Below are 115343 nucleotides of genomic sequence, written 5' to 3'. Positions count from 1 at the left end.
TAATGAGCTTGAAGGCCAAGTACTCACTATTCGCGATATTCAAACCAATAAAGATATTTATCCATTACAAACTGATAATCAGAAATTTGTCATTTTATCGTTAACGTGGGCAAATAATGATGTCATCTTAATCGAGTCTAAATATCCCGCCATCCGTCGAGGTGTTCCCACAACCGAAACACGGTTAATAAAATACTCACTGAGCGACAATAAAACCTCAAGTGTGTTTTCTAATCGTTCTCTATCGCGTTTTGTCGATTTACCGCAATTACAAGCATCGGTTATTGATTATCTTGACAACGATCCAGATCATATCCTCATGCAAATTCAAGGTTTAGGTTCTAAACCACAATATGAAAGCGTCGTTAAAGTCAGTTTAAAAACAGGCGGTATCAAGACTTTACAACCAGCACGTATGCACATTGGAAACTGGTTAACCGATAGGCAGCACAAAGTGCGTATTGGCATTTATCGCGATGACACTACCTACCGTATTTACGAGCAAAAAGGAGCGGGTGAAGATCTCCGTAAGTTATGGGAGTTCGAGGCTTTAGCAGAAGACGTAATTTGGCCTATCGGTTTTGACCATGACCCTAATATCTTATATATCAGCGCCTATCATCAAGGTTTTAAAGCCATCTTTAAAGTCAATTTAACTGACCCGACATTGACTAAAGAACTCGTTTCTCACAATGAAAATTACGATGTTGAAGGCTGGCTAGTGTATTCCGCGCTAAAACAAAAGGTCATTGGTTTAAGCACCGACATTGAAGGTGAATATCTGTTCTGGGACCAAGATTATATCAAGTTGAACAATGGTCTTACAACTGCATTACCAGAGTCACATAATGTGATCACTCAGTTCAGTGATGATGAACGTCGTTACATCGTTTATGCTACTGGCCCTATTGAATCTGGTGCGTATTACTTTGGAAATAGAGATCAAAAAGCACTTTACCCTATCGCTTACCGTTACAGCCAATTACCACCAGAAGTGTTATCTCAGCCACAAACAGTCCATTATAATGCTCGTGATGGTTTAGCCATTGAAGCCTTTCTCACTACTCCAAAAGACACTGACGCCAAAAACTTACCGACCATAATTTTCCCCCATGGTGGACCTATTAGCTACGACTCAACCACGTTTGATTATTGGGCGCAGTTTTTAGCTAATCGTGGCTATGCTGTGCTACAAATGAATTTTCGAGGATCGTCAGGCTATGGCTTCAATTTCATGAGTTCGGGTCTTAAAAACTGGGGCCTAGAAATGCAAACCGACATTGAGGATGGTACTCACTGGCTTATCGAACAAGGTATTAGCGATCCTAAACGCGTGTGTATTGTCGGTGCCAGTTACGGTGGTTATGCCGCATTAATGGGCGTAGCTATCACCCCCTATCTGTATCAATGTGCCATTAGTGTCGCGGGCGTAACTGACCTTGAATATTTAGTTAAATCATCGCGTCGGTACGACAATAGCAAAATTGTTAAAAAACAAATTGGTGATGATTACGACGATTTGTATCAGCGCTCACCTATTAGCAAAGTAGCCAATATTAACGTGCCGGTATTATTAATCCACGGCACTAAAGATCGCGTGGTGCGAGTGCAACACAGTGAAGAAATGTATGATGCGCTTAAGGATTTACATAAACCCGTAAAGTATATCGAACTGGAAAATGGCGATCATTACTTAAGTAATAATGAACATCGTCTTACAACATTCATTGCAATAGAACACTTCTTAGCGACCAATCTTGGGGTAAAATAACCTCAAATAGCCCAAGTCGTCACATACGAGAATACTATGACTCAAGAATTGATTATTACCGACATTGAAGTTGGCAACGGTAAAACCGCAGTTAAAGGCGCGCTAATTACCACTCGTTATAGCGGTCGATTAGCCGACGGAAGTCAGTTTGACGCTTCAGATGCGTTTCAGTGTGTCATTGGCACCGGCAGAGTCATTAAAGGCTGGGATCAGGGTATTATTGGTATGAATGTCGGCGGCAAGCGACAACTATCAGTTCCGGCTCATTTAGCTTATGGAGAACGCCAGATTGGTGAGCGTATTCCAGCACACTCAGATTTATTTTTTGATATTGAATTACTTGAAGTACTCACTCGAGACGACTAAAACCACTAGATGGCGAAAACCTAATCGATACCAACAAAAAACGCGGCCTCATAATGAGGTCGCGTTTTTGTTTATTAGCTTTGTTAGTAGCAGTAATTCATCACGCGATTAAGCGTAAGAATGCTCGCCATGCTCATGCTCTGTCACGTCACGAACACCAGTCAATTCCGTTGGGAACATATCTAACAATTGCTTCTCAATACCATCTTTTAAGGTGATATCAACTTGCGAGCAACCGTTACACCCACCGCCAAACTGCAATACAGCAACACCAGCTTCGGTAATTTCTACCAGCATGATGTTACCGCCGTGGCTAGCAAGTTGTGGATTAATCTCTGACTGAATAATATATTCAATACGTTCAACTAATGGCGCATCTCCAGACACTTTGCGCATTTTTGCGTTAGGTGCTTTTAATGTTAGTTGCGAACCAAGCTGGTCGGTTACAAAGTCAATGCTGGCATCATCTAAAAATGGTGCGCTCTTTTCATCGACCATAGCACTAAAGCCATTAAATGGAAGTTCTACATCATCAGCTTCAGCGGCATCAGGTGGACAATAAGACACACCACACTCTGCTTGTGCAGTACCTGGGCTGATAACAAACACACGAATGTGCGTACCTTCCGGCTGGTCGGCCAATAGTTTGACGAAATGGGCCTGAGCTGTATCGGTAATGGTGATCATAAAAACCTGCTCCGTCAGGGAATACCTGAGTAAATTAGTAAGAATTAGACCTATGATACTCTGTGTTGCATTGGCTTTGTAGTGTCAGTGGGATTTGATCTCGAAAAAATGATCCAGTTCAACTTTTTTTTACCCTAAAAAAACTGCAATGCTCCATATACCAAGCGTTACAAGACATATTAATTAATTGTTTTTATTTACAAAAAATCTTGTTATTACTCAAATCGAATTAATCTAACCTCAACCTAGATTAGTCTACGCTTAAAAAGATTTAATCTAACAATCCAGGCGCTTCAGCACGCGCAAGGCACCAGGTTTGCACATGGACAAACTGCAGACTAAATAAACCTGCAATTTCATCTACGGTTGTTCCAGTAGTAACAACATCATCAATCAACGCAACACGCTGATACATCATGCTTGGTTGTAGTGCAAATGCACCATGGCAGTTTTTACGCCTCTGCTTACCCGCAAGTCCCGTTTGTGGCAACGTATCAACAATCCGAATTAAACAACGGTCATCTAGAGGAATATTCGTTAATAGGCTTAACTCTTTAGCAATGAGCCAAGCTTGATTAAAACCTCGCTGACGTAAACGATTGGGATGTAACGGAACGGGGATTAACACTTGTGGTCGCCTAATAATGCCATGCTTAATTAACAATGCGATTCGACAGGCTAGTTGCTGAGTTATCGCGTTAAGCGGTGCACATTGCTGTTGATATTTAATGGCGGCAATAACAGGTCCCAGCCCTTGATGATAACTACAAGGGGCTACCACCCAATTAGGAGTGTGTTTATTGCATTTACCACAATAAGCCTGCAGCAACGCTATTTCGCGACCACAACCTAAGCACACTTCGTGCTGATACAAACTTGCCGCTAAACACACTTGGCAAACACCTGTGAGCACTTGATTAGGGAACAATTGCTGATAACCCGTTTGATCTATCCTTTGCTGGCACAGTAAGCAACGGTTGGGTAAACTGCCTAGTAAAATGACCCTGGCACGCTGAAGGCGCTTGACGCATAAACGTAAGATATGGGTGATATCGATTGAATTATTGATTGGCGGCATTGGCTATTCATTCCATTAAATAGACTCAAAAGAGGTGTTAACCGTGAGTTTTCCTGCATTGCATATTGATACCGTAGGCTCACAAGGCCAAGACATCGTGCTATTACACGGTTGGGGTGTGAATAACCAAGTCTTTAGTCCATTAAAAAACGCATTGCACCAGTATAGAGTGCATTATGTTGATTTGCCGGGTTTTGGGTTAAGTCCCAATATCGACGGAGACATAACGCAATGGTCACAAGCACTTGCAGAGCAACTTCCACAACAGGCAATTTGGATTGGTTGGTCGTTGGGAGGGTTAATCGCTAGCCAAATTGCCATCGATTACCCAGAGTCAGTGGCTGCATTAGTCACTATTGCCTCATCACCATGCTTTATGGCCCGCGAAAGTGTTATGGCTCACGAAAAAGACGACTCAACCCTATCTTGGGCAGGTATTCAACCTGATGTATTGGCACAATTTTCAAGTCAATTAAGTCGCGATTTGTCTCGCACTGTTGAACGGTTCCTGGCAATTCAAGCCATGGGAAGTGATAATCCAAAATCTGATATCCAACAAATAAAAAGCTTAGTGTTAAGCAAACCATTGCCGACACAACAAGGCTTATCACAAGGATTGGATATGTTAGCGCAAGTAGATTTACGTGCCACGATCACTCAAATACAGCAGCCATGGTTACGAATTTGGGGAAAGTTAGATAGTTTGGTGCCGAGAAAGATTATCTCGTCATTACCAAGCAGTGACAACATTGAAGATGTGCTGGTCCACAAAGCATCCCATGCACCGTTTATTTCGCATCCCGATGCATTTTTAAACCATTTATTACCGTGGATCACAAAATACCGCTAAAAATATCTTAATAGCACTTTAGCCTTAGCCAAATGTTGTCTATAATTTAGTCAAGGCGTCGTATTGACAAGGTCAACATGATAATTACCACTCATTATCCACAAGTACCGTTAGCAACTTCGAATGTTGCGACGGATCTTGCACGAGTGGACAATCAACAAAAACCGCCGATTATCCCGCCACAAGAACCGACAAAAGAACATGCTGAACGGTCATTAAACCAACAAAATGAACGCGCTACGCCTTACATTGTCGCGGAGAAAAAACAGCAGCAAGAGCAAGCTAAACGACAACAGCAAAGTGTCACACAACAAGCGGTAGAGTCTAAAGCAATTGCCTCGCCAGTCATTCGGCCTCAAGTCATTAGAATCATGGCTAGCCAAACCCCAGCGCTGCAACGTAAAGATATTCAACTAAAAACACAATCGGCAAATGCTAAAACAACACCAGAGCCCCGTCAACGCCAAGCGCTAGACACTGGCATATCCAAAGCGACCTACCAACAATTCGGTCAACGGATTGGTCAATTTTATCAACAGCAATCCGCCCCAAATAATGAGTCTCAACTACAAATATTAGCGTGATACTTCTTTGGTAGCCATATCAGACAGTGTCGGTTTTGCCTCTGAATTAGCCGAACGATACAACATTTTGTTGTACGCTAAACTTCCCCACAATGCCCAACCTAACGCGGCTTCTGCTTGCGGTTCATTCAATGTGGTCGGAGTCAATTTTTCAGTAACAAAATTATAGGTAACACTTTCCGGTGGTAATTCAGGTTGTAAAATAGTCATTTTATTCCCCTCCAATAAACCAAAGTTTTTATCATATTGCATCATTGCTCGACCCGGCCAAGAGTCTGGCATTGTGGTTAAATCACGGCCTAGCATTGGATAGCTATCCGAAATACCCAGCAACGAAATTAACGTCGGCGACATATCAATTTGGCTAACAACACGTGGATCGCGCTTCGCATCAATCCCATCACCTAATATAAGCCCAGGAATACGAAAACGTGACACAGGTATTAGTGCTGCGCCACCCACTCGACTGTCATGATCGGCCACAACGAGGAATAAGGTATCTTTCCAGTAATCTGATTTTTTAGCTTTTTTGAAAAACTCACCCACGGCATAATCGGCATATTTCACCGCGTTATGCATGGTATATTGCGGCTGTTCGTACAACTCAATACGGTCATCTGGGAACTCATACGGATCATGATTACTTGAACTAAACACTAAACTAAAGAACGGTTTGCCCTCTTTGTGCATCCGCGAAAACTCTTCATCCGCTCTAAACAATAAATCCTCATCAGACACCCCCCAAGACGCCACAAACGCGGGGTCTTTATAGTCACCTTGATCAACTATATCGGTAAAACCATTGCCTAAAAAGAAGCTGCGCATATTATCAAAATGGCTTTCACCACCATAAATAAACTGCGTGGTATAGCCATGTTGCTTCAATAAATCAGCAATGGTAAAAAAGCCTGTTTGACTCTTCCCTAGTTTCACCACGGCGCGTGCTGGCGTTGGCGTAAAACCGGTTGTTACCGCTTCAATACCTCTTACCGAACGCGTACCAGTTGCGTATAAATTTTCAAAAAACCACCCTTGTTTAGAGAGTTCGTCAATATTAGGCGTTAACGGTAAACCACCTAAACTTCCCACAAAGCGCGCACCTAAGCTTTCTTGTAAAATGATCACAAGGTTCTTTGGTTTACCGGTATAGCTGGCTTGATTAAATGACAACGTCGGTATGGTTGATGAGGTAAATGCACTCAGTGGCCGACCGCTTTCACGACGCACAATATCGATCACTTTTGCGTCCGCTAACTTGCCATACACTTTCGATGCATCTTCTTCGTTATTCATTTGCGAAATAGCAAAAAGGAGTGAAAAAGATGAATTTAACACCAAAGAATTAACTAAAGGATCATCAGAAAATGCCACCAATGAAGGATTAAGAGGTCGATGCCCTAACGATGAACGCGCACCTAGCACCGTAATAGCAATGACGATAACGGCAAGCACTGGACGCCAATACCATTTAGGAAAACGAATATATTGCGTTAATTTTCCACTTAACCACCAGCCACCCCATAAGGTACCCACGGTGATTAGCGCCGATAAAATAAGCTCGCCTTTACGCCCTGCCCATAACATCGATAACACTTCTTTTGGATAAACCAGATATTCAACATATAAACGGTTAGGTCTAAAACCATATTCAGCAATAAATGACGGCGATGACGCCTCAAGAAAAACCACCACCCATAAACCTAGTGTGAGCCATACGCGTAATATCGTCAGCCAAACACGGCCGACTAAATGCTCACCGGCAAACACTACGGTTCCGAGCGCTGCAATACCCCACAACCAACATAAAGAGGCAAAATCTACCCGTAAACCTTGCAATAAAATGTAGCCCCAACCTTGGGCATCGGATACCCGCTCAGCTTGCCATAAAGACATGCCAATACGGCTCAAACTCATAATAAGCAGAGAGATAACACTAAATATAACAATTGCTTGAAATAAATTATGCGAGGTCTTTTGTGTACTGAGTTCACTTGAACTACTACCAAGACCAAAGAAATTGACAGCCATTTATTGCTCCAAAATTATTATTATTTTTAGGCTTCATATGCAATTAAGTCCGCAACAAGCTAGCCCAAATGTAATAACATAATTACTGGGTAATAGACTAGTATGTGTATCTTAAGGGCAACTTAAGCTTATCGTGTTACTGAAAACCTTGTTTACTCAACGATTTTAAACAAGATTTTTTGTTATATTTTCAATATCATCATCGTAAACGGGCTACGAGAAGACACAGTAACAAAAACCATCTGAGCCTAAGACCTTAGCGAAGATATTAAGTTCAGGGCGTAATAACATATATTAACATCTTATTTACAGTCGGTTAAATTCTGTTTTTTAAAAAGGTTTTTTGCATCGACTTACACCATCGCCGCATGGTCACTCGGAATCAACACAGTAAACATAATTTTGTCTTCCGAAACCAATTCAAAACTAAACTTAAATCCATTCACTTTGGCAATATTTTCAACGATGGCCAATCCTAATCCATGCCTTTCGCTATTTGATCGCGATTGTTCAGCCTGGAATAACGGTAGCGTAAGTCGCTCTAAATCATTCGCATTAATACTGGTCACTAATTGATTTTCAACACTAAAACTTAATCCTTTATTATCAGAAACTAACCTTATTTTAATCGATGACTTTGGCGGACTGTAGTACAGTGCATTATCAAATAAATTGGTCAAGATAAGGTGCAAAGAAAACTCATCGACAAGGCAGCTTTGATCCAAAACACTATTTTCAATATTCAAACGAGAATGAATAGTCGAGTACTTAAATGCCAACTCATCAATAACCTGGCCCATCAAGGTTTTGATATTGATATGCTGGCGATGTAGATTAATATTTTCAGATGTGGCTTGTTGCAATAGTAGTAAATTATTGACTATGGTTTTCATCCGTAAACTAATGCTGAGTACATCTTGTTTATAGCTCACGCCAATACGCTGATCATCCGGATAACGAATATAAATTTCACTCAAACTAATCAACTCACTGATGGGTGTTTTCAGTTCATGAGCGATATCGGCAGTAATGCGCTTTTCTGTTTGTAAGTATTGTTGGCTAATTTTGACAAATTTATTCAGTTCATTACGAATTGGTTCAATTTCGAGATAACGTTCAGACTCATTAGACAGTGGGATGTATTTTTTAGTGACATCGACGCTTTTTAGCGACACGTTTAATTCGTTCAACGGGGTCAAACCACGATGAATAACCTTCACTACGGCCCAACGGATCAACACAATCACCAGTAGTAAGCCAATGGCTAAACTAGAGTCGATGATCACCAAAATTTGCGACAAATCTTCAGTGGTAATGGCTATGGTTAACCACATGGGTTCGACTGTATCCATCATTGACCGATTAGTTTTAGGCACTTGCGGCTCAAAATACGACACCATCGCCCTGCCGTTTCGACCATCTGGTAACACTACATCTGCAAAAAAAGCACTGTTGAGTGGAATGTCTTTTTTAAGTAAATCTACACCCTCGAAATTACGCAACGACTCAGAACGTTCAAACACGCTTGAGCCTTGCCACAATTGAAAAAAGCTTGCTTTAGTCGAGATGCCAAATTCAGGCATAAACTCGCCAGCAAAATCAAATTCGGTGCCTTCTGGAGTCACTTTAACTAAGGTCTTTAGGTAGTTAGACTTGTCTGTTAACGCGCTATCAAACTCAACATCGACCCAATTATCGATACTGATATCAATCGCCAAAAACACCAAAATCAACATGGTTGATACCACATAGGTCATGGTATTGACTAAATTGGTGGTTAACGATCTCATTAATGTTCACCCACAAAATAGCCAAAACCACGTTTGTTTTTTATCGGTAGCGTCACCCCTACGGCTTTAGCTTTTTTACGCACGGACGATAAATGAGCCTCGATGGTGTTTTTTGATAAATGATTAAATGAACCCACGACTGCTTCACTGATTTGTTCAGGATTAAGTACTTGCTTAGGGTTACTAAATAAATATTCAACAATTTTAAATTCGTTTTTAGTCAGATCGATATAATGGCCATCTGCATGAAGTGATTTGTTACTTGTGTCTAAAACAAAATTAGCAATACAAATAGTTTTAACTTGTTGATTGAGTTCACCACGGCGACCAAGAGTCACGAGTCGGGCTTGTAATTCGTCAAACGAAAATGGTTTACACAGATAATCATCGGCACCCGCCAATAAGCCAGTAACACGATCTTCAGCTTGTGATTTAGCCGATAAAATAATGACCTTAGATTGATTACCTAATTTACGAATACTCTTAAGTAAACTCAGACCATCTACATTAGGCAGCATGAGATCCAAAATAATGAAATCATAAGAATTAGTGAGCGCCATACTTAAGCCCTCAGAACCATCACCGGTTTCATCAACGGTATAACCTAAATGATCCAAACCAACTCTAATGCCGCGACGCAGCGCTTCAGAGTCTTCAATTAACAACACTTTCATTGAGTGTCCTTTATCATAATTGCGCCTATATCCATATTACGAGTGATGCAGTCCAAACGAAGTAACCTAAACTCGGGATAACAAACTACCATTCGCAAACTTATTTCTATGCTATCCATAGCGATAAGTTAACAGCCGACACGTTGCGGGCAGATTAACTGTTTACGAGTCAATTATGCCCATAAAACAACCCACCAAACAATCGTTGCCATCAGCATGCTGAGAAACACAAATGCAGAGGCTATATCTTTGGCTAGCCCAGATAACTCATGAAACTCCAGGCCAATACGGTCAACCACCACTTCTACTGCAGTGTTAACCAGTTCTGCAAACAATACAAATAGCAACGCCAGCACTAACATGGCAGATTGCGCTGCACTAATATTTGCCATACAAGCAAATACAGTTAATGGAATAAACAGCATTAACTCTTGCTGAAATGCCGCTTCATTACGGCACATCCACTTTAAACCATTAAAGGTATGTTTACAGGTATATAACAAGCGCATAATGCCATGGCGTTTCACCACAATTTTGGGTTGCTTGGCTGTCGCGTTCTTTGCCGTATTCTTTGTAACATTATCATCTGATGTAGACGATGAAACTGAAATTGTCATCGGTATATCCCTAGTTCATTTTACATTCGGTGGTGATATCTAACTTAGGATCACGTACCGAGCTGCTGACGCCGTAAAGCCCTAACAATGTATGAAACAAGTTGTCATGTGAGTACGAGCCATTTAATGCATGTTCGGCAACACATTCACGGTCAATTTCTTTAGCTTGTGTGTAGTCTTGTGGTAACCACATAAACCAAGGCACATGAGTTTGTTGGCTCGGCGCAATGCTGTAAGGCGTGCCGTGTAAATACATTCCACTTTCACCCAACGATTCACCATGGTCAGATAAATACACCAGCGCGACGTTATATTTGTCTTGATACTGCTTAAGTACATTAATCGTTTCTGCCAACACAAAATCGGTATAGGCAATAGTATTGTCGTAAACATTAACAATCTCTTGGTCGCTACAGTTTTCAATGTCGCTGCGGCTACAAGCTGGCGTAAATAACGCCTTATCGGCTGGGTAACGCTGCCAATATGTTGGTCCGTGGCTACCAATAGTATGCAAAGCAATAAATTGATTCTCTAAACCTTTACCCGACAGCGCACTGGCTTGGCTGTCTTGTTGTAGTTTTTGGCTAAGTTTTTCAACTAAAATCTCGTCATAACAACTTAAACCATCACATAATGGATTTGGCTCGCTCGGCGAAATATCAATCTTATTAATGCGGGCTCCTACGTCTTTATCGCCGCCATCGTTTTCAAACCATGTCACGTTAACACCTGCAGCCTTAACTACATCAAGCACATTATTTCGTGCATCGGCAACTTCACGATTGTAATTATCATGAGTGAGGTTTGAGAACATACACGGTAATGAATGCGCTGTAGCCGTGCCACACGACGACACATTTTGTAAGGCAATCATGCCTAGGTTTTCTGTGTACGGGTTGGTATGACGTTGATAACCGTTATACGCCATATTTTCTGCACGGGCAGTTTCACCGACAACAAGCACCATAAGGGTCGGTTTGCCATTCGTGCTAGGGATTAACTGTGCATCTTGACCAATAGGGTCAAAGGTTAATTTTTCAGTAAAGTAACGGTTGTTTAGGTATTTAACCGTATTATAAATATGTGCAGGAATAATCATCTTATTCAGATAATTATTATTGCGCCCCACTGACGCATAGTCTTTGTAAAAAAACAGCACCATCAACCCGACTAACGCCATACTGATTATTGTAAAGCCAGCGCGACGAAGCACTATTTTGGCCAGTGACGGACCACTCGATAATTTGGTGCGGTATAACAAAATAGAAGGCAATACCCCGAGCACCAACACATAACCAATTGAATGTGAATTGATGTAAGAAAACGCTTCGCCAGAATTGGTTTCAAAAATATTTTCAATCATGCCGTAATCAAACATCACGTTGTACTGCAACATGGCATACATGGCCGCTGATGATGTCAGTAACAACACAATCATCACGGGTTTAAAAACAAATTTAAAAGCAAATAAGCTAAAAATAAGCATAAAAAAACTGCTTAATAACAATGCAGGTGACAAAGAAAACAGCACATGACCGTCTGCTGATAATTGATATATTTTACGGATTATCGGAAAATTTAATACCAAGCCAAAATAGACAGCGATAATGCAGGTCATCGCCTCGTAACTGATGCTCTTTGGGGTGATACTGGATAATGTTTTCGTTAGTAATTTCAATTTTGCCACTCGCAATAAACTCGACTGGCGCTGATATTCAACCAAAACACTTAAGATCTACTGAATAAAAACTGAATTATTGCTGCGGGGCTTTATTCAGTTTCAAAATATAAAAATTAGCTAAAAAAAAGCCCTCACACATCAGTGCAAAGGCTTTAGAATCAATATATTAGCTAAATGTGTTTTACCACGCGGTATAATGGGTTATTTCTTTATCTTGGCAAAGGCATCAGCAAACGCATTACCCATAGCCGCATTTTGTGGTGCTTTAACCGGTTTACTGGCTGGTTTATTATGACCAGAACTCTTGGTATTGGTTGACGATTTACCCGCAGCAGGCTTTTTCTGGTAACTATTTTGTGGCTTACCTTGCGACTGTCTGGTTGCTTTTTCGGTATCAATTTTTTCATCAAGACGCATGCTTAACGCAATACGACGACGCTCAATATCCACTTCCATCACTTTCACTTTAACCACATCACCGGCTTTAACCACTGTATGAGGGTCACTAACAAACTTGTCGGTTAATGATGAAATATGCACTAAACCATCTTGATGCACACCCACATCAACAAAGGCACCAAAGTTGGTCACGTTGGTGACCACACCTTCTAAAATCATCTCGACTTTAAGGTGCTTCAATTCTTCTATACCGTCTTTAAAAGTAGCCGTTTTAAACTCACCACGAGGGTCGCGTCCGGGCTTGTCTAGTTCGGCTAAAATATCATTAATGGTCGGTACGCCAAATGCGTCGGTAACAAAATCGGCAGCATTAATCTGTTTTAACAAATCGCTATTACCAATCAGTTCAGTTAATGGCAATTGCTTAGCACCAGCAATCGACTCAACTAGGCTGTACGCTTCTGGGTGAACAGATGACGAATCCAATGGATTATCACCATTACGGATGCGTAAAAACCCCGCAGCTTGCTCATAAGCTTTAGGCCCTAAACGAGCCACACTCAATAGCTGCTTACGATTGGTAAATTGACCATTCGCGTCACGAAAATCAACCACATTTTTAGCTAAGGTTTTGGTTAAACCAGCAACTTGAGCTAATAACGGCGCCGATGCCATATTTAAGTCAACACCTACGGCATTAACACAGTCTTCGACGACGGCATCGAGCGACTGCGATAACTGGCTCTGGCTTACATCATGCTGATACTGTCCTACGCCAATCGCTTTGGGTTCAATTTTTACTAGCTCTGCCAACGGATCTTGTAAGCGACGCGCAATTGATACCGCGCCACGAATTGACACATCAAGATTAGGAAACTCATTAGCGGCAAACTCAGAGGCCGAATATACCGATGCGCCCGCTTCACTCACAATCACTTTGGTCAGCGTCGGATGCGTTTCTTTTACGGCAGCGATTAACTCGCCAGTTAGCTTGTCGGTCTCACGCGAGCCAGTACCGTTACCAATCGCAATAATTTCAACTTTATGCATGGTCACTAAATTACTTAGGGTACGAATCGATTTGTCCCATAAGTTTTGTGGCGCATGCGGGAAAATAGTGGTGTGGGCCACCAGCTTACCGGTGTTATCAACAATCGCGACTTTCACGCCAGTACGGATACCAGGATCGAGTCCCATTGTCGCTTTAGCACCAGCAGGAGCCGCCATTAATAAATCGCCCAGGTTACGGGCAAACACTCTAATGGCTTCTTCTTCCGCGCTTTCACGCATCTTAGCGATAAACTCGGTTTCCATTTGCAAAGCAACTTTAATGCGCCAAGTCGAGGTCACTACCGTTTTCAACCATTCATCAACGCTAGAGTTAGTCAGTTCTAACTTAAAGTGATCGCTAATAATCACTTCACAATAACTGCCTTCTGTCGCTTGAGTATCGGGATCGGCGTTCATCGACAGGCTTAACATGCCTTCGTTACGGCCGCGCAACATGGCTAAAGCACGGTGAGATGGGATTTTACTCATCAGCTCATTATGCTCGAAATAGTCGCGGAATTTAGCGCCTTCTTTCTCTTTGCCTTTTACCATGCGGCTTTCAAGCACAGCTTGCTGTAATAAATGCTGGCGCACTTTACGCAGTAACTCTGCATCTTCAGCAAAGCGCTCCATTAAAATGTAACGCGCACCATCAAGCACTGCTTTAGTGTCGGTAAAACCTGCATCAGGATTAATAAACTCTGTTGCTTTGCTTTCTATATCTAATTGACGATTGGCTAATACTGCATCTACAAGCGGCTCAATACCCGCTTCGATGGCTATTTGGCCCTTGGTACGACGCTTTGGTTTGAATGGCAGATATAAATCTTCAAGACGGGTTTTACTGTCGGCGTCATTAATCGCTTGAGTTAACGCTGGGGTTAACTTGCCTTGCGCATCAATGCTCGACAATACCACTTGGCGGCGGTCGTGTAACTCACGTAAATAACCTAAACGAGAAAACAAGTTACGCAACTGAGTGTCATCTAAACCACCGGTAGCTTCTTTACGATAGCGCGCAATAAACGGCACGGTGGCGCCATCATCTAATAGCGCAATGGTCGCTGTGACCTGTTGTTCACGGACATTAAGTTCTTGAGCGATAATCTGGGCAATATTATGCATAATCAATCGAATTCGACATGGTTTAAAATAAAATTATGCCAAAGATACCATAAAGACCACCAGTTCGCTGCTAGTACGAAAGGCTTTATGATGTCTTTATAGATAATCGATAAAAAGAATGCATCATCGGGCATGAAGTGCTAAAACACAGATGATAATATTACGGCTTATATAAAACCTCACCGTTCTTCGACCACATTAAGAGTAAACCGCGTGAAAACTAAGTTAATCACTTTAGAAGGCTACAATAAGCTCAGAATTGAGCACGACTACTTGTGGAAAGAACAACGTCCTGAAGTCACTAAGATTGTCACTTGGGCGGCAGGTTTGGGTGATCGCTCCGAGAATGCTGATTACACTTTTAATAAGCGTTTATTAAGGCAAATTGACCGCCGAGTACGCTATTTACGCAAGCTGCTGCCCGAACTCAAAATTGTCTATTACGCACCAGAGCAAGAAGGCAAAGTGTTTTTTGGTGCCACGGTTGAAATTGAAAACGAAGCTGGTGACATTAAAACCTTTAAAATTGTCGGCCCAGAAGAAATTTACGACGAACGTAAAGACTACATATCCATCGACTCGCCCATGGCCCGCGCGTTACTCAAAAAACAAGTCGACGATGAAGCGGTAGTGAGCACACCTCAAGGCGATAAAACCTGGTACATCAATAAGATTAGTTACAAACTAGAGCAGAAATAACTTATCCAAGGAAAACGGAATCAAGGGCGTTAATTGCTATGGTTTTATTCCGTCAAAAAGAAGCATTGAACAGTTAAGCTTTACTGCTAGCACTGGGCATGGTGACTCCAACACCACAAAGATATTGTTTCCTTATAGGTTGAGCTTTGAAAGACCATGTTGACTCAAGAACCATCAATATTAGGAGCCATTTTGACTATAGCAAAATTGATTATGTGCGAGGTTGATGACGGTAAACAGGAGGCTTTTTCACAAAGTCAGAGTGCCTGGAGTCAGGTGTCGACGTGTAACGGTTTTGTAGGGCAAGCAGGTGGATGGGAAGCATCGTCAAGCACAGCCATTATTTTAGGTTTTTGGGAATCACAGTTTCACGTGAGTGAATTCATGAGCACAACCCACGATGAGATTTATTTAAATAATAAACAACAATCCACTTACCGTCATTGTTCAGTGAATTACTTCGAACTGATTTCAACTATACTTGGCTCAGAGATCGATTTTTCAGGTGCTGGAGTATTAAGAATCGCTTACTGCTCAAGAGTACTGGACATTGATAGGTTTAATCGAGATCAACAGCTGCTCTGGAACCCTCAACTGTCAACGCAACCTGGATTGCTAGGCGGTCACGTTTGGCGCCATATTGAACACCATGACTGTTACTTGGTGGTAACGCATTGGGAATCACCAGCAGCTCATGAAATATACGCAAACAATGTATTGCCAAAATTACGGAAGATAGCCCACACTTCGGAGTACATTGAACAACTATTAGGTAAGGTTGTTGTTCTCGATACAAAGTGGAACGTCACACCCTATAACGGTTGATCACCACAGATGATATTCCATCTAACCAGTTTAAACCGGCATAATCATATTGTAGTTTCCCCCAATAAAACATTATCAATTCCTGAAGGTTTGCTCACCCGTTTATGGGCGAAAGTGTATTTAAGATATGGCCTTCGGCCACTAATGTCGTGGCGCTTCGCCCACACCAGACCAAGAGAAAATCAACGGCTATTCCTTCTTGAAACTCCCAGTCGCTACATCAAATTTATTTGAATCACCTACAAACTGATGGCCAGTTTCACTCATTCACTACATTCTGGGATTAAGCAGTGTAAGTGAATAGCGAGGTTAAAATTTGCCCCAAGTATGCAGAACCGCCGTGCACCCAAGCTGACTTTGTAAGTGTTTTCGGGTGATCCAAAATTAACTTAACATTTGCCATACTGCTTCAAACTGTGCGCGGTACAATTACTTCGCTTGTTCATCAAAGCCGATAATTTAGGGGGCCATATTTACTTGGCAGGTGTTAATCTCTAGCAAGTGCATCAACCGGATTCAATTTAGCCGCATTCCGGGCTGGCAGATAACCAAACACAATACCGATTAAGGTCGAGCAGGCAAAAGCTGCCACTATTGACGTACTCGAATAGATCATCTGAAAACTGCTGCCTGTGTAGGTAAATATCATACCGATAAGATAAGCAAGTCCAATCCCCAATGCGCCACCACAAAAACACACCAATACAGCTTCAATCAAAAACTGACGCATAATATCGGTTTGCCTGGCACCAACGGCCATACGAATGCCTATTTCGCGCGTTCGCTCTGTTACTGATACCAGCATGATATTCATTACCCCAATCCCGCCCACTAACAAAGAGATAAACGCGATAGCTGATATCAGTAACGTCATGGTTTCAGATGTTTTTTCAATGCTTTTACGTATCGTATCTGTATTAATAGTGAAAAAATCAACTTTGCCGTGGCGCATAGTCAATAAGCTAATAATGCCTTGCTCTGCCACATCGCTTGATACATTGGCATCTATCCTTACGGTAATATCATTAACATAATTTTGTCTAAGAATACGTCCTGACACCGTGGTATACGGCAACCAAACATTCAGTTCATCACTGTTGTCGGACACACTTTCAATTGGCTTTGTTACGCCAATAACACGAACAGGAAGGCGGCCGAGAAAAATGACGCTACCTAATGCACTGCCATCAGAAAAAAGCGTTTGCTCAGTATTGGCATCAATGACGGCAACCTGTTCTAACGCGTCGATACTGTCATCGGCAAAATATTGTCCTTTGGCCAACGCATAACCGCGCACCCGAAAATACTCAGTACCCACGCCTTGAACTGAGCCTGTGACGGTTTCACTTGCATAACGTATGGCAACATTGGTCCTAACGGTTGGGGTAACGCTGTCCACATAGGGCAATATTTTAAGCGCATTGGCATCGTCTGCCGTGAGCGACTTAACCCGTTCAGAGCGGCGATCTCCTCGCCCTGTGCCTGGTTTTATTTCAATGGTATTGGTGCCCATTGAGGCAATATTATCCAAAATAGATTGCTGCGAACCGGCACCTAACGCAACCACGGACACCACTGAAGCAATGCCAATAATAATGCCGAGCATCGTCAGAAACGTACGCAAACGATGATTGGACATGGCAATTAACGCCATTTTTAACGCTTCAAGGTATCGCGACCAGTTTATCTTCATACTTGCTTGGGAAGATTGTCTGTCTGCGATTAACGAGCTCGTTTCTGCTGGGATACGTTTTTGGGTATCGGCAATGATTTCGCCGTCTTTTAGCTCGATGACGCGATCGGCAAATTCGGCAATATGTGGGTCGTGTGTCACCAAAATAATCGTGTGGCCGTCGCGATGCAGTTCTTGAATGAGTTTCATCATTTCTTCGCCGCTACTGCTATCTAAAGCACCGGTGGGTTCATCGGCCAGAATAATATCGCCACCATTGATTAAAGCTCTGGCCACACTGACACGTTGTTGTTGGCCGCCACTTAGCTGACCTGGTTTATGATCTAAACGATCGCTCAACCCCAGACGAGTCAGTAATTTTTTAGCTTTTTCGTGTCGGGTTTGCGGCCCCTCATTGGCATACAATGCCGGTACTTCCACATTACCAAGCGCAGTTAAATCTCCCAAAAGATGATAGCGCTGAAAGATAAACCCAAAATATTCACGTCGCAGGGCGGCCAATTCATTGTCATCCATACTGGATGTGTCCTGACCATTAATGAAATAACTGCCTGTATTGGGTTTATCCAGACAGCCAAGGATGTTCATTAATGTAGATTTACCGGAACCAGACGCGCCGATAATGGCAATCAATTCACCACGACAGATTTGCAGGTTAATGTTGTTAAGTACCGTCAGCTCCTGCTCTCCGGCGGTAAAAGAACGACTAACACCTTTAATATTTAACAGAACGTCAGCCATGGGTTATAACCTCATCTCTTTGCCAAGACCTGGTGTACGTTGTCCAAGCTTATTGCCTGTAGCTAAACCGGTCATCGAAACTGCGCTGTCTTTAGCTGAAGATTGACTAAGCATGATTTGATCACCTTCGTTAAGCCCAGAGAGGATTTGAGCGTAGATTTTATTGTTAATGCCCACTTCAACATCGCGGTATTCAATGTGGTTGTTTATGATCACTGGCACTTGATACGAAGTACTCGAACCTAATTTGGTGACCAATACCTGTGATGGGACCAGCAAGGTATCTTGCGCATTGGCTAAAATAATCGATACCTGCGCTGTCATGCCAAAGCGCAATAGGTTGTCAGGGTTTTCAACATCAAACAGAGCGTTGTAGTAAATCGCTTCATCATCGCCAATCATCAATGAGCTGTCGTCGCCGCTAAGCAAAGTTGGCCCTGGTTCAATGGTGCGTAATACACCACGGTACTTTTTCGCTGTCGCGCCCAAAATACTGAAATACACGTCTTGCCCAGCACTCACATTGATAATGTCAGCTTCAGATACTTGCGCTTTAATCGTCATTACGTCTAATTGCGCCAGCTCAATAATACTGGGGGTGCCTTGATTGTTATTAACGGTTTGCCCCTCTTCGACCGACACATAAATCACGGTGCCATCAATAGGTGAACGAATAGTTGTGTAACCTAAATTGAGCTTGGCGTTATCGACACTGATGATTGCTTTGTCTTTTTCAGCACTGAGTTCATCAAGCTCAGCCAGATAAACTGCCAATATCGATTCTGCCGAGTCAAAATCTGATACCGACGCAGCGCCATTAACCAGCATCTTTTTATTACGAGCATATTCAGACTGTGCAACTTTTATTTGAGCCTGCTTTGCCCGATATTGCGCATCAATACTTTGCAGTGATGCTTGGGCTTCTTTAAGGGCATTTTGTTGAGTTAAGTTATCGATTTGAGCAATCAAGTCGCCCTGTTTTATATTTTGGCCAACGTTCACGTCCATTGTTTCGATTAACCCCGATACTTGAGCACCGACACTGACTAATTTAGACGGATAAAGCACGCCATTGGTCAGTACTACTTTTTCGATGTTGCCGCGTTTAACCACATCGGAGGTAAAGATAGGTTGATCTTGTTGTGCTTGAGTGTACTTGTAGCCTACAACGGCAACGATTGCGCCAAGAGTAAGAAGCAGCAAGGTGTTTTTAATGTTCTTTTTCATGTGGATCTCTTAATGTCTTTTTAGTGACGGATCTGCGCTAACAATCTTGTAATAACGGATTTGCGTTTACTTACTATCAATAACAGCAGAAGTCGTATTCAAAGTGGGTTTACACAATGGCAATGTTGACAGCGGATCCATGCTGTCATTATGTGGCGGTGCTTGTTCCGGATGAGCTTCTTGCGGATGAGCTTGTGGTGAATGAGCCCGTTGCGGCGTTTGACAGTGTCGCTCAAAACTCACAGTCAAAGAGTCTGAGTCCAGTATGAAGCCTTGCATGCTTTGTCGAAGCATTATTGCAGACACAGGGGCTGACACAGAGGCTGACACTGGGGCAGACGAATCGATATCTAAAAATTTGGATAGCGCATACAGATGAAAAGTATACACTTTGTGACCAGGCCCTTTAGAGCATGGCGGTGCATACTCGTTACGATCATTCACCGTATTACTGCCAAATGAACCAACAGATTGATTTTCTTTACTGCCAGAACCAATACCAGAAGCTTGCGCCGGAATATTGTACACAGTCCAATACCACTTGAGTTCTTCAGGCTGGTTTAGTTTAGGTGCCTTAGTGTCACCTTGAGGTGGAGTGCCTTTGTTATTGTCAGTCGAGTCAGCCTTTGATGCGTTCTTTTCGTTGCCTGTGACATTGTTTGTGAAATGAGGATTAGGCATGTGGTCCATTATCATCACCAATGATTGGGTTCCGTCTGGTACTCCGCGCCAACTTAATGGTGGTGAAATGCCTTCTCCCTCACAGGTAAATTCAACTGGCAATGTCCCCTTATCGGAAAATGTAGGACTGGTGAGTTCAATTGACGGCTTGGCATTAACGGCGGTTGCACTGAGCAACGTCAAAGATAAAATGGCGCCAATAATGTGGGTATTCATGGCCTAATCTCCAATACACTTAAGTTAACGATTAATGAGTTAACTTAAGTGTATCGATTAGGCTTCGCTGATGGATGACAATGTTGTCATTTAACGATGGGTAACAACAGCCGCATCGTCACAACCTCAATATCACTGGGCTCAAGCGTAAGATCGCCACCATGCGCGCGAGCGATTTCTCTGGCTAAACTTAACCCTAAACCACTGCCGGATATGCCTTGGGTATGAGCAGGCTCTCCGCGGTAAAAACGATCAAACAGTTTGACCCTGACCTCGTGAGATATCGGCAGACAAAAATTGCTAATAACCACTTCTATAGCAGACTCGTGTTGGCGAGCGTGGATAGTGACACCTTTGTGATGAAGGCTATAACGCATTACGTTTACGAGCAGATTATTTAACAGCTGCTTCAGCAACACAATATCGCCTTTAGTGATTAACCCTTTTTCAATAACACAATCAAGCTCCAGTTCATCTGACAGCAAGGTCATATCGGCAATCAACTCATCGACCAATTCAGTGATATTTATCGGTTCAAAATGCAACGCCATAGAGCCAGAATCCGCCTGTGATAGCAGCAACAATTTACGGGTAATAGCCGACAAATGCCCTACTTCATCAAGAATGGCATTGAGATCCAATAGCGATGGGTTTTCAGACAACACAGCTTGTTCAAGCTTGCCTCTTAGCACTGTGAGTGGTGTTTTTAGCTCATGGGCTGCATCAGCCGTAAAACGAGAAACTTGTTGAAAACTGTCCTCTAGGCGATCGAGCATCATATTGTATGCATCAATCAACATTTTGAATTCTTTGTCTTCTTTATGCTCAGGCAAGCGATGGCTAAGATCTTTTTGGGTCACCTTATCCATGGCTTTATGTAATCTGTTTATTGGTTTAATGGTATTGGTCGAGATAATCCATGCGCCTAGAATACTGAGCAGTAATGAAAAAGGAATAACCACACCCAACGCGGTCAGCAAGGTATTCGTTAACTGATTTGTGGTGGCTGCAATATCCACAGCGATAAAACTTTGTTGGTTTGAGGTTTGAAATAAGCTGGCTCGCCATCGGTTTTGCTGATGTTCAAAAAAGGCCAGCTGACAAACCGCGTCGGCTTTATTGTTGTGAGGTAATGTGAGTGATTCAGCGCGTAGCCAATTTAAGCGACTTATCACGCCTTGTACGTCTACACCGTCTGGCGCGGTTAAAAAACCTTGCTCAGCAGAACCGACAGACAGCATTAATTGGCTAGGTGAATTGACTCGTAACTTGTCCGCTAAATCAGTCATTAACCGATTACCCGAAAGGGGTGTATCGTCTGAATCTCTTATATTCATTGCAGAATTATTGACATCATGCAATGTACGTTTGCGTATTAAGCGTTTTGCTTCCATACAAAGGCGAGAATCGAGGTGAGTCAATTCAACGCTCATAATACGCGACCAACTTAAGCTGATAACCAACGTAAGCACAGCGGTTACCGTTAAAATTGATATGGCAAAAATACGAGTACGAAAATGCATATTAACACCTTATCGAATGCTTAAGCGATAACCTGTGCCGCGGACAGACTCAATGGCGCCGACCATTTTTCCGGCCTTCTCTAAAGAAGCCATCTTACTGCGGATACGTTTAATGCACACATCGACAACATTGGTACAAGGATCAAAGTCGTATCCCCAAACATGCTCCAACAACTGCCCCCGGGTTAACACTTGGTTGGGTGAACGCATTAAATGTTCAAGCAGGCTAAATTCTCGACTAGTAAGTTCGACCGATTGTCCCTGACAATTAAGGCTGCGATTAATACAATCAAGTTGCAATGCACCTACTTCGACAACATGCTGTTGTGTGCCGCCATGGCGTCGTAATAAGGCTTGAATGCGAGCATGCAACTCTTCAACATAAAATGGTTTAGCTAAGTAATCATCTGCGCCCATGTCTAACCCTTGAACGCGGTCACCCAATTCATTACGTGCCGTAAGCAGAATAATGGGTGTATCGACACCTTGTTTGCGCAGCGAACGAAGAATATCCAAGCCATCTCTGCCCGGAAGCATAATGTCGAGAATAATCACATCATAAGTATTGTTGCTTGCCGCCTGATAACCTTGAATACCATCGGCACAATGAGTGACATCGAAATTTTTGGCGCACAAACCTTCACAGATAAAATCTGCAATTTTTTGTTCATCTTCGACAAGCAATACTTTCATTGAGTTTTATCCTTGGGAAACACTTAAAAGTATCTCACCTGACGCATCGCACTCGCAACCTATATGACAACATTGTCATTTAACAGATTAAGACTGGCCATACAGGATAAAATTTCAACAACCTAATGAGAGCGGAGTAGATAAACAGCATTGATGTTCGAAGGGTGATTCAATTTTATCTAGCATGCTAATTAGATATTAAAGGTATTGACCGAAGGAGGCGGTTACACATCCTGATGATGTTGACCATTGATTAGTGTAGTATTTTTAAACTAAAAGCATGATATCTAAATGCTCCTCACTAATATTGAAAGGTCATTCTTAGAGATTAAACATGTTTAATTTTCAACCATTATGCTGACTCGAATTGATCTACATCTAATTTTATTGCTCTACGTCCTTGTAAACTGATCATTCAATCGTTATCTGGAAGGCTATAAAAAGGTCTTCCTTATCTATTATCAAAAAGGAGTCAGATATGTCATTACAAGGAAAAGTCGCGCTAGTCACTGGCGCAGCTCAGGGCATAGGACGTGCCATTGCACTTCGTTTAGCAAAAGATGGAGCAGATGTTGCCATCGTTGATCTAAACGAAGAAAAAATGCTCGCTGTATCTCTTGAGGTCGAAGCCCTAGGTCGAAAATCAACTACTTTTAAAGCTGACATTAGCGACCGAAAACAAGTTTATGCCGCTATAGACCATGTAGAAAAAGCCTTAGGTGGATTCGATATTATGGTGAATAACGCAGGTATTGCGCAAGTTCAAGCCATAGCAGATATTACTCAAGAAGAAATGGATAAAATCCAAAAGATCAACGTAGACGGAACCCTTTGGGGTATTCAAGCCGCGGCAAAGAAATTCATCGAACGCAAGCAAAAAGGCAAAATTATCAGTGCATCTTCCATTGCGGGCCATAACGGATTTGCTTTACTGGGCGCATATTCGGCGACTAAATTTGCAGTGCGTGCGTTAACTCAGGCTGCAGCACAGGAATATGCTAGCGCAGGTATTACAGTCAATGCTTATTGCCCTGGTGTGGTCGGAACCGATATGTGGGTCGAGATTGATAAACGCTTTTCTGAAATTACTGGGGCCCCAATAGGTGAAACCTATAATAAATACGTGAAAGGCATTGCCCTTGGTCGTGCGCAAACGCCTGTAGATGTCGCCAACTTTGTTTCATATTTAGCGGGTCCAGACTCTGATTATATGACAGGTCAAGCACCGATGATCGATGGCGGTATGGTTTACCGTTAATAATAACCAAATGGTCCCGAAATGCAGGATTGTGTATTTTGATCTGTCTTGGGTATATGGTTTAAAAATTGTGGGCTCATATTGAGAGTAACAACATAGCCTGCAGTTTTTAGCTCTGTGATTAACAACCATGTGAACATAGGCTGGACTCTAATCAGTACCCATCTTAGGTGAGCATGTCTATTGCTAGTCAAGTTGCACACTAGGGCTTTAATTTCCTGCTTAATATTCTTTATTTTTTACTGTTAAACTTAATGTCCATTGTTCTCGAAAGTCTTTCTGAATACGTGAATGGATAAAAAGAGTTATCGCCATCGCTATAAAACCGCCAAGACTTGCCAGGGCCATATCTTTATGTGCATCCCAAACATCTCCCTGTGTGCCTAAATATGCCATTCCTAGCTCGCCACCAAATGCCTCAGCGGCGCCCCACTCAATCAATTCATATAGCATCGATGTTGCCATAATAAGATTTAAAGGCGTTAAATAACTCCAAAAGCCTTTCAAACCAGCAATCCGACAATACAAATCTCTAACAGGATATGCCAATAAAAGACCGTATGCCAAATGAATCAATCTATCAAAATTGTTCCTGGTCCAGCCCATATATTCATTAAGGCTAAAGTTAAAGTACGACGTTAAAAATGCATCATAGGGAACATTGGAATAAGTATAATATGAACCTATTTCATGCAAGCTCATAAAGGCAAATATCAAACTATAAGAGAGTCGCGATAATGGGCATTTCTTATACGTAAAAAAAATGAACATGGCAGATAAGACAACGAGTACATTTTCAAGCGCCCAATCGGCTCGATCATAAGGCGATATAGAAATAACTAGGAATTCAATACCAAAGATGACTGACAGAATGAGAAAGTATCGTTTATGTTCCATAATATTTTTAGCCATTGTGAATTAACGGTAATCTTACTAGGGAGTCAAAAGTCTGCTGTAGATCCCTCACCCATACCCTTTGGGACTCAACGCCGTGCAATCTCTCACTAACGCGAGGGCTACTGAAAAATAATAAACTCATTCTTTTAAATGCTGCATGTAAAATAACGGATTTTGCTTATATTGATGGATTGATCAACCCATCAATAGGCTAAAAGACTTAATATTGCCAGCCATTTTTAATGCTCATTAACTTAACCTCTTTCAATCAACATTACGATAGGCTTTTTATGACAGGCCAATATAGTAATTCCAACTCAGCAGAAAAATTTGATATCAATCAATTAAAAATAAAGTAGTTAGCTTTAAATATTAGTCGTTAAGCGCACAACCAGCGCTGGCAGTTTGATGACCTTGTCGTCTTTTTCGTTCGAGATGTTCACAATATTCAGTTAATGCAGCTAACGCCCCTACTGCGCTTTAAATAATGAGTGTTTTGCTAGGTTGGGTGAAATGTTTTATCGGCTTGTAAGGTCTTTGTAGGTCTTAACGAATACATGGAAATACAATGAACTTAAAACACATAAACAATGCACTTACTTTTTTGCTCTTACTGAGCTTTTTACTGCTTGGGGTTTCGTTTGCTTTAGGTGCAAATCCTAACGCATTAACCGCTACTTTTAGTTTCTATGGGCTTGATACGTTAATAGGTGTAAACACATTAGGCTTGTTAACGGGCTCAACTATGCTCGCACTGGTCGCAACAACCTTAGCTGCGCATTTAAAATTAATAAAGCCTACAGCGGCACTCGTGTTAGCAATAATAATTAGCATAGTGCCATTGCTAACATTATTTGCTAGTAACCGCTGGATGGAGCAATTAGGCGGTTTTCCGATAATAGGTAGTGGGCAAGGTATTATTAAGTACTTTTCTATATTGCCTATTTACTTGTTTTTATTCTGTAAAAGTAAACTTAGCGACAAACAGCACGTACTTTTAAACTTTATTCCTGTTGCTATGGTTTTACTATGGATTGGCGGCATGAAGTTTTATGAATTTGAAGCAAAAGCTATTGTAGGCCTTGTTGAAACCTCGCCATTTATGTCATGGTTGTATGCTTTATTTAGTGTGCGAGGCGCTTCAAACGTAATAGGTGGGTTTGATGTTTTATTCGCTGTGTTATTAGGTTTTGGACTGTTTTTAAATAATAAGAAGCTAATTATTGTAAGTAGCCTAGCGTGTTTAAGCGTGTTTTTAATGACCCAAACATTTTTACTATCTGCACCAAATGCATTTAGTTCAAATACTTTATTAGAGCGTTTAGGTCAGTTTGTAATTAAAGATCTATGGTACATAGGCAATTTAATTGTTATTGCGACTTTAATGATATTTAAACCGGCTAAGTAACTATATGCCCTTATGATCAGTAGCAACCGACACAAAACGTAATGCATCATGCTTCGATTTACGCTTAAACAGGACTGAAAGTATTATGTTTTCCAGCATATTGGTTGATTCGGGATGCAAATAGATACAATGATCAAACAGTAAAAAAATAGACCCATGTTGTTAAACATGGGTCTATTTACAGGGTATTTACACGTTATCTAAAGCAGTTAATTACTTCGCTAACACCTCGCTGACTGAGCTAAACGATCTAGCTAAATTACCTCGCTAAATTACGTAATACATAATGCAAGATGCCGCCATGTCGGTAATAACTAAACTCATTAGGGGTATCAATGCGGATTTTAGCTTCAAACGAATGTTGCTTACCCGCTTTGTCGGTCACTGATACATTCACGGTTTTCTGCTCGGCACTTACCGCAGGAATACTAAATTGCTCTTCACCTGTGAGGTTTAGCGATTCTGCACTGTCATCAGGCATAAACTGCAGTGGCAAGATACCCATTCCAACCAAATTAGAACGGTGAATACGCTCATAACTTTGCGCGATAACCGCTTTTACCCCCAACAATGCAGGCCCTTTGGCCGCCCAGTCTCGTGAGCTACCGGTGCCATATTCTTTCCCTGCCAGCACAATACAAGGCGTACCTTGTTGCTGATACTGCATAGCGGCATCAAATACTGTCATCGACTCACCGTTAGGCATTGAACGTGTCCAACAGCCTTCGGTTCCCGGTGCCAGCAGGTTTCTTAGCCTTACATTGGCAAAGGTGCCGCGCATCATTACTTCATGGTTGCCACGGCGTGAACCGTAAGAGTTAAAGTCCTTAATGGCGACTCCAGCTTGCTGTAAATAGTCTCCGGCAGGGCTGTCTGGGGCAATAGATCCCGCAGGTGAAATATGGTCGGTAGTGACCGAATCACCTAACTTAAGTAAACAACGGGCATTGTCGATAGCCATAATTTTCGGTATTTCGGCACTGATCCCATCAAAAAATGGCGGCTGTTTAACATAGGTGGAATCGGGCCAGTTATATTTTTGGCTCTGTACCACCTCAAGCCCTTGCCAGTCTGCGTCGCCGCTGTATACATCGGCATAACGGGAAACAAACATCTCACTTTGCACCGCGCTGGCCATGACCTGCTGGATTTCCTGATTGTCTGGCCAGATATCTTTTAAATACACCGCATTACCATCAGCATCTTCACCCAATGGCTCAGTGACCATATCGGCTTTCATATTACCGGCCAATGCATATGCCACCACTAATGGCGGCGATGCTAAGTAATTGGCTTGCACTTCTGGATGGATACGTCCATCAAAGTTACGGTTGCCCGACAACACCGAACACACCTTTAACCTGCCCTGTTGTATCGCTTCGCTGACGGGTTGAGGCAATGGGCCGGAATTACCAATACAAGTGGTACAGCCGTAGCCAACCAACTGAAAGCCTAGTGCATCTAAATCGACATTAAGACCTGATTTTATTAAATAATCCGTCACTACCTGTGAGCCAGGTGCAAAGCTGGTTTTCACCCACGGTTTAACCTGTAAGCCTTTTTCACGAGCGTTTCTGGCCAATAGTCCGGCGGCGATTAACACCGATGGATTAGAGGTATTAGTACAGCTGGTTATCGCCGCTATCACTACCGCGCCAGCTTCCAGCACAAAGTCTTTATCTCGATAACGGCAAGCAACACCGGTACTACCATCGACGACGGAAACTTGCACTGATGGGCCACCCTCGCTTGCCAGCTCGTCTTTACCTTCGGCGTCGATGTGGCTAACAGGGATCTGACTATCCAACCACTGACGGAAACTGACTCCAGCTTGCTCAAGTGCAATTCTGTCCTGTGGCCTTTTGGGGCCAGCGATAGAAGGCACAATACTGCCCAAATCCAGTTGTAAGCTGGCGTGATAACAGGCTTTGTTGTCGGATGCACTTGCCCACATACCCATCTGTTTAAGATACGCCTTGATCAGCGCGATATGCTCTGGATCACGACCAGTAAGCTTTAGGTAATCTAGTGTTTGTTGGTCAATCGGGAAAATGCCACAAGTAGCACCGTATTCTGGCGCCATATTGGCAATGGTCGCCCTATCGGCCAAGGTTAATTGATCGACACCGACACCAAAAAATTCAACAAACTTACCTACCACGCCAAATGAGCGCAGTTGTTCGGTCACGGTTAACACCAGATCGGTAGCGGTAACCCCTGGAGGCAATTTACCGATAAATTCAAATCCGACAATTTCGGGTAACAACATCGTCACGGGTTGACCTAACATCGCGGCCTCAGCCTCAATGCCGCCGACGCCCCAACCCAATACCCCCAAACCGTTGATCATGGTGGTGTGAGAATCGGTTCCGACTAAGGTGTCTGGATACAATAGGTTATCTTCATCTTCTTTGACAAAGACCACTCTCGCCAGATATTCCAGATTGATTTGGTGCACGATACCGCGCCCGGGCGGTACCACTTTAAAGTTGTCGAAGGCTTGCTGACCCCAACGCAAAAACTGATATCGTTCGCGGTTTCGTTGAATTTCAATGGCAGTATTTTTTTGCAACGCCCCTGTTTCGGCAAATACATCGACCATCACTGAGTGGTCAATAACCAGCTCCACCGGGTTCAGTGGATTAATGGCGTCGGCATTGCCGCCCAATGTCACGATTGCATCACGCATAGCGGCCAAATCGACGACTGAAGGTACACCGGTAAAATCTTGTAGAATGACTCGAGAAGGGACAAAGGCAATTTCGGTTTCAGACCAGTTATCCAGATCCCAGCGGGCCAAGATTTCAATATCCTTCGGCTGGACAAATTCCGAATTTTCATAACGCAGTAGATTTTCTAATAATATTTTTGCCGCAAAGGGTAAGCGGGATAAATCGTAGTGTTCTGCTAGTCGATCAAAGCTGTAATACCGGAAAGTTTTGTCATTACTTTCAATCTGTTTCAATAATTGCATAGAATCGTTCATTACTGATCTCCCTATAAACGTTTACTGGCACTTCCTGCTAAGCTTAGTGAACACACTAACATATCCCAATCAAAAATCGAGTCGAAAACCTTATGAGTAAGATACGTATAGAATATGACAGCATGGGGAAAGTTCAGGTGCCAGATGATGTTTATTACCAGGCGCAAACTCAACGTGCACGAGATAACTTTCAGTTTTCTGAGCGACGCTTTCCGTCGCCAGCAATACTCGCCCTACTCGACATAAAATCAGCTGCAGCACAGGCTAATAGCCAACTCGGCTTGTTAGATAACGCTATGGCCAAAGCAATTCAACAAGCGATTATCGCCAGTAAGAAGCTTGATTTTTCGCAGCACTTTCCAATTGATTTGTTCCAAACAGGCTCTGGCACCAGTTCTAATATGAATGTTAATGAGGTGATTGCCAGCCTCGCTAGCGACATTTTACAGGCAAAAGTTCATCCTAATGATCATATTAATATGGGTCAAAGCAGTAACGATGTGGTGCCCGCCTGTATTCATATTAGTACGGTTAGGCAATTAAAGGGCTTATTATATCCGGCCATTCAGGGCTTAAGTGACAGATTAACGTTTTTGGCCGATGAGTATTCAAATACAGTCAAAACTGGTCGCACCCATTTAATGGACGCCATGCCGATTACACTTGGCCAAGAACTGCAATGCTGGCAACAACAGTTAAACGGTGCTCAAGCTAGGGTACAGCAAGTAGCGCTGAGCCTGCATCATTTGCCATTGGGCGGCACCGCGGTTGGCACTGGCGTTAATTGTGACCCCAATTTTGCCAAACTTGCATGTGATGATTTACAACAGCAAGATCAGATCCCTTGGCAGGCGGCGCCAATCCCTGCGTTGTATATGAGTAGCCAAGATCACACCTTAGCCATGGCTTCGGCGCTCAAAGGATTAGCGGTTACATTATTGAAAATCGCTAATGATTTACGCTGGATGAACTCTGGCCCTGTTGCAGGACTACAAGAAATTAGCTTAACGGCACTGCAACCGGGCTCATCGATAATGCCCGGTAAGGTTAACCCCGTTATCCCAGAAGCCGTAGCCATGATTGCCGCTGAAGTCATCGGCAATGAAGCAACCATCACCATCGCGGCGCAATCGGGTAATTTTCAGTTGAATGTGATGCTGCCACTGATTGCCGACAAACTACTGTCCAGTATTGATTTATTAACCCATGCCTGCCAAGCCATGACCGATAAAGTGTTTGCCGAATTTAAGCCCAATGCAGAACATTTGACCCAGGCATTAGAGAAAAACCCCATTCTAGCTACCGCACTTAATTCAGTAGTGGGGTACGATATGGCCGCAAAAATTGCTAAACGAGCAGATAAAGAACATAAATCAGTATTAGCCATTGCGCTTGAAGAAACCGATTTAGACGAAGATAAACTCCAAGCGATACTCGACCCGTTGCATCTGGCAAAACCTAATGAATAACAGCCACCAAACTGACAATAGCTCGCTGAATAACATAAATTTGAGATTGAAGATGTTAGATGTTAGCTGTTAGATGTAAGCCATCACTCAAGTCGGTAAAAGTGCAATGGTGAATGAAAAATCGTGAGCAGTGAGCCGTAAGAAGTCTGCCGATATCCGTTGTCTCAGTGATATCGGCGGTAAACGTTATTACTCGTCATCTAGCGTCATTGCCTCTTTTATTTCATCACTGCCAAATCCTTTACGGGATAAATAGGCATACGCTTTCGACTTTTCTTTATAGTCCGCTAAGTTATAGCGTTTCTTAGCCAGTTCATTTTTGCAGCTTTGATAAAAATCGACGTTTTCTGTTAGCGTTAGTTGGTACAAGGTTTCTTCAAAGTCGCTTACATCAATCAGTCGCTGCTTTAATTCCTGCAAGATAAGGGTTTTACCTTTGCCTTTATTAAACAGTTTGATTATTTCAGTGGTTAAATCGGCTTTGTCGGCTTTGAGGGCTAATTTACTGCGCAGGGTTTCACGTTGTGGATGTTGTGCTAATGCGTGATCAATTTCAGCCCGAGAGAAACCTTTTGTGGTCATCTGGGAATAGACTTTTTCTATGTTGGTACCATAGAAATTTTCAAACCGACTCAACAATCGCGATGTGGCTAACTCAAAAAGGTCCACTGTTTGTTCGTGCATCACTTGCTCTATCGCGGTATCAATCTCTGTAGCACTTACGCCGCGCAGCTGTAACTTACGCCTTATGGCACCAATACCGATTTCATTACTAAAGGCTAACTCGCAGTAACGTACCGCAAAGTCAAAGTCACTTTTTAAATAACCGCCCTCGATGAGTCTGGCGAGTACGGTATCAATCCATTGTTGATTGTCGGTTTTACGCTCAAGCTTGGTGCGAATTTCGTTAATGGTAAAGTCTTGCTGGCCAAGATGCCAATAAGCACTATTAAAAACGTTATCGATGGTTTTGGCTTGACGTAGTGGTGGACGCTGCATAAAAATTAATCTTACCTTAACATAATCAAAATGAGTGTAGCAGTTCAGTCAGTTATTGAGAAAGATCTAGATATTTCATTGTTTAAATGATTTAAAAACCCGCCGTTTATAGTGAATGAAATGCAGCTTTTTAAATGGATTATAGAGTTATTTATCGATGGAGACTTGTTGTACTAAAGCTGCATCATTAGTCGCTTAGCAGCATTATCCGCAACGGAACATCAATGGATAGAAGATCTTTATACTCGAGTAATAAGACGATTATTGTTTGTCTATTTGACGTTGCTGAACTAGCAGTGACAGCCGCTAATAACCTTAATAGATAATCTGCTGTCCCCCCAAGTATTTATTGCGATATCGATTGGTAACAATACAGAAGCCAGAAAATATTTTAGATCGAAAAAAATATGATCCTCACACCCCCTCAAGGGCGTATCGATAGATGTTAGGATTGTTGAATTAAGGCGCTTGTATCTGATGAGATCCACCCATCTATATTAGGTGTATGGATCACAGATTTGTGATTTTTGAGCTATCGACAAGTAACAAAACAGTTAAACATGTAAATAAACAGTATAGATATTGTTCGAATTCAAGTTTATTTAATAATTCCGCTGTTTTACTACTCTGATTTACTTTCAATCAATAGCGCCTTCTTGTTATTCTCCTGCCAATGAAAATCGTCAGCTGGATCTATTGATTCAACTACCCACTCCTTTGAGCTCGTTTGGAATCGTTTCTTGAATCTAACTCTTTGCCAATACCTAGCTAAGCCGCTTAATCGCATCGCAAGGCTGTCTAAATTGAGTAAAGCACATTTAACGTTGTGTTTCGGGTTACTGTTGCTGCAACCCTTAGCTGATTCATTATCTATGTCGATGGGGCATGTCGTCGATATCAGTGAATTTATTGCCGTTGTTGACACTTTACTAGCTGAAGTTATGGGCGCTAGCTTTCTGGGCCTACTAATATTAAACCCATTGGTGATCGAGCAATTTTGGCGTTTATTCAATCTCAATTCTACATTTTGTAATCTTCTTGCTCTTAGCTACGCGCTAAGTGCCTTATCTGTTGTTGCCCCTAAATCCCTTGAATACACGGCACACGGTTGCCGCGCTCCTCCTCTACAAGCTTAAATATTTTAATTTAAATACATCATTCGCAAAATCTATATTGCCTTAAGACGTACGCCAAAATCACTGTTAATTGATTTGAGCGAGTCCTTTGGTGCAGTTATTTGCATTCGATGATTATTCTGCAACTGCCGATCCCCCAATTGGTAGCGTAGTAAGCTTTTAAGGTGAGAGGAATCTTCCTTTGTTAATTCGAAATTTAAGTAAACCAGCGCTAGCTGCATTAGCATTTATGCTCGCAGGCTGTGAAGGCGGCGTGCTGGATCCCAAGGGTCAAATCGGTATAGATGAGAAGCATCTCATTATTGTGGCGACATTACTGATGCTGATTGTGGTTATTCCGGTGATTTTCATGACCTTGTATTTTGCCTGGAAATACCGTGATGGCCGCGATGAAGAAATTTATGCACCTAAATGGGCGCACTCAACCGCCATTGAAATTGTGGTGTGGGTTGTACCAATTGTTATCGTGATCATTCTTGGTGTTATCACTTGGAATTCGACCCATGACTTAGACCCCTATAAACCGCTTGTTCATGATGCTAAACCGGTAAAAGTTGAAGTGGTGTCACTGGATTGGAAATGGTTATTTATTTATCCAGAATATGGTATTGCTTCTGTTAACGAATTGGCCTTCCCTGCGAACGTGCCGGTTAACTTCAAAATCACTTCAGACACGGCAATGAATTCATTTTTCATTCCGCAGTTAGGCAGTCAAATCTACTCAATGGCTGGCATGGCGACCAAGTTACACCTTATCGCAAACGAGCCTGGTACTTTTAAAGGTATTTCAGCTAACTACAGTGGCGCTGGTTTTGCGGGCATGAAGTTTAATGCTATTGCGACTGCAACAGCCGGCGATTTTGATGCGTGGGTTGCCAAGATAAAACAACAAGGGAATACCTTGGATGTTGAGCAATATGAGCAACTAGCTCAAAAGAGCGAAAATAATCCTGTTCAATATTATGGGTCAGTGCAAAAAGGCATGTTTAACCACATTGTTATGCAATACATGCACCCTGACTCGAATATGAAACCAATGGACAGTATGGAAGGCATGGAAGGTATGCATGACATGGGCAACATGAAATCAATGTCTGGTATGGAACATACCGAACATATGAAAGATATGCAGCATATGACTGACATGGACGCTGAACAACATTCTGGACTTTCATCCTCTACACACTCAACCACAGAGCATTCTTCGACTGCTTCTGGGGAGGCGGAGTAATCATGTCATTTCTTGGAAAATTAACACTCGAGTCTATTCCGTATCACGAACCCATTATTATGGTGACCCTAGCGGCTGTCGCCATTATTGGTGTCATCATTGCGGCCTTAATTACTAAACATCAAAAATGGGGCGTGCTTTGGCACGACTGGTTAACCTCGGTTGACCACAAAAAACTCGGTATTATGTATATCGTATTAGCGATGGTAATGCTGGTCCGTGGTTTTTCTGACGCGATTATGATGCGAACTCAGCAAGCACTTGCCACTAACGGCGCTGCGGGCTATTTACCACCAGAACATTACGACCAAATCTTCACAGCCCACGGCGTGATCATGATTATCTTTATGGCAATGCCATTTATGATTGGTTTAATGAACTTGGTCGTGCCATTACAGATTGGTGCCCGCGATGTGGCGTTCCCATTCTTAAACAACTTAAGTTTTTGGCTAACGACCTCTGGCGCGGTGTTAATTAACATATCGCTAGGACTCGGTGAGTTTGCTAAAACCGGTTGGGTAGCTTATCCGCCATTGTCTGAGCTGGCATACAGTCCGGGGGTGGGGGTTGATTATTATATCTGGGCCTTGCAGATATCCGGTATCGGGACAACCCTAACTGGGGTGAACTTTATCGCCACCGTGTTAAAAATGCGTGCACCTGGCATGAAGCTAATGCAAATGCCTATTTTCACTTGGGCCTGTACTTGGGCTAACGTGTTAATCGTTGCATCGTTCCCAATTTTAACCGCTGTTTTAGGCATGTTGACCTTAGACCGTTATTTAGATTTTCACTTCTTTACCAATGATGGTGGCGGTAACGCCATGATGTACATCAACCTGTTTTGGGCTTGGGGTCATCCTGAAGTATACATTTTGGTATTACCGGCTTTCGGTATTTTCTCTGAAGTGTTTTCAACCTTTACCTCAAAGCGTTTATTTGGTTACACCTCAATGGTGTGGGCAACCGGTGCGATTTCGGTGCTTGGTTTTATTGTGTGGTTACACCATTTCTTTACCATGGGTTCAAGCGCTAACGTTAACGCCTTCTTCGGCGTAATGACCATGGTGATTGCGGTGCCGACCGGGGTAAAACTGTTTAACTGGCTATTTACCATTTATCGCGGCCGTTTACGTTTTACCGTGCCAGTATTGTGGTCTTTAGGCTTTATGGTGACCTTCACCATCGGCGGCATGACCGGGGTATTGTTAGCATTACCTGGTGCCGATTACGTACTGCATAACAGCTTGTTTTTAATCGCCCATTTCCATAACACCATTATTGGTGGTGCGGTATTTGGTTACATGGCGGGGTTTGCTTACTGGTTCCCTAAAGCGATGGGTTTCACACTCAATGAACGCTTAGGTAAGGCATCATTTTGGTGCTGGCAAATTGGCTTCTATGTGGCCTTTATGCCGTTGTACGTGCTTGGTTTTATGGGCATGACTCGTCGTATTAACCACACAGATAACCCAGCGTGGAACTTCTGGCTTTACTTTGCCGTAGTCGGCGCATTTATCATTCTTGTGGGTATTATTTTACAGTTTGTACAATTGTATGTCAGCTTCCGTGACCGTGAGCAAAACTTAGATACCACAGGCGATCCATGGAACGGCCACACGCTTGAGTGGTCAACATCTTCACCACCACAGTTCTATAACTTTGCCCAGTTAGATCCAGTAACAGACATTGATGCGTTCACCGACATGAAAGAAAAAGGCACTGCCTACAGACGTCGTGAAACATACCAGCCCATTCATATGCCTAAAAATACTGCCAGCGGTATTGCTATGGCGGCGTGTATTACGGCGATGGGATTTGCTGCAATTTGGCATATTTGGTGGTTAGCTATTGTTGGGTTTGCGGGTACGTTTGTACTGTTCTTGATGCGTGCTTATAACAATGATGTTGACTACTACGTGCAACCTGATGAAGTCGCGCGTATTGAAAATGCACATATAGATAACGTAGCTAGGGGCCGATAATGAGTATTGCTATTAAAGCAGATTTACACGACGCTCATTCTGCTGAGCACGGTGATCAACACCACGAAGAACACCACGATACCAGTGGTAACACCTTGTTCGGTTTTTGGATTTATCTAATGACCGATTGTATTTTGTTCGCATCCGTTTTTGCCACTTATGCCGTGTTATTCATGAACACCGATGGTGGAGTGTCGGGTAAAGATATTTTCGAATTAGACTTCGTCCTTATCGAAACCGCCGCATTACTTGTCAGTAGTATTACTTATGGCTTTGCCATGATTTGTGCGAGACACCAAAAGAAAGCGGCGACTTTAGGGTGGTTATTAATCACCTTCGCTTTGGGTTGTGTGTTTATCGCCATGGAAGTGTACGAGTTCCATCACCTGATTGAACATGGCAATGGTCCAGATCGCAGCGCCTTTTTATCAGCATTTTTCGCCTTAGTCGGCATGCATGGCTTGCATGTTACCGCGGGCTTAATTTGGATGCTGATCATGATGGTCGAAGTCGTCAAGTGCGGTTTAAATAATCGCAGCATCACCCGCTTGAGTTGCTTAAGTTTGTTTTGGCATTTCTTAGACATCGTGTGGGTGTGTGTGTTTACCGTTGTTTATTTGTTAGGAGTCTTGTGATGAGCAATGCACATTCAAGTCATGCCGAGGGCGACTTTGGCGCTAGCGTTAAGTCATATTTAGTCGGCTTTGTATTATCAGTGATCTTAACCGGTATTCCATTTTGGTCGGTAATGACTCACAGCTTTGATCATGACACCACCTTATGGATTGTCGTCGCTGCGGCTATCGTGCAAATCGTGGTGCACTTGAAATACTTCCTCCATTTAGATTTTTCTAAAGAAGGCAGAATCAATACATTCTCGTTCTTATTCACGGCCTTGATTATTGTCATGGTTGTGGGTTTGTCTGTGTGGATTATCTACGCAGCCAATGAATTGATGATGTAACCGACAGCTATCATGAATAATCAAGGTCAATCTATGTCAGCACAATTAACCTCACGCTTACGAGGATATGTTCAGGTAACCAAACCAGGCATCATCATGGGCAATTTAATTTCTGTCGCAGGCGGCTTTTTACTCGCGGCTCAAGGCAATGTTGATATGACCTTGATGTTTGCCACCATGATAGGTTTATCTTTGGTGGTAGCGTCGGGTTGCGCAATCAATAACTGCATTGATCGCGACATCGACGCCAAGATGAAGCGTACTCGAAACCGAGTTACCGTTACCGGTGAAATATCAGTACAAGCGGTATTGAGCTTTGGTATTGGTCTTGGTGTTGTAGGCTTTACCATGCTGGCGATATTCACTAATAGCCTAGCGGTGTTATTTGCCGCCATTGGCTATGTGGTTTATGTCGGGGTGTACAGCCTGTACATGAAACGCAACTCGGTTTACGGCACCCTAGTAGGCAGTTTTTCGGGTGCCGTGCCACCGGTCGTTGGCTATTGTGCGGTCACCGGGCAAATGGACATGGGCGCAATTATTTTGCTGCTGATGTTTAGCCTATGGCAAATGCCCCACTCTTATGCGATTGCGATTTTTCGCTTTGACGACTACGCCGCTGCTAATATTCCGGTATTACCGGTTGCCCAAGGCATGGCTAAAGCTAAGTTACATATCGTGTTGTACATTGCTGTTTTTGCATTGGTTAGCGCACTATTACCGCTGGCGGGTTACACAGGTATTGCCTTTATGGCCGTGACCTTTGCCACCAGTTTATGGTGGCTAGCGATGGCGTTAAAAGGTTATCGTCGCGGCATCAATTTACAGTCTTGGGCTAGGCAAGTATTTGGATTTTCCATTATTACCATTACCGCATTAAGCGTGACCATGGCATTGGACTTTCAAGTAGTAACCTAAGCGCCTTTACTTACATTGGTGCCATAAGTAACTAAGCTCAGTAAAAAGCTAAGTTCAATAAAAGGCTAAACTCAATCAAGACTTCAAGCCCGCGGCGATATGCTGCGGGCTTTTTTATTTGATTAATCCACATTAAAGACTAAGGTTTAAGATTCATCAAAAATTACCGCACTCGGTTCTATTGGTATTCATTTTTAACTGCATCGCCAAACATAAAGGGATCTTATGTTTACCGTGTTAACAGGCAACAAACCCGACATCCCGTCGCTTAGCTCAATAAGCCTCATTCCCTTCCTGCTGACCGGCTGTTTACTGTTGGCAAACCAACTGCAAGCTACTGAGAAGCCGACGCTCCAAGAAGCAAAAAACAACGTATTTGGTGATTGGGTAATCAACACCCCTGAACGTATTACCTTGTTGCAGTTAAATCATAATCGCAGCTACTTACACCTAGAACTTAACTTAAGCGCGCCACAAAATAGCGTTGCAGAATGGGGACGCTTGGATCTGCAATCAACAACTGCTAACTTTATCCCTAGCTACAGCAATAATGCCCAACAAGGATTAGCCGCATATCAATTCGAGTATCCGCAATTAAACATGACGCTGACATCACTGTCGTTACAACTCGCCTTAACCATAGATACCAATGCCGATAGCATTGCGGATGAGCAACATCACTATAACCTCACGACTAACCAATCGGTCTATGGTGTATGGCATCAATTGTCGACCCCAGCACTAAGTAGCTTGGTACTGCTCGACAATGGCTATTACGCCATGGTGAACATTAACCTACATCAAGACCCACAAGCCAATGCGCACGTTACCCACTTACAATGGGGCCAGTTTGAACTACACCAAAATCAGCTAACCCTTGAGCCCATTTTTAATAGCCACCCCCAACAGGCATCTAACTTATCCAGTACGATTCCCAGCATGGTTTATCAGCCTAGCAAACAGCAATTGGCATTATCGTTTAGCGTAGATACTGGTAATTTAACTGACCATTTGTTGCTATTTAAGCGATAAACAAACATTTACAGCTATTTAGTTACAATTTCTGCCACAATCAGCTATTCAAATTCAAGCGATTACACTTCATACTGAGTCATTGCTGGTATCAATTTAGCGTTAAAAGGATATGTCATGGGCCAAGAAACCTCTAAGATTCTCGTTGTCGATGACGACATGAGATTACGTTCGTTATTAGAACGTTACTTAATTGAGCAAGGCTTCCAAGTTCGCAGCGCTGCCAATGCTGAACAAATGGATAGATTACTAGAGCGCGAAAACTTTCATCTACTGGTGCTCGACCTCATGCTACCCGGTGAAGATGGTCTGTCGATTTGTCGCCGTTTACGTCAGCAAGAGAACCCTATCCCGATTGTGATGCTAACCGCTAAAGGCGATGAAGTTGATCGTATTATTGGCCTAGAGCTAGGCGCTGATGACTATTTACCTAAACCGTTTAATCCACGTGAATTATTAGCACGTATTAAAGCGGTTATGCGTCGTCAAATTGTTGAAGTACCAGGCGCACCAGCTCAGCAAGAAGAAATGATTGAGTTTGGCGAGTTTTCGCTAAATTTAGCCACTCGTGAAATGTTTCATGGCGATGAAAGTATTGCCCTGACCAGTGGTGAATTTGCCGTACTTAAAGTGCTGGTAAACCATCCTCGAGAGCCACTATCACGTGACAAATTAATGAACCTTGCCCGTGGCCGTGACTACTCAGCCCTTGAGCGTTCAATCGATGTTCAGGTGTCACGTCTACGCCGTTTAATTGAAAAAGATGCCGCTAACCCACGTTATATTCAAACGGTTTGGGGTTTAGGTTATGTATTTGTACCCGACGGCACCACGCGTAAGTAATCCATGAAACTCAAGTTAAAATGGTGGCAACGCTTCTTGCCCAGAAGCGCTTTTAGTCAAACCGTATTGTTGATTGGCAGCTTACTGTTGATCAATCAATTAGTGTCATATTGGTCTGTCGCCGTTTACTTTATCAAGCCCAGTTATGAGCAAATTAACCAACTGATTGCCCGCCAAATCAATATACTATTTGTTGATGGGGTTGATGTTGGTCGTGAACATCTCACCATGGTGGATGCCTTAAACGCCAAAGTGCGTGACGATGGCATGACCGTTTATAACCAAAAACAAGCGCAAGAAGCCGGACTCGGCCAAGCCACTTATTACAGTTTCTTGTCAGAACAAATGTCGGTTTATCTTGGCGGCGAAGCTGAAGTGCGTTTTTCGCAAGGTGAAAAGCTCGATGTGTGGATTAAACCGCCACAAGCCCCTTCTTTATGGATTAAAGTGCCGCTCACAGGTATTAATGAATCAGACCTGTCTCCACTAACATTATATTTACTGGTGATTGGCGGGCTCAGTGTCGCCGGTGGCTGGCTGTTTGCCCGCAGACAAAATCGTCCGCTTAAACGCTTACAAAAAGCGGCAGTAACCGTGTCTAAAGGCGATTTCCCTCCGACGTTACCATTGATTGGTTCAACCGAAATTGTTGAAGTTACTCATGCCTTTAACCAAATGGCCAATAGCATGAAGCAGCTTGAGCAAGACCGCGCCTTGCTAATGGCAGGGATTTCACATGATCTACGCACGCCATTGACTCGCATACGCTTAGCGTCAGAAATGATGGTAGAAGACGACCAATATTTGAAAGAAGGCATTGTCACTGATATTGAAGACATGGATGCGATTATTAATCAATTTATTGCTTATATTCGTAACGACCAAGAAGGCATACGTGAACCCGACCAAATTAATCGTTTGATCCAAGAAATCAGCCAACAAGAGTCACACCGCGAAGGCACCATTGAGTTATCTCTGGCTGACTGTCCCGAAATAGCCATCAATAGTGTGGCGATAAAACGCGTATTAAGTAACTTAGTCGAAAACGCATTCCGCTATGGTAACGGGTGGATAAAAATCAGCTCATATAATCAAGGTCAATACTTGTGCTTTAGTGTAGAAGACAATGGCCCTGGTATTAATGAAGACCAAGTTGAACAGCTCTTTCAACCCTTTACTCAAGGCGATACCGCACGTGGCAGTGTTGGTTCAGGCCTAGGACTGGCGATTATTAAACGCATTATCGACCGTCATCACGGCAAAGTTAAACTGTCTAATCGCCCTCAAGGTGGCTTAAAAGCGCAAGTGTGGCTGCCGTTAATCGACAAAAACCTCTACAACTAACAACGGCCATATTTCACCACCCACATGACTCAACTCATAGATAAAGTGAAGTCACGAAAGACTGTAACATTAGTGCCATAAAATACACATATTGGCATTTATGTGAACTCATTTACCTATGAAGATATCAACCCTATCCCTTAGTGCATCCGCCTTATTATTAGTGCTTGCGGCATTGCTCGCTGCCACTGTGTTATGGAGTAACCAACAACGACAAACGAGTGAAAAATTAAACCTCGATTTACAACATATTCAACATACCTTTCAATATGATGTTCGCCGGAATATTGATAGCTACTTACAAACAGGGCAAAGCAATTATCTCGAACAAGCCCGTAGTGATATAACCCGCATAACCGTCAATATTACCCAGTTACATTCTGCTCACCCGCAGCTTGATAGTGCTTCACTGACCACCTTAATGACTCAATTAATTGGCGACTTAGACACTAAATACCGTGCAGCAGGAAAACTGGCCGGTAACCCACGCCAACTACTGGCTTTTGCTGAATCAGAAATGCTCGATTACAGCGGTAGTTTACATCGCTATGCCCAATCAGCTCCAAATGACTCAAATACCGCGCAGCAATATCTTGCGCTTAGCCTTAAGTTACCCAGCTTAGTTTATCAATTATCACAACAGACTCAGGCCTTATTGATTGATCAAGATACCGGAGTCAGTAATAGTCTTAATTTTTCAATTAATGCCCTCAATACATGGCATGACGATTTGGAGAAGCTATCTTTGCTGGGTATTTATCGCACCGAAGAAGTGGATGAATTCGCCTTAGGTGATGACGAACCGGAACGTATTGAAACCGGTGAAACCCCACGGGCAGAATTACTCAGTTTGACCCAACGCTATAGCAAAGAAGTGAGTAATACCAAACAAATGCTCAGCGATAATCAACAGGTACAAGCAGCGCTAATAAACGCCACCAGCCTAGTGGAACAACAACTGGTGACACTAGCCGACACGCAAGCCGTAACCGATGAACAACTTAAAATCCGTTTACAGTGGCTGCTATACACCATGGTGACATTGATAGCATTGTTTTCTATTGGTTATTTAGTATTACAACAACGTCGAGTCGTTAGCCCACTTAAACGTTTAAATCATGCTTTTTCAATGTTAAGCGAATCGAATCAACGTGAACCATTACCCGTGACCAGCCAATGCGAAACAGGCCAAATTGCGGCACACTTTAATCGCCTTTTACAGCGATTTGAACAAGATGACGAACAACAAAAAAGTAATATGGCACAGGTGTCTAACTCATTGAGTGAGCTAGTCGCCAAAATTGGTTTCTTATCAACTAGCACGCAACAAACGCAACATGTGGTACAACAAACGCAATCACAAACCGCTGATTTAATTACTCTTGCAAATGAAGTAAACCGGTCGTCTAGTTTAGTAACTGCCAGTGCAGAACAAACCATGCATGATATGCAAGCAAGCCAAAAAGAAGCACAAGCGGTGTTAGATGCGACCGATCATACGTTAACCAAGGTCAATCAATGTAACCACTCACTAACCCAACTCAGTACATCAGTTAACGACGCGGCTAAAATTGTGGATGTTATTAGTAATATCGCCGACCAAACCAACTTATTGGCCTTAAATGCCGCCATTGAAGCCGCTCGTGCAGGTGAGCAAGGTCGTGGTTTTGCGGTGGTAGCCGATGAAGTGCGCAGTTTATCGCAACGGACTCAACAATCATTAAAAGACATAATGGCTATTTTCGAGCAACTAACCCGCTCTAACACAGCACTTAGCCACAGCGTAAACGACATCAGCGAAGCATCTGCACAGCAGAAAGGTCGAGCCCAGAGTTTGTTAGATGTTGCGTTGCAAGTACAACAGCAAGCTCAAGAGATGGCGAGCAGTGCGAGCCAAGGGAGTGAACATGCTAAGCAACAGGTGGGGCATCTTGATGAATTTGTCATCGCGATGGATAGCCTAATGCTGCATGCTAAAGATACGTTTGAACAAAGTGAAACGATTGCGCTTGAGGTCAGTAACAGTGTCGATAATATTGAACAACACTTAGGCATCCGCGGATAATCAATACTGACAAATTTGCGGTATCGCTGTTTTAATCATAAAAATGGGCGCCATATTGGCGCCCATTTTACTGTACTGTTAAGTCTCTATTACTGAGACATAATATAGATTACAGTGCAGCCATTACTGCTTCAGCAGTGCTGACTTCAAATGACTTACCTTCCTCAACATTCAGTAAAGTCACCACGCCATTGTCGATCACCATCGCATAACGCTGTGAACGAACGCCACCAAAACCGGCGGTATCCATTTCTAAGCCTAACGCTTTAGCAAAGCTTGCATCACCGTCGGCTAACATCATTAATTCAGAAGCATTTTGGGCTTCGCCCCATGCTTTCATTACGAATGCATCATTAACTGCAACACAAGCAATAAGGTCAACACCTTTAGCTTTAAACTCGTCTGCAAGTACAACAAAACCTGGCAAATGAGCTTCTGAACAGGTTGGTGTAAATGCACCTGGTACAGCAAACAATACCACTTTTTTACCGGCGAAAAGCTCAGTAACATCGTGATTAACCATGCCGTCTTTTGTCAGTTGGCTTAAGGTAGCTTTTGGTAAAGATTGTCCTGTAGCGATCATAATATTTCCTTGATTATTAGAGGCTATTAACCCTTGTTAAACAGAAAGGTTACCTTGGGGAAAATACCCTGCGACAACCCAAATACAAAATAGATAATACTGATTCACACAATATCGAGATCAATAACCCTAGCAGCAACCCAATGGCAATCGCCTCTGGTTTCAATAAAATCACATGGCTATAAGCCTGCCAGACCTCAGCTTGAATGTCTTTTTGTGGAGCTAATGCTATTTGCTGATAAGGACTATAACTGTGTTGATGAAAACGACTCAACGCTTCGGTGAGTGATGTATAACGTTGGTATATTGACTCAATACTTTCACCACCGGCACTAAACACCGGATCGTTATTTTGTTGATAGTGAAGGATAAGTTTACTGATGTCTCCAGCAAAAAAACGGTCTGCATCACGTTGAAATTCTGCCAAACTGAGTTTAGCTTCAAGCTGATGAGCTTCGAGTCGTTGGCCGTATTGTTCGACAAAAGCAGGGACTTGAATACCAATCAAGACACCACAAATAAACAACACTAAGCGAAAGTAATCCATTAAACGTCGTATCATGATGTCATCGAAAAATCAGTTGTAAATGAATCCTCAGAATATCACCAATTACGCAAGTAAGCATCTTGAATAAACAGATGTTAACTTACGTAATTGTGTGGCTTTTTTGAAAGTTTATGTGCCCAGCGACAAGCATCAAGGTGAGATTGATGCCTGCTTAGCATGGCTATTATCAAGGTTTACTCAACCAGTAATACCCCTTTATACATCTGCATTTGGCAATGAAACGGATACTCACCTTTGGCTAATGCTGGCAACGAAATTACCACAGATTTATCCAGTGGTAGCTCTTCGCTAATGTCTAAGTCTGGAAATAACAAACTGGCCGAACACCCTGCTTTGTCTTGGCGTAAAAAGGTTAATTGCGTCGCGGTATTGGCCGGCACAGTTATCCTTGCTGGGGAGTAAACCCCGTCTTTAACCACAATAGCGTTACTTGCTTGATGAGTGGTCGCTTTGGGTTTATACAACCAAAACCACCAAACGATAATGGCAATTAATGCCACACAAAATAAATTAATTAATAGCATCATTCACTCCTAGTGTTGTTGAGGGCTAAAAAAGCGCAAACGATTGGCGTTGCTCACCACAGTTAATGATGAAAATGCCATCGCAGCACCAGCAACCACTGGGTTAAGTAATACGCCAAACACCGGAAATAACACCCCAGCAGCAAGCGGTATACCCGCCATATTGTAAATAAACGCGCCGACTAGGTTTTGTCTAATGTTGCTTAACGTCGCTTTACTCACCGCGATGGCATCTGCCAAACCGTGTAGCGATCCTCGCATTAGCGTTATATCGGCACTTTCAATCGCCACATCTGTTCCGGTGCCTATGGCAAAGCCGACATTAGCCAGCGCCAACGCGGGTGCATCATTAATGCCATCGCCGGTCATACCCACTACCTCACCTAAGGCTTGTAATTCGGCCACTTTATTGGCTTTATCTTGTGGTAATACATCGGCAAAAAAGTCATCAACACCCACTTTGGCAGCCACAGCTGCGGCTGTCGCGTGGTTATCTCCGGTAAGCATAATGACCTTAATGCCACTGCTTTTAAGCCTTGCGATGGCGGCAACAGAGTCTGCTTTAATCGGGTCAGCCACGGCAATCACTGCTGCGAGTTCACCGTCGATAGCAAAATACATTGGCGTTTTGGCGTCTGCTGCCAACGCTTGTGCTTGCTGTTGATAATCGCTTAAGACTATGCCTTTTTCGCGCATTAATTTTTCATTACCAAATAATAACTGAGTCGATTGATACTGAGCTTGGACACCAAATCCTGCAATAGCAGTAAAATTTTCAACATTGAATAAGGTTAATCCCTTATCCGCTGCGGCTTGAACAACGGCCTGTGCAAGTGGATGCTCGGAATGTTGCTCAATACTTGCCGCCAGTTGCAATACTTGTTCTTGTTCGCGACCATTGACCACGATGATATCGGTGATTTTTGGCGCGCCTTCGGTAATCGTGCCGGTTTTATCTAAAATCATGGTGGTAATAGTCGATGCCGTTTGCAGAGCTTCACCATTACGAATAAGCACACCAGATTCAGCGGCTTTACCTACACCCACCATCACCGACATGGGTGTTGCTAACCCTAACGCACACGGACAAGCGATGATTAAAATTGTCATCGCCGACACTATGGCGTATCCCACAGAGGGTTCAGGCCCAAAATTAAGCCATACCATGGCGCTGATAATGGCAATAATCATCATTGCAGGAACAAAATAGCTCGAAATAACATCTGCCATTCGACCAATTGGCGGTTTGGAGTTCTGCGCCCGTTTAACCATAGTAATAATGTGCGCCAAAGCGGTATCTTTACCGACACGTGTGGCGGTAAAAGTAAGTGATCCCAGTTTGTTTAATGTACCTGCGACCACATCATCATTAACACTTTTTTCAACCGGAATAGGTTCACCCGTCAACATCGATTCATCAATAAAACTACTCCCCTCAACGACCACACCATCTACGGGAATTTTTTCACCTGGTCGAACACTGACTTTATCGTTTAATTGCACCAAGGCAATATCGATATCGACCGCTTTACCATTGCGTATCACTCTAGCCGTTTTAGCTTGTAAACCAATTAAGCGCTTAATCGCTGCCGAGGTTTTACCGCGCGCCTTGACCTCTAACGCGAGTCCAAGATTGATTAAACCAATGATCATCGCGGTTGCTTCAAAATAGACATGGCGCGCCATTTGTGGCAATAAATCTGGTGCAAATACCACCACCATAGAGTAAACCCACGCAGTGCCTGTTCCGAGCGCAATTAAGGTGTCCATATTGGCACTATGATGAGTAAATGATTTCCATGCGCCAGTATAAAAATGCTTGCCGGAGAAGAACATTATCCCTAAGGTCAGCACACCAATTGCTCCCCAAACCAGCTGTTGTATTGGGTTAGTAACGGTCATGTCACCAATAAACAAACCATAAATCATCAGTGGGATACCCACTGCCAATGCGACAATAGTGTGTTTTATTAGGCTTTTATAATATATTGCATCTGCCTGTTCTTTCTCATCAATAGCATCTGCACCACCTTGATCGTTAATCAAAATAGCGTGATAACCGGCTTTTTCAACGGCCTCAAGCAAACTAGCGACTTCAACCTCTCCGGTGACCATCACACTGCGATCGGCAAAGTTCATTTCAGCCTGCTCTACTTGCGCGACTGTTTTAAGTGCTTTCTCAATTTTGCCAACACAGCTGGCACAACCTGCACCCTCTATCAATAATTGTGTTGTTGTTTGGGTATTCATTACAAAGACTCCTTATCGCTAACCTGACAAGAGGTTTCATGATTTGGACCAAATCCCTCAATCAAGTGGCAAACCATGTTACCTGTGGGCGCCAACGCTGGCAGATTTTCCCACTCGTTGACTGCTTGTGTCAGCTTATTACGCAACTTTAACGTTTCATTGAACAGTAATTCCGTTTCGGCCAATTTTTGGCTAATAAGCTGCTTCACCATGGTACAAGCACTTTCACCGTGATCGGTTTTGGAAAAAATTACTTTAATTTCATCTACCGAAAAACCTAAGTTTCTGGCACTCATAATAAATCGCATCCGCGACACTTCTTTGTCACGATAGTATTTATAACCATTGCTAGGCGATTTTGTTGGTGCGAGCAGGCCGATTCGGGTGTAAAAACGAATTGTGTCTGTGGTAACACCCAATAACGTTGCGAGTTCACTTACTTGCATAATCACTCCTTGGGGTAACGACTGTATTAAATAATAAGATCTACATAAATAAATCTATTGAGTATATGCAACGACTGTAAACCTATGTCTTACACCTATGTCAAGTGGCCAATAACCCTGAAAATAAAAAACGCCAATATGAACACTCATGTCGGCGTGGATACTTGATATATAAATAATCTAATGGTGAGTGCAAACTGCGTGGGCACTTAAGCTATTGGCACATTCGCTGATAAATTATTGATCCCAATCGGGGCTAAAGTCAGGCGCCGCCACACGATGATTTCGGTCTAACTTATCAATTGCGGCCATGTCTACAGACGGGAGCGATAACGCTAATGAGGCAATATTAGCTTGCACATTTACCAGCTTAGTTGACGATGGAATAGTGACATAACCTTTTTGGCGCATCCACACTAATACCGCTTGGGCGGGTGTCATTTGGTGTTTCTTCGCAATCGCGACAATAGTGTCGTCGGTTAATACCGCACCATAGGCAAATGGCATATAACCCGTCACCATAATATTGTGCTGCTGACAAAATTCGACCAATCGGTTATTTTGCAAATATGGATGTACTTCAACCTGATTAGTGAATATTGCGTCGGTACCTAAAATCTCAATCGCTTGTGTAACCTGGGCCATAGTGAAATTAGACACGCCAATGTGTTTCGCTAAACCAGCATCTTGCACCTCTTTTAATGCCAGTAAATACTCTCGCATAGGTACTGAATCATCGCGTAACGGCCAATGTATCAGTAACAAATCCACATAATCGGTTTGCAATAAAGCCAAGCTGTCATGCGCGCTTTGAATCAGTTGGTCGTGGGCAAAGCGATCTGTCCACACCTTAGTGGTGAGGAAAATATCAGCTCTTGCGATACCCGATGCTTTAATTGCATCACCAACTTGTTTCTCATTGGCGTAAATCTGAGCGGTATCAATGTGGCGAGAACCCTGCTTTAGCGCCATTAACACTGAATCAAATGCCAGTTGATCTTTAAGTCTGAAGGTACCTGTGCCTAACAATGGAATAGTGGTCATATTGTCTTCCTAAAAACGGTATCTGAACCAACACTGTGCGCCAACTAACAACAGAAATAAACCGTCAACCAAGCAAATCTGTTTTGCTCAAACTGCAAATATCTACACACGATTAAATTGAGCCCTTAGTTATAAGGTTAATCTTGGTTGAATAAACTCAATAAATGCAGAAATACGTCGCGCCACAATAGACGATTTGTAATACACCGCATTCACTTGTTCACGTTCTATGTGAGTAAACTTCTCCGACTGAAGTATGGGCACTAACCGACCCGCCACGAGATCATCATTAATCATAAAACCTGAAAGACACGCAATGCCATTACCTGCCAGTGCTAGTTGACGCAAGGTTTCTCCATTGCTGGTGCTGATGGTAGGGGTAATAACATCGTAACCTTTTAGCGGCCAGTGATTCAATATTTTAGGTTCGGTAAACCCAAGTAACTCGTGGCAAGCCAAATCAGACACTTTTTGTGGCACACCTCTACGCGCTAAATACTCAGCGGAGGCAACAATATGTAAGGCACTTTTACCTAATGGTCGAGCATGCAAGGTTGAGTCTGCCAGCTTACCGATTCTAATGGCCACATCGGTACGCTTTTCAAGTAAATCGACATAGCCCTCGTTCGAGGTCAATGCTAATTCAATGTCTGGATAAGCGGCTCGAAAATCTTTCATCAAAGGCACTAATTGATGAAACACAAACGGACTTGCCGCGTCCACACGCAAACGTCCTTGTGGTAGTTCACCACGACGTACGAGTTCATCTTCTGCGCGTTGTAATTGTTGTAATCCACCCCGAACAGATTCGACAAATTGGCGGCCTTCATCGGTTAACTCAACACGCCGAGTGGTACGATTGAGAATGGTGACCCCGAGCTGTTGCTCTATTTTACTTACCGCACGTGACACTCGTGCAACCTGAATATTGAGTGCGTCGGCCGCCGCAGAAAACCCGCCACTATCGACCACCATCAGCAATATATCTAAATCATCTGAACGCGTAAGCATGCATACCTCATCTTGTGCTGTGTCGATCTAAAGAGTCGCTCTAACATCATTTTTTATTGCATTTATAGCAAAAGTCATTTGCTAAACATACTGTTTTTAACAACGTAAATCTAATCAATAATGACGCCCATCAACTGACTGACACATTTATCGCGACGGTAAATCCTAGCGACAACCTAAGAGGAACACATTATGCCGTTAGCTTTACTCGCATTGACGCTTAGCGCCTTTGCTATTGGAACCACCGAATTTGTCATTGTGGGATTAATCCCCACAATGGCACAAGATCTGAACGTATCATTACCATCGGCTGGCTTATTGGTCAGTCTTTACGCATTAGGTGTCGCCATTGGCGCACCTGTACTCACCGCATTAACCGGTAAATGGAATCGCAAACACGTATTGCTGGCGGTAATGAGTTTATTTGTTGCGGGTAATCTATTGGCTTGGCAAGCGCCCGGTTACGAAACCTTAATCGCTGCACGCATTATCACTGGGTTAGCCCACGGAGTATTTTTCTCTATTGGCTCAACCATTGCCACTGGGTTAGTACCCAAAGAAAAAGCCGCCAGTGCGATTGCCATTATGTTTACGGGGTTAACTGTAGCCTTAGTGACAGGCGTCCCTTTGGGCACCTACATTGGCCAAACCTTTGGCTGGCAAGCCACTTTTTTAACTGTCGCAATTCTTGGGTTTGTAGCCTTGATAGGCAGTAGCTTGTTGGTTCCTAATAATTTACCTCAGCCACCCGCGGCAAAATTATCATCGCAATTAAAAGTACTCACTCAACCACGGTTATTACTGGTCTATGCCATTACCGCATTAGGTTATGGCGGCACATTCACGGCCTTTACTTTTTTAGCTCCCATTTTAGAGCAAGTGTCTGGTTTTAAATCTCAATCTATTGGCTTAATCATGTTGGTGTACGGGGTATCGGTCGCTATTGGTAATATTTGGGGCGGAAAAATGGCCGATAAAATGGGCCCAATTAAAGCGTTAAGTATTATTTTCAGCGGTCTTGCGACCATATTAGTGATATTTAACTTTACTGCGGTTAACCCTATTGCCGCTGTGATCACCATTTTGGTCTGGGGCGCGTTTGCATTTGGTAATGTACCAGGGCTACAAGTTTACGTAGTTTCACTTGCACAGAAGTACACACCCGACGCCGTTGATGTGGCTTCAGGATTAAATATTGCCGCTTTTAATGTCGGTATTGCACTTGGGTCTTGGGGTGGCGGGCTGATTGTGGCTAACGCTGGCCTAATGCATACACCTTGGGTTGGTGCGGTGATTGTGGTTATTGCCCTAGCATTAACACGTTTCAGTGGCTCACTAGACAAGAAAACTAACGCTAGCAAGAATGCTCAAGTGAGTATTCAAGCGAGTAGTTAACCGAATAGTAAAAAAAATAGTTAAGCAACGACATCAACGCTGATATTCAACATCACGATGGGATCGATAAGCACCAATGTGAGCTCGTATCTGCGATCTCACATTGGTCGCTATCATTGTGCTCACATTCAGATGTTATAAACCCCAATCGGCTTTAGGTAAATGCTCCACAAACCAGTCAAATGCACGGCCTTGATGATCTTTATGCCAAGCAATGTACAAACTTTGATTTGGTCTTGGAATTGAACACATTTTTTCAATCAACTCACCACTATCAAAGTAGCATTGCACCATGTGTCTGGGTACAAAACCAATACCTAGTCCTTGTAACTGTGCTGCTATCTTGGTTTCCATGGTGTTAACTTTAATCACTTGTTTGCTTTTAAAAAGGCCACTACTGCGAGTAGGTAAAAGTTGTGATGTATCGGCGACCACCACCGAAGCATAGTCAGTTAGTTTGTCGGCTTCTAATACGCCATCAACAAACGCCAATGGATGATATGGCGCTACGGCAAATACAAATTCAATTTCGCCTATTTTATGGGTTTGAAATACACCTCTTGGTAACTCACCAGACGCACCAATCACAATATCGGCGCGTCGGCTGTGCAATGCATCCCAACCACCACCGACGGCTTCAACATCGACACTAATGTCGACCGAGTGTTCTAGCTGATTAAATTGTTCAATTAATTGAAACAACGTCCCCTGGGGGATGACCGTGTCGCGTGATAACCGTATTTCGGTTTCCCAGCCAGATTCTAATTGCTGCACAGAATCAACCAACCGATTGGTGGCTAACAAAATCTGCCGCCCTTGCTCTAACACAATTTTACCTGCTGGCGTCAGTTGTGCTTTTTGCTTTGTGCGGTCAAATAACGCCGTGCCCATATCATCTTCAAGTTTTTTGATGGTGTAAGTCAGCGCTGACGGTACTCGATATAACGATGCCGCTGCAGCAGCAAAGCTGCCCTTACGTTCAATCGCATCTAGGGCACGTAATGCGTCAATAGTAATCGGATTTTGCATCAACTCTCCATATTCAAATAATTTGAACCTTTACGTCAGTTTATTCCGATTTTTTATTCAATCAAGTCTCAATATACTTCTTATCAACCAGTGAGACAGGCTCACTAGAAACAATTAATGTTTAAATTTATTGAGGATATATACCATGAAAGCACTCGTTAAACGCATCACGAACTCTACTGCAGGTTTTAGCACTTTGGCATTACGCTTACCTGTTGGGATTATTTTTATGGCTCATGGCGGGCAAAAACTGTTTGGTTGGTTTGGCGGTTATGGCCTTGAAGGTACAGGACAGTGGATGGCATCGATTGGGATTGAGCCCGGCGTGTTAATGGCTTTCTTAGCCGGTAGCGCTGAATTGGTTGGCGGACTGTTCATCTTATTGGGTTTATTGACTCGTCCAGCAGCGGTTGTATTAGCATTCACCATGATTATCGCCATTGCTAGCGTACATATTAGCAACGGTTTATTTATGGCAAACAACGGTTATGAATTTGCGTTAGCACTATTGGCTGCCAGTGTGTCACTTGCGCTATCAGGTTCAGGCAAAGTCGCGCTAGATAAAGCCATTGTAAGCAAACTGTCTTAATTTTCCGTACTGATCACTTATTCATTAAACGATAGGAACAACATTATGATTACCTTACGTCATGCAAGCGAGCGCGGAATAGCCAACTTTGGTTGGTTAGACAGCAAACACAGTTTTTCATTTGGCAGCTACTATGATCCACAACACATGGGCTTTTCAGCACTGCGAGTGATCAATGACGACAGTGTCACTCCTGGTGCCGGATTTGCCACTCACGGCCACCGTGACATGGAAATTATCAGCTACGTACTTGAAGGCTCTATCGCCCATAAAGACAGTGAAGGCAATGTTGAAGTGTTGCCTGCAGGTGAGTTCCAATTAATGTCTGCTGGCAGTGGTATTACTCACAGTGAGTACAACGCATCCGCCACAGAGCCACTGAAGTTTTTACAAATTTGGATCCAGCCAAATGCTTTAGGTAATACACCAGGATATCAACAAAAAAACTTTGGTCAAGCAGTAGGACTAACCACGATTGCTACGCCAACGGGTGAAAACGGAACCTTGCAAATCAAGCAAAATGCGACATTGTCACAACTGATTTTGGCGCCTAAATCTGAAATAACCTATCAGATTGCGACTGACCGTAAAGTGTATGTTCATCAAGTCGCTGGCGAGCTCAATATTGAAGATCAACAGCTAAAAATAGGTGATGGCGCTAAACTCACCGACATGACCACGGTGACCTTAGTTAATCCATCGGACACTCAAGCAACTGCACTGATTTTTGATTTACCCTAGATGAGGTTAGTTGATGATTAAGCCTGTGATAGTGTTCCTTCACAGGCTTAATAGCTTCAACTTTATACCCATTCCATTATCCATTAGCAGGAGTAACGTTTTTTGCCATGGCTGGTTGCGACCGAGGTAATACGCCTAACTTACTGACAGTCCATAAACACACTGCCGTTACCAGCATCATGCCAACTTGGATCCCGATGACACCATGATAACCGCTTTGCCATAACGCTATTATTTGCTCAGAAAACAACAACCAATCTGCCAAAATTGTAATGGCTAATATACTACTGGTGAGCAAAAGTAGCTGGCTGATATGACGCTTAATATCGGTCACTTTTATACTACACAACATAACGAGCAATAGTGACGTTACAAAACACCCCACTAACCATTCACTTCGCCCTGATAAGGTTGCAGGTAATAGTCGTTCACACAAAAATCCAACTGCTGTCGCCACAATAATGCCACCACAGCCACCAATCGTCATCGCGGTTACGATAGCAATACTGCGCGGTGAAGACTGGCGCTGAGCGCTGCGCTTATTTATCCATAACATATTGCCGGTAACAATCATCGCACTAATAGCCATCGCCAAAATAAAGTACAAAATACGGATGTCTAAGCCGGCAAAGTTACTAAAATGCAATGTCACTAGTACATCTCTACCCTGGCGGAACACATTGTAGTTATCGGCATTAACCTTATCCATCACAGTGCCATCCTGCACCCGATAGGTCACTTCATCTCGTTGAGCAAAATTAACCGTATCGGTACCACGCACTTGTACTAAGGCATTTTCAGCACCGTAATGGTGGAAAATAATATTACGTAACTCAAAATTCGATTGCTGTGTAGTGTGTTCAATTAAAGTAAACGCATTGCTCATATCCAGTGACGTTTCACTTCGCGGTTCGCTGCTACGGTTAAGACCGGCATCGTTAAACAATGCTTGTCGATCGCCCTGATAAATAAACACCACAAAAGCCAGCTGAAACACTATGGCCAAGTTAAGGATCAAGCCGCTTAGGGCATACATCAAGGTAAAAGGCAGTGTCATCACCCCTACTACGGTATGGAGATCGAGTAATTTATCCCGGCGCTGTTTATCAACGCGATACAAAAAGAAATGTTTCAGTAATTTACGCGCATGGATAAAAATGCCAGACACGAGTGCAAATAGAAAAATCAGCGTCACGACACCAATAAGATAACTGCCACCGGGTAGATCGAGGTTGTAATGCAGACGGTACATAAATTGCGATAAGTAAAAGTCATCTTTGCCCGCTACGGTTTCGCCGCTTTTAGGATCGACCAATATCGCCATCGACTGGCGGTCCGATTGCGGAGCATCTCCAAACACATCGAAGTAAAAAATATAATAAGGTACTAGCTCAGTCGGCATATTTATTCGAAAACGGCCAGCTTGATCTACTGGGTATTCAGCAAACTTTTGCTGTACCAGTTTCGCTAAAGGAATATCTGCTTGGGTATTATCGACTGGATGATGAGGCGTAATGGCCCACTGGGCGATTTCATCGTGAAACAAGGTCACCGCGCCAGCCCAAAATACCAAAAACAGTAAAGGTGAAATAATTAACCCAAGCCAACTGTGGGCTTCGATGAGATTTTTAATGACTTTGTGCTGTACCGGAGAATCAGATTTCATTGAGTTATTCATGACTTAGGTTTGAAAAAAATAGTTAGTTTTGCGAATAAAATAACAACGTATTGATAAGACTACTGGCCACAAGCCATTTGGCGCACACGACACTCGCCGCTTTTGCGCTGTTGCGGCTATAACAAAATGTCATCACCCCAACCCACACACAAAAACCCAGCATTAGCCCAACAAATAGTTTTACATCTACAGCAGCCGGTAATATTCGAAAAACAATGAGCATTAAACTGATTGCCAGTAATAACCCCCATAAAAATGCAGCAATAGATTTAGGCCACACGGTTATTTAACCCCAACAAGGAGGATACTGACAAACAACGCAAAGCCTAGCGAACTGACCCAGATGCTACGACCTTTATAGTGCGAGGCCACCAGCACCAGTAGTATCCACATGGTCATCATGCAAATCAGCACCACTAAACTGGCGACGAATACACTGTAAGTATGGCTAAACCCCCACACTGCAAATAACACCGCTAAACCGCATAAGCACCAAGCCAGTAATTTGGGAAAAGGTAAACTAACAAGCTGCTGTTTGTCAGATGCCAAATAGGCAAACAAGCAACCAAGCCATAAAGAAGCTACACTGACAAGTTCCATCTATTTCGATCTCCGGCCATTTAACGCAAATGATAATGATTTGCATTAATTATCCAGAATATCTTTGCCAAATACAAGTTGATTGTGCTCAAGCCTTTAGAAATAGCAGTTTGAATGTGCTCTAACAGCGCTGTAACGATATATTGTGGCTTAATCATGGTTATGGAAATTATCATGGTCAACAATCATATCGAGGGAAAACAATCGCCGAGGCAAACAACCACAATATTAAATAGCTGTTTGGCGATGAAATAAGCTGATCACCGATGAGCAAATAGTCGATAAACATCGACATAAGCCTTAATGGCTAATAACCACTTTTTCATTAATGTATCCAACACTTTATGAATCTGGCATTGGCGCTCATTTTAATCATAGATCACTAAGATTAACGCAACATAGTAGCAACCTTGAAAACTCTGGATTAACAGTGGATTAACTAAAGCTATTTATTTAACAATCCTCATGTTACTCGTCTGCACAGTGCTGTATTATTTTATTCTAATACAGTAAAAGATCCGTCAATATCAATGCTGGACAAAGGGCCATCCCTTGCTTAGGATTAATATTTGACCAATCACAATAATAATACAAAGTCGAACAGGGAATGTCAGATGAAATATTCCCTTCTCTATCTCATTTTTTATTTAAAATAAGGCAATGTAATATGCTAAAGCGCATCGTTTACAGCGTATGTGGCGCAGCTATTGTTGGACTAGCTATATTCAGTATATATGCTTGGCACCCTGCAATTGATCCCGTCGAATCAACTCAAACAGATTATTCTCCACACGTTATCGAACAAGGTAAAATGCTTGCTTCTGCAGGCTATTGCAGTACTTGTCATACACCGCCAGGTGGCACTCCTTATGCTGGTAACTATGAAATGCATACTGACTTTGGCACCATTTATTCAAGTAACATCACTCCAGATGTCGAAACCGGTATTGGTAGCTGGTCTCAAGCTGCTTTTGCTCGCGCCATGCGCAAGGGTGTGAGCCGCGATGGACATCATTTATTGCCTGCGTTCCCTTATGAACACTTTAATAAAATGACCGACGATGACATTAACGCGATTTATGCTTACATCATGACGTCTGTTCCGGCGGTTAACCAAGCAAAAAAAGACAACGGCATTCCGTTTCCGCTCAATATAAGATGGTTTCAAGCGGGTTGGAAACTGCTGTTTGCTGATACCCAATCTTTTGAGGTCAACAGCCAACAATCTGCCGAATGGAATCGCGGTGCTTACTTAGCGGAAGGTATTGCTCACTGTGGTGCATGTCATACTCCACGTAATGCATTGGGCGGCGAAAAGTACGCACAAATGTACCAAGGTGCCGCCATTGATGGTTGGATAGCACCATCGTTAACCTCTACTAGCACTTCGCCTATCCCATGGCGTGCACAAGACTTTTACGAATACCTTACAACCGGTAACTCGCCTTACCATGGTAGCGCGGTAGGTCCAATGGCGCCGGTTATGCACAAGGGCTTATCAGCTCTTCCAGACAGCGACATAGAAGCCATTAGTGGCTACTTTGCTGAAATTGCCCGTACCAATAACACCGACGATCCAGACTCAAGTAGCACGTTACAAGCAGCAATAGCGGCACAACATCAACAACCGGATCTGCGGATTGATGAAGGTGCACGTTTATATGCGGCAGCTTGCCAAGCATGCCACTACAACAGCGACCAATTAGTTAAAGGCCGCCCATTAATTACTATCGGCTCGGCAACACATCTTAATGATCCAACTAACCTGATTAACGTAATACTGGATGGTGTGCGCAGCGATCAAGGGATTAGCGGCGTTGTAATGCCAGGCTTCCGTGATGCACTTAGCGATGAAGACATTAGCGCAATTGCAGCTTATTTGCGCCAAACAGCTGGGGAAAACACCTGGCCTAAATTACAACAACAAGTGGGCGAGATCCGTAATCAACCCCGATTTGAGCACTAACTTCACTGGAGAAGTGACAATGGCAAAATTTATTTTAAACGGCAAACCGATGACTGCCGATGTAGAGAGTGATACTCCTCTACTGTGGGTTATTCGTGATGAACTGGACATGACTGGCACCAAATTTGGTTGTGGTATTGGTACCTGTGGTGCCTGTACCGTCCATGTTGGCGGCCGAGCTACACGTTCATGTATAACCCCTATATCGTCAGTTGAAGGAGCCGAAATCACTACGATTGAGGGGCTTTCTGAAAAGGGTGATCATCCATTGCAAATTTCTTGGCAAAAACTGCAGGTACCACAGTGTGGTTACTGCCAGTCGGGCCAAATTATGCAAGCTGCAGCACTACTAAAAGACATTCCTGAGCCTTCAGACAAAGACATTGACGCTGTGATGGGCGGAAATTTATGTCGTTGTATGACCTACGTTCGTATTCGCAGCGCCATTCATGAAGCAGCAAACGCAATCAAGGAGAGCAACGATGAGCAGACTGCCTAAACGTGGATCGGTGGGTATAACCCGCCGCGGTTTTTTAATTGCCATGACAGCGGTAGGTGTCAGCTTTGGTTTTCCTCGCCATTTGATGGCGGCAATGGATCCTGCTAGCCCTGACGGTAAAGTACTCCCAAGCGAAGGTGACATTTACGAACCGTCTTTATGGTACTCAATCGATACTGCCGGCAAAATTAAAGTCAACATTATGCGCTCAGAAATGGGCCAACATGTCGGTACCGCTATTGCTCGTATTCTTGCTGATGAACTGGAAGCCTCATGGGATGATATTGAAATTATCCATGTCGACAGTGATCCACGCTGGGGTTACATGGTTACCGGCGGCAGTTGGTCTATATCACAAAGTTGGCCGGTTTACCGTCAAGCCGGTGCTGCGGGTCGTACAGCGTTAATTGAAGCTGCAGCTAAAAAATGGGGTATTGCAGCTAAAGACTGTAAAGCCAGTAACGGTAAAGTTATCTCAAGTAAAGGCGAGCTGTCTTACGGTGAATTAGTCACCATGGGCCTAACGCGTCAGTTTACTGAAGAAGAACTGAAAACCCTGCCGCTGAAGCCTAATGCCGATCTTAAACTGGTTGGCCAACAGGTGACCTCTCTTGATATCGCCAACAAGACCAACGGTAAAACCATATTTGGTATCGATGCGAAAGTTGATGGCATGGTGTACGCCAACCCTATTTTGCCCCCTACTCGTTATGGCTCTAAAGTAGTTAAGTTTGATGACTCTGCAGCAAAAGCAGTAAAGGGTTATCAGCAAACTATTGTACTAGAAGATGCCAGTGGCAGTGTACCAGGTTGGTTAATGGTTATCGCCAGCAGCTTTAATGCGGCCCAAAAAGCCTCGAAGCTGGTAAAGGTGACATGGGATGCAGGTAAAACGGCCAACGTGTCTGAAGCAGACATTATTGCTCATGGTAAGCAATTACTTGGCGACCAAACCAAAGGCAGTATTTTAGACACAGGCAATTCTGACACTGGGCCTGTATTTGCGAGCGCGAAAAGTACCATTGCAGAAGAATATATCACCAGCACAGTACTCCATGCGCAAATGGAACCGCTTAATGCCTTGGTATTTAAAAACCAAGACGGTATATGGGAAGTGCATTCAGGTTGTCAGTGGCAATCACTTACTCTACCCGTATTGGCCACAGCATTAGGCGAAGAAGAAGCAAACATTGTTATTCGTAGCTACATGTTAGGCGGTGGCTTTGGCCGCAGACTTAACGGCGATTACACCATTCCTGCGGCGTTGACCTCTAAAGCATTAGGCGGTAAACCGGTTAAAATGGTGATGATACGTCCACAGGACATGTTATTTGATAGCGCGCGTTCTGCATCAGTTCAACAACTCAAAATGGCATTTGATGATAAAAAAGCGGTTACCGCAATGGAACATCACGCCACAGCAGGTTGGCCAACTCAAGTATTAGCGCCAGGCTTTATGCCTAAAGGCACCAATGGCGAACCGTATGATCCGTTCTCGATTGCCGGAGCAGACCATTGGTACACTGTTGGTGCTCAAAAAGTACGCGCGGTATCGAATGATCTGGCCATTGCGACCTTCAGACCAGGTTGGTTACGTTCTGTTGGACCGGGTTGGACAAGCTGGGCAGTTGAAAGCTTTATGGATGAAGCTGCCCATCACGCGGGTAAAGATCCATTGCAGTTCCGCCTAGACATGCTCATTGCCGAAGGCCGAAATGCTGGTAGCACACCCGTTGCTGAAGGTGGCGCGGCTCGCCAAGCCGCAGTATTGAAAAAAGCTGCTGAGATGATTGGCTGGGGCACTCCGCAAGCCAAAGACACAGCGCTTGGCATTGCATCAACCTTTGGTCAAGAACGTGACATGCCAACATGGGTATCGTGTGCAGTACAAGTTCATGTCGACAAAAGCAACGGTATTGTCAATGTGCAAAAGCTTTATATTGCCATCGATGCCGGTATTATTGTTGACCCTAATGGTGCTGAAGCTCAGTGTCAGGGCGCGGCATTGTGGGGATTATCGATGGCCTTGTATGAAGGTACTGAACTGCTTAATGGTCAGTATAAAGACTCAAACTTCGATACCTATACCCCGCTGCGCTTAGGCCAAACTCCAGAAGTTAAAATCGAGTTTATCCCGAGCAAAATGCCACCATCTGGATTAGGTGAACCGGCAGTAACCCCTGTTGCTCCAGCGATTGCCAATGCAATCTACAATGCAGTCGGTGTACGTTTACGTAAAATTCCGATGAAGCCTAGCGACGTGAAAAACGCGTTAACTAACGCGTAATTTATCTGCTTTAACAGCCCAGTCTTAGCGATAATGACTGGGCTTTTTTATGTTTGCTGCACCTCATCGTTATCATTCTTTAGACTGAGGGATAAATAATTTTATTTCCCCCGACTCGATTTAAAAAACGTCAATAAAAATAGTGGACAAGCTTTGTCCATCCAGCAGCAGAGTCATAGCACCGGTTAGCTTGTTACCAAAAAGTAACGTTTTTCCTTTATAATTACGCCCAAGTATCGTCACATTGTTGAGTATCCTATGCCGCAAAGTCCACCTGTCAATTTAGAGCCCATCCTCTTGGATGCATTAAAACTCACTCCAAATTGTTTCGGTGTACTCAACCAAGATAAAGAAGTTATCTACTGTAATCAGCACTTCGCCAGCATCTTTGGCACTACCACAGAAGATGCTATTGGCAAAAAATCAGGCGATTTATTACGCCACGCTTGGGGAACTAAGCAAGGCGTTATTATCAATACTGATGATTTTGAACAATGGCTGGAAAATCTGCATAAACTGCATTCAGAAAAGGCTCTAAACCAGTATGAAACAGATCTGTCTGATGGGCGTTGGTTTAAAATGACCAGGATTAACTTAGACAGTGGTTACACCATTATTATGGGCGCAGATATCACCAACCTAAAACAGGCACAAACATCACTAGAACAAGCACATCAACAAATCGAAAGTTTAGTGAATACAGATCAACTAACTGGGGTGCATAATCGTCGCTCATATAACCAATTAGCAAAACAAGAATGTGCCAGAGCGATCAGATTTAACCAACAGTTATCCTTGTTGGTTATCGATATCGATTACTTTAAAGTGATTAATGACAATTTTGGTCATGAGGGTGGAGATAGCATACTTCAACAGTTTGCCCAAATATGCACTGATTTACTGCGCCAATCAGATTCATTGTCCAGAATCGGTGGTGAGGAGTTTACCATCATCTTACCGATGACCGACGGTGAAGGTGCAATGATCATTGCTGAGCGTATTCGAGAACATATTGCCAAACACTCATTTCATACCACTCAAGCAAATAGCAACATTAACGTTACTGCGTCTATTGGCGTAAGTTCATTAACCGCCGGAGACAAGGTAATACAAGACCTTTTTAGCCGAGCAGACATGGCTATGTATTGCGCCAAACGCGGCGGCAGAAACCAAGTACAGCAAGCACAGACTGTATAATTTGGTTTCATCTTGCCACCATTATTGAGAAAAACGTTTAAACCCTGGAGCTCATAAAGTCGAGGTTAATGTCCTTCTGTAAACAAGTAATTTAACCAGCCCTGCATTCTTAATAATACCTTTCTCATTACCGCAACATGGCTAAAATGATCGGTATAAATAGCCACTTGCCCTGCGACACCTGCTGGCAATGATTGTCTTATTGCGTCATCTTCTAGCTCAATCAACACCAATACTCGACCGCGTTGAAACAACTTATTCGATGACTGTAAATTTCCGCTAAATTGAATTTCACCTTCTGCCATAGCTGGGAGTATTTTGGCAACTTTGCCTTTAAACACTTGTCCAGGCATGGCATCAATTATCACTTCGGCTTCATCACCTTCTTTAAGACGTAATAATGAGTTTTGCCAAAAAGCGCCAGCAAAATATCTCGTCTCATCTGGAATAAACGTCAGTGCTGGGCGCAAAGGTAAAGGCACAGCCATAGCGCCTTTTCGTAGCGCTAATTGAGTCACTACACCATCCGCAGGCGCTCTGACGACTGTTTGCTGTAAGTCATATTCAGCCTTAGCGAGTTCAGCTTGTAGGCCTGCTACTTTGGTATTGACGCCATCAATATTCGACTCATATGCCAAACGAGTCCGCAGCCCCTCAGCTAAAGCGGCATCTAGTTGCGCTGATGAAGCTATGTATAATTGGCGACGATTGTCGAGCTCAAGCTCAGTAAACGGTGAATTACGCCCCGCTTTTTTGCGACCGTCTTCATAGCGTCGATAGACTGATTCTGTACGATCTTTATCTGCTGTTGCTTGTTCAACTTTAGCTGCCGCTATTTGAAAAGCGGCTTCAAGTTGTGGTACTTGCAGTTCTGCTTCTTTTAGCGCCGCTTGTTTTTGCTTAACCATTGAAAGGTAAGGTGTAGGGTCAATTTTAAATAACACCTCACCTTCTTTTACTGGTGTATTTGGCTTAACATTGACTTCGATAACCAATCCTTTAACTGCGGGCACAATCGGAATAGTGACAAAATACTCGCGAGCAAACCTCGAATAGGGATGGTTATAATTCATTAAAATTAATAAAGTACCAATTAATACAATTCCGCCAAGAATAGCTGTCGGCACAGTCCATTTGGTTAACGGAATTTTAAATACTTTAAAAACTGCAATACAAAATGCGGTATAAGTCAGTATCAGTAGTAAGTCCATGCTTAGGCCTCTTGTGAGTGTTCATCAGAAACGGGAGGAGTCGTGACAGCAGAACGTTGCTCTAATAGCGACAAACGATCCGTTAACGCTGTGACATGATTCATTAGCTCTTTAACTTCACCCTCGAGTATCAATTCTCGCTTTCTCGAATCACTAAATCCCCAGCCTCTATCTTCTCGATATAACGTGGCCCAAATCCATAAAAATGGCCAAATGGCATGCAATGTAAATAAGCTTACCCAACCAGCAATATGCAATGCATCTTGCTGTGGATGATTACGTTTTTTCGCAATCTCGTAAGGAATATCATGAATCGCAATAATGCCGTAAAAAATAAATATCACGACAAAAAATATAATCCCTAGCGCAAAATAATCTAAAAACATATCTGCTCCCAATTTCAATTTATTATCATCAAAGTGTCTTTACTTAAATAAACAATGAACCTATTTTTAGTATAGAACTGATTACAAAAAATACATTGAAACTGTTGCAACAACGAAGAAACTAAGCAGATTATCTATTTTATAGTCATTGCCTCCATTACTTATTTGCACGAATTAATGCAGTAATCATGGCAACTTTGACGTTATTTATGCATACAAAAGCCCACGTTATTGGCTAACGCGGGCTTTAGATAATGTAAGCAACAATGATTACCACCTAGTCTGTTGCCATTTTTTGCAAAAACTCAAGTCGCTGCATTTCTTGCTCATCGGGTTGCCATGGCTCATCAGATAACGACTCAACCGCAAAATCACCTAACTCGTAGGCAGGTTCCTCACTGTGGCCGTACTGAGTTAACTCACCGGGTACTGCAGGGCGGCGCTCCAATACAAATGTACTCAGAACATAAGGGCCTTTATATTGCGCTAACACCCCTTTATAGGCTTTAAGATCCAGCACCACAGAGCCTTCAGTCAGCTTGTCTGAACCCGTTAGCAAGGCAATCGGCTGCTTATCTGCTGTATATAGATTGGCCCGTAAACGATAATAACCCGCTTGCTCAACATCCAATTTAACTGGTATCAACATATCACTGCCTTCAGCGCGGATATCCTCCACTCCGGTTATGGTTGCCGTAGGATGACTATATTCTATGCCTGTTTTTAACGTTTGTTTTTTGCCCTTAGCGCTAAAGGTAACACTGACCTCCATTGGACCATTCCAATCGTCTTCAGCATTCAGTTGTATCGCCCATTTTCCATCGGCACCTAGCATGGTTCCGCTAATGAATGGCTCCGATCCACTTGTAAGCTCACTGTGTAATACTGCACTTGCCCCAGTAACAAACAAGCCATTCACCTCAAGATTAATAACCACTGGTTCAGGAAAACTAAAACGATACTTAGGCAACACTATGCTGGCACTGGCTCCATCTTGGAGCTGCACCAGCTGAGGAATGTAAGCATTGGGGTTAAGTAAATGTGTATCATCAACCGATAAAGGCATTGAGTAAGATGGCAACTCAAGTTCGCTAGCATAAGCCTCTGCCATAAGCTGAAAACTATCACTGATCGGCTGTGGAAGTTTTTCAACCACGGTCATCGTTTTAGTTTGCATGTGTTTTACTACTTTCGGTTTGGTTGGCGCGGTATCATCTTGCTCGATAACGGCCGCACTCTGAGGTGGCTCAAGTGCCGACTCAGAAGTGTAAACCCAAAACCCTACTGCCGTAGCGAGTAGGGATATTGTTATAATGATTTTTTTATATTTCATATACGCTTAGTTAGCAGCCTGATACACAAGTGCTGACATGCTGGTTTTATTCGAATGATTAACCACTCTATAACGTGAACTAAATATCCACCAGCCACGTTTTTCATCATAGGTGCTGAATTGTAAGTTATCGCCATTGAGATAATTGGCACGACTATTAGCAGAAGTTACTTCATCTTTAGCGCTATTTAAAATAGTGTCGCCATGGCTATAACCTTCACTCATCAACATTGGATAGTGATAAGGCATAAATCCGCTCGGGCCATTAGTCGAGGTGAGCTTGCCATCAAATGCCACATTGCGCGAACAACTGTTGTAACTGCCAACGGCCGCAGCACCACAACTAGAATGGCTGGCAACAACGCCATCATCTTCGCCGGGTAAAAATGCCCCTGTCACACCGAGAAAGTCAGAGCCTGCCCCAGCAAAACGTAAACGTGGCACTCGGCTTTCAGGAAACGCTGCCAATTGGCGTGCAGTATTTACGCGTAAATCATTCAATACCCCAATATTGGATGACGATGGCAGTTCTCCTAACCATAACGACACAGCTAGTTTTAATGTTGCATCTATCAAACCTGAACCACTGGCGACATTAACCGCCAAATCAGCCAATTCAACCCCACCACCCGCGCCAGAAAAGTCAAATGTGGCGACAATATTAAGCGGCTTTAAACCTGCGTTTTGCAACCATAGAGCTTGGTTATCAATAATATAGCGCATCACTAAATCGCCAGTAGAATGGGTCACAAATACACAACCGCTGGCACATGTCCCCTCACGCGACAACTGTTGCAATTTAGGCCACACATATAGACTGGTTATTTTATTGGCAATACGCTCTTGCGATGGCCAATCAATGCGTGCATCAGCGCGATCACGCCAATATTGCGCCCAGTACTCTGAACCATTGTCAGTTACCTGTGTACCTGTCGGCTTACTTTGTAAATTATCCGGTTGAAAGCCATGCACTAACACTACTGGGTAGCTACCAACGGCTGCTTGAGCTGCGCCAGTTAATAAGCCTGCCAACAGTAAAAGTATCGATTTTGTCATTGGGTTGTCCTCTTATTTTATCTGCTGCAGCGCCAACAGCACTGTTAACAGAACTTTATTATTTTGTTACTCATATTGGATTTTTTATTACAACTCCAACATCAACATAGAGCAGAATCAAAACAATGCAACCACAAAAATTCGGCCTATTTATTGTCAAAATAGACCGAGTGTTTGAATTAACAGATAACAATTTAAACCGACTAGCATTCCGATATTTAGCGGTAGGCAATAACAACTCAAATGGGACGTTATGGTATTTGACACAGATGTTTTAAGTAATTACTCAAACTTGTAAAAAAATTTAACCGAATGTTGGCGTGGCTATCTTATGAATAATATCAATGAGTGATATCGATGAGTAAAATCGATAGCTAGAGTGGTGATAGCGTGATGTGCATTGATCCTAAATTGAATACATAAGAAGCAATACAAACGACCACAACCTCTGCATACGCAGCGTGGTTAAATAAATGACTGCTCTATAGTGTGTTCTAGCTATGGTTTATGGTGGCGAAAACAAACAAGCCCCGCCGATGAATATCAACAGGGCTTGGTTACTAATATCTACCTCGATGCTATCGAAATAAGTACTTATCGTTATGCTTTTATAGCTATGCTTTTTTAGCTGCTATGGCTGCTTGCACTTGATTGATAGCGGTGCCACCTAATACATCACGTTTTTCTAAACACGCTTCAATCGTAAGGTTTGGATACACATCATCGCTAATCACGTTGGCAAATTTTTGTAGCTCAGCCACGCTTAAGTCTTCAATCGGCTTTTGCTCACCAATGGCAAATACCACCACCTCGCCGACTACATGATGTGCTTCACGGAACGGCATGCCTTTAGCCACAAGATAATCAGCAAGTTCGGTTGCGTTAGCATAACCTTGTTGCGCGGCGACCAAAGCTTGTGGGCGATTCACTTTTAAGCCCGACAATACTAATGCTGCCATGTCTAAGCAAATAGCCCAACTGTCGACTACGTCGAACAAGCCTTCTTTGTCTTCTTGCATGTCTTTGTTGTACGCCAATGGCAAGGCTTTCATGGTCGTTAAAATACCCATTAAGCTGCCATATACACGGCCGGTTTTACCACGAATAAGCTCTAAGGCATCGGGGTTTTTCTTTTGTGGCATTAATGACGATCCAGAAGTGACTTCATCGGCTAACGAGATAAAATTAGCTTCGCCAGAGTTGAAGAAAATTAGGTCTTCAGCCATGCGGCTTAAATGCATCATGCTGATTGATGCGGCGCTGCATAATTCAACTACGTGATCGCGATCAGACACACTGTCTAAACTGTTTAAGGTAGGGCGAGCAAAGTTTAACGCTGCCGCTAACGCGTGGCGATCAATCGGATAAGCGGTACCAGCTAGTGCGCCAGAACCTAATGGACATGAATCGGCACGGCTTAATGCATCTTGTAGGCGGCTAATATCACGCTCATACATTTCAACATAAGCCAGCGCCCAGTGACCAAAAGTAACCGGCTGTGCACGTTGTAAATGGGTGTAACCCGGCATAACCGCATCGACTTCACGCTCAGCTAATGCAATTAACTCTGCATGCAATGTACCTAAACGTGCGAGTAATGCAGCACCTTCTTTTTTGCACCACAGCTTTAAATCTGTGGCGACTTGGTCGTTACGCGAACGGCCCGTGTGGAGTTTTTTGCCTAAATCGCCCACTTTGGCAATCAGCTTTTGTTCAACAAAGCTGTGTATATCTTCGGCGCCGTTGCTGATAATCGCTTGTGGATCATTACCCACTTCCACCAGCAATTCATTTAAAGCTGCTTTTAAATCGATACATTCTTTTGCAGTAATAATACCGACGCTAGCAATGGCATCTGCCCATGCAATAGAGCCGACAACGTCTTGTTCAAATAAGCGGTAATCCACTGGCAGTGAGTCATTAAACAACTTGAAAAGTGCACTGGTTTCGCCCTGAAATCTTCCGCCCCATAACGCCATGTCGGTATCCTCTGTTTTGAAAACTGTTTTAAGAACTGGGTATTTAATAATATAGCTGTAAGTCTTATTCTCTTTCTTGTAATAACTCTCTGTTTGCCAAAAGTCATTATAAGAAAGGCGCTTTTCAGCGCCTTTATATCGTTGGCGTAAAATCTATTTAGTGTTTAGCGCGCGAATACGGCTCGCTAAAGAATATAAACGGATAAAGCCTTCAGCGTGTTTTTGATCGTATACGTCATCTTCGCCAAACGTTGCGAAAGCTTCTGAATACAAGCTGTTTGGCGAACGTTTTTTAACGGCTGTCGCTTGGCCTTTATACAGCTTAATCACTACATCACCATTAACCGATTCTGCTAATGATTCTGACGCTGCGATAAGTGATTTACATAAAGGGGTAAACCAACGACCGTCGTACACTAGGTGCGACATTTGCCCAGCAATTTGCTCGCGCCACGTACGGCTAGTTTTGTCTAAAACTAATTCTTCAATGGCACGCAGACCAGCAAACATTACGGTGCCGCCCGGGGTTTCATAACAACCACGAGACTTCATGCCCACTAAACGGTTTTCGGTAATATCGATACGACCTACACCGTGTTTGCCAGCAATGTCGTTTAGCTTCATGAGTGCGGCATATGGCGATAATGCTTCGTCATTTACATGAGTCACACGACCATGCTTAACCGCTAATGAGACATATTCAGGCTCGTTTGGTGCGTCTTCTGGTGCTACGGTTAATGTCCATACGCCTTTTGATGGCTCGTTCCATGGATCTTCTAACTCGCCACCTTCGTGCGAAATGTGCCATGCGTTGGCATCACGGCTATAAATTTTGGTCGCTGAAGCACTGGTTTTGATATCACGCTCTGCAAGGTAAGCCAATAAGTCTTCACGGCTACGCATTTCCCACTCACGCCAAGGCGCAATCACTTTTAAGTCTGGTGCTAATGCAGCAAAACAACCTTCAAAACGAACTTGGTCGTTACCTTTACCAGTACAGCCATGACATACCGCGTCAGCGCCGACTTTACGGGCGACTTCTACTTGCGCTTTAGCAATAATAGGACGCGCCATTGACGTACCTAACAAGTATGTACCTTCGTAAATAGCACCCGTTGCAATAGTTGGGTAAATATAATCAGCAACAAACTCTTCTTTTAGATCGACGATATGGCACTCAGAAGCACCTGACGCTAAGGCTTTTTCTGTTAAGCCAACGAGCTCTTCTTCGCCTTGGCCTACGTCGGCACAAAATGCGATGATTTCGCAGTCGTCATAAGTTTCTTTTAGCCACGGGATAATAGCCGAGGTGTCTAAACCACCTGAATATGCCAATACCACTTTTTTAACACCGGTTTTTTTCACTGCATTAGACATGTTTATTTCCTAAAATCGATTACGTATATTTTCAATTTAAATAACGCCAGAGGCACTATTGACTTAATCTTTTGAATAACTTAAATAAGGTGACTAACTTAATAAGGTCACTAATACTGCATTTTGCGCATGCATGCGGTTTTCTGCTTGATGTAAAATCAATGAACCTTCGCCATCCATCACTTCATCTGTCACTTCCACACCACGATGTGCTGGCAAGCAATGCATAAAGAATTTAGCACCAGCTTGAGCCATTAGCTCACTATTAACTTGGTATGGTGCAAAACGGGCTTTAATGTCAGCAAGCGGTGTTTCATCACCCATAGAAATCCAAGTGTCGGTGTAAATAGCATCATGGCCTTCAATGGCATTAATGTCTGCACTTAGAGTTAACTTGCCACCATTTTGCTTTGCTAACGCCTGAGCTTCTGTCACGATTAGTGCATCAGGGAATGCCCCTTCAGGGCAAATTACTGTCATGGTCATGCCTAAAATCGCTGCACCATAAATCAGTGAGTGGGTGACGTTATTACCATCGCCAACATAAGCCAGTTTTGCTTGGCTTACGTCATCAAATTGCTCTGATAGTGTTAAAAAGTCAGCTAGCGCTTGGCATGGATGGTACAAGTCAGACAAAGCATTAATCACCGGCACGCTGCCATGTTGAGCTAATTGTTCGATGGTGGTGTGCGAGTATGTTCTTGCCACAATAGCATCGGCCCAGCATGAAATGTTTGTCGCAAAATCAGCTACCGTTTCGCGTTGTCCCAACGCACCATTTTGTTGGTCTAAGTATAAGCAGTGACCACCTAATTTATTAATGCCAATGTCAAAGCTGACTCGGGTGCGCAGTGAAGGCTTTTCAAACAGCATCACAACGCTTTTACCATCTAAAGCACGACGGTACTCAGCGGGGTTATTCTTAATTTTTTTAGCCAGATCAATGATGGCTAAAAGCTGAGATTGAGTTAACTCTTTTATCGACAATAGGTGCTGCATATACTACTACTCCATTAAGGTTGTATTTGAGTCCCGACGGACCCACCTTTGACTAAGGTTTTTAACTGTTCGGCATCGCGCCATGAAGCAACTTGCACGGGTTTACCTATCCATTGAGCAACTTCCAATGCGGCTTCTACTTTGACTTTCATGCCTTTTTCAATCACACCTTGGGCAACAAGATGTTCAATTTCACTTTTGTTTAAACTATGAATTAATTGACCTTTACCATCTAACACACCCGATACGTCTGACAATAACACCAACGTACCATTAACTAATTTTGCTAAGGCTGTTGCGGCTTGATCTGCGTTGACGTTTAACATTTCGCCTTGGCTAGAAATGGCAATCGAGCTACAAATTGGCATCCAGCCCTGGCTTAAAATAAAGTTTAAGTAGGTCGCGTCTTTTGGCTCAACTTCGCCTACGAGTCCTAAACGCTCATCTTTGATTTTTGCAGTAACAACATTGCCGTCGCCTAAGCTCATGCCTACGCTAACAATGCCAGCTTTAGCTGCAGCTGCTTGTAAAATTTTGTTTGAGGTACCTGCTAGCGCGCCAACAATAATAGGAATTTGATCTTCTGGCGTAACACGTAAACCGTCTAATTTAACCGTTTCTTTGCCATTAGCGGTTAATTGCTCATCAACCAAACAACCACCGCCATGGACTAATATGACTTGTTGACCCGCAGCAAGCATTTCGGCTGCTGCCGCCATTAAACGCGCCATGCCCATTTCGCATTGAAGCAACGCACCACCGACTTTTAAAACTAATACTGATTTTGTAGCCATTATTTTTATTCCTTCACTAATGCGAGTTAATTACACACCGAAATGGATTTTAATGCACTGTAGACCTTGGCTAGCAGCACCTTTCATTAAATTGTCTATCGCACTGGCGACCACTAAATAACCGCTGTTGGCATCATATTTCCAACCTAAATGACAATTGGGGGTGTTAACCACATCATCAACTTTAGGGAATTGATTGTGCTTTACTGTCACTATTGGCGCGTTGTCGTACACGCTATACGCTTTAGCGACATCGGCTTCTGTAGTGCCTGGTTTTAGTTGCACGGTAATGGTTGCCAAAATACCACGCTTAAAGTTGCCTAAATGCGGCGTAAAAATAACTTCCTGACCTAAATGTGTCGCAATCTCAGGCTGATGTCTGTGACCCAATACACCGTATGGCGTAAGGCTAACTTCGCAGAAACTGGTATGTAACTGTGCTTTACGACCTGCACCTGTTACACCACTCACGGCATTAATTACTGGATACATTTCAGTTAAGAATGGTTTAAGCGGTTTTAGTGCAGTAAGTGATGCCGTAGGATAACAACCTGGTACAGCAATCATTCTTGTTTGTTTAATTTGTTCGCTGTTCCACTCTGCTAAGCCATACACCGCCTGAGCTAATACATCAGGGTGAGTATGTTCAAAACCGTACCATTTTGGATATTGCGCCACATCGGCAAAACGATATGCACCGCTTAAGTCAAATACCGCTAAACCTTGCTGGTAAAACCATGCGGCAAGCTCTAGGCTAACTGAATGCTCAGTCGCTAAAACCACGGCATCGGCTTCGGCAACAATTTTCTTTTTAGCGTCATCTGATAACGGCGAAAGCGTATAAGCCATGTGACTATATGTAGGGTAAAGGTCGGCTAATTTACGGCATTTATCTAAACTGTTTTCCGACACATACAACCCTTGAACGCTGAAGTTGCTGTCTGCGTTAATTAACGAGGTAATTTGTGCACCGGTATAACCACTGGCGCCAATAATTGCGATGCTTTTCATAAGTTTGTTTTCTTGTTAAATAATGAGAGAAAGTGTCAGCATAGCCTATTTAGACGGGGGCCGCCTAATTTTGGACTATCGTCGCAGGAAGTTCGCGTTGATTATTGATATAGTGGTTTTAGCAGTAAGAAAGCACATGTTTATTTTCATTTCTATCGTTCTATTTATGGTGTCGGTTAATGCTGTTTGCTAGACTATCACACAATATTAATTATGCAATATATGTGAATAATTATTTTACATATTATTTTTTAGGATAACCCATGAGCACACTACCAGATCTAAAAAGTTGTTTTACACAGCTGATTGCAGCACCATCAGTCAGTGCACTCGAAGCAGAACACGATATGAGTAATCATGCAGTTATCAACTTGTTGCAAAATTGGTTCAGTGAGCTGGGTTTTGAATGCGAAACCCCCACGGTAGAAGACTCGCGTAATAAACAGAACTTGATTGCCAGAATCGGCAGCGGCAGTGGTGGGCTTTTACTTGCGGGCCATACAGATACTGTGCCCTTTGACGAAGGCCGTTGGAGCCAAAGTCCATTTGAGATGGTTGAAAAAGACAATCGTTGGTACGGCTTAGGCACTTGCGACATGAAAGGCTTTTTTGCATTAGTACTCGAAGCATTAAAAGACATGCCACTTGATCAATTCAAACGTCCGCTGACTATTTTTGCTAGTGCAGATGAAGAAACCACCATGAGCGGCGCTAAAGCATTTGCCGACTCAAAAGTTATCGCACCTGATTATGCGGTTATTGGTGAACCCACCAGCTTAAAACCTGTCTATATGCATAAGGGGCATTTAGCCCAAGGGATCCGCGTGATTGGTCGAAGTGGTCATTCATCTGATCCTGCTCGCGGCCTTAATGCTATTGAAGTTATGCATAAAGTCATTAGCCAGCTAATGAAGCTAAAGCAGCACTTAAGCGAGAATTATCGCGAAGATGCGTTTACTGTCCCCTACCCAACCATGAACTTTGGCCATATTCATGGCGGTGATGCCGCAAACCGTATTTGTGGTTGTTGTGATTTACACTTAGATATTCGCCCTTTACCGGGAATGGAGTTAGCGGATCTGGAATTAATGGTGTTGAACTACTTATCTGACATCAGTAAAGAGTATCCTGGCAGCATAAGTGTCAGTACTTTGTACCCAGGCGCAGAATCGTTTGCAGGAAAAGCAGATAATCCATGGACCAAACTCGTTGCAGAATTGTCTGGCAACGAAGCAGAAGTGGTCAACTATTCAACTGAAGCACCTTATATCAACAAACTAGGTTGCCAAACTTTAGTACTTGGGCCGGGCAGTATTAACCAGGCCCACCAACCAGATGAATTTATTGGCTTAGAATACTTAACGCCAACGGTAGAATTGATCAAAAAAATGATTTTTCATGCCTGCATTAAGTAAACATCAATAATCGGTGAAAGTTAAATCAAAATGTAACTTTTTTACGAAATAAAATTACAAAATACAGTGCCTGCGTATTGACCGATTTTGATACGCTGGGTATTGTGATGTAAGAGTTATTGGCAAAATCGTTCTTTTTTTCGGGAGTAAGTATGACAGAGCAAACGGCAGATATGTATGCGTCACTTCGATCAAATGTGGGGCATTTAGGCCAGATATTAGGCGAAACAATGCAAAACCATTTAGGCGATGCATTTTTAGAAAAAGTAGAACAAATTCGAATTTTAGCAAAAAAATCTCGCCAGGGTGACGAAGCCTCTCGTGAGCAAATGTTGGCATTATTAACCGCTTTACCAGACGAAGAACTGGTCCCTTTCGCCAAAGCCTTCAACCAATTTTTAAACTTAGCCAATATCGCAGAACAATTTCACACCATTAGCCGTAATTGCGACGAACTCGTGTGTGTGCCCGATCCAGTAGAGCAACTACTTGGACGCATGCTTGATACTGATTTAGATAAAAAAGATGTAATTAAGAGCTTAAAAAACTTAGACATCGATTTAGTATTAACAGCGCATCCAACCGAGATTTCACGCCGCACGCTAATTCAAAAATATGCGGCTGTAGTTGATTGCTTAACGGAACAAGAAAACAGCCAACTGACTGATCGCGAACGCCAACAAAGCACTCTGCGTCTGCGTCAGCTTATTGCCCAAATTTGGCACACCAACGAAATTCGTAACGAACGCCCAACTCCTGTAGATGAAGCACGTTGGGGTTTAAGCACTATCGAAACGTCTTTGTGGCAAGCTATTCCTGACTTTCTGCGTCAACTCAATGATCAAGTTGAGCAAAAGACCGGCCAGCAATTACCTATTGATGTCTCTCCTGTGAGATTTTCAAGCTGGATGGGCGGAGACCGCGACGGAAATCCGTTTGTAACGTCTCTCGTCACCCAAGAAGTACTCGATCGCAATCGTCATGCCGCAGCAAGATTGTACTTAAAAGATATTGTGAGCTTGCTTGGCGAATTGTCGATGGAACAAGCGAATGCTGAATTGTCAGCGTTAACAGATAACAGTAAAGAACCGTACCGCGATGTGTTACGCAAATTACGCTGCCAATTACGTGACACCATCGATTACCTTAACGCACGTCTTGAAGGTAAAAAACCTGATGTTGATACCAGCGAGCTAATTTGGCATAAATCAGATTTGCTTGAACCGCTTGAACTACTTTATAAGAGTTTGACCGATTGCGGTATGAAGCTGATTGCTAATGGCCTGTTACTCGACATATTACGTCGTTTAGCGTGTTTTGGTATTCACATGTTACGCCTAGATATTCGTCAAGATGCTACCCGCCATAGTGACGTGATTGCTGAACTGACTCGTTATTTGGGCATGGGTGATTACAACCATTGGGACGAAAATGAAAAACAAGCGTTTCTACTGCGCGAATTAACCAGCAAACGTCCACTGATCCCAACAAATTGGAAACCGACGGATGATGTCGCTGAAGTTGTCAGAACCTGCAACTTAGTCGCCCAGCAGCCAGTGAATGCACTGGGCTCTTATGTGATATCAATGGCCAGCAAGCCATCTGACGTATTAACCGTATTATTACTGCTAAAAGAAGCCGGTTGCACTAATCCAATGCGCGTAGTGCCATTATTCGAAACCCTCGCTGACTTAGAGGGTGCCGCTGACTGCATGACTTCGCTACTGAATATTGATTGGTATCGTGGTTACACCAAAGGCATGCAAGAAGTGATGATTGGTTATTCTGACTCAGCCAAAGATGCCGGCGTAATGGCAGCTGCCTGGGCGCAGTATCGTGCACAAGAGCAGTTAGTTGCTGTGTGTAAAAAAGCTGACGTTAAATTAATGTTGTTCCATGGTCGTGGCGGTTCTATCGGCCGTGGGGGCGGACCAGCTCATAAAGCCATTTTATCGCAACCACCAGGTTCGGTAGATGGTCGCATCCGTGTGACAGAACAAGGCGAAATGATCCGCTTTAAGTTTGGCTTACCAAAATTAGCGGTACAAAGTTTAGCGCTATATACCTCAGCGGTATTAGAAGCGACATTGTTACCACCACCGGAGCCTAAAAAATCGTGGCGTGATTGCATGCAGCGTATTGCTGAAGAATCAGTACTGCATTATCGCGGCATCGTACGTGAAGAACCGGACTTTGTTGAGTATTTTAGATCTGCCACACCAGAAGTTGAGCTCGGTAAGTTGCCACTAGGCAGTCGCCCAGCTAAGCGTAAAGTTGATGGTGGTATTGAAAGCTTACGCGCGATTCCGTGGATTTTTGCTTGGTCACAAAACCGCTTAATGCTACCCGCTTGGCTTGGTGCTGGCGAAGCATTACAAGATGCGGCAGATCGTGGCGAGTTAGCATTATTGCGTGAAATGGAAGAGCACTGGCCTTTCTTTGAAACTCGTATTTCAATGCTCGAAATGGTTTACACCAAAGCAGAACCTAACTTAGCCAAGTACTACGAGCTATGTTTAGTGAAGCCAGAGTTACATCATTTAGGCGAGAAGTTACGTCAACGTCTGCAATTGGGTATTGAAGCAGTATTATCATTAACCCAAGCGACAGAGTTAATGTCACATACGCCTTGGAGCCGTGAGTCTGTTAAACTGCGCAACCCTTACATAGATCCACTTAACTTCTTACAAACCGAGCTATTAGCCCGTACACGTAGAGAAGTTGAACCGTCTGCAGATGTTCAGCTAGCACTTATGCTGACCATTGCCGGCGTTGCAGCAGGAATGAGAAACACTGGATGATAACCTTGGTTAAAACCCTTGGACTTGGATTGTTATTGTTACTGACTGGCTGTGCCAGTCAGTACAGTATCACTGAGTCTGAAATTGAGCAGTACCTTAATAAAGACATGCATTTTGAAGTAAAACAGGGCAACAAGTTAATTGGTGTATCACTTAAGCTAAATGATATGCAGGTCGTGTTGGGCGCTAAGCCAAATACTATGGCAGTGACAGCAGCAACAGTGATCACAGTTAACAACCCACTTTTGCCGATCCATGCAAAGCTGAAAACGACTTTTGAGGCAGTGCCTTGGTATGACAGTAATACCAAGAGTGTCTATCTTCGACAGTTAAACTTAGTCAAGGTTGAGTCTGAACCCGCTGATATTGAACGATACATCAGCCAGGCAACACCACAACTAATGGGATTTTTACGTAATTATCTTGAAAACCAGCCAGTGTATACCTTAGACACTCGCGACAGTAATCAAGCGCTAATGGCTAAAATGACCAAAGAAATTGCCGTACAACAGGGCAAACTGGTGGTTAAGTTTTAACGTTATAATCGTAGTAGCAGAAAGCACCTTAGGGTGCTTTTTTATTGCTTCAAACTCATCTACATGCACATCGAAAATAAAGGCTAAACATCTCAAGTATCAGAAAACTGAGCATTTCCTAATCAATCAGAACCACGTACAATAACTTGGCAATATTGGAGTGCATAATAATCATGGGATAAATGATGCCGTTAATGGATGACGTAGCAAAACTAAAAGCACAACTGGCGGAGTTTACTTCACAGCAAGGCGCTCAACAGGCCGATGTAAATAGACAATTGGCTCAGTTCAGTCAACAACTTGATGCTTTGGCCCAACAGGTACAAGCGCAAAATAATAATGAACAACCGATAGCCTTGCCTGCTGAAAACTTACATGCCCCAGTGCATGAGAGTCGAGAAAACGATTCGAGCGGCAGTATCGTAGCCGATAAACCTCAATACTCGTCTTCTGCTTGGGAGCGCCAACCATTAGATATAAGTCATTCAGCGTTAACATCATCTCTATCAGAACAACAAACTTCGGTAGTCACAAAGTCACCCGCTAGACAAAGTGCCCTAAGTGCGATGGTTACTCAATTAGCTGACGCTATCGGTGAGTTCAGTGCGTCAGCATTTGCTCCCATTTCTGGGTTAACCGCACAAGCAAAAGAATTCTATCAGCATTATCAAAGTAAAGGGTTAGGGCCTGTATTTTTGATGACGGTTGCAGGCATTATTACCCTGACATTAGGTTTTGGTTATTTACTGCAGTTTTCAATTAACAACTGGTTTTCAGAACTGGGTAAAGCGTTATTAGGTTTAGGCGTAGCAAATAGTATTATTGTTGGTGGAGTATTTATTCGGCAAAAACGCCCAGGAATGCAAGACTTCGGCTCAGGCCTAGTTGGCCTTGGGCTTATTCTTAATTATTTGTGCCTATATTTCCTTGGACCGTACTTTAATCTTATTCCTGATATTGCCTGCTTTGGCTTGTTATTGCTTAATACGATATTGGGTTATAGCTTATCGTTTAAACTCGACACCAAAGTTGTCGCGATTGTCGCTTTACTTGGCGGATCACTCGCGCCATTGATGCTACTTGATGGTGGACAAACGCCGCTATTGTACCTGCCTTATTTAATGCTTATCGGTATTTGCTCGATGGTACAAAGCCACAAATTAGCTTGGCCAATACTCATCGAAATTACCGCCTTACTCCATATAGCTTGCATACAAATACTCAGCTTATTTATTCAATTGCCGCTGTCTGTCATTGATTGGCAAACCGGCCTAGCAGTATTAATGATCAATGGGCTGTTCTACCTCTACAGTATTGCCAGCTTATTATTTGTCATCAAGTCTGCATTAACACCAAGGCTGCTAGCGGTTCCAATCGCACTTATGGTTTTTACTCTCTACACCCTAACGGAGTGGAGCATTTTTGCTGGTGAGCTATTTGCACTTAATGCATTGCTGTGTGGGTTGCTATATTGGGTAATTAAACGCGATAAAGATATTAGTGCCCTAGCCTTGGCTTTTGCCGGAAGCTTTGCTGGTTTTGCCGCACTGTTTTTACTCAGCGTCGAACTGATGGGTTTAGTGCTGTTATTAGAGGGATTATTGTTACTGTGGATTGGCTGTAAACAGTTGTTTAGCCCTATTAGAGCAGAAGCCTATGTCTTACTCGTACTAGGCATAATAAGCAGCTTTGCTTACGTCTTTGATGTGCTAGCCCTGTCACGCTATGACAATGATGGCCTATTAGGATATCAAGCATTATTGATTATATCGATGGCACTAACCTGTGCGATGACTTTTGTAGCGCAAAAGCTTCTGAGCCGCCATCAAGCTGATTTAATGCAATTTGAACACCTAGTAGTACGGTTTATCCGCGAGTTACTTGGAGTGCTCTATACAGTAACCTTGTTACTCATTAGCTTCTTTATCACCGAGCAATATTGGCTTAATACATTACCATTAATCAGCTTTTTACTACTGTACATGAGTGCTAAACACACCCTACGTTTTAGCGAAGTATTAGCCTGGTTATTGCAACTACCGTTATTAGGGTTAGTTATTTTTGGCATGATAGACGCTGATAGTCTTAGCTTTGCCGACCAAGCAATGAACGCTAAATTAGCCCGTTTTGAACTCTTTATCGGATTACTATTGGCGTATTATTGGTACAAAAAATATTATGCCAATGCCAAGTTAATCCACGTTGCTTACTATGTTCAGTTAGCATGTTATCTCGCGCTACCATTACTATTATTGCCCAAAGTCATACGCAGCTATCCTGACTACATTGCTATCTCATTATGGTTAAGCAGTATGATGAGTCTAGGTTTAGCTTACTTTATTAATCACAAGAGTCTTCGCTATGAGTCGCAAATACTCACGGTATTAGCAACCATGGTTACAGCAGCAATGTGCCTAGCAGAATTGTGGCAAGGACTTGCTGCATTGACAATAGGATTGCTATTACTCGGATTAATTAGTGTACGCTATGTACAATTACCAAAAAAGTGGCAGCAAATTACTACGCTACAATGGCACATTGCTCCATATTATATTGCCTTAGTCATAGCCGTAATAAGTCAAACTCTCACTAACCTAATCCATCCATCATGGGCAATAACAGCGTTAATCATCTGTGGATATTTTAGTGTTATTACCGAAAGAAACACACGCATAGGTCAACATTTTAAGCAGGCCTTAGCACCAAGTTATAGCTTGGCGTATTTTGCTATTTTTGCTTGTGCCATTTTACCCATCCTATTTCACAGCGAAACACAACTCACCCTTAATATTGATAATGTTCTGACCAATTTAGCAGAGCTTGGAGTGCTGATTTTATTAGGTCGTTATTTGTTAACAGCAAGATTAGGTATTAGAGCACACAGAAAAATTATCTCTTATGTCACGCTTAAGTGGGCTTGGCATGCTTTATTGGTGATAAGTTATTTACTGTGGAGCTATCAATTCGACCTAATTATTGCTGCACCAATGAGTGCAGTGCTGTTAGTTGTGCATGCTAGTGTGGTGATGTTTATAAGCTTACGGCCTCAACAAGCAAGCCTAGTCAGGCTAGCAGCATTACTATTTGCTTTGGCATGTATCAAAGTGATTGTTGTTGATATGGCGTCATTTGAATTAATTCAAAAAATCGTCGCCTTTATTTTGATTGGCGTTATTTTATTAACGGTTGCTTACTTTTATCAAAAAGCGAAAAACAGTCAATTGGCTGATGACATTACAGCCTAGTCATTAAATCTAGCTTGCTTACACCAATGGTAAGCAAGCGAGAAATACACTTACTTGGCGAATCTAGGTATGGACGGGTAATCAACAATAACGGCTTCTTCAAGTAGTGCACGACGAAGCATATCGTAAGCAATTGCCGTACTCATACTTCTCACAAGCTGACGTGAGCGCTTTGGTAACTTGACCATTTGACTGTATACGCCATGTTTAGTTGCTAATGCTATAGCGACTGTTCCAACGGGCTTATCATCTGAGCCTCCGTCAGGGCCAGCAATACCACTAGTAGCTAAAGCATAATCACTATCAAGAATACCTCGTACGCCTTGCGCCATCGCCTCAACAGTATCAATAGACACTGCACCATGATCATCTAAGATCTGTGGATTAACGCCCAGCACTTTCACTTTAGATTCATTACTGTAGGTCACTAAACCATGATGCAAGTACGATGAACTCCCTGCAAAGTCGATCAATTGACTGGTGATCATGCCACCTGTGCAAGACTCTGCCACACTAAGACTAAAACCAGATTGGTATAATCGATGATGGATCTCTGCTGCTAATGTTGGCCGATTTTCAGCAACAACCGCACAACCTAATAAAGCTTTAACCTGCTTTGTTACATCAGGTAGCTGACGGATAGCTTTTTCACCACGAGCAAAAATCTTAATTTCAATGTGTGGCATAGATGAGCGATAACCTAGCTCAATGCCTTGTGGCAAAGTGATGTCTGACAATGTATCTGCTAATGATGACTCACCGTGACCAATTGTAAGTAATTTTTCTAAAGCCGATTTTTGTTGTACACCGAACTCTTGAGTAATAAACGGAATAAACTGTTCAGTGATCATGTGCTTTAATTCAAACGGCACGCCTGGAGTAAAGAATAACCATGCGTTATTCAGCTTCACTCTAAAGCCACATGCTGTCCCAACAGGATTATCTACCATCACAGCAGAAGCTGGTAACCAAGCCTGCTTTAAATTACTCTTGGCCATTACACGATTATTACGCGTAAACCAATCTTCCAAATGTTCACGCCATTGCACATTTTCGACAAGGTCTTCACCTTTAGCTTTCGCCATGGCTAACGCAGACATATCATCACTGGTAGGCCCCAATCCACCATTAACAATAATGATATCTGCATGCTTACTGCGTTCTTGGAATGCAGCAACTAGGTCATCCATTCGATCGCCAACCGTCACTCGATGTTGCATCTCGATACCTAACTCCATCAAAGTATTCGCAACCCAAGCAGCATTGGTATCGACTATTTGGCCAGAGAGTACCTCTTCGCCAGTACAAATCATTTCTAACTTCATCATTATTCCTAATCCCATGCTATTGGCACTTAAGTTAGGGGAGCAATATGTGAATGGCAAGACAATAGATCGCATTTATCCAAAATTAGCCAATAAAAGACTTAATGAATTACAACAACACAACAGTAATATCTCAAAAATAGCTAAATTGATTATTTTGATATTGATTCAATGTATTAAAGTATTATCAAAAATGAAAGACAATACAAAATAATGTCGGACAAATTACAAGGCCTATTGCCGCTTAATGAAACAGAAATGTCGCGGTTGATTTTCACATACGAAAAAGGCCTTTGCATTGCAGCAAAGGCCTTCATCTTAAGGTGGCAGTGCGGACGCTGCTTATAATAAAGAATGAACTAGTCATCTGGCGTGACTGGTCACTTTCTATTGATTGAGAGTCAACCGTCCAAATAGATTGGATGAATGCAAAGCAATACCGGGAACGTTGTTGGACCAACTAAATTAATGCAGCGCTTGTGGCTGTTGATATCTGTTCGGGCAAAATGGGTAAGCTTCAGATACAAAAAAGCCTCGTCGTTAGACGAGGCTTCTATGTAATTGGCGGAGCGGACGGGACTCGAACCCGCGACCCCCGGCGTGACAGGCCGTGCCAGCTAGATTATATTAATATTACTTACTATACGTGAATTGTATTTAATTGATTTAAAATGCTTTAACTTAATGAATACTAGTTTGACGATTCAATACAATTAAAGTAAGTTTAATTGTCACGGTCACAAAAAACTTTCTATTTAGCGATCAATAACTGATCTCTTTTGACAATAAAATAGCTAGTAAAAAATCACCCTATCCTCTTCGAGGCATTTATGACTGAGATTTGCACCGTTTTCAACGCTCGATCTGGGATAAAAGTGACTCTACATCCGCTTGCAATACCAGCTTATGACTGGTTAACAATACTTCCCAAGCTAATTGACTGGAATACACTTCCTGCGTCGTTTACAGCCTCGTTATTAAGTGAACCACTAAGAGGTGTAATGCACTACGAATCGACCGAAAAAAATAGAAAAATTAGACATAAACCAACAAAGTTTTCACTTTACGCACCACTGTGGCCAGCGCTTTACTGGCCAGCTAATCACCCTCCAGATAGTACAATTTTGATCCACAACTCAGCGACAAACCAGCCAGACGATCAAGATATTGAGCGAGCTGCCTGGCTTTCAGTACTCAGTTTGATGATGTTCTCTGTAGATAGACGTTCCATAGCAGAACTACGCGATAGTTTACAAACCCAGTTACCTGAACACCTATCACGCACGCTATTCAATAAGAAGAAAATTTCTGATGCTGATCTGTGTCGATGGACTGGTTTAACCAGAGGCACCCTCATCCAACAGCGACAACGAGGAAAATCAACCACAACAACAGTAACGACTATTGATCCGTTAGAGGCTCTGGCTCAGCCATGGAGTCAGAAACATGAGTAATATTGAAACTAAAAGCCTAACTTTCAAACGTAGATGCACCTATTTAAGTAAAACAGTAGCGCCACCAACGTTAGAACAATCAACTCGTTTAGTTATTTTTCAGCACCTGACAAGTCTGTTAACGCTACTACCGGCAGGTTTCTGGACTCATTTCGATGTCTTACGTCCACAAAGCAAGAAACTCAAACAAAAATGTGCACCAACTAATCCAGAAGTGCCTAGTAGAATTGTTTTTAATAAACTCAAAACTGAGCGAATGTTGACTGAATGCCCTTATGCAGCAGCAATATGTACTCCTTTTCCTAACTCCAACTCAGAGCACGAGCATCGCTATCGCCGTTATCAAATCTTAGTGATTATGAGTTGCCTGAAACTCTATCTGGTGGGGCAGCACAATTCCGCTATTGAGAATGCACTGCGGGAAATAAGGTTAATGGCCACGGATCTTGATCACGTCCCTCTTCTCACACTGCTTCCAAGCTTCGACGATGATACTTCCATGCTTGAGTTATTTAGCTCGATGAGAGAAAAAAGAAAAGATCTCAGTTCGGCATTGCTCCAGAGAGGTATGAGTTTTCTCTATATCGTAATTTACGATGCTTACCGAATGTCCAAGGGAATCACTCGCCGCCGAGAACCTGAATTTAAACCTCAAGTTGATCATCACATCGAGTTCATTCCCCTTGAAGCAACAGATGAAACCGATTTGATCGTTCGACAACTTGAAATTACATCTCACACGAACACTGTCGAATTAGAAGATGAATCTCTACTTGTACGATCAGGCAAAGTAATTTGCGTGGTTGAAGGCAATACCCCTCATCAATCTCAAGCTTTAAAGGTGATACAAGGAAAACGGCTTGCTGAAGCGCTCAGCATTCGCCAACTAGCTCTACCTTGTAGCATTGAACAATCAAGCGACTATGATATTCAACAACTCATAAGTTGTTCTGTCGAAGCTCTTACCATTCATAATGAGCATTTTTTGAGTGCTGCTTGGCTCCTATTTTCACTTGTTAGCGGTCGTAGCCCAGAAGTATTTAATCGTAATCCAGCTGGAAAATCACAACTGAAATTGTTACGTGAAGTCCCCTGTTTAGTCATTCAACATAATGTACCTGCAACCACCCAATCTAGCGATTACGCTCACTTGCTGAATGATGTCGTGCCAAACTTAATCTTACCTATCCCATCTTTTCTAAGTATTTTAATATCAACAAAAGAAATGGATCCCAAAGAGTTGGGTAGTTTTATACAACATATCAATGACCGTCACCAAACACGCCTAACTCTAGGCCGCATTATACGGTACTTAGAGTTTTGGTTTATCAATCAGGGAATGGATAGAGCCGAAATAGCCCTAATCCGAGGTGAAACCAGTAAAAGTCGCCCAGCTCTCGCATATAGTAACTTAGATGCAGATGCCATTATCAGTCACCATAACCAATACATTCGGCATATTTTTAAACTCGCTAAAATTGATTTGCAACTACCTAAATTGCGTCCGACTCAAAAAACGTTAGGAAGTCGATTAAATCTACCTAGCCCTCTATTACACAACCTATTCAAATTGCTCTCACCACCAGCACGACCAAATCACAAAGCCCGATTAGATGAATTTATCCGATTTCACAATTATTATATATGCTATGTTTGGGCCCTATTAGCTTTCAGCACTGGTCATCGAGATGTTACTGCCCCTATGGGACGCCTAAGTGATTTTAACCCGAACCAAAATACATGGTGGATAAGCGATAAAGAGATACGTCATGGCCTATCAGCACGAACTGTCATTATCCCACCGATATCTGCACAGCAAACAGAACACTATTTGGAACATTTAAGGACATTATCTCAGCGTTGCCGATTCAGTGCTCCAATTCTTGCAGCTCGCTGTCAGACCGCATTAGACAGTAGTCAAAATCTACTTTTCGCCGTTTATTGTAGTAATGAGGGCCAGATCCATACGACCGATTTATCGCCAAGCCAACTCAATATCTTGCTGAATAACAAACTACCGTGGGCACACAATTGGCCTAGACATCACCTACGTAGTGAGCTCAAGCGAAATAATATTGCACCTTCACACATTGATGGGTGGATGGGACATGAAGAAATCGGTGAAGAAATGTTTGGCCGCTACAGTGTTCTGTCAATGTCCGACATGCACCATATTGCCAGCACGATAGAGCTCATACTAGAAAAACATCTGATAGAGGCCCTTCCAGGATGCCAAACCCATTAATTTTGGCCTCTGGCCGACATGACTTAATGCTACAAATGGGACGCGAATTACGTTTGGCAAACCGCCAAAAAGAAGACGAACATACCCTACGAGCTGCAATGGATATTTTTCGCCGACATCTCCCTGAAATACTCGAAGAACCACCTAGTACGGATAATTTTAATATAAAGTGGCCAATAATTGATGCCGAGATGGCAAAAGAGCTTAAAAGTGAGACAGCCTACCGACGTGCTTATTCGTTTATTTGTAATAAAATAGAGGAAGGTAACCGGCAAGGTATCTGGAGTATTGTCACTCCACCAGCTTACATTACTTTACGTCGTCAACGGCCACTACGAACCGAGTCTTGGCATAATAGAACCAATCAGATTGCTAACATCGCACAACAATGGCAACAACGTCTACTTTATCCCAATCCAACACCAAATCAATTGTTTGCCCAATGCCTAATTTGCGGTCTACTTTATGGTGGTCTTAACCGACCAGCGTTATGGCCGGCACTCGCAAAAACGTTGATAGATGCAAAACCTTTCCAAGGAAATAGAGAGTTTGCTTGGTTAACACTGCAAATTAACGCACAAGACGTCACCACGACCAATTATTACCGCAATGAAAATGGCCAATCAGAACCACAAGCCATCAGTGAAGTACATTATGTGCCAGATCCGATCAGCATGGGCTTATTACGAAGATTTTTACTCATACGCACTAACGAGTGGCAAGTACCTAAAAATATCGATGATTGCCACAACCTCATAGAACAAGAACTCGGAACAACACTCAGCATTACCGCTCTACACCATGGAGCAATATCGATAACCGAGCACCTACCAGGTATAAATTTACCACAGGTTTTATTAGAGTACGCTATTGGCCGCTCGCCAAGTGCTTCACTACCGAGCCCATATTTACAGCGTTTGTTCTGCCCTGATATTCATGAGTGTAGTGAAATGCAATATAACCATTTCAATTCAATATTTTTACTCAACCAAGTTAGTAACTGGGAAAAAACCCCTTTTGCGCGCAGTAAACGCCCTTTTCTACTACACAAACTTAAAGAAATCTTTCACCATGACGCTGCCAGGCCTGTCGGTAAACGCGAGATAATCAATCAACTTAATTCAATCAATAGTCCTGATCTGACCCTAAGTGAACAAGTATTGTTACAATGGTTACTCACCCACCTTACCGAACGTGACAATGCCGTATCAACCGCAAAAGCCTATCTAGATTCAATCGGTCAGGAATGGATCGCTAGCACACTGTTGTTACCACTGGATGCTTACCACGGGGAAGAGTTTTGTGAACTCTATCAAAGCATACTTAATCGCCCTAAGAGTCAAAAAGCTAGAGAGTATAAGGCTGGACGGCTAGAGGATATGCATCGATTTGCTGTCAGTCGCTTCCATTTTGAGCCTCTACCAAACTCCCTAATTGAAAGTGACCGTAGCATACCCCATGTCAGCGCATCTGTTGTTGATGAACCACTCTTTGCAGCCCTGCTAATACAAGTCGATCAGTTCATCGACATCGATGATCTACAGCGACGAATGCTTAAGAGTTTCCTCATCATGGCCTACCGCACAGGTCTACGGCCTGGGGAAATTGCAAAATTACGCCTCAAAGACATTGAACCGTCGAGCATAGGTTGGATCTTTGTTCGTGAAAATTGCCATGGACATAACAAAACAGATGCGGCGCTTCGCAAAGTGCCACTCTTTATATTACTGACACCAGAGGAGCACCCTACATTAACAAACTATATCGGCGAACGGCGCTTACTCGCATCGACCAATTCTGAACTGATATTTCATAAACAAGGCAACCCCCGAGACCCCATAGATACTAAGCATCTGTCGCTCATGGTGAAAAAGGTACTCCATGACCTGAGTGGCGGTTTATATTATCGCCTCTATCATCTACGACATAGTGCCTTATCGCGCCTGCAGTTATTGTTGCACCATGATCTAACTACACTACCAGCTCAACTGGAGCGCACCATGCTGCCTTATTCTGCAGCACAGCAGGTTGACATTTTGCATCTTATTGCGGGGAAAAGACGGGGGCGAGATCGTTATATGGCGTTGGCAGTTTTTGCGGGGCATAGCAGCCCAGAGATCACTCTTAGCACATATTTACACTTTACCGACCTCTTACTGGGTTGTCATTTAGCGACTAATCAGCAATCTATATCATTAGCAGATAGTCGATATTTCCTGGGTATTAGCACATCAAAAAGTACAATACTCATCAAGCAAGCCACCATCACACCAGCAAGATTACGCTCTTATGTGCTAAAGCGGATCGGTGAGTTTCAGAGTACTATTAAACAGAGCCGTATAGCGAAATCAATATCCCTACCAGCCCTACAAGAATCTAGTCATTATTTGCAAAGCGGTGCGGTACTCGCAAGATATCAATCTGGTCATGACTACAGAGATATTGCTTGGTTCTACGGCCTAAAAGATAGTCAAGTACAACGCTGGTACCAAAGTGCATGTCAACTACGTGAACTCATAACCCTCAAACTCACTTCGCGCTTGTTTCCAAAAAGTCGTGCTCATATGATAATGCCTGCGGAACCTAACTATATTGATGAAAAACAGGATGTAGCTAAAATACTTGCAGCTTGCCAAGCGATGCGTAAAGATCCCATTCAATTTAAGGAACTTAAATGGGCCATTAAATATAGCCTACTTCATTGCAACAGCTCTCGTTCAGGCATTCGATTTAGCGACCCACTCTTCTTTAACAAATTTATGGCGGTGGTGAGTCAACTCCTTCCCTGGAAACGCTGGCGCTTAAAATTGCACTATCCCAAAGGTAAGATGCTTAGTGAATGGAAGTGTCATGACAAGTTACAAATAAATGTGAAAGTATTAAGAAAAATTCAGCAATTTCCAGATGGACTGGGTATTTTATTACTACGCCACACTAACGAGAAAAAACGTATTGCACAGGGCTTAGAGCATTATTCTTCACACAGTCTGCGCTATGTATTTCATCGATTAGCCATTATTTTATTTACTGCAAGTGAGATCAAGCGCTGGCAATTAACCCCACTTATTACTAACGCGTGGCTACTGGTTGATACTATAGAAGAAACAACACTTGTAAAACTGCACTCACTCGACCAGTTGTACGACAAAGCAACCCCTTATGAAAAACACTTATTATCAAATATCAAACTGGAACTTTTTGATGGATTTGACCCTGAAATGTATGATTATATTCGAGATGCATCAACTCATGCTTTAGATCAGTGGATATACCAGGAAAGCAAGGATATAGAGTGACACGAATGTCACTCATAATAATGCATTAGCTTAGTCGCTTATACATCAATGCATCTCTAGGTGACTTTGCATACCAATAATAGTGAGGTACATTGGCAAACGCTCGGCGCCAGTTACACACATCAACTGATAAACGATCGCACATATGCACTATTGTTGAAGGAAGATAAGCATCGGTCTGATGCCTAAATTTGATACTCAGGCAACTGCTAAGAGCCTCAAATAATTTAGGCGCTGACTGCCGTAATACCGTTAACTGTTTGGCCAATACCATGAAATTAAATGATTCATGTTGTCCCAAAACACCATGTGCGCCCTGCACGTTATAGTAAAGGTGTATTTTACCGATATCATGCAGTAGCCCACCAATAAATGCCACACTCACACTTAAGGGTTCTAAACCGTGCAGTAAACTCAAAGCTGCTGCTGTCATAGCGACTTCATGGCTATGTTCGATCAAACCACCAGCGTAATCATGGTGGTGGTGATGGCTCGCCATTGCAGTGAGAAATGGCAGCATCAATTCGTCATCAGCCAGTACACTTTTATAGAATGATCTCAGGGCTGGGCTTGGCAAGTAATTCAACATCCCCCATATATCACGTAGCAAAGATTCCTTACCTGCTGGGACCCATGCAAAATGACGAGTAATCACCGCAGCATCTTCAATTTCCTTTATGACAACAATGTGATTGATGGCAAATACACCTTTGCGAACATCCAATTCAGCAATCAATAATTGCCCAAAAGGACAAACATGTGCCATTGTCGAAGGTTCAAGCCATATTGAGATATCCTGAGTAGCCGAAGTAAAATGCCAGCATTCCAGATCTTGCTCCACAGTTTGGCGCTGTCCCCATAATAATTCAGCAGATGTAGCATGTTCTAGGATCATTTTCATTCTACATCCTCCTGATCTAATTCATCTTGCAGCAGTTGCTCGAATGCAGCACCATCACGACCAACTAAATTTGGCACATAACGAGAATAGACCCGAAACAGCATACTAGTATTGGCGTGCCCAAGTTGCCGTGCTATCCATTCAGGACTCTCACCTGCCGCTAGCCACAAGGTAGCGGCGGTATGACGGGATTGATAAGGATTACGCTTATGAAGACTAAGCGAAGACAATAATGGATACCAAACTCGTCGGGTAACATTACGATGATTGAGTGGTTCCCCATTTCGAGCGCAGAATACAAATAGGCTCTTTTCTCCTGAATAATCCCATTGAGCGCGTAAGGCGTCATACACTCGCTGGCTCATCGCAATCGTCCGATGAGATCCGCTGGTTTTTGTCGGTCCAACTTGCCCTCGCACCAAAGACTGATGGATATGGATTAGTCGCGCCCCAAAATCCACGTTATCCCAAATCAGGCCATCGGCTTCACCCGTACGCAATCCGGTGAAAAATCTAACCGCATAATAAGGCCGAAAATCAGGCCGAACACTATTCAAAATAAAAGTCACTTCTTCCAGTGTGAAAGGCTGCACATCAGCCCTTGGCATGGGCAATGCTTTTATGTTTCTCCACGGAGACCCAAACTCCAACCGCTCTGCGGCCTCATTCAAAATTAGTCGCAAGTAAGTCATGATGTGATTTATTCTGGATGCTGATAACCGCTTGCCACTAACAGCATCCACTTCACATAACCTCAAACGGAACGCTAAAATATCGCATTTAGTCACCGCTCCGATTGCAACTTGCTTAAAATTAGGCTCAAGATGGCAGCGTAAAATACCCTCGACAGTTTCAATTTGACTTGCTCTCCACTCGACTCGTTTCTCTGCTAACCATTGTTTGGCAAAGACTGGGAATAGCATTTTCTCACCCGTAGCACGCTCAGCAGTCTGTTGAGCGATCAATTCAAACGATGCAATTTTAGGGCTATCTGGAAAATGATGAGCATAATTAAAAGTACCAAATTTTATTTGCTCCTCAAGCATCATCAATAACTTAGACAGTTTTTTCCGATTAGTGGGATTATCAATCAATTTAGTCTGCTCTCTGCAACGAAGTCCTTTATAACGAAAATCTAAGTAAAGTTTACCGTCACGACAATTTACGCTACCCATAATAATCTCCTTACATCAAGCCAATAACATTATGAGCCGCAAGTCCTTGTAGCATCGACTCTTCTACTCGCTCCCAGATGTAAAGAATTTTGCGACCACCAAATGGGCGAATGTAATGAACACCTTCAAACAGCACAGCGTCCTTAAGGCACTGTCTAATCGTCCGGGCATCGTATTTAATCCGTGATGAAAGCTCATCAGTTGTAAGGTAAGTATTCATAATACACTCCAAATTGAATCACAAAAGAGTCATTTGACTCATCTAGGAGTAATATGGCTCACAAAAATTCAATAGTCAATACATTTTGCATCATGTATGAGGCATTTGATACAATCATGATTAAAATGACGTATGGATACTATAATGATCAGAGTTTTTTTAATAAAATTATTAGATGAAAAATCGTTTCATGAAAAACGACGTATAACACTTTCGGAGGTAGGCGAGAAAACTGGCATCAGCCGAGCCACCTTGACTCGAATTGCAAACGTATCTGGCAACGTAACCAATACAGACACTATCAATGCGCTGTGTAAATACTTTGCTTGTCAACCTGGTGATTTATTGGCTTATGTAGAAGATGAGAATGCAGATGACGAAGAGACTGAAAAAAATAATTAGCTATAGCTATAATAGTCATTTGCTGAAAGTAAAATTTAAGACGCTACTATAAAAAAATTATTCAATAAATAAAGATACTCAATACTTGCGGAGAGAGGCATGAAGCAGAGTTTTTGAGTATCTATAACAGTTGAATCCATTGGGTTAGAAACCTACTAAGCACAAGTCACCTTAAATGTTACCAGACAGCATATAAGTTAATGCACATGGAATACCATTTAACCCAGAATAAAAATGCTTTAAAACAGCATTTTTGTCTTTTAAACTGTGTAATCACCTGCTGGTCAATTCTCAGTACTGGGTACTTCAACTTGGATTTTGACATATATTATTAAATCGATACTATTCAACGGTTCCCTTAAGAGGTATCTTGGATTTAGATTTCAGTAAACCAGCGTTACATACAATAAATTGAATCCATATCATCATTTATCAGCAAGTGATCATTTTACTTATACGGATTTAATTCAATGCGGCGATACAGTAATAGGTCATCGACTTCAAAATCTTCCTAAGCAAAGTGAATCTTGGAAAGCACTCAGTGCCCTGGCCACTTATGTACTCGACCCCATTGTCGATCAATTTGGTCCAATAACGCTAACTTACGGGTTTTGTTCACCTGAACTCGCACGACTTATTGCAAAAAATGTTAATCCCCACATTGCGCCACATTTAGATCAGCATTGCGCACACGAGCTTAATACTAAGCAATATTTGATTTGCAAAAGACTTGGCGCAGCATGTGATTTTCCCATTAACAATACAGCAATCTCCATGCAACACGTCGCACTTTGGATATGTCAAAACCTACAATTTGATCGTCTCTACTACTATGGTAAGGACCGCCCATTACACATTAGCTTTGGCCCTGAACAAAACCAATTTATTCAAACTATGAAAACCAATGCCGACACTGGCCACAGAGTACCGTCTAAAAAAGGCCGTGACGACTTAGCCATAACGGTTATTCAGCAAGTGGATTATTAACAGTAAAACGAGGCAGTATGGATAAACCTCAAACAGAAATAGATAAAACGTCGCAATGGCTAAGCAGTAAAGACACCATGCGACGGCTAAAAGTATCCTCTTGTCATTTAATGCATATGCGCCAAGCAGGAAAAATTAACCACAAAAAACAAGGCAACAGTTTTTGGTACTTAATCGAACAAAAGTAAACGTCGTTGAGATTTATCACCTAAACGAAACGGAAATACATTATGGATGCTGTTTTATTTAAAAAACTAATAACAACAATGCCGTTAGGTAAAAAATTACCCGACGCCCATTATCTACACCAGGACGGATTCGCTGAAATAGATGAACAACTCAGTGGTTTCATCATTGCGGTGAGTAATGCGTTAAAAATCCCATTCGACGATTGGCAAGTTATTAAGCTCAGTAAAGCTGAATTTAAATTATCACTCTTGTCATACCCTACTTTTTTTACCGAAGCCTACCCTGCACTTACCCAAAGCGTCACCGTTGATTTAAGTAAACTTGAACATCGCATCACCCAATACATGTCCAGCGACAACCCACCCATTTTGCATCGCAAAGAAACCATGTTGCCAATCTCACATGCTTGTTACCAAGAATTTGTCGCCATAACACAAGAAGGTGAAAATGCAGGCTTGTATGCCAAAAGTCGCATGATAGGTTTTAAACAGTCATGGGAAAAAATAATCCAACAGCATGGTTATGAACTCGTTGATGGACGACTTTTTAGAAGTTCTAGTTTTGCATCTGCAAACGATGACAGCAGCAATATAGACCGATATAAAACCGCATTGGTACGGCATGATCTAAGCTCACCGATGAAACATCTAGCAAAACAAAGTTACTTAAATGGTGATTACAGTGTATTTGATTATGGCTGTGGTCGAGGGGACGATTTAAGAGAGCTACAAGCCCACGGTTTAGAAGCACTAGGTTGGGACCCTAACTTTTGCCCAGACTCAGACAAAGTGGAGTCCGACATTGTCAACATTGGTTTTGTCATTAACGTCATCGAAGACGCAATAGAAAGAACGGAAGCTATACGAGGCGCTTGGCATCTTTCTAGAAAGTTATTGGTAGTGTCAGCCATGCTGGCAAATGACAGCTTTATTAGTCAATTTACCCCCTATAAAGACGGTGTCATTACCTCACGTAATACGTTTCAAAAATATTATGCCCAAGCAGAGCTAAAAGGTTATATCGAACGCACTTTAGACGAAAATGCTATCGCTGCTGCGCCAGGCATTTATTATATTTTCCGCGACAAAATTGAAGAACAACGCTTTTTAGCCAAGCGCCATCAACGCCATCATCAATGGCATCAAATAACCACACCGACGCCAACAACCGAAGAACAAGCGCGATTATTGTTCACCCAACACCAAACATTGTTAACCGCTTTTTGGGACCGATGCTTAGAGCTTGGCCGCTTACCAGTAGATGACGAGTTTGCCGACTCCGCCATCATTAGAATGCATTTCTGTAACGCTAAAAAAGCCTTTAAATTACTCATACAAGTACAAGGCGAATCCGCTGAACTTGAATTTGAACAAGCCATAGCCTTAAGGCGTGAAGACTTACTGGTATATTTTGCATTAAGTCAGTTTGAACAACACAAAGGCTACAGCCACCTTCCCGAAGAGCAAAAACGTGACATCAAAATATTTTTTGATACCTATAAAGTCGCTATCAATGAAGCCAAAGTATTGTTATTTGCCATCGCAGATACCCAACTTATTGAACAAGCTTGTATCGACGCACACGACAGCAAACTGCCCGCAAGTAAACTCAATACTGGCCACTCCCTAGAATTTCATAAGCAATATTTAAGTTACCTCCCTGCACTACTGCGTGTTTATGTTGGCGCAGCAGTACAACTGTATGGCGAGCTGGATGAAATTGATTTAGTCAAAATTCACATCACATCAGGTAAAGTCAGTTTCATGGGCTACGACAACTTTGACACCATCCCGTTACCTACTTTACGTGAACGCATCAAGGTCAAAATGTGGCAGCTCGATGTCGACTTTTTTGATTATGTGGAAGTTGATAAGAGGCCGGTGTTGATGGATAAGCATTGTTATCTAGTAAGTGAAACTACTAAAGAGCACTCAATTTAAATTCTATTCATGACTTTTAGCTGTAGAAAATCGTGTTAATAATTTATCATATCGTCTGTTTTCTACTATCCAAACTGCTTAATTACGTCAAAAACCATCAAACTAACGTCAAATATTTAAATAAAACCATAAATAACGTGATATTTTCACGTTAGCCGTTATAATTCACGTCAAATTTAACGTTAGGCTATCGTGATGAAAAGTGCACAAGACGGATATTGTTTTTCTTTCCCTGCTGTTAGAGGGATCCAGGCTGGAAAACCATTCTATATTGCTACTTGTCCATTAAGCACCATTCCCAAAATTTTCGTCTTTGACGAAGATGAAGTACCGCCAGAATTGCGTGCACAGCGCACATTAAATAAAGCGCGTATACCTGAAATGGTGCGTTATCTTGTCGATAATCCTGACGACTATGTATTTTCTGCGTTAACAGTATCTGTGGCTTCGAGTGTTTCATTTGATGAAAGTGAACACTCAGAATCATCAAATTTAGGCACGTTAAGAATCCCTATGAATGCACAGATCCTTATTAATGATGGGCAGCATAGACGTGCAGCGATAGAAGCTGCATTAAAAGAACGTCCAGAGCTTGCATATGACAATATTCCAGTGCTGTTTTTTGTCGATGAAGGCCTAACTCGCAGCCAACAAATGTTTGCTGACTTAAATAAATATGCTGTTAAACCAAGTCCTTCTTTAGCCGCACTTTACGATAGCCGTGATGAAAGCAGTGAATTAGCTAGATACCTTGCCCAAAAAGTGAAACCTTTTGCAGGTTTTACAGAAATGGAAAAATCCAGCATCAGTTCAAAAAGCGGCAAGTTATTTACCTTAAGCAGCCTAAAGCAAGCTAATAGAGCGTTATTTGGTAAAGGCATGAAAGACTGTTTTACTGAACAAGAAAAAGAATTAGCTGCTGAGTTTTGGCAAGCTGTTTATGAATCAACACCTGAGTGGCAAATGGTTATTAATAAGCAACTTGCTCCCTCTCAATTTCGTCAAGAGTATGTACATGCCCATGGCGTTGGATTACATGCTTTAGGCTCATTAGGTTGTGCGCTAATTACTGCTCAACCAGACGAGTGGAAAGAAACAATCAAAAAACTAATAAATGTGGATTGGAAAAAGTCTAATCCTATTTGGGCAAATAGAAGTATGTTACATGGCAAGCTCAGTAAAGCTTCCACCAATATCATGCTAACAACCAATGCTCTTAAGCATGCATTGTCTCTTTCGCTCACCCCAGACGAGCGCACCCTAGAAAATCAATACATTCCCAATAGTGAGGCATCTAATGGCTGATTTATTCCAAGCCGATGCGCTAGATGATGAGCAGAACGACTATATTCATAAAGAATTTTTTGCTGGTTTCAAGCGATACAAAAATAGTAATACGCTCCCTGCTGAGCTGCATAAATATGACAAACTTGATGATGCATTAAAGCATCAGATTAGTATTAATCTATGCCGTGATTTATTAAAAGAGCACAGCCACAACGAAGGTTTTTTACTCAAACACTTTATAGATGACGTGCAAAATGTTTATTGTGCTGATAATCGCCCATGGGTTATTGGCTACAGTGGCGGTAAAGATTCATCTGCAGTGGTTACATTAATATACTTAGCCTTACTGTCACTAGATGAAGCCAAGCGTACTAAACCTATTTTTATCGTTGCATCTGACACCTTAGTTGAAACACCACTTGTGGTTGATCACGTTAATCGCTCATTAGAACAAATTGGCAATCAAGCAAGACGTGATGGATTACCAATAACCACGCATAAAGTAGTGCCGAAACCAGATCAAAGTTTTTGGGCATGCTTGTTAGGCAAAGGTTACCCTGCCCCGACTCAAAGCTTCCGTTGGTGTACTGAGCGGATGAAAATCGATCCTGTCAGTAACTTCATTAAAGACAAAGTATCGACTCATGATGAAGTCATCGTAATTCTAGGGTCGCGCAGCCAAGAAAGTGCTTCTCGTGCACAGGTTATTGCTAAACACAAAATTGAAAATACCCGTTTAGCTCGCCATACCACACTATCAAATGCTTTTATCTATACCCCAATTGATACCTGGAGCATGGATGATGTGTGGAAACTCCTTCGATCTTGCAGCCTTGAAGTCACCATTTCCCCTATGGGCATAGGAAAAAAATGGTCAAACGAATATGATCTTGAATGGCAAACACCCTGGGGCGTTAATAATTTAACACTTTGGAATTTGTATAAAGACTCATCTGATCAGGGCGAATGTCCAATGGTCATTGATGACAGCACGCCCTCTTGCGGTAACTCACGATTTGGTTGCTGGACTTGTACCGTTGTCACCAAAGACCGCGCAATGGAAAGTTTAATCAAAAGCGGCGAAGAATGGATGCAACCTCTTTTAACGTTTCGTAATAAGTTAGCGGAAACCAATATTCCAGCCCACAAAGAAATATACCGAAACTATAAACGTCGACAGGGCCGCGTCAACTATCAAAGAGTAAAAGAAGGACAAGAGCTATCTTCAGAGCGAGCTCATGTACCAGGCCCTTACTGGTTAAAGTATCGTAAAGAATGGCTAACAGAATTATTAGTACAACAGAAAACATTTAATGAAGATGGTTACTCAGTCACCTTAGTCACTGAGCCTGAGCTACATGCAATACGGCAAGAATGGTTAAACGATCCCAATGAGCCAGATTGGGCAGATTCGTTACCCACAATCTATCGTAATGTGTACGGTAATGATCTTAATTGGGTCATTAACGATAACAGCAGCTTTGGTGAAGTTGAGGCTCAAATCCTTCAAGGACTTAGCCAGCAACACAATGTAGAACCAGAAATGGTTCAAAAGTTATTAGATCTCGAGTTATCTCTAGAAGGGCTTAGCCGCCGTAGTGGCGTGTTCGACAAAATAGGCACCTTGCTTAGACAAGATTGGGGAACACTTGAACAGATTAAAGAAAAGCATACTGAACTACAAAGTAAGTCTGCTTTCGATATTCATAAAGACCAAATAGATAAGTATGAAGCTGAAATACTCGCACTTGAAAAACAAACCAAGGTGGAATTCTAGATGATTATCAAAAGCTTGGTGATAAATAATTTTCGAGTATTTCGAGGTGTTCATGAAATAGACCTCGAACCAAGAGTAGTCAATAAGCACCAAACTAAAGCTGCTCCAATTATTTTATTTGGTGGTTTAAATGGTGCAGGTAAAACCTCAATACTGTCTGCCGTACGTGTCGCTCTATATGGGCGAGCTGCATTTGGTAGAGGTATGAACACCGCTGAATATCAAGCGCAACTCGATGCATTAATTCACAATGGCATCGGTATCAGTGAAAACAAAACCTCAATCCAACTTGTTTTTACTCACAGTTTAAATGGTGTTGAAAACGAGTACCGTGTAACTCGTGGCTGGAGCAAAGGCCATAAAGATAAGCTCGTTTTAGAACAAGATAATAGCGAACTCAGTAGTATGAGTTACGAGCAATGCCAGAGCTTTTTAAATGAGCTGATCCCGCCCGGGATATCTGACTTATTTTTCTTCGATGGAGAAAAAATTGCCGAACTCGCTGAAGATGATTCTGGCGAAGTATTGCAAACAGCCGTTCGCCGCTTATTAGGTATAGATGTCGCAGAAAGACTGAGAAACGATTTAGCCATATTCTTAAAACGTCAAGATGCTGCCGCAATGCCTGAAAATATCAAAGCGCAAATTGATAAACTTGAGCAGCAGCGTAAAGATGCTGAGCATCAAGCCATTGAGCTTGCCAACAAGTCTGCATTTTGCCGTGCCAGAGTTGAATTGATTGCCACTGATATCGCAAAAACAGAGAATGAGCTATCTTCTCGTGGCGGTGCCTGGGCACAATCACGTGAACAAGAAAAAGCACAACAGTACGAGCTTGATGCAGAGCGCAAAGAGTTAGAAAAAACCTTAAGGGCTGAAATCGAAGGCAACCTGCCCTTTGCGCTGGCGCCCAAAGCATTACAGAAATTGTTAAATCAGCTTGAAGCCGAGAAAAAAACAAAACAAGTTGAACACTTTAATAATGAATTAACTGACTTTATGGCAGAGCTTGAGCAAAAGTTATCATTTGGTTTATCCGACTCATTTGTCGCTATCCAAACAATAAAATCTTGCTTTGAAGAACGCCAAGCAGCGCAAAGCAATACTGACATCTTATTAGATATCTCTGACCGAGAATTTGATCAAGTTAATGCGCAAGTTAATAGCCGTGCTAGCGAATCGTATCAACGATTCGACCTTGCCCGTAAACGCCTAGAAATAGTTGAAGAAAAAATTGCTAATATCTCAATCAATATCGCGCGTGCGCCAGAGCAAGAACAACTTGAAGAACAGTTAGAGCTGCTTAAAAAGTTCAACAGCCAGCGCACAAGTGCAATTATCGAATTTAAACAACTTACCGAAGATGCTAAACGAAAATACCGTGAAGCCATAGACTTCGCCCGTAAAGTGCAAAAGCTGCATGACAAACATAAAACAGCTTCAACTGCAGAAGCCTCTGTCGCCAATGCATTAAATACCCATGCATTACTTGCAGACTTTAGTGAACAACTAACAGCTGTAAGAGTAAAGCAGCTTGAAACTGAGTTTATTAAAAGTTATCAAAAGCTTGCTCGTAAAGAAGACTTAAAATTATCTGCACGCATCAACACAGATACATTTGATGTTGAATTAATTGACGAAAATCAGCACGTTATCAACCGAAAAGGATTGTCTGCCGGTGAAAAGCAAATTTACGCTATTGCGATATTAGAAGCTTTGGGTAAAACGTCGGGTAAAAAGCTGCCGATAATCATCGATACGCCGCTAGGCCGACTCGACTCGAAACATCGTGACAAACTAATAGAACATTACTTTCCTGAGGCAAGCCATCAAGTCATCATTCTGTCGACTGATACTGAAATTGATGAACAATATTTTGGCAGCGATTATCTTAAAGATGATATTTCACATGCCTTTGAAATCCAGTTTGATGGTAAAACTAAATCATCTAGTTTAAAAGAAGGTTATTTTTGGGAAGCGCATACTCAGCAACAAAGTGCTAATCATGGCCAACAACACAAAAAAGTAGGAGCGAACTGATGCTACCTAATCGCATGAATTTAACTAAACAGACTGAAGAAAATTTAAAAAAACTTAAACAGTTCACGGGGATTTCACCCAACGTTTCAGCAAGAGTCGCGTTTTTTAGGTCTATTGAATCAGGGTTTAAGTGCACTAATACTGCTACGATAAAACTAGATGGTGCATTGGTGTTAGATAAAATCACTTGGATGGGAGACACCCAACTAGTGACCGAATTGATGATGAAGATGCACTACCCCGATTTACAAGGAAGAGAACTTATGGCCGCGTGGGCGGCACATGTTGAGGATGGGATTGCTGCAATAAGAAATCATAAAAGCTTATTTGAGTTATCGATAAAACTATAAAGATGTAGCCCCCCAATGAAATAAATCATAAATTTTAGGATTGGCCAAACTAATTTAAATATCGTTTGGCCAAAAATCACTATTTTATATCATAATAAGATATAAGGAGTTTTTTTATTTTTTTACCATCATTTTTATTCCTTACCTTTTCTACATCCAATAGACCAGTGGAAACTAAAAGTGTATTTAAAATTCGCGACTTACCAATACCTGATGCTGTAAAATAATCATTAGAAAAATCAACGTTCCAAATCGGTTGACAAAATAATTTGAAATCATTGATATCAAATTCACCTTTTTTATTACTTAAATATCGTTTGAGCAACGTAAATAATGACTGTACACCGACTGTTTTGTACAAATATGATTTTTCGTCATAATGGTCATCATTGAAAATAAAATTGATGAAATCAAAAATAATTTTTTCAATATTTTTATCCTCTCCATTTATATACATCACCCTAAGTGGTAATTTAGTGTTTCCACCTAAAGATTCACGACCTTTTTCATTTCGATAGTGAAGTATAATATCTCTATCTTTTTTTGGATTGGAAGTAATTAATCGCAATATTGATTCAACTAAAGCAGCTAAAGATAAATATCCTTTTTTATCTTCAAATGCTTGCGCACCCAGAATAATCTTATGTTTAATTTTACTATCATTTGAAAAGTTTAAATTCCGCACAATGGATACACATAATTTTTCTGGTGACCAAGTTATACGATCCTCATTTTCAGTACCGAAGCCATAAAGTTCATATGCTAAGCTTCTAGATACTTTCTTCTGATTTGCGTTGATTGAAGCAAACAAATATGCCTGATAAGGAGTTGGCAGATCTAAATATACAACACATAATAACTCAAGGTCTTTACGCTCAGATTTAATACATCCTGCTAATCTATGCTGACCATCAATAATAGAAGCTAACTTTTTATCTGTAGGTATAATTAACGTGCATGCACCTGAAGCATCTTCTTCTACACGCCATCTTTCATTGTTGTTAACTAGGCCCCCTTGTTCAGAAATATTAGCACCTATAACTATAGAATTTGGAATTGCACATTCTACAGAGTTTACATATTGAGCAATCTCTTTATCTCTACCATCCTCTAATGGTCTTTGCGTTCCAGTTATTGGGGAGAACACATTATTTAAAAAACCACTTTTTTTATATTTAGCTCTAGCTGAATAAGATATTGAATATAATTCATTCGCTTTCATTTTAAAGACATAAAATGTCCCTAAAGGTTGAGTTATTTTAAAAGCCGGAATTTCATATAGATTAGTCATGGTTTTCTCCCAATGGACTTCCAGAATCTTTAGAATCAAAATCACTTGTCGATATCAAGTTCCATATCCATACAAATACATTAAGTACTATAGCCCACTCTAAAAAATTTAAATTTAAAAATAAACAATCTAATTCTTTATTTTGTAAGTTCATGGATAATGCTTTTCCATAAAATAAACCACCAATAATGGATAACAGAATTACAACTATTGTATTGGCATATTTGAACCTATCTGTATCTTCGGTCATAAAGCTTCTATGCAGCATAATGGAAACAAGCGAACCAATACCAAATGTAAACCAAGCTGCAGGTAGTAAATAGCTACTGTATCCAGGCCAGTCAAACCAAACAGGCCACCATATCCCCACCATAGAGAATGGAATCAAAATTATAATTTCCTTCCAAAAAGCTGACTTAAAAAATGCATTTATAATTCTATGTCCTTGGAATTTAAAAAAAGACATACACTTTTCTCCACGTAATATCACTCATCAATTAATTTCCAAAAAGCTTTATCTTTAATCCGCCTAATCTGCTTATCACCATCAATATACAGACTAGTGTGTTATTCTAGTTCTCGAATATCTTGATAAATAATTCTTATTCTCATATGTAAATTAATGATCACGTTAGCCTCGAACTTAAAGAAGAAACCTTAACCACTCTTGCCCCTTGCTCAACTTGTCCATTAGCTTTCATATGCAAACCTACAGATATACATTCGCCCTTCTTCAACTTAGCTAATTCTTGTAACCAAGCTTTTTTACTTGAAGATGGTACTGCTTGCTCTAATAATTTAGCGTAGCTATCAATTTCAGTTTCTGCTGGTGCAAAAAATAATTTATGCGCTGCTTGAAATAGACGATCTTGTTCATCTTTTTTCAAATTACTTAATGTTTGCGTAGCAAGAATTAACGACAGACCATATTTACGCCCTTCGGTTAACATCTTTCCGAGTGGACTATCTAGTTTTTGATCTAGATTTTGAACTTCATCTAGCACTACGGGTAAAGGATTATTTTTATCACCATTGGTACATGCATAAGCATATAAATCCCAAAGAATAAACTCTGTAGCTAATCGCCATATATCTCTAGATAACCTAGCAAGTTGAATTAATCGAGTCGTCGGTTGTTCGGATTTAAAGATACCTTCCCATCCTTTGGACAAAATGTCGGATGAAAAAAGGTTTGCTCTTACCATAGGGTTAAGTTTATTGGCCAATGCTTCGCCATGCTTTCCTTCGTCTTGCAAGTCTTTTAACATTAGATCAAAGCTATAATTGCCGCCATGCAACTCAAGCCCCTCTTCAATCACTTTGATTAAAGTTGGCAATTGTTGGCTACCAATATCTGAATAAACAGCATTAAAAACCGATGCAACCCTAGAAGCCACATCATGTGATTTATCAGCTATCTCAAAGCCTGCAACTTCTTGCGTTAGTTTATTAAAAGGGTTTATCTCTAGTGGCTTATGAACAACCAAATCTGTTCGCGGTTGTACTTTGTCTTTAAACTCTGGTTCTAGCTGTTCCGGTAAAAAACCATTTGTATAGTCTATTACCAAAGAATTAAGTTGATGTTTAGCTAGCTCCATCAATAATCCTTGTATACAGTAGGTTTTCCCTTGTCCTGACCGACCAAAAACAATTAGATGTCTATTAGCTAGCTCTTTATTACCATACTCCCAATAGATCGGCTGTTGAATATCTAATGATATACCAATCAAAATCCTACAATTTTCTATATTGGGTACCTTAAGCGGTAATAGTGAAATATCGGTTAGTTCTTTGGTTTCACAAACTGGGAAGGATTCAACCATGGTTTGTGTTGGAGAAATATTAGTTTCGTATTCATTTACTATTACAGAAGTATCACCATTATTAGTGTAACCTAATGATGATTGACTAAAGCAGCGCGCTAAAACATGTTTATGGATACATACGCGCTCATTAACAAAAGCAAAAGCTTCATCCCGATTCGACGAATTATCCAATGCTTCCCTACAAATATCAGATAAACCTGTATATTTAATTTCAGTGTTAGAAACAAGATTTTGTCTAAAAAAATATTGTTTTCCAAAATCAATTGCATGCGATTTTAGTAAAGAAATATAGAAATATTTATTATATTCCTTATCTAAGTGCATATTTAAATGAGACTGTATTTTTTCACCTTCGATTATACGATCATCTTTATCTATATAGTCGAATGCAAGATTTAAAATAGCATCTATATCTACACCATTAAAAGCGTTGTTTTTATGTGCATAATGAGTTTCATCGATTCGAAGTATTTCGCCATCGGTTAATAGTTTATCCAAATAGAATGACGCATGCCCAAGCGACTGGCTTCTAATTTTTGAAGCCACATCGACTTTAGATAAAGGTTTTAATGATTTAATAAATAAATCAACTAAAACTATTTTTTGTGAAGCCAGACTAAATTCACTGTCAAGGCTAACTGTATCAGCTCCTGATTTCCCATTAAAGTAGACACCACACGATTCACCAAAAGCCCTCACAATATGTCTAATCGTATAATACTCTTCTGCAAAACCAACAGGTATGAATATATCAGCATGTAGGTTTACAGAATCTCTTCCCGCATGCTTATATTCATTTAGTTTGGAATGAACTTTGTGCAAAATTATTTGCTTATCATCATCACTAATATTTAGATAACAAATGTGTTTATAAGTGCCACGTCCATTTTGATATAAATATTCTTTATCAGCAGCATAGCCTAAAGTATTTTCTTGACGATCAGTATAAAAACCGCCTGAAGTAATGTTCTTCTCATTAGCATGCTTTTGTACATTTTGATAACTGTCACCACTTGGGAAGTCTAACAGAGCATTGGCTATCCCTGCTACTTTGGATAATGCAAGTGGCTTAACATCTTCTTCGTTCCTCTCAAGTACACATTCTTGAATCCAAATAACAATTTGGTTCTCAGCAACAGCTAATTCAATATTCATATTTTCATGTAAAAACCAAGACAAGTCTTCTATATTTGCTGGTGACTTATTCCACACCCAAAACTCTTCGAATACGGTCTTACTCAAGTTTGGAGTTATTACTTTTCTAATTTCATTTTCGTCCAATGCACAACAAATTTCTAAGAAAGCATAAAAACTTTTATTTGTATTAAAATAATCCCTCAGGATAGGAAACAATGGAGTTCTTAATTCACTGAGATTAGTTTTTGTTATTGCCCAAATAACTTTTGGTGAAACACTTAACATTGCAATAAAGTTCTTTTTAGCTTTTAACTCTATTTGTCGAATTCTTTCTCTTGTAATCCCATAGCTATTACCAATATCTTCTAGAGTTTCATTACCACAATTTAACCCTAAACGACGAGATAAAATATCAATCTCACGGGTCTTTTCGTGTAAAAAATAACGTTTAAGATCAGTAATTAAATACTCTTCAAGTACATCAAGGCCAAGGTCGAAATTTTCTAACTGTGAGTGCATTTCACCTTGTGAACTAATTGTAAGAGAACCTTTGTCTAGCAACGCCCTAAACTCCATAAACTTAGTCACTTTACCTTTACCGAAGCCTCGAATAGCCTCTAGTGACGATATCGAAATCCCCTTGAATTGGTTGACTGTTAAGTTTTGTCCAAACTCTCTCAACAAGGTATTGACTAAAGCTCTATAATCATCGGTTACATTTATAGTACTAAGTTTGACGGATTCATAACCCTTTGTTTCTTCTAGTATGGTAATTGATTCAATATTTGTTAATGAATCTTTTAATCTATAAAACGATAAGATATCAGAAGAGTCAAAATCTCCAACCGAATCTAAGTCGCTTTCCATTAATGTTAAGATATCATTTATATATATATCTTTTTTGAAATATCTTAACAATTTTTCGACAAAAATTGTTAAGTAATCAGGATAATCAAATTTTACCAAGCTTTCTTGTACAGCATTTGTATAAACGTCATTTTTAGGTTCGTCATATGTATTTTTTTCAATATTCGCAGGAGAAGTGACAAAGTCATCGCCATTAGATTCTATAGGTTGGTTGATAAAAATAGTCAGGTCGCTTTTGAGTAAGCTTAATTTTGATATTTCTGGATAATCTGAGAGTTTTTGGTATTTTTTAGATAGCTCTTCTATAGAATTTTCATGGATCATTTTGACAAATTCGTGAGGCAAACGAAGTTTTAAAACATTAACCTCGATATCTAAAACACTCTCAATTCGAGAGCGTTCCATACCCTCATTGACAGCGAACGCTATTCCTTCTGGATAGTTAGCTAGATCACAAATCTCATAATCACCTTGTAATAATAAGTCAGCACTATTTCGTATATTTGAAAAATAATTTTCAGGAAAAACATTATATAATTCAAATTTGTCTATTTGAGTTAAAACTTGTTGGATAAAGAGTGAGCGATACACTTTCCCTTTAAATGTTTTTGGCTCAAGTAGCCGCTTCATATGATCTGCTAATGCTTTTGCTTGCTTTACAGCCTTGATAAAATCAGTTCCATTCCTTCTTGTTTTTACTTCTAACGGTAATAATACAAGTTGATTATTTTTAATACCTACGAATAGGATGTCGTCAGATAATGCACCTGTAGTTTTATTATGTAGTCTCGCAGAAAAATCATTGTCTTTAATTTCTAAACCAAGGTTACCAGTTACTCTGAGCATTTCACCTACGGATAGAGGAACCCAAGTAATATCACTCGTAATGAGTAAACTAGATAAAAACTTATACGCTGCAACAATCCCTTGTTTTTCCTTTATTTGTTTTTTGGTGTTTTCCGTTTTATTTTTACCAGATTCTTTAACAATGCTTAATAACCATTGCCCATTCAATGCATTAAAAGAATTAATTAATTCATCAGATTGGCTTTGTAATAAATTTTTATAAAGGGCTACACGAGAGGATACTGTTATAGCGTCATATGCTACTGAGTTGGTGTATTGGTCAGCATAGTGGATTAATATTGTATCTTTGGTATCGAAAAACTCTAGAGTAACTTTGGGGTCAATGATGCAAGTCCATAAACTTGAATCATATGACTTAGATAATTTATCTCTAAACGTATCTTTAACTGCAAGTACTGGTACATTGCCTTTAATGTATTTAGCCGATTTATCTCGATACGCAAAGAGTAACTGGTTATATAGGGAGGCTAAACTAATGGATATATTCTCAACTTTTACATTCTTCAAGCCAAAACCAGTATAAAAAACTTGATTTTCTAAATAAGAAGCTTCACCGGATAAAACACCATTACATACAATGCCTGACTTACCTTCATTTACGTTATTTGGTCGTAGAGTAACTTCTTCATTATTTTTGAAAAAACTTAAATGGGCATAATCATAATCAGTAAATTCTCTTACTTTATGAATAGTAACATTTTTTCTTATTTTGAATATTAGATCATCCAAAACAGCTTCTTTATCTGAACTGTTTAAGCGAACTAGCTCACGTAGTTCTTCAATTTTTCTTGTTTCAGAAAAATCTTCAAATGCAGTAAAATGATATTGCTCATCGTATATATTTACTTGTATTTTCTTCGTCTTACCTTTTGTTTTTTTATAGTAGTTTAAAATACCCTTGAAAACATGCATGTTTCTTCGGTTATTTATTGAGTTTATAATCAAAGGAGCATCTTTGCTCTGTTGAAATAACATATCAAAGCATGTTACAAAATCTTGAATTTTCTCGAAGACTAAAGTTGATATGTAGTTATTTCCAGTATCTTTTTGTGCCACTACTTCTAACCAAAGTTTATTATTAGCCAATGCTTGGGTTCTAACAAATCCTTCACTTTCATCAAATAATACAGGTAGTAGACCCGCTGCATTAAATTTATCAACAGTTGTAGGCGGGATCTGACTAAAAGAGTTTGTCTTATCTACACTTCTTAATTTGGCAAACTCTAGGGCATATGACAAACAAACAGGATGGAAAGGACTGAAAAGTTCTTCACTTCCCTTTTTAAGCATTCCTATTTTTAATAAATTACGACTTCTTTGGTTGAGTGATTCTTGAGGGATATTATCTAATTCAGATTTAACATTAAGAAGCGCTGTTTCAATTAAATTAAGTAGTTCAGGCGGCCAATTAGTAATAGATAATAAAGTCTCATTTTCTTTTAACCATAGAAATAGTGCTTTATATGCTTGGGTTACTTTAGGGTAGTCGTTTTCTATATCATTTAAATACAATGAGTTGAGATCGTTATCATCAAAATATAAAACACCTTCGTTGATAAATTTATATTCATCAATACATAGTTCTTTCGATTTTACAGAAAGTTCCTTTTCTCTTCCACTGATAATAACTCTTGAATTTGAAGGCTTGTATTTCGGTATTCTGTCATTACCGAATATATCTATGCTTCGTTGTGTATCAAATAAGCTAGGCAGTTTGACACTTTCAATAATTTTTGTGCCTGTAATTGTAATAGGTAAGTGATGGTCGTTTAAAACTAACTCAAAATCACCTAAGACATCTTCTTCACCGCTTTGCCTGAAATTAATTTCTTTTACACCCTCCAAATTAATTACACTTTCAGAACCTGTTAAATTATAAATATTCAGATACCCTGGATTTAGAGCTATTTTTTCTTGAAAATTTTCCAGAATAAGTTTGCCTTTGTTTCTTTTTATTTCAACTTCTAGTTTTTCAAAAAAGCTATGTAAATAGAAAGTCTCTTGCTCGACAATGCAACAGTTGAATTGAAAGCACTCTCTTTGAGAAGGTCGCTTAAGTATAACTTGTATAAAAGTCGGTTTACCTTCGAACGGAATTTTTATATTTAGCGATGAATGTTGCTCGTGATTAGAAGTGCTTATACCAATCTGATTTTGCTTAAGATCACCATGAATAAAAATTTGGTCTTGTTTGAGTGCAGGCTCTCCTCTTGTCATCCTTATCTTTAATTCAATAATACCAGGAGCTACTTCTCCTATTAAGGATATATTTTTTCTGGCTGCTCCTGTCTCAGAAAGTCGTTTCCAATCTTCGAGTTTAGATCCATTAATTTCGATATCCACAAGATCAAGGTTTCTATCTTTATTCCGTTCGATTTCGGCTTCTATTTCTGAAAAAGTTCTGTCTTTATATTCACTTTTGTTTTTGCCTGTAAATTGTTCTTTAATAAAACGCTCACTAAAGCCTTTATCTTCCAATTGCCTTTGGAGTTCAACGGGTTCTTCTCCAAAATCATGTACTCTATCTCGAATTATTTTTGACAAATTAGCATTTTTATCTAGTTCTTTATTAAGCTCTTTTTCGTTACTAATGTCTGATAGTCTTGGCTCTGGGAAAAGTCCGTGTTCCTTTAGGTCAATTCTTTCTTTATGAATCGAATTATAGAGGGATTCATAGCCAAAAATACTCAAATTTTGGTCTTTAATAATTTGTTCTGTTCGAGCGACCAAATATTTAAAAATTAATTCGTCTTTAATCCCTTTTGCATGAGCTTTTAATGCATCATTCACATATCTAGGTGTGAATACACTATTGTTTACACTAACATCAGTAAAAGTAGATGTTAGTGTCTCTAATGAGCTATTATTGATTACAAATAAGATGGCATCATCAATATCGTTCAGCGCATCCCTAATGCCAGCGATATAATCTTCATGATTGGAGTTATTATCTTGATCGCCTAGGTGGTGTAACATGACGATAATTTTTTTACCGTTTTCAGTCTCTACATAATTCAACGTAGAGTTACCAACTGTAAGAGGTTTAAAGTTTAAATTTTTAAACCCGTTATATAACTGAAGTGATTGTGCCGGATTAGAGCTGATAAAATGATATTTAGTATCAATTGATTTAGACGTTGTTATAAATTGACAAAACAATCCAGCTAAAAATTCTTCAAATGGTAGTTTTGACATAGACTGCATCTCCGCTGTCACTTAATTTTTCGATATTTCCTACATTTTCGTAGAATTTTAATAAGGCTTTCTTGGACATTATATCCAACCAAATGCCACGCTCTTTAAAGCCTTCAATTACATCATCAATAAGAAGCTGACTTTCCGACGAACCGATTATTACGAGATTGGTAAGCAGCAATAACATGGTAGAATTTAAAAAAAAATATTTACCAGAAGTCTTTTTATCAGTAATAAATTCTGCTGCGAATTTCTTTTCAAATATTTCTACGACTTTCTTATTTGCATCTTTTCTGGATGATTTTTCGAATATTTGTTGCTGTAAATTGAGACCCGAGTTAACTGCAGCCTGAAGTGTATCTTCATACCTATAACCCACACCAAATAGGTTCCCTATACATTGATTAAACTGATTTACTTTAGAGGATGAATTATTATTATCAAACATCCAACTTGGTTCATGTGATAGCTTACTCAAATAGCCTAAATAAGGAAAAAGATACAAAGCAATGCCATTTGTTTTACTAAATAAATGTTCGTACCCATATTGATTGCACTCATGTCTTTCTTTACTTGCCCTTTCTGTTTCTAATATGAAATAAAGCGGTTTAGCTGTAGGCGTTTGATATCTATTACCTGGAATGCAAAGGTGTTTGGTTAATTGGGTTAAATACAAAAATGTATAAATATTTATAAAGCCTTCTAACTCGCTTAAGAAGTAGCTAGGATTTTTTGTTAGTGTTTTAATGTCTTTTGAAAATGTCGCAGCTAAAAATGGTAAATAGGTAATACTGGCTTCAGTGAAAGCCTTAGTTTTACAAAGCTGTTGAATTTTTTCTATCAATAATGATTCAAGCGGATTATTCCCACTAGATATTAACTTGTCACTTAAAGGTGATGTTAACAATCCCTGAAAAATATTAATCATTGTTTTGGTTCTAGATGTTATATTTTCTTTGTTACTAACCAAGTATGCCAAAGGCGTGATGTTATTTATAGCATTGGATGATAGGTAAAACTCATCAAAAACATCTACTAATTCACGTGTATCTCTATTATTTTGAAAAGACTCTAACACCTCCTCTTTAAGCTGATCCCTGTCTCTTTTGCCTAATGATAATTGAAATAAATCTTCTATAAGTGATTGATAAACACGACCCCAATCTAGCTTGTGGTCTTTAAGTGGTTGAGGTCCGATGGGTAAAAACTTATCTGCAATATTGCTATATGCTGATCCATTATTGGTTTCTATAAGTTTCTCTACATCTAATATAGAAGATTCGATAATACTAAGATGTTCCATTCCTATACCTCAACTGTATATCTACGTCTATTTTTACTAACAGAAATAGTTTTATTATTACTTATCAATTTCATTGATTCGGTTTTTGTAGTTCGATCGACAATATGTGAAATAAGCTCATCAAACTTAGCTATAGTTTCCAAGTTTTGACGATTTGGCCTAAAACCATTTGAAATAAAAACAGTTTGAATCATAAAGTTGAGGTCAATATTAAATATGTAAACAGCTTCATTGTTTATAATCAGCGGAATTGGGATTATGTCCGTTGATGTTAACTTATGGTTTTCTATCCAGTCTACGTCAGCTTGGATATTTACCTTGTTGCAGACAGAATAATTTTTTAGCTGTCTACTGACGATAAAGCCATCCAGATTTGACGGTAAAAGTCTATTAGAGTATTCTAATGCTGAATTAACTATTAATTCTTCTACAACTTTTAAACATAATTCTTCGTCTTCGATCGTTAATTTTTCTCTTTGAAATATATCAATTAAATCCAGGTAATTCTTGAGTGATTCTTGTAAAAATGATGCTTTTGAAAAATCAGCTAGCGATGATTTAAGTGATTCTTCCTCTAAGAGATATGCGGCACGAACAAACCCTTTAGGGGTTAATGTGAATTTAATCAAAGATGACAGTCTATTAATATCATCTTTCACTTCATAGGATAACGTTTGAGTAGTATATTCAAGGTAGAAATTATCTAGCGCTTGACTACGTACATTGATAGGATCAAATTTAGTAAAGCACCGACTAAATTCATTATCAAATTTAGTAAAAACATTCCCTACAATTCCATCCTCATTTTCCCTTGTTAATATCTGATAGATGAAATCTACAAAAATTCGAGGAATAAGGAATTGTTCTTCCATTAATCTCGCTAATCCAAATAATTCAATTAACTTATTCTGGAATGAAGCTAACGATAAAACTTCAAAGTTTTTTGCCACATTAGAGCTAGTTTTATATTCTAATTGGTAATATTTATAAAAGGGATTATTTGGTGTTTCTTCTGTCAGTTTTGCTAAAAATTTAGATATGAAATCAGAGGTGATTTTGGAAGATGAGAAATTCAACCTTGGATAACATTCGAAATCATAAAAGCTAACAGCTTTAGCTTTAAAGCCTTTTATATGCCTATTTTCAAAATATGCCTCAAAAGAGTCTTTGATATCATTATGACGTTCATCTCCTTGTTTAATAAACTTTTGAAGCATGCCAATATTTATGCCGATAGCTAAAGGTTTATTACTTAACTTAAACTCATCAAACTTATCATCTAAACAATCTATAGCAGATTTATGTTGGCTATTACTATGGGTAGCATCTAAATGGAAATTAATAGAATTACTGAATCTTTTATATAACTTAGTCAGGATTTCAGATTTTCCATCTCCTGAGCTTCCGCATAGACATATGATATTTTTTCTGTCATTGCTACTAAGAGCCGCTTCCAAAGCAGCTTTAAAGTCCATTTGAATATTTGGAGTAATATAAAGGTAATCTTTCAGCCCTTGTAGCTCATCTACGATATTTTCCGTTCGTAAAGTTGATACTGAATATTTCGATGATCTTGATAGTACGCCTAAAGCATCTTGTAGATTCACTAAATCTCCTTATAGTGATCAAATCTTAACACAATGATTAATATCTAAAACATAAAATTAATATCAACTAATAATGCAGGATTTATCACCGAATGTCAGTATCAAATTGTTCTTTGATGGTAAAACTTGATCACAAACAATGAAACGCTATGGATCCTGTCTATTGACCAGATCTCATAAGCTCTAGCCATCAGCAATCATTTCTTTCGCGACTAGGTAGCCTACAACATGAGACTGTAATGTACTTCAACCTTCCAAAACCGCCGGCAGCTTGCGATCCCTGTTCGTTTGGTATCGGTGAAACCACCCAGTTTTGCGATTGATTTGTACGCCTTTTTCATACTCGGCGCTCCTTTATCTTTATGCCCTCTAGGCTTATTAAACCGCATTAGCACCTTCCATTCATCTTCTTCGAGTACCGTGTCACAGCGTTGAGCCTCCACTGCTTTGGCCTCCTCAACCAGCCCTTTTTTACGTAAATAATAAGAGATAGTGATAGCTTCTCTGAGTTATAGTAAACGGACGCCGGTAAAAGTTAAGATTGAAACCGCTCATTCTAAGTTCTTTGGCGCTCAGCTCCTGCACCCGTTTTCCATGCTTTATGAAAATCCTCAATTCGCCATCTTGTTGTGTAAATATCAATAATATGCAGTGCTTGAATTAACGTATCGATTGGCTCTGTTGTTAATAGCACCCAGCGCAACGGCTCGGTAACGTTTTTTGATGTTTTTTCTTGAGCGTACACCACGTTTACTGGCTTAGTATCACCTTTCGTTTTGAACCTAACCTGTGCCACTTTAATGGTTAGCTTTACTTTTCTTCCCACGCGGTTTACAGGCTTCTCTTTACTATTTTTTGTCCCTTTCTGGGCGATATCGATAGTGTATTCACCCAGTTCGGCTTGTGATTCAAGATGTTCAAATAACGTAGAGTCAGTCTCTATCTGCGCTCTAGAATGTTTCGCTCGATAAAAGGAACGTTCATTATACTTCTGTTTATCTTGAATATAACTCAGTATGTCTGCTTCTCTATCACACACTGAAATTACCCGTGACTGTACGATTAACAGACCTGCAAACTAAGTAATTAACGTAGATGTTGAGTGATACCGCCAAATCTAAGTCCGGCGGCAGACTCACAGGCCTAGATATACGGATCGATATATTAACCGATTTCGTTTATTTGTTTCACCTCAATCACATCTATAAAATACTCCATAAACTCGGATTCAGTTGGCTCTCTAGCCGCTTCAAACATTTGGAGCAAGATGATGAAGTCATGGTGTCTTTTAAAACCTTCCAGCTGTCAACGACCGTTGACATTCCTATCCATGTATCACCGACTGGGATAGACATCTGGATTCAAGATGAAGCCCATATTGGTCAGTAAAATACCACCAGGTCCCGTTTCACAGGCAGTGAGACAGCAGCCATTCGAATATGTGCATCTACTTGGTCAGTTTGTTCGACGAGCGGAGTCACAGAAGCCTTCATTTCACTCTACATCAACAAAGATGCAATGCGACGACACCAAGCGGACGGTATGCTGTTGTGATTATGGATGTTGCTGGTTGGCATACAAATGACATTGCAGAGGATTTAGAGAATCTATCCATAGTCAAGCTGCCACCCTATTCACCGGAATTGAACCCAATCGAACAAGTATGGAGTTGGTTGAGACAGCATAAGCTAGCTAATCGATGTTTTAAGGGTTACGAGGCAATAGTCGACGCCTGTAGTGAGGCGTGGAATACATTCATTGCAGATAAGGAACGCGTGAAAAAGTTATGCTATCGCCGATGGGCAACAGTGATCACTTAGTTATAAGGAATGGTATTATACCAATCCGCTCAAAAATATGATCTAATTGTTGTATCAGTTCCTAATTACTTTTAAAAATGAAACAACACACGAGTTTGGAATTAATCAGGCTATCTAAGCAAACTGTCGATCCCCGGATGCGTTTGCGTTTATTGGCCGTAGCTCACTTTCTTGAGGGCGCAAACAGAACACAGATCGCTGCAATGACTAAGGTCAGTCGCCGTATAGTGAATTTGTGGGTCAGCAATTATTTAAACCTGGGTGTGAGTGGCCTTGAGAGTAAAAAGTCTTCTGGCAGACCTGCACGATTAACGGACATGCAAACTAAGCAATTAACGCAGATGTTGAGTGATGCCGCCAAATCAGAGGCCGGCGGCAGGCTAACAGGCCTGGATATACGGATCTATATATTGAGCGAGTTCGGAGTTTCGTTTCACCTCAATCACATCTATAAAATACTTCATAAACTCGGATTCAGTTGGCTTTCCAGTCGATCCAAACATCCGAAGCAAGATTTTGAAGTCATGGAGAATTTTAAAAAACTTCCCCCTGTCAACGATCGTTGACATCCCGATCCATGTATCACCGACAGAAATAGACATTTGGTTTCAAGATGAAGCCCGTATTGGTCAGCAAAATACCACCACCAAAATCTGGGCTGAGAAAGGTACCCGTCCACAGGCCGTGAGACAACAACAATTCGAATATGCCCATCTTTTTGGTGCAGTGTGTCCGGCTACCGGAGCCACCGAAGCCTTCATTTCGCCCTACATCAACAAAGACGTAATGCGTCAACACTTGCAGCAAATCTCCATGGCGACACCAAGCGGACGGTATGCTGTTGTGATTATGGATGGTGCTGGTTGGCATACAAATGACATTGCAGAGGATTTAGAGAATCTATCCATAGTCAAGCTGCCACCCTATTCACCGGAATTGAACCCAATCGAACAAGTATGGAGTTGGTTGAGACAGCATAAGCTAGCTAATCGATGTTTTAAGGGTTACGAGGCAATAGTCGACGCCTGTAGTGAGGCGTGGAATACATTCATTGCAGATAAGGAGCGCGTGAAAAAGTTATGCTATCGCCAATGGGCAACAGTGATCACTTAGTTATAAGGAATGGTATTATAAGGCAAGCAGCGCTTGCTATGACCCTCGGTTAAAATAGAGCGTTGGTCACCCAATGGTCACGGCTTGGTCACGGTCACGAAATGCGCGGATATTAATTTTGGCGCATAAAAGTAAAAAACCCTTAAGCTATAACAGCTTAAGGGCTTTAAATGTTGGCGGAGCGGACGGGACTCGAACCCGCGACCCCCGGCGTGACAGGCCGGTATTCTAACCAACTGAACTACCGCTCCTTTAGCAAATTGCTTACGCACGATGCTAAATGCTTTTTAAGTCGCTAACGTGTCATGGTTAGGAGACTTGCTTCATAATGAAGCGACTCTTTCGAGTCAATTAGGCGCCTGGAAATGACCTACTCTCGCATGGGGAGACCCCAAACTACCATCGGCGATACTGTGTTTCACTTCTGAGTTCGGAATGGGATCAGGTGGTGCCACAGCTCTATGGTTTCCAGACAAATTTTGTTTATCTAACGCACTATTCTTTAGGCATTAAATAATAATTCGGAAAGCTGATTGCTTTTTGAGTCTCTCGCACTGCTTAAGCACTTTATTCTAATACTAAGTCGTATCAGTAAAACCCATCTGGGTTGTATGGTTAAGCCTCACGGGTCATTAGTACAAGTTAG

90 protein-coding genes, 1 tRNA gene, 1 rRNA gene and 2 pseudogenes (1 of these 94 running past the window's edge) are annotated in these 115343 nt (G+C 41.6%); 44 read left to right on the top strand and 50 right to left on the bottom strand.

Annotation, left to right across the window (positions count from 1 at the left end; translation table 11 throughout):
* Positions 1-1771, top strand: partial view of an alpha/beta hydrolase family protein gene (locus AAEY97_RS03320; protein WP_350996575.1) — the 3' portion only. It extends 164 nt beyond the left edge of the window; 1771 of the gene's 1935 nt are visible here — the last part of the coding sequence; its start codon lies off the left edge, out of view; it ends in the stop codon at positions 1769-1771.
* A gap of 36 nt (positions 1772-1807) precedes the next feature.
* Positions 1808-2137 (top strand): FKBP-type peptidyl-prolyl cis-trans isomerase, encoded by a 330-nt coding sequence (locus tag AAEY97_RS03315; protein WP_011635735.1) that lies wholly within the window; start codon positions 1808-1810, stop codon positions 2135-2137.
* 108 nt (positions 2138-2245) lie between these two features.
* Here the strand turns inward: AAEY97_RS03315 and nfuA are convergent, their stop codons facing one another.
* Together nfuA and AAEY97_RS03305 are read right to left on the bottom strand one after the other, a co-directional pair.
* Positions 2246-2824 (bottom strand): Fe-S biogenesis protein NfuA, encoded by a 579-nt coding sequence (gene nfuA, locus AAEY97_RS03310; RefSeq protein WP_101084874.1) that lies wholly within the window; start codon positions 2822-2824, stop codon positions 2246-2248.
* Positions 2825-3095: 271 nt separating this feature from the next.
* Complete coding sequence (locus AAEY97_RS03305; RefSeq protein ID WP_350996572.1) at positions 3096-3902, bottom strand: ComF family protein; 807 nt, start codon at positions 3900-3902, stop codon at positions 3096-3098.
* A gap of 43 nt (positions 3903-3945) precedes the next feature.
* Between AAEY97_RS03305 and bioH the strand changes: the two genes are divergently transcribed.
* Together bioH and AAEY97_RS03295 are read left to right on the top strand one after the other, a co-directional pair.
* Positions 3946-4752: a pimeloyl-ACP methyl ester esterase BioH gene (gene bioH, locus AAEY97_RS03300; RefSeq protein WP_101084872.1), complete on the top strand. Its 807-nt coding sequence runs from the start codon at positions 3946-3948 to the stop codon at positions 4750-4752.
* A gap of 77 nt (positions 4753-4829) precedes the next feature.
* Positions 4830-5336 carry a hypothetical protein gene (locus AAEY97_RS03295; RefSeq protein WP_350996569.1) on the top strand — a complete coding sequence of 169 codons (507 nt, stop codon included), beginning with the start codon at positions 4830-4832 and terminating at the stop codon, positions 5334-5336.
* On the opposite strand, the gene AAEY97_RS03290 is transcribed toward AAEY97_RS03295, so the two are convergent.
* The 6 genes from AAEY97_RS03290 to AAEY97_RS03265 all read right to left on the bottom strand — a co-directional run bounded on the left by AAEY97_RS03290 (position 5328) and on the right by AAEY97_RS03265 (position 14700).
* On the bottom strand, positions 5328-7364 hold the full coding sequence (locus tag AAEY97_RS03290; protein WP_350996567.1) for an LTA synthase family protein: 2037 nt from the start codon (positions 7362-7364) through the stop codon (positions 5328-5330). The two genes, AAEY97_RS03295 and AAEY97_RS03290, sit on opposite strands and share 9 nt — an antisense overlap.
* 353 nt (positions 7365-7717) lie before the next feature.
* On the bottom strand, positions 7718-9154 hold the full coding sequence (locus AAEY97_RS03285; RefSeq protein WP_350996566.1) for a sensor histidine kinase: 1437 nt from the start codon (positions 9152-9154) through the stop codon (positions 7718-7720).
* A complete protein-coding gene (locus AAEY97_RS03280) occupies positions 9154-9828 on the bottom strand; it encodes a response regulator transcription factor (RefSeq protein ID WP_101084868.1) in 675 nt (224 codons plus the stop codon). The genes AAEY97_RS03285 and AAEY97_RS03280 overlap by 1 nt, the downstream gene beginning before the upstream one ends.
* Positions 9829-10001: 173 nt before the next feature.
* Positions 10002-10445, bottom strand: coding sequence for a diacylglycerol kinase (locus AAEY97_RS03275; protein WP_350996565.1), 444 nt, complete (start codon positions 10443-10445; stop codon positions 10002-10004).
* 10 nt (positions 10446-10455) lie between these two features.
* Positions 10456-12123: a phosphoethanolamine transferase gene (locus tag AAEY97_RS03270; protein WP_350996563.1), complete on the bottom strand. Its 1668-nt coding sequence runs from the start codon at positions 12121-12123 to the stop codon at positions 10456-10458.
* Between the two features lie 204 nt (positions 12124-12327).
* Positions 12328-14700: a Tex family protein gene (locus AAEY97_RS03265; protein ID WP_101084866.1), complete on the bottom strand. Its 2373-nt coding sequence runs from the start codon at positions 14698-14700 to the stop codon at positions 12328-12330.
* A gap of 213 nt (positions 14701-14913) precedes the next feature.
* Here AAEY97_RS03265 and greB point away from each other — a divergent pair, with 213 nt between their 5' ends.
* Together greB and AAEY97_RS03255 are read left to right on the top strand one after the other, a co-directional pair.
* Entirely contained in the window at positions 14914-15399 is a 486-nt protein-coding gene (greB, locus tag AAEY97_RS03260) for a transcription elongation factor GreB (protein WP_206780908.1), read from the top strand.
* Positions 15400-15591: 192 nt separating this feature from the next.
* Entirely contained in the window at positions 15592-16224 is a 633-nt protein-coding gene (locus AAEY97_RS03255) for a DUF4937 domain-containing protein (protein WP_350996558.1), read from the top strand.
* 278 nt (positions 16225-16502) lie between these two features.
* On the opposite strand, the pseudogene AAEY97_RS03250 reads toward AAEY97_RS03255, so the two are convergent.
* From AAEY97_RS03250 to AAEY97_RS03225, 6 genes and pseudogenes are all read right to left on the bottom strand, one after another.
* Positions 16503-16653, bottom strand: a pseudogene (locus tag AAEY97_RS03250) (transposase); the annotation flags it as partial.
* A gap of 58 nt (positions 16654-16711) precedes the next feature.
* On the bottom strand, positions 16712-18658 hold the full coding sequence (locus tag AAEY97_RS03245) for a MacB family efflux pump subunit (protein ID WP_350996555.1): 1947 nt from the start codon (positions 18656-18658) through the stop codon (positions 16712-16714).
* Between the two features lie 3 nt (positions 18659-18661).
* The gene (locus tag AAEY97_RS03240; RefSeq protein ID WP_101084862.1) at positions 18662-19885 is read right to left on the bottom strand and encodes an efflux RND transporter periplasmic adaptor subunit; all 1224 of its coding nucleotides are present in this window, start codon (positions 19883-19885) and stop codon (positions 18662-18664) included.
* A 66-nt stretch (positions 19886-19951) separates the two neighbouring features.
* A complete protein-coding gene (locus AAEY97_RS03235; RefSeq protein ID WP_350996552.1) occupies positions 19952-20782 on the bottom strand; it encodes a YbhB/YbcL family Raf kinase inhibitor-like protein in 831 nt (276 codons plus the stop codon).
* An 86-nt stretch (positions 20783-20868) separates the two neighbouring features.
* Positions 20869-22305, bottom strand: coding sequence for an ATP-binding protein (locus AAEY97_RS03230; protein WP_350996549.1), 1437 nt, complete (start codon positions 22303-22305; stop codon positions 20869-20871).
* Positions 22306-22314: 9 nt separating this feature from the next.
* The gene (locus AAEY97_RS03225; RefSeq protein WP_350996546.1) at positions 22315-22998 is read right to left on the bottom strand and encodes a response regulator transcription factor; all 684 of its coding nucleotides are present in this window, start codon (positions 22996-22998) and stop codon (positions 22315-22317) included.
* Positions 22999-23476: 478 nt separating this feature from the next.
* On the opposite strand from AAEY97_RS03225, the gene AAEY97_RS03220 reads away from it, so the two are divergent.
* Positions 23477-24256: an acetoin reductase gene (locus AAEY97_RS03220; RefSeq protein WP_350996544.1), complete on the top strand. Its 780-nt coding sequence runs from the start codon at positions 23477-23479 to the stop codon at positions 24254-24256.
* A gap of 222 nt (positions 24257-24478) precedes the next feature.
* On the opposite strand, the gene AAEY97_RS03215 is transcribed toward AAEY97_RS03220, so the two are convergent.
* A complete protein-coding gene (locus tag AAEY97_RS03215) occupies positions 24479-25153 on the bottom strand; it encodes a DUF2238 domain-containing protein (protein ID WP_254439849.1) in 675 nt (224 codons plus the stop codon).
* A gap of 379 nt (positions 25154-25532) precedes the next feature.
* Positions 25533-25627: pseudogene (locus AAEY97_RS21585) on the bottom strand (transposase); the annotation flags it as partial.
* Between the two features lie 94 nt (positions 25628-25721).
* Here AAEY97_RS21585 and AAEY97_RS03210 point away from each other — a divergent pair.
* Positions 25722-26561, top strand: coding sequence for a DUF417 family protein (locus AAEY97_RS03210; RefSeq protein WP_123884487.1), 840 nt, complete (start codon positions 25722-25724; stop codon positions 26559-26561).
* Positions 26562-26820: 259 nt separating this feature from the next.
* Here the strand turns inward: AAEY97_RS03210 and acnA are convergent, their stop codons facing one another.
* Positions 26821-29547, bottom strand: coding sequence for an aconitate hydratase AcnA (acnA, locus tag AAEY97_RS03205; protein WP_350996540.1), 2727 nt, complete (start codon positions 29545-29547; stop codon positions 26821-26823).
* Positions 29548-29639: 92 nt separating this feature from the next.
* Between acnA and AAEY97_RS03200 the strand changes: the two genes are divergently transcribed.
* The gene (locus AAEY97_RS03200; protein ID WP_162022053.1) at positions 29640-31016 is read left to right on the top strand and encodes a lyase family protein; all 1377 of its coding nucleotides are present in this window, start codon (positions 29640-29642) and stop codon (positions 31014-31016) included.
* Positions 31017-31205: 189 nt separating this feature from the next.
* On the opposite strand, the gene AAEY97_RS03195 is transcribed toward AAEY97_RS03200, so the two are convergent.
* On the bottom strand, positions 31206-32015 hold the full coding sequence (locus AAEY97_RS03195) for a RecX family transcriptional regulator (RefSeq protein ID WP_350996537.1): 810 nt from the start codon (positions 32013-32015) through the stop codon (positions 31206-31208).
* 740 nt (positions 32016-32755) lie between these two features.
* On the opposite strand from AAEY97_RS03195, the gene AAEY97_RS03190 reads away from it, so the two are divergent.
* From AAEY97_RS03190 to AAEY97_RS03145, 10 genes are all read left to right on the top strand, one after another.
* The gene (locus AAEY97_RS03190; RefSeq protein WP_101084852.1) at positions 32756-33151 is read left to right on the top strand and encodes a hypothetical protein; all 396 of its coding nucleotides are present in this window, start codon (positions 32756-32758) and stop codon (positions 33149-33151) included.
* 181 nt (positions 33152-33332) lie between these two features.
* The gene (gene cyoA / locus AAEY97_RS03185) at positions 33333-34382 is read left to right on the top strand and encodes a ubiquinol oxidase subunit II (RefSeq protein ID WP_192113989.1); all 1050 of its coding nucleotides are present in this window, start codon (positions 33333-33335) and stop codon (positions 34380-34382) included.
* A 2-nt stretch (positions 34383-34384) separates the two neighbouring features.
* Positions 34385-36367, top strand: coding sequence for a cytochrome o ubiquinol oxidase subunit I (gene cyoB, locus AAEY97_RS03180; RefSeq protein ID WP_350996533.1), 1983 nt, complete (start codon positions 34385-34387; stop codon positions 36365-36367).
* Positions 36367-37002 (top strand): cytochrome o ubiquinol oxidase subunit III, encoded by a 636-nt coding sequence (cyoC, locus tag AAEY97_RS03175; protein ID WP_101084849.1) that lies wholly within the window; start codon positions 36367-36369, stop codon positions 37000-37002. The genes cyoB and cyoC overlap by 1 nt, the downstream gene beginning before the upstream one ends.
* Complete coding sequence (cyoD, locus tag AAEY97_RS03170) at positions 37002-37331, top strand: cytochrome o ubiquinol oxidase subunit IV (protein ID WP_101084848.1); 330 nt, start codon at positions 37002-37004, stop codon at positions 37329-37331. The genes cyoC and cyoD overlap by 1 nt, the downstream gene beginning before the upstream one ends.
* Before the next feature lie 12 nt (positions 37332-37343).
* A complete protein-coding gene (gene cyoE, locus AAEY97_RS03165; protein WP_101084847.1) occupies positions 37344-38249 on the top strand; it encodes a heme o synthase in 906 nt (301 codons plus the stop codon).
* A gap of 225 nt (positions 38250-38474) precedes the next feature.
* Entirely contained in the window at positions 38475-39281 is an 807-nt protein-coding gene (locus AAEY97_RS03160) for a hypothetical protein (protein WP_350996530.1), read from the top strand.
* A gap of 117 nt (positions 39282-39398) precedes the next feature.
* Positions 39399-40124, top strand: coding sequence for an osmolarity response regulator transcription factor OmpR (gene ompR / locus AAEY97_RS03155; protein WP_101084845.1), 726 nt, complete (start codon positions 39399-39401; stop codon positions 40122-40124).
* Between the two features lie 3 nt (positions 40125-40127).
* A complete protein-coding gene (envZ, locus tag AAEY97_RS03150; protein WP_101084844.1) occupies positions 40128-41468 on the top strand; it encodes a two-component system sensor histidine kinase EnvZ in 1341 nt (446 codons plus the stop codon).
* A 118-nt stretch (positions 41469-41586) separates the two neighbouring features.
* The gene (locus AAEY97_RS03145) at positions 41587-43533 is read left to right on the top strand and encodes a methyl-accepting chemotaxis protein (RefSeq protein ID WP_350996527.1); all 1947 of its coding nucleotides are present in this window, start codon (positions 41587-41589) and stop codon (positions 43531-43533) included.
* 109 nt (positions 43534-43642) lie between these two features.
* Here AAEY97_RS03145 and AAEY97_RS03140 read toward each other — a convergent pair whose 3' ends face one another.
* From AAEY97_RS03140 to AAEY97_RS03110, 7 genes are all read right to left on the bottom strand, one after another.
* Positions 43643-44116 (bottom strand): peroxiredoxin, encoded by a 474-nt coding sequence (locus AAEY97_RS03140; protein WP_101084842.1) that lies wholly within the window; start codon positions 44114-44116, stop codon positions 43643-43645.
* Between the two features lie 49 nt (positions 44117-44165).
* Positions 44166-44663 carry a DUF2937 family protein gene (locus tag AAEY97_RS03135; RefSeq protein ID WP_242445071.1) on the bottom strand — a complete coding sequence of 166 codons (498 nt, stop codon included), beginning with the start codon at positions 44661-44663 and terminating at the stop codon, positions 44166-44168.
* Positions 44664-44857: 194 nt separating this feature from the next.
* Positions 44858-45208 carry a cupredoxin domain-containing protein gene (locus AAEY97_RS03130; RefSeq protein WP_162024249.1) on the bottom strand — a complete coding sequence of 117 codons (351 nt, stop codon included), beginning with the start codon at positions 45206-45208 and terminating at the stop codon, positions 44858-44860.
* Between the two features lie 9 nt (positions 45209-45217).
* On the bottom strand, positions 45218-47458 hold the full coding sequence (locus AAEY97_RS03125; RefSeq protein WP_350996524.1) for a heavy metal translocating P-type ATPase: 2241 nt from the start codon (positions 47456-47458) through the stop codon (positions 45218-45220).
* On the bottom strand, positions 47458-47904 hold the full coding sequence (locus AAEY97_RS03120; protein WP_335692048.1) for a MerR family transcriptional regulator: 447 nt from the start codon (positions 47902-47904) through the stop codon (positions 47458-47460). The genes AAEY97_RS03125 and AAEY97_RS03120 overlap by 1 nt, the downstream gene beginning before the upstream one ends.
* A gap of 237 nt (positions 47905-48141) precedes the next feature.
* Positions 48142-48948 (bottom strand): 2,5-didehydrogluconate reductase DkgB, encoded by an 807-nt coding sequence (gene dkgB / locus AAEY97_RS03115; RefSeq protein ID WP_350996521.1) that lies wholly within the window; start codon positions 48946-48948, stop codon positions 48142-48144.
* 129 nt (positions 48949-49077) lie between these two features.
* Complete coding sequence (locus AAEY97_RS03110; RefSeq protein ID WP_350996518.1) at positions 49078-49959, bottom strand: LysR family transcriptional regulator; 882 nt, start codon at positions 49957-49959, stop codon at positions 49078-49080.
* Between the two features lie 192 nt (positions 49960-50151).
* Between AAEY97_RS03110 and AAEY97_RS03105 the strand changes: the two genes are divergently transcribed.
* On the top strand, positions 50152-51354 hold the full coding sequence (locus tag AAEY97_RS03105) for an MFS transporter (RefSeq protein WP_182743408.1): 1203 nt from the start codon (positions 50152-50154) through the stop codon (positions 51352-51354).
* A gap of 135 nt (positions 51355-51489) precedes the next feature.
* On the opposite strand, the gene AAEY97_RS03100 is transcribed toward AAEY97_RS03105, so the two are convergent.
* Entirely contained in the window at positions 51490-52383 is an 894-nt protein-coding gene (locus tag AAEY97_RS03100) for a LysR family transcriptional regulator (RefSeq protein ID WP_162022042.1), read from the bottom strand.
* A 145-nt stretch (positions 52384-52528) separates the two neighbouring features.
* Between AAEY97_RS03100 and AAEY97_RS03095 the strand changes: the two genes are divergently transcribed.
* Both AAEY97_RS03095 and AAEY97_RS03090 read left to right on the top strand, forming a co-directional pair.
* Complete coding sequence (locus AAEY97_RS03095) at positions 52529-52972, top strand: DoxX family protein (RefSeq protein WP_101084834.1); 444 nt, start codon at positions 52529-52531, stop codon at positions 52970-52972.
* 45 nt (positions 52973-53017) lie between these two features.
* Complete coding sequence (locus AAEY97_RS03090; protein WP_162022041.1) at positions 53018-53713, top strand: pirin family protein; 696 nt, start codon at positions 53018-53020, stop codon at positions 53711-53713.
* 76 nt (positions 53714-53789) lie between these two features.
* Here AAEY97_RS03090 and AAEY97_RS03085 read toward each other — a convergent pair whose 3' ends face one another.
* Genes AAEY97_RS03085 through AAEY97_RS03075 form a run of 3 tightly spaced genes read right to left on the bottom strand, consistent with a single transcriptional unit; the run spans position 53790 to position 55991 of the window.
* Entirely contained in the window at positions 53790-55379 is a 1590-nt protein-coding gene (locus AAEY97_RS03085; RefSeq protein WP_350996514.1) for a PepSY-associated TM helix domain-containing protein, read from the bottom strand.
* A 34-nt stretch (positions 55380-55413) separates the two neighbouring features.
* Positions 55414-55671 carry a hypothetical protein gene (locus AAEY97_RS03080; RefSeq protein ID WP_101084831.1) on the bottom strand — a complete coding sequence of 86 codons (258 nt, stop codon included), beginning with the start codon at positions 55669-55671 and terminating at the stop codon, positions 55414-55416.
* 2 nt (positions 55672-55673) lie between these two features.
* Positions 55674-55991, bottom strand: coding sequence for a hypothetical protein (locus AAEY97_RS03075; RefSeq protein WP_101084830.1), 318 nt, complete (start codon positions 55989-55991; stop codon positions 55674-55676).
* Between the two features lie 667 nt (positions 55992-56658).
* Between AAEY97_RS03075 and AAEY97_RS03070 the strand changes: the two genes are divergently transcribed.
* The 4 genes from AAEY97_RS03070 to AAEY97_RS03055 all read left to right on the top strand — a co-directional run bounded on the left by AAEY97_RS03070 (position 56659) and on the right by AAEY97_RS03055 (position 61940).
* On the top strand, positions 56659-57957 hold the full coding sequence (locus AAEY97_RS03070) for a c-type cytochrome (protein ID WP_350996511.1): 1299 nt from the start codon (positions 56659-56661) through the stop codon (positions 57955-57957).
* A gap of 19 nt (positions 57958-57976) precedes the next feature.
* Positions 57977-58456: a (2Fe-2S)-binding protein gene (locus AAEY97_RS03065; RefSeq protein ID WP_101084828.1), complete on the top strand. Its 480-nt coding sequence runs from the start codon at positions 57977-57979 to the stop codon at positions 58454-58456.
* A complete protein-coding gene (locus AAEY97_RS03060) occupies positions 58440-60743 on the top strand; it encodes a xanthine dehydrogenase family protein molybdopterin-binding subunit (RefSeq protein WP_101084827.1) in 2304 nt (767 codons plus the stop codon). The genes AAEY97_RS03065 and AAEY97_RS03060 overlap by 17 nt, the downstream gene beginning before the upstream one ends.
* Before the next feature lie 258 nt (positions 60744-61001).
* Entirely contained in the window at positions 61002-61940 is a 939-nt protein-coding gene (locus AAEY97_RS03055; RefSeq protein ID WP_350996508.1) for a sensor domain-containing diguanylate cyclase, read from the top strand.
* A gap of 65 nt (positions 61941-62005) precedes the next feature.
* Here the strand turns inward: AAEY97_RS03055 and AAEY97_RS03050 are convergent, their stop codons facing one another.
* The 9 genes from AAEY97_RS03050 to argC all read right to left on the bottom strand — a co-directional run bounded on the left by AAEY97_RS03050 (position 62006) and on the right by argC (position 72086).
* Positions 62006-63151 carry an HlyD family secretion protein gene (locus tag AAEY97_RS03050; RefSeq protein ID WP_101084825.1) on the bottom strand — a complete coding sequence of 382 codons (1146 nt, stop codon included), beginning with the start codon at positions 63149-63151 and terminating at the stop codon, positions 62006-62008.
* A gap of 2 nt (positions 63152-63153) precedes the next feature.
* Positions 63154-63537, bottom strand: coding sequence for a DUF3302 domain-containing protein (locus AAEY97_RS03045; protein ID WP_123778793.1), 384 nt, complete (start codon positions 63535-63537; stop codon positions 63154-63156).
* Between the two features lie 277 nt (positions 63538-63814).
* A complete protein-coding gene (locus tag AAEY97_RS03040; RefSeq protein WP_350996505.1) occupies positions 63815-64870 on the bottom strand; it encodes a hypothetical protein in 1056 nt (351 codons plus the stop codon).
* A gap of 6 nt (positions 64871-64876) precedes the next feature.
* A complete protein-coding gene (locus tag AAEY97_RS03035) occupies positions 64877-65926 on the bottom strand; it encodes a hypothetical protein (protein WP_350996502.1) in 1050 nt (349 codons plus the stop codon).
* 614 nt (positions 65927-66540) lie between these two features.
* The gene (gene argH / locus AAEY97_RS03030) at positions 66541-67905 is read right to left on the bottom strand and encodes an argininosuccinate lyase (protein ID WP_162022035.1); all 1365 of its coding nucleotides are present in this window, start codon (positions 67903-67905) and stop codon (positions 66541-66543) included.
* 153 nt (positions 67906-68058) lie between these two features.
* Positions 68059-69282, bottom strand: a complete 1224-nt coding sequence (locus tag AAEY97_RS03025) for an argininosuccinate synthase (RefSeq protein ID WP_335692039.1) — start codon at positions 69280-69282, stop codon at positions 68059-68061.
* A gap of 93 nt (positions 69283-69375) precedes the next feature.
* Positions 69376-70281, bottom strand: a complete 906-nt coding sequence (locus AAEY97_RS03020; protein WP_162022034.1) for an ornithine carbamoyltransferase — start codon at positions 70279-70281, stop codon at positions 69376-69378.
* Positions 70282-70295: 14 nt separating this feature from the next.
* A complete protein-coding gene (gene argB, locus AAEY97_RS03015; RefSeq protein WP_350996499.1) occupies positions 70296-71075 on the bottom strand; it encodes an acetylglutamate kinase in 780 nt (259 codons plus the stop codon).
* A 30-nt stretch (positions 71076-71105) separates the two neighbouring features.
* Complete coding sequence (gene argC, locus AAEY97_RS03010) at positions 71106-72086, bottom strand: N-acetyl-gamma-glutamyl-phosphate reductase (RefSeq protein WP_350996496.1); 981 nt, start codon at positions 72084-72086, stop codon at positions 71106-71108.
* A 263-nt stretch (positions 72087-72349) separates the two neighbouring features.
* Between argC and argE the strand changes: the two genes are divergently transcribed.
* From argE to AAEY97_RS02990, 4 genes are all read left to right on the top strand, one after another.
* Positions 72350-73501 (top strand): acetylornithine deacetylase, encoded by a 1152-nt coding sequence (gene argE, locus AAEY97_RS03005; RefSeq protein WP_011635680.1) that lies wholly within the window; start codon positions 72350-72352, stop codon positions 73499-73501.
* Positions 73502-73653: 152 nt separating this feature from the next.
* The gene (ppc, locus tag AAEY97_RS03000; protein ID WP_350996493.1) at positions 73654-76302 is read left to right on the top strand and encodes a phosphoenolpyruvate carboxylase; all 2649 of its coding nucleotides are present in this window, start codon (positions 73654-73656) and stop codon (positions 76300-76302) included.
* Positions 76299-76838 carry a YceB family lipoprotein gene (locus AAEY97_RS02995; RefSeq protein WP_162022032.1) on the top strand — a complete coding sequence of 180 codons (540 nt, stop codon included), beginning with the start codon at positions 76299-76301 and terminating at the stop codon, positions 76836-76838. Before ppc ends, AAEY97_RS02995 begins: the two co-directional genes overlap by 4 nt.
* Positions 76839-77023: 185 nt before the next feature.
* Complete coding sequence (locus tag AAEY97_RS02990; RefSeq protein WP_350996807.1) at positions 77024-80083, top strand: DUF2339 domain-containing protein; 3060 nt, start codon at positions 77024-77026, stop codon at positions 80081-80083.
* 50 nt (positions 80084-80133) lie between these two features.
* Here the strand turns inward: AAEY97_RS02990 and AAEY97_RS02985 are convergent, their stop codons facing one another.
* The gene (locus AAEY97_RS02985) at positions 80134-81408 is read right to left on the bottom strand and encodes a CinA family nicotinamide mononucleotide deamidase-related protein (protein ID WP_350996804.1); all 1275 of its coding nucleotides are present in this window, start codon (positions 81406-81408) and stop codon (positions 80134-80136) included.
* 830 nt (positions 81409-82238) lie between these two features.
* Here AAEY97_RS02985 and AAEY97_RS02980 point away from each other — a divergent pair.
* Genes AAEY97_RS02980 through AAEY97_RS02970 form a run of 3 tightly spaced genes read left to right on the top strand, consistent with a single transcriptional unit; the run spans position 82239 to position 88403 of the window.
* Positions 82239-82862 (top strand): hypothetical protein, encoded by a 624-nt coding sequence (locus tag AAEY97_RS02980; protein ID WP_350996490.1) that lies wholly within the window; start codon positions 82239-82241, stop codon positions 82860-82862.
* The gene (locus AAEY97_RS02975; RefSeq protein WP_350996488.1) at positions 82855-85107 is read left to right on the top strand and encodes a hypothetical protein; all 2253 of its coding nucleotides are present in this window, start codon (positions 82855-82857) and stop codon (positions 85105-85107) included. The genes AAEY97_RS02980 and AAEY97_RS02975 overlap by 8 nt, the downstream gene beginning before the upstream one ends.
* A complete protein-coding gene (locus tag AAEY97_RS02970; protein ID WP_350996485.1) occupies positions 85092-88403 on the top strand; it encodes a tyrosine-type recombinase/integrase in 3312 nt (1103 codons plus the stop codon). Before AAEY97_RS02975 ends, AAEY97_RS02970 begins: the two co-directional genes overlap by 16 nt.
* A gap of 25 nt (positions 88404-88428) precedes the next feature.
* Here AAEY97_RS02970 and AAEY97_RS02965 read toward each other — a convergent pair whose 3' ends face one another.
* From AAEY97_RS02965 to AAEY97_RS02955, 3 genes are read right to left on the bottom strand one after another with little or no spacing between them, the layout of a single operon-like run.
* The gene (locus AAEY97_RS02965) at positions 88429-89304 is read right to left on the bottom strand and encodes an HD domain-containing protein (RefSeq protein ID WP_350996482.1); all 876 of its coding nucleotides are present in this window, start codon (positions 89302-89304) and stop codon (positions 88429-88431) included.
* The gene (locus AAEY97_RS02960) at positions 89301-90479 is read right to left on the bottom strand and encodes an Arm DNA-binding domain-containing protein (RefSeq protein WP_350996479.1); all 1179 of its coding nucleotides are present in this window, start codon (positions 90477-90479) and stop codon (positions 89301-89303) included. Before AAEY97_RS02960 ends, AAEY97_RS02965 begins: the two co-directional genes overlap by 4 nt.
* A gap of 10 nt (positions 90480-90489) precedes the next feature.
* On the bottom strand, positions 90490-90702 hold the full coding sequence (locus AAEY97_RS02955; RefSeq protein WP_502959431.1) for a hypothetical protein: 213 nt from the start codon (positions 90700-90702) through the stop codon (positions 90490-90492).
* A gap of 141 nt (positions 90703-90843) precedes the next feature.
* On the opposite strand from AAEY97_RS02955, the gene AAEY97_RS02950 reads away from it, so the two are divergent.
* The 8 genes from AAEY97_RS02950 to dndE all read left to right on the top strand — a co-directional run bounded on the left by AAEY97_RS02950 (position 90844) and on the right by dndE (position 99671).
* A complete protein-coding gene (locus AAEY97_RS02950; RefSeq protein WP_350996473.1) occupies positions 90844-91101 on the top strand; it encodes a helix-turn-helix domain-containing protein in 258 nt (85 codons plus the stop codon).
* 411 nt (positions 91102-91512) lie between these two features.
* Positions 91513-92088, top strand: coding sequence for a hypothetical protein (locus tag AAEY97_RS02945; protein ID WP_350996470.1), 576 nt, complete (start codon positions 91513-91515; stop codon positions 92086-92088).
* A gap of 17 nt (positions 92089-92105) precedes the next feature.
* A complete protein-coding gene (locus AAEY97_RS02940; protein ID WP_350996467.1) occupies positions 92106-92276 on the top strand; it encodes a hypothetical protein in 171 nt (56 codons plus the stop codon).
* Between the two features lie 42 nt (positions 92277-92318).
* Positions 92319-94217, top strand: a complete 1899-nt coding sequence (locus AAEY97_RS02935; protein WP_350996464.1) for a DNA phosphorothioation-associated putative methyltransferase — start codon at positions 92319-92321, stop codon at positions 94215-94217.
* 195 nt (positions 94218-94412) lie between these two features.
* A complete protein-coding gene (gene dndB / locus AAEY97_RS02930) occupies positions 94413-95522 on the top strand; it encodes a DNA sulfur modification protein DndB (RefSeq protein WP_350996461.1) in 1110 nt (369 codons plus the stop codon).
* Positions 95515-97281 (top strand): DNA phosphorothioation system sulfurtransferase DndC, encoded by a 1767-nt coding sequence (locus AAEY97_RS02925; RefSeq protein WP_350996458.1) that lies wholly within the window; start codon positions 95515-95517, stop codon positions 97279-97281. Before dndB ends, AAEY97_RS02925 begins: the two co-directional genes overlap by 8 nt.
* Complete coding sequence (gene dndD, locus AAEY97_RS02920) at positions 97282-99321, top strand: DNA sulfur modification protein DndD (protein ID WP_350996455.1); 2040 nt, start codon at positions 97282-97284, stop codon at positions 99319-99321. It begins immediately after the preceding gene.
* The gene (dndE, locus tag AAEY97_RS02915) at positions 99321-99671 is read left to right on the top strand and encodes a DNA sulfur modification protein DndE (RefSeq protein ID WP_350996452.1); all 351 of its coding nucleotides are present in this window, start codon (positions 99321-99323) and stop codon (positions 99669-99671) included. Before dndD ends, dndE begins: the two co-directional genes overlap by 1 nt.
* A 79-nt stretch (positions 99672-99750) precedes the next feature.
* Here the strand turns inward: dndE and AAEY97_RS02910 are convergent, their stop codons facing one another.
* The 6 genes from AAEY97_RS02910 to AAEY97_RS02885 all read right to left on the bottom strand — a co-directional run bounded on the left by AAEY97_RS02910 (position 99751) and on the right by AAEY97_RS02885 (position 112803).
* The gene (locus AAEY97_RS02910; RefSeq protein WP_350996449.1) at positions 99751-100962 is read right to left on the bottom strand and encodes a DGQHR domain-containing protein; all 1212 of its coding nucleotides are present in this window, start codon (positions 100960-100962) and stop codon (positions 99751-99753) included.
* Positions 100955-101428, bottom strand: coding sequence for a hypothetical protein (locus AAEY97_RS02905; protein ID WP_350996446.1), 474 nt, complete (start codon positions 101426-101428; stop codon positions 100955-100957). The genes AAEY97_RS02910 and AAEY97_RS02905 overlap by 8 nt, the downstream gene beginning before the upstream one ends.
* Before the next feature lie 160 nt (positions 101429-101588).
* A complete protein-coding gene (gene dptH, locus AAEY97_RS02900; RefSeq protein ID WP_350996443.1) occupies positions 101589-108854 on the bottom strand; it encodes a DNA phosphorothioation-dependent restriction protein DptH in 7266 nt (2421 codons plus the stop codon).
* Positions 108835-110157 (bottom strand): DNA phosphorothioation-dependent restriction protein DptG, encoded by a 1323-nt coding sequence (dptG, locus tag AAEY97_RS02895; RefSeq protein WP_350996440.1) that lies wholly within the window; start codon positions 110155-110157, stop codon positions 108835-108837. Before dptG ends, dptH begins: the two co-directional genes overlap by 20 nt.
* A 2-nt stretch (positions 110158-110159) precedes the next feature.
* A complete protein-coding gene (dptF, locus tag AAEY97_RS02890; protein ID WP_350996437.1) occupies positions 110160-111764 on the bottom strand; it encodes a DNA phosphorothioation-dependent restriction protein DptF in 1605 nt (534 codons plus the stop codon).
* 556 nt (positions 111765-112320) lie between these two features.
* Positions 112321-112803, bottom strand: a complete 483-nt coding sequence (locus tag AAEY97_RS02885) for a transposase (protein WP_350996434.1) — start codon at positions 112801-112803, stop codon at positions 112321-112323.
* A 56-nt stretch (positions 112804-112859) separates the two neighbouring features.
* On the opposite strand from AAEY97_RS02885, the gene AAEY97_RS02880 reads away from it, so the two are divergent.
* The 3 genes from AAEY97_RS02880 (at position 112860) to AAEY97_RS02870 (ending at position 114697) form a co-directional block, all read left to right on the top strand.
* The gene (locus tag AAEY97_RS02880; RefSeq protein ID WP_350996432.1) at positions 112860-113153 is read left to right on the top strand and encodes a helix-turn-helix domain-containing protein; all 294 of its coding nucleotides are present in this window, start codon (positions 112860-112862) and stop codon (positions 113151-113153) included.
* 50 nt (positions 113154-113203) lie between these two features.
* Positions 113204-113584: a transposase gene (locus tag AAEY97_RS02875; RefSeq protein ID WP_350996429.1), complete on the top strand. Its 381-nt coding sequence runs from the start codon at positions 113204-113206 to the stop codon at positions 113582-113584.
* A 77-nt stretch (positions 113585-113661) separates the two neighbouring features.
* A protein-coding gene (locus tag AAEY97_RS02870; RefSeq protein ID WP_502959429.1) for an IS630 family transposase occupies positions 113662-114697 on the top strand; the annotation gives its coding sequence in 2 pieces (ribosomal slippage) (positions 113662-114126 and positions 114128-114697; 1035 coding nt in all).
* A 174-nt stretch (positions 114698-114871) separates the two neighbouring features.
* On the opposite strand, the gene AAEY97_RS02865 is transcribed toward AAEY97_RS02870, so the two are convergent.
* Both AAEY97_RS02865 and rrf read right to left on the bottom strand, forming a co-directional pair.
* Positions 114872-114948 (bottom strand) — tRNA-Asp (locus AAEY97_RS02865).
* Between the two features lie 106 nt (positions 114949-115054).
* Positions 115055-115170, bottom strand: a 5S ribosomal RNA gene (gene rrf, locus AAEY97_RS02860).
* Positions 115171-115343 lie beyond the last annotated feature (173 nt).

Source organism: Shewanella sp. TB7-MNA-CIBAN-0143, from assembly GCF_040310065.1.
Lineage (GTDB): Bacteria > Pseudomonadota > Gammaproteobacteria > Enterobacterales > Shewanellaceae > Shewanella.
Note: the sequence above shows the minus strand (reverse complement) of the source record. Positions and strands in the feature narration are given on the sequence as shown.

Bases quoted from the DNA above. Each gene is read 5' to 3' on its own strand.
- dndD (WP_350996455.1), top strand. From the start codon at position 97,282: ATGATTATCAAAAGCTTGGTGATAAATAATTTTCGAGTATTTCGAGGT.
- AAEY97_RS03275 (WP_350996565.1), bottom strand. From the start codon at position 10,445: ATGACAATTTCAGTTTCATCGTCTACATCAGATGATAATGTTACAAAG.
- AAEY97_RS03035 (WP_350996502.1), bottom strand. From the start codon at position 65,926: ATGACAAAATCGATACTTTTACTGTTGGCAGGCTTATTAACTGGCGCA.
- dndE (WP_350996452.1), top strand. From the start codon at position 99,321: ATGCTACCTAATCGCATGAATTTAACTAAACAGACTGAAGAAAATTTA.
- AAEY97_RS03235 (WP_350996552.1), bottom strand. From the start codon at position 20,782: ATGAATACCCACATTATTGGCGCCATTTTATCTTTGACGTTGCTCAGT.
- AAEY97_RS02905 (WP_350996446.1), bottom strand. From the start codon at position 101,428: ATGTCTTTTTTTAAATTCCAAGGACATAGAATTATAAATGCATTTTTT.
- AAEY97_RS02960 (WP_350996479.1), bottom strand. From the start codon at position 90,479: ATGGGTAGCGTAAATTGTCGTGACGGTAAACTTTACTTAGATTTTCGT.
- AAEY97_RS03210 (WP_123884487.1), top strand. From the start codon at position 25,722: ATGAACTTAAAACACATAAACAATGCACTTACTTTTTTGCTCTTACTG.
- envZ (WP_101084844.1), top strand. From the start codon at position 40,128: ATGAAACTCAAGTTAAAATGGTGGCAACGCTTCTTGCCCAGAAGCGCT.
- dkgB (WP_350996521.1), bottom strand. From the start codon at position 48,948: ATGACCACTATTCCATTGTTAGGCACAGGTACCTTCAGACTTAAAGAT.
- AAEY97_RS02940 (WP_350996467.1), top strand. From the start codon at position 92,106: ATGGATAAACCTCAAACAGAAATAGATAAAACGTCGCAATGGCTAAGC.
- dptG (WP_350996440.1), bottom strand. From the start codon at position 110,157: ATGGAACATCTTAGTATTATCGAATCTTCTATATTAGATGTAGAGAAA.
- AAEY97_RS02985 (WP_350996804.1), bottom strand. From the start codon at position 81,408: ATGAAGTTAGAAATGATTTGTACTGGCGAAGAGGTACTCTCTGGCCAA.
- AAEY97_RS02990 (WP_350996807.1), top strand. From the start codon at position 77,024: ATGCCGTTAATGGATGACGTAGCAAAACTAAAAGCACAACTGGCGGAG.
- AAEY97_RS02875 (WP_350996429.1), top strand. From the start codon at position 113,204: ATGTGCATCTACTTGGTCAGTTTGTTCGACGAGCGGAGTCACAGAAGC.
- AAEY97_RS03110 (WP_350996518.1), bottom strand. From the start codon at position 49,959: ATGCTTACGCGTTCAGATGATTTAGATATATTGCTGATGGTGGTCGAT.
- argH (WP_162022035.1), bottom strand. From the start codon at position 67,905: ATGGCGTTATGGGGCGGAAGATTTCAGGGCGAAACCAGTGCACTTTTC.
- dndB (WP_350996461.1), top strand. From the start codon at position 94,413: ATGAAAAGTGCACAAGACGGATATTGTTTTTCTTTCCCTGCTGTTAGA.
- cyoB (WP_350996533.1), top strand. From the start codon at position 34,385: ATGTCATTTCTTGGAAAATTAACACTCGAGTCTATTCCGTATCACGAA.
- AAEY97_RS03285 (WP_350996566.1), bottom strand. From the start codon at position 9,154: ATGAGATCGTTAACCACCAATTTAGTCAATACCATGACCTATGTGGTA.
- AAEY97_RS03245 (WP_350996555.1), bottom strand. From the start codon at position 18,658: ATGGCTGACGTTCTGTTAAATATTAAAGGTGTTAGTCGTTCTTTTACC.
- AAEY97_RS03315 (WP_011635735.1), top strand. From the start codon at position 1,808: ATGACTCAAGAATTGATTATTACCGACATTGAAGTTGGCAACGGTAAA.
- AAEY97_RS03305 (WP_350996572.1), bottom strand. From the start codon at position 3,902: ATGCCGCCAATCAATAATTCAATCGATATCACCCATATCTTACGTTTA.
- AAEY97_RS03085 (WP_350996514.1), bottom strand. From the start codon at position 55,379: ATGAAATCTGATTCTCCGGTACAGCACAAAGTCATTAAAAATCTCATC.
- AAEY97_RS03090 (WP_162022041.1), top strand. From the start codon at position 53,018: ATGATTACCTTACGTCATGCAAGCGAGCGCGGAATAGCCAACTTTGGT.
- acnA (WP_350996540.1), bottom strand. From the start codon at position 29,547: ATGAACGATTCTATGCAATTATTGAAACAGATTGAAAGTAATGACAAA.
- AAEY97_RS03040 (WP_350996505.1), bottom strand. From the start codon at position 64,870: ATGAAATATAAAAAAATCATTATAACAATATCCCTACTCGCTACGGCA.
- AAEY97_RS03145 (WP_350996527.1), top strand. From the start codon at position 41,587: ATGAAGATATCAACCCTATCCCTTAGTGCATCCGCCTTATTATTAGTG.
- AAEY97_RS03095 (WP_101084834.1), top strand. From the start codon at position 52,529: ATGAAAGCACTCGTTAAACGCATCACGAACTCTACTGCAGGTTTTAGC.
- AAEY97_RS03075 (WP_101084830.1), bottom strand. From the start codon at position 55,991: ATGGAACTTGTCAGTGTAGCTTCTTTATGGCTTGGTTGCTTGTTTGCC.
- AAEY97_RS03125 (WP_350996524.1), bottom strand. From the start codon at position 47,458: ATGAATACCCAAACAACAACACAATTATTGATAGAGGGTGCAGGTTGT.
- AAEY97_RS03280 (WP_101084868.1), bottom strand. From the start codon at position 9,828: ATGAAAGTGTTGTTAATTGAAGACTCTGAAGCGCTGCGTCGCGGCATT.
- AAEY97_RS03050 (WP_101084825.1), bottom strand. From the start codon at position 63,151: ATGGACTTACTACTGATACTGACTTATACCGCATTTTGTATTGCAGTT.
- dptH (WP_350996443.1), bottom strand. From the start codon at position 108,854: ATGTCAAAACTACCATTTGAAGAATTTTTAGCTGGATTGTTTTGTCAA.
- AAEY97_RS02980 (WP_350996490.1), top strand. From the start codon at position 82,239: ATGACTGAGATTTGCACCGTTTTCAACGCTCGATCTGGGATAAAAGTG.
- AAEY97_RS02950 (WP_350996473.1), top strand. From the start codon at position 90,844: ATGATCAGAGTTTTTTTAATAAAATTATTAGATGAAAAATCGTTTCAT.
- AAEY97_RS03265 (WP_101084866.1), bottom strand. From the start codon at position 14,700: ATGCATAATATTGCCCAGATTATCGCTCAAGAACTTAATGTCCGTGAA.
- AAEY97_RS03070 (WP_350996511.1), top strand. From the start codon at position 56,659: ATGCTAAAGCGCATCGTTTACAGCGTATGTGGCGCAGCTATTGTTGGA.
- argE (WP_011635680.1), top strand. From the start codon at position 72,350: ATGAGCACACTACCAGATCTAAAAAGTTGTTTTACACAGCTGATTGCA.
- ompR (WP_101084845.1), top strand. From the start codon at position 39,399: ATGGGCCAAGAAACCTCTAAGATTCTCGTTGTCGATGACGACATGAGA.
- AAEY97_RS03195 (WP_350996537.1), bottom strand. From the start codon at position 32,015: ATGCAGCGTCCACCACTACGTCAAGCCAAAACCATCGATAACGTTTTT.
- AAEY97_RS03135 (WP_242445071.1), bottom strand. From the start codon at position 44,663: ATGGATTACTTTCGCTTAGTGTTGTTTATTTGTGGTGTCTTGATTGGT.
- AAEY97_RS03105 (WP_182743408.1), top strand. From the start codon at position 50,152: ATGCCGTTAGCTTTACTCGCATTGACGCTTAGCGCCTTTGCTATTGGA.
- AAEY97_RS02975 (WP_350996488.1), top strand. From the start codon at position 82,855: ATGAGTAATATTGAAACTAAAAGCCTAACTTTCAAACGTAGATGCACC.
- AAEY97_RS03160 (WP_350996530.1), top strand. From the start codon at position 38,475: ATGTTTACCGTGTTAACAGGCAACAAACCCGACATCCCGTCGCTTAGC.
- cyoC (WP_101084849.1), top strand. From the start codon at position 36,367: ATGAGTATTGCTATTAAAGCAGATTTACACGACGCTCATTCTGCTGAG.
- AAEY97_RS02965 (WP_350996482.1), bottom strand. From the start codon at position 89,304: ATGAAAATGATCCTAGAACATGCTACATCTGCTGAATTATTATGGGGA.
- AAEY97_RS03130 (WP_162024249.1), bottom strand. From the start codon at position 45,208: ATGCTATTAATTAATTTATTTTGTGTGGCATTAATTGCCATTATCGTT.
- AAEY97_RS03140 (WP_101084842.1), bottom strand. From the start codon at position 44,116: ATGATCGCTACAGGACAATCTTTACCAAAAGCTACCTTAAGCCAACTG.
- AAEY97_RS03225 (WP_350996546.1), bottom strand. From the start codon at position 22,998: ATGAAAGTATTGCTTGTCGAAGATGAACAAAAAATTGCAGATTTTATC.
- cyoD (WP_101084848.1), top strand. From the start codon at position 37,002: ATGAGCAATGCACATTCAAGTCATGCCGAGGGCGACTTTGGCGCTAGC.
- AAEY97_RS03020 (WP_162022034.1), bottom strand. From the start codon at position 70,281: ATGCAGCACCTATTGTCGATAAAAGAGTTAACTCAATCTCAGCTTTTA.
- AAEY97_RS02995 (WP_162022032.1), top strand. From the start codon at position 76,299: ATGATAACCTTGGTTAAAACCCTTGGACTTGGATTGTTATTGTTACTG.
- AAEY97_RS03295 (WP_350996569.1), top strand. From the start codon at position 4,830: ATGATAATTACCACTCATTATCCACAAGTACCGTTAGCAACTTCGAAT.
- AAEY97_RS03200 (WP_162022053.1), top strand. From the start codon at position 29,640: ATGAGTAAGATACGTATAGAATATGACAGCATGGGGAAAGTTCAGGTG.
- ppc (WP_350996493.1), top strand. From the start codon at position 73,654: ATGACAGAGCAAACGGCAGATATGTATGCGTCACTTCGATCAAATGTG.
- AAEY97_RS03220 (WP_350996544.1), top strand. From the start codon at position 23,477: ATGTCATTACAAGGAAAAGTCGCGCTAGTCACTGGCGCAGCTCAGGGC.
- nfuA (WP_101084874.1), bottom strand. From the start codon at position 2,824: ATGATCACCATTACCGATACAGCTCAGGCCCATTTCGTCAAACTATTG.
- AAEY97_RS03215 (WP_254439849.1), bottom strand. From the start codon at position 25,153: ATGGAACATAAACGATACTTTCTCATTCTGTCAGTCATCTTTGGTATT.
- AAEY97_RS02880 (WP_350996432.1), top strand. From the start codon at position 112,860: ATGTTGAGTGATACCGCCAAATCTAAGTCCGGCGGCAGACTCACAGGC.
- AAEY97_RS03025 (WP_335692039.1), bottom strand. From the start codon at position 69,282: ATGTCTAATGCAGTGAAAAAAACCGGTGTTAAAAAAGTGGTATTGGCA.
- cyoE (WP_101084847.1), top strand. From the start codon at position 37,344: ATGAATAATCAAGGTCAATCTATGTCAGCACAATTAACCTCACGCTTA.
- AAEY97_RS03240 (WP_101084862.1), bottom strand. From the start codon at position 19,885: ATGAAAAAGAACATTAAAAACACCTTGCTGCTTCTTACTCTTGGCGCA.
- AAEY97_RS03045 (WP_123778793.1), bottom strand. From the start codon at position 63,537: ATGTTTTTAGATTATTTTGCGCTAGGGATTATATTTTTTGTCGTGATA.
- AAEY97_RS02935 (WP_350996464.1), top strand. From the start codon at position 92,319: ATGGATGCTGTTTTATTTAAAAAACTAATAACAACAATGCCGTTAGGT.
- AAEY97_RS02925 (WP_350996458.1), top strand. From the start codon at position 95,515: ATGGCTGATTTATTCCAAGCCGATGCGCTAGATGATGAGCAGAACGAC.
- AAEY97_RS03120 (WP_335692048.1), bottom strand. From the start codon at position 47,904: ATGCAAGTAAGTGAACTCGCAACGTTATTGGGTGTTACCACAGACACA.
- AAEY97_RS02910 (WP_350996449.1), bottom strand. From the start codon at position 100,962: ATGACTAATCTATATGAAATTCCGGCTTTTAAAATAACTCAACCTTTA.
- AAEY97_RS03055 (WP_350996508.1), top strand. From the start codon at position 61,002: ATGCCGCAAAGTCCACCTGTCAATTTAGAGCCCATCCTCTTGGATGCA.
- argB (WP_350996499.1), bottom strand. From the start codon at position 71,075: ATGGCTACAAAATCAGTATTAGTTTTAAAAGTCGGTGGTGCGTTGCTT.
- AAEY97_RS03060 (WP_101084827.1), top strand. From the start codon at position 58,440: ATGAGCAGACTGCCTAAACGTGGATCGGTGGGTATAACCCGCCGCGGT.
- AAEY97_RS03100 (WP_162022042.1), bottom strand. From the start codon at position 52,383: ATGCAAAATCCGATTACTATTGACGCATTACGTGCCCTAGATGCGATT.
- argC (WP_350996496.1), bottom strand. From the start codon at position 72,086: ATGAAAAGCATCGCAATTATTGGCGCCAGTGGTTATACCGGTGCACAA.
- AAEY97_RS03290 (WP_350996567.1), bottom strand. From the start codon at position 7,364: ATGGCTGTCAATTTCTTTGGTCTTGGTAGTAGTTCAAGTGAACTCAGT.
- AAEY97_RS03230 (WP_350996549.1), bottom strand. From the start codon at position 22,305: ATGCATTTTCGTACTCGTATTTTTGCCATATCAATTTTAACGGTAACC.
- AAEY97_RS02970 (WP_350996485.1), top strand. From the start codon at position 85,092: ATGCCAAACCCATTAATTTTGGCCTCTGGCCGACATGACTTAATGCTA.
- AAEY97_RS03065 (WP_101084828.1), top strand. From the start codon at position 57,977: ATGGCAAAATTTATTTTAAACGGCAAACCGATGACTGCCGATGTAGAG.